Origin of the sequence: Cellulomonas sp. PS-H5, assembly GCF_019265565.1 — a bacterium.
Classification (GTDB): domain Bacteria; phylum Actinomycetota; class Actinomycetes; order Actinomycetales; family Cellulomonadaceae; genus Cellulomonas.
This window is the reverse complement of the sequence record NZ_JAHVCI010000003.1, coordinates 54,672-157,851: the sequence shown is the minus strand read 5'-3', so window position 1 is coordinate 157,851 and position 103,180 is coordinate 54,672. Positions and strand designations below refer to the sequence as shown.

The window sequence follows — 103,180 nt, the reverse complement described above, 5'->3', positions numbered from 1 at the left end:
GGGGCGGGCGCGGCGCGGGAGCCGGCGCGCCCGCCCCGGGAGCGCTGCGGGTCAGCGCGCCGCGAGCGCCCGGCCGGCCGCCGCGGCCGCCGCCTCGGCCTCCTTGCGCATCAGCGCGGCCGGCTCGGCCAGCGCGTCCATCGCCGGGTTCACGCCGACGAGGGTGAGCTCGCGCTCGATCACGGTGAGGTCCGCGCCCCACACCTCGCCGACGATGCGGCGCAGGTAGTCGATGCTGTGGTCCCAGCCGTGCTTCGGGGTGCCCGGGCCGTAGCCGCCACCGCGGGTCACGATGAGCACGACCGGCTTGCCCGCCAGGTACGCGTCGCCCGGGGTGCCGCCGGCGATGGCCAGGTCGATCCAGGTCTTTACGTGCTGCGAGACGCCCCAGTTGTAGAGCGGCAGCGCGAGCACGGCGGCGTCGGCGGAGCGCAGCTCGTCGGCGACCTCGACCGCGAGCGCCACGGCGGCGGCCTGCTCGGGGGTCCGCTGCTCGGCGGGTGTCCAGCCTGCGCCGACGGCGGTGGCCCAGGCCTCGGCGGGCAGCGGCTGCTCGCCGAGGTGCCGGCGGACCACGGTCTCGTCGGGGCGCGCGGCCGCGAGCTCGGCGGTGACGAGGTCGGCGAGCGCGGTGCTCGCGGAGTGCGCGCCCTGGATGGAGGCGTCGATGCGCAGCACGGTCATGGGGACTCCCGGGGGGAACGGCGCCGCGGTCCCGCGGCGCGAGGTTGAATGTTCAACACGCACCCTAGGCACCCGTGTGTTGAATGTTCAAGTCCGGTAGGATCGGCGGCATGAGCCAGCGGGTCGAGGACGCCACGCCGTGGCTCTCCGACGCCCAGGTCGAGGACTGGAAGGCCGTCGTCGCGCTGCTGACCACCCTGCCCGCGGCGCTCGACGCGCAGCTCAAGCGGGACGCGGGGATGAACCTCTACGAGTACAACGTCCTGGTCGCGCTGTCCGAGCGGCCGCACGGCGAGATCCCGATGAGCGACCTCGCGCGCCTCACGCAGAGCTCCCCGTCCCGGCTGTCGCACGCGGTCGCGCGGCTCGAGCAGGCCGGCTGGGTCACGCGCGGCTCGTGCGTCGCCGCGGGCAAGCGCACCAGCGCGCGGCTCACGGACGGCGGCGAGGACCAGCTCCGCCGCGCGGCGCCCGGACACGTCCGGGAGGTGCGCCGCCTCGTCGTCGACGCGCTCGGCCCGGATCGGATGGCGGCGCTCGGCGACGCCGCCCTGACCGTCGTGCGGCACGCGGCGCCCGACGTCGCCGACCTGCTGCCCGCCTGCACCGCAGCCGACACGACCGCCTCGGCCGCCTGCGCCGCGGCCGCCGACCTCGACGCGCCGACCGCAGCCCGGGGCACGTAGCCGCCCACGCAGCCGGCGCCGTCGACCGCGCCGGACGCCCGCCGAGCCCGCGGCACCCCCGTGCTACGTTGCGCCGCGTGCGACCCCGGGCGGGGCCCCGCGCCCCGGGAGGATCCAGCCGCATGACCACCACGTCCGACGCGCCCTTCACGCTCGAGTCCGTCGACTGGGCCGACCCGCGCGCCGCCGCCCTGCGCGACGCCATGGACGCCGAGATGGGCGCGCGCTACGCGTCGGCCGGCCCGATGAGCGCCGCGGCGCACGCCGCCCTGACCGTCGACCCGGCCGCCGTCCGGCACGTCGTGCTCGCCGTCGACCACGCCGGCACCCCGATCGGCCACGCGGCCCTGCGGGACCACGGCGGCGAGTGGGAGGTCAAGCGCGTCGTCGTGGCGGCCGGCCAGCGCGGCCGCGGGGTGGGGCGCGCGATCATGTCCGAGGTCGAGCGGGTCGCCCGCGCCGCCGGCGCCGACCGCGTGATCCTGCAGACCGGCGACCGCCAGCCCGAGGCCGAGGCGCTGTACACCGCGCTGGGCTGGACCCGGATCCCCACCTACCCGCCGTACGACACCGCGCTGCCGCTGCAGTCCCGGTGCTACGAGAAGCGCCTGGCCTGACGCACCCGCCCGAGCCGGCGCACCGACGGCCCGGACACCTGGCACCGCCCGGGCCCGCCCCTCTGATCGCCGCGCGCGCCTGCCGGTGGAAGGTTGTGACCAACACGCCGTCGGCGTGTCCGTCACGGCCTTCCACTCTCGCGGAGGGGTCGATCCCAGGGGGCGACCATGTCCGAGCGACCCACCGGGGACGCGCGCCGGCGGCGCACCGGGCGCACGCTCCTGGTCGCCGCGGCACTGGTGGCCGCTCTGGCCGTCGCGGTGCCGCTGCTGCTGACGCGGACCGGGCAGCACCGCACGCCCGACGGCGAGCCCGCCGCCCGGGTCGCCGAGGTGTGGACCACGACAGCCGACGGCGTGCGCCGCGTCGAGCGGACCGCGACGGTCGATCCGGCCCCCGCCGGCACGCCGGACCCCGGCACCCCCACGATCACCGTCGACGACCCCGCCGGACCCGCTCCGGAGGTCACCGGCTTCGGCGCCGCGCTCACCCTGTCCTCGGCGTCGCTGCTGCTCGCCATGCCCGAGGACGACCGCCGCGCCCTGCTCACCGAGCTGTTCGACCCGGCCGGCCCGGTGCGGCTGTCGGTGGTCCGGGTCGCGCTCGGCGGCTCCGACTTCGTCCCCGGCCCGGGGCCTGCGACCACGTACGACGACCTCCCGCCCGGAGAGACCGACGGGGACCTCGAGCGGTTCAGCAGCGCGGGCGACGAGCCGCTGCGCGCGCTGCTCCGCGAGATCCGGGTGCTGGCGCCGGACCTGACGGTGATCGCGTCGCCGTGGAGCCCGCCGGCCTGGCTGAAGACCTCGGGCAGCCTCGAGGGCGGCCGGCTGCTCGACGACGACCGCGCGTACGCGACCTACGCCACGTACCTGGTGCGGTCGCTCCAGGAGTGGGCGGCGGCCGGGGTGCCGGTCGACGCGCTCACGGTGCAGAACGAGCCGCAGGCCCGGCACCCCGACGGCTACCCCGGGACGGACCTGCCGGTCGCCGACGAGGTGCGGCTGCTCGACGCCTTGGGTCCGGCGCTGGCGGACGCAGGCCTCGACCCGGCGGTGCTGGCGTACGACCACAACTGGGCGCTGCACCCCGCGGACGCCGCGTCGACGCCGGAGGGCGCGGACCCCGAGGCCGACTACCCGCTGCGCGTGCTGCGGAGCGACGCCGCGCGCTGGGTCGCCGGCGTCGCCTTCCACTGCTACTCCGGGGACGCGTCGGCGCAGGACGCGGTCCGGGACGAGTTCCCGGACGCGGCCGTCTGGGTCACCGAGTGCTCGGGCTCGCACGCGCCGGGCACCCCGCCCGAGCAGGTGTTCGCCGACACGCTCGGCTGGCAGTCCCGCCACCTGCTGGTGGCCTCGCTCGCGCACGGGGCCTCCGCGGTGCTCACCTGGAACCTGGCGCTCGACCCGGACGGCGGCCCGCACGTCGGCGGCTGCGGCACCTGCACCGGGGTGGTCACCGTCGACGGGGCGGAGGCGACGCCGAACGCGGAGCACGACGTGCTCGCCCACGCCGCACGCTTCCTGCCGCGCGGCTCGACCCGGGTCGGCTCGACGTCGACCGCCGGCGACACCGTGGCGCAGGTGGCGCTCCGGACCCCGGCCGGCGCGACGGTCCTGCTCGTGGCCCACGACGGCGACGAGGACGCCACCGTCGACGTCCTGGACGGCGGCGCCCGCTACCCCGTCCGCCTCCCGCCGCGCTCGCTGAGCACGGTCCTCGTCGGCGACGCGGGCGCCCGCGCGGTCGCCGACCCCGGGACCGCCCGCGCCGCCGACCCGGACGCCTCCGCACTCCCCACACAGCCGGACCTGTCGGGCGCCGTCGCCACCGCCGACCCGGCCGGCCCCGACGACCCGTGCTGCACCGGCGACGTCGCCGCGCGCGCGATCGACGACGACCCCGCCACCCGGTGGTCCACCGGCCGCCCCCAGCGCCCGGGCGACGCGCTGGAGGTCGACCTCGGCCGCGCGGTCGCGGTCCGCGGCGTCGTCCTCGACGCCGGCGCGGGGAGCGCGGGCGACTGGCCCCGCGGCTACGAGGTGCTCGCCAGCGCGGACGGCGCGTCCTGGACCGTCGCCGCCCCCGCCCGCGCGGGGGCCGGTCAGGTCGCGGCCGCCGCGCTCGACGGCACCGGGGTGCGGTACCTGCGCGTCCGGCTGACCGCCGACGCCGACCCGTGGTGGAGCGTCGCCGAGCTCCGCGTCCTGGCGTGACGGGCGCCGGTGCTCCGTTCGGGTGAACGCCCCCGTCCTACCCCGCAGGACGGCGCACCCCAGGGACGTTCGTCCCATTGCCCCCCACATGTGGGGTTGCGAGGCTGGACCAGGCACTACATCTAGTGCCGCGAGCAGATCGGGAGTGGATACGCATGACGCTGGTGGGACCGCACGTCTCGGAGCTCGCGGAGGCCGCACCGGCCGCGGACGGCCCGCACTCCCCCTCGGCCGCCGCGGGGCTCGTCGTGCGCAAGCGGGACGGCCGCGTGCTGCCCTTCGACCCGATCCGGGTGCACAGCGCGCTCGGCCGCGCGTTCGCGCACGTGCACGGCCTGCTGGGCCCGCTGCACGACCTCACGATCGCCGAGCTGGTCGAGCGGATCGACGCGGAGCTCGCCGCCCGGTTCACCGGCGAGGTGCGGATCTACGAGATCCAGAACGTGGTCGAGCACACGCTCCTGGAGGCCCGCGAGTACGAGGTCGCCGAGGCGTACATCGACTACCGGGTGCAGCGGGACCTGGCGCGGTCGAAGGCCCTCGACGTCAACCACTCGATCGGCCAGCTCGTCGGCAAGGACTCGTCCGTCGTCCACGAGAACGCCAACAAGGACGCCGACGTCTTCAACACCCAGCGCGACCTCACGGCCGGTGCGGTGGGCAAGGCCATCGGGCTGCGGATGCTCCCGCCGCACGTCGCGAACGCGCACGCCAAGGGCGACCTGCACTACCACGACCTCGACTACCACCCCTACGCCCCGATGACGAACTGCTGCCTCATCGACTTCCGGACGATGCTGTCCGAGGGCTTCCGGATCGGGAACGCCCAGGTCGACCCGCCGCGGTCCATCCAGACCGCGACCGCGCAGATCTCGCAGATCATCGCGAACGTGTCGTCGAGCCAGTACGGCGGCTGCTCGGTCAACCGGATCGACGAGCTGCTGGCCCCGTACGCGGAGCGGAACTTCGCCAAGCACCTCGCCGACGCCGAGCAGTGGGTCTCCGAGCCGGAGCGCCGGCGCGCGTACGCGGAGGAGAAGACCCGCAAGGACGTCTACGACGCGATGCAGAGCCTCGAGTACGAGATCAACACCCTGTTCACGTCGAACGGGCAGACCCCGTTCACGTCGGTCGGGTTCGGCCTCGGCACGGGCTGGTTCGAGCGCGAGATCCAGCGCGCCATCCTGCAGATCCGCATCCTCGGTCTGGGCAAGGAGCGCCGCACCGCGATCTTCCCCAAGCTGATCTTCACGCTGCGCCGCGGCGTGAACCTCACCGCGGACGACCCGAACTACGACATCAAGCAGCTGGCCGTCGAGTGCGCGACCAAGCGCATGTACCCGGACATCCTCAGCTACGACAAGATCGTCGAGATCACCGGCTCGTTCAAGGTGCCGATGGGCTGCCGGTCCTTCCTGCAGGGCTGGGAGGACGCCGACGGGAACGACGTCGTCGAGGGCCGGATGAACCTGGGCGTGGTGACCCTCAACGTCCCGCGCATCGCCCTGGAGACCCGTGGCGACCTGGACGCGTTCTGGGCCCTGCTGGACCAGCGGCTGGAGACCGTGCACGACGCGCTGCTGTACCGCGTCGAGCGGTGCAAGGAGGCCGTGCCGGCGAACGCCCCGATCCTGTACGTGCACGGCGCGTTCGGGCAGCGGCTCGCGCCGGACGACGACGTCGACGCGCTGTTCCGCGGCGGCCGCGCGACGGTCTCGCTCGGCTACATCGGGCTGTACGAGGCCGCGGCCGCGTTCTACGGCGGCGACTGGGAGTCCGACCCCGAGGCCAAGGAGTTCACGCTGCGCGTGCTGCGCACCCTCGCGGCCCGCGCGAAGGAGTGGACCGCGAGGCACGGCTACCAGTTCTCGGTGTACTCCACGCCGTCCGAGTCGCTGACCGACCGGTTCTGCCGGCTGGACACCAAGAAGTTCGGGCTCGTCCCGGACATCACCGACAAGGACTACTACACGAACTCGTTCCACTACGACGTGCGCAAGGCGCCGACCCCGTTCGAGAAGCTCGACTTCGAGGCGGAGTACCCGCAGTACGCGTCGGGCGGGTTCATCCACTACTGCGAGTACCCGGTGCTGCAGCAGAACCCGAAGGCCCTCGAGGCCGTGTGGGACTACGCCTACGACCGGGTCGGCTACCTCGGCACGAACACCCCGATCGACCGCTGCCTGGAGTGCGGGTTCTCCGGCGACTTCACCCCGACCGAGCGCGGCTTCGCCTGCCCGGGCTGCGGCAACAGCGACCCGCGCACCTGCGACGTGGTGAAGCGGACCTGCGGCTACCTGGGCAACCCCCAGCAGCGGCCGATGGTGCACGGCCGGCACGTGGAGATCTCGTCCCGGGTCAAGCACCTCGCCGGCCCGACGTCGCTCGCGGCGGCGGCCGGGGACGCCGGGGGCGCCTGACGTGGCCCGCACGCCCGCCGTCGGCCAGTGGCGCGCGGCGGCCCTGAGCCAGGACCGGGTCGCCGACTACAAGCCGTTCGTCATGGTCGACGGCGAGGGCGTGCGGTGCAGCCTGTACGTGTCGGGCTGCCCGTTCGCCTGCGCCGGCTGCTTCAACGAGGCGGCCTGGTCGTTCCGGTACGGCACCCCGTTCGACGACGCGCTGGCGGACCGGATCGCCGCCGACCTCGCCCACGAGGCCGTGCAGGGGCTGTCGCTGCTCGGCGGCGAGCCGTTCCTCAACACCGGTGCGTGCCTGCGGGTGGTGCGCCGGCTGCGCGCCGAGCACGGGCGCGCGAAGGACGTGTGGTGCTGGTCCGGCTACACGTTCGAGGAGCTCCTGGCAGAGGCCGCGGCGGGGCAGGCCGACAAGGCCGAGCTGCTCGGCGAGCTCGACGTGCTGGTCGACGGCCGGTTCGAGCTCGCGCAGCGCGACCTCACGCTGGCGTTCCGCGGCAGCCGGAACCAGCGGGTGCTCGACGTCCCGGCCTCGCTGGCCGCGGGGCGCGCGGTGCCGCGCGGCGGCCTCGTCGGGGCGACGGACGTGGGGGCGCCCCCGGACCGGCGCGCGCTGGTCTGAGGGCACCCCGCCCGGTCAGGGCACGAGGGTCTCGTCGGAGCCGATCGCCGGCTGCGGCCGGTCGACCACGCCGTCGCGGTTCTCGTCGGCCGACCGCGCGCGGCGCGCGTCGATCCGGAGCAGCACCGCGGCCACCGTCGCGGACAGCACGGTGCCCGCGAGCACCGCGATCTTCGCCGCCCCGACCAGGCCGTCGTCCCCCTCGAACGCGAGCTCGGCGATCAGCAGGGAGACCGTGAACCCGATGCCCGCGAGCAGCCCGACGGGCGCCAGGTCCCGGATCCCGACCCCCTCGGGCAGCCGGAGGCCGGAGCCGCGCGTCACCAGCGCGACCGCGCCGAGGATGCCGAGCACCTTGCCGGCCACCAGGCCGAGGACCACCGCGAGGACGACCGGCTCGCCGACGACGCCACCGACCGCGTCGCCGTCCACCAGCGTGACCCCGGCCGCGAAGAAGGCGAACAGGGGCAGCGCGATCACGGACGACCAGGGCCGCGCGGCGTGCTCGTACCGCTGCACCCGCGACCCCTGCTCGCCGTTCACGGGCCGCGCGGGCACGGTGAGCCCGAGCAGCACGCCCGCGATCGTCGCGTGCACGCCGGACGCGTGCATGAAGCCCCACGCCACCAGACCGAGCGGCCACAGCAGCCACGGGTGCACGTACGCCGAGCGCGCGAGCAGGGCGAACAGCACCACGGCGCCGACCGCGGCCGCGAGCGGCGCGAGCGCGACGCCGTCGGAGTAGAACACCGCGATCACCACGATCGCGAGCAGGTCGTCGACGACGGCGAGCGTGAGCAGGAAGGTCCGGATCGCGACCGGCAGGCCGCGCCCGAAGATCGCGAGCACGGCGAGCGCGAACGCGATGTCCGTGGCCGTCGGCACCGCCCAGCCCCGGGCGGCGCCCGCGTCGCCCGCGGCCGTCACGACCGCCAGGTAGATCGCGGCGGGGACCAGCATCCCGCCCACCGCGGCGATCACCGGGACCGCCGCCCGTCGCGGGTCCCGCAGGCTGCCCGCCACGATCTCGTGCTTCAGCTCGAGGCCGACGGTGAAGAAGAAGATCGCGAGCAGCCCGTCGGCCGCCCAGTGCGCGAGGTCCAGGTCGAGGTGCCAGGCCTCGATGCCGACGGTCCAGGCGGACAGGTCGTGGTACGCCTCGCGCCAGGGCGAGTTCGCCCAGACGAGCGCGAGCGCGGCGGCGGCGATGAGCAGGGCCCCGCCGGTCGTCTCGCGCGACGCCCAGGCGCGGAGCGGGCGTGCGGACGTGCGGGTGTCGTGGTGCGGCACGGTTCTCCCCAGGAGGTGGCGGCTGAACCCGCGCACGGAGGGTCGCCGAGCGCGGAGCCGACCAGACTTCCCGGCACACCAGGGGACGACCCTACCGACGGCGGGGGCGGACGGCACCCGGGGTCCGCGAGCCGGACGGCCGCGGGCTCAGCCCTGGTCGATCACCCACTCGACCTCGTCCGACCCCGCGGGCAGGGTCACGTCGCCCGCCGGGCCGAGGAGCACGCGCAGGTCGCCCGTGGGCTCCTCCGGCAGCGCCACCACGGTCGTCGCGGGCACGTAGTCCGCGGTGCACGCGCCGCCGGTGGGCTCGGGGAACGTGATCTCGACCTCGTCCGCGCCCGCCGCGCCGGTGGCGACCGCGTCGGGGTCCGCGACCATCGGGCAGGTGCTCGACCCGAAGGTGATGACGTAGATCAGCGACGGGTCGGCGGTGCGCGACGCCCCGGCGACCGCGCCCTCCGGCGGCGCGGCCACGCCCTCGGGCAGCCCGACGACCGACGACCCCGCGGTCAGCGCCACGGCGGACCCGGACGGCGCGGGCTCCGACGTCGCCGCCGACGGGCTCGTGGACGGGCTCGCGGACGGACCGCCGTCCCCGCCGTAGCCCCCGGACCCGCCCGAGCAGGCGGCGAGCAGGACCAGCAGCCCGACGGCGGCGAGCCCGCGCGCGGAGCGCGCGACCGGTGCCGCGCCGTGGGTGTCCCGGGCGTGCCTCACGCCGACCAGCCTCGCCCGGGCCGCCCGCGCCCGCATCGCCCGCCGCGGATGAGGACGCGGCCGCGCGCCGGGAGTTGGCTCGGACCGGACCCCGGCGACGCGACGGGCGCCGCCCGGCCCGCCAGCCGAGGAGGCAGCGATGACTGGATCCCGCGCGGCCACGGAGCCGCGACCCGCCGACGTCCTGGTCGTGTTCGGCATCACCGGCGACCTCGCCCGCGTGATGACCTTCCGGTCCCTGTACCGGCTGGAGAGCCGCGGCCTGCTGGACCTGCCGGTCGTCGGGGTCGCGGTCGACGACTGGCCGCTCGACCGGCTGGTCGAGCGCGCGCGGACCTCGATCGAGGCGACGGGGCAGCGGATCGACGAGGAGGTGTTCGCCCGGTTCGCCGGCCGGCTGTCCTACGTGAGCGGCGACTTCACCGACCCGGAGACCTACGAGCGGGTCGCGAAGGCCGTCGACGGCGCGGCGACCCCGGTGTTCTACCTGGAGATCCCGCCGTCGCTGTTCGGCCGGGTCGTCGACGGGCTCGCCGGGGCGGACCTGACCGAGCACGCGCGGGTCGTGGTCGAGAAGCCGTTCGGCCACGACCTCGCGTCCGCGCGGGAGCTCGCCGACCAGCTGCACGAGCACCTGGACGAGTCGCAGCTGTTCCGGATCGACCACTACCTCGGGAAGATGGGGCTCGAGGAGATCCTGCACCTGCGGTTCGCCAACGCGATCCTCGAGCCGCTGTGGAGCCGCAGCTACCTGGAGTGCGTGCAGATCACCATGGCCGAGGACTTCGGCGTCGACGACCGAGGCCACTTCTACGACCCGGTGGGCGCCCTGCGGGACGTCGTCGTCAACCACCTCATGCAGGTGGTGGCGGCCTCCGCGATGGAGCCGCCGTCGCGGGGCGACCCGGCGACGCTCAAGGACTCCGAGGTCGCGCTGTTCCGGGCGGTGGTCGAGGCCGACCCGCGGCACTACGTGCGCGGGCAGTACGAGGGGTACCGGGACGTCGCGGGCGTCGCCGACGGGTCGACGACCGAGACCTACGCCGCGCTGCGGCTCGAGATCGAGAACTGGCGCTGGGCCGGGGTGCCGTTCTACCTCCGGACCGGGAAGAAGCTCCGCGCGACCCAGACCGAGCTGCGGCTGGTGTTCCAGCGGCCGCCGCGGCTCGGGTTCGGGCCGCGCGGCGGCGTCGTCGAGCCCAACCAGCTGATCGTGCGGCTCGACCCGTCGACGGGGATCCGGATCGTCGTGGACGCGCACCGGGCGGACGTCGCCCGGCTCGCCGCCCCGATCGAGCTCGACATGCAGTTCGCCGACGAGGGCGGCGAGGGCCCGACGCCGTACGAGGTGCTGCTGGAGGCCGCGCTCGCCGGGGTCAGCACGCGGTTCGCCCGGCAGGACGCCGTCGAGGAGACCTGGCGGATCATGCAGCCGCTCCTGGACGACCCGCCGCCGGTGCACGCCTACGCCCCGGGCACGTGGGGGCCCGCCGCCGCCGACGCGCTCACCGAGCGGTCGGGCGGCTGGCGGGGGCCCTGGGTCTGAGCCGGCCGACGACCCGGGGCGTCACGCCCCCGGGTCGATGTGCGGCACGTCCGCCGTCGAGTCCTCCCACGCGATCCGGTGCGGCGCGTCCGTCATCTCGACGAGCGCCGAGTGGTCCCGGTCGAAGTAGTCCCACGCCCAGGACAGGAACGCGTCGGTCTTGGAGTGCGCCCCGCTGAGCAGCATGGCGTGCACCCCGAGCCAGGCGGCGAAGGCGACCGGGCCCTCGACCGTGTGGTGCCGGTGCCCGACCTCGGCGACCGCGGCGTTCCGGCCGATCATCGCCATGATGCCCTTGTCCTTGTACCGGAACGGCTCGGTCGGCGCCCCGCGCCGTTCGCGGAGCACGTTCGCCCCCGCGGCCCGGCCGGACTGCTGCGCGACGGAGCCGAGCTGCGGGAGCGTGCGGCCGTCCGGGCCGGGGATGTTGGCCGCGTCGCCGACCGCGTAGACGCCGGGCAGCCCGGGCACGCTCAGGTCGGCGGCGACGTCCACCCGCCCGCCGCGGCCGGTCGGCACGCCGGCCCCGAGCACGATCGGCGCGGCCGACTCCCCGCCGCCCCAGACGACGGTCCGGGTCGGGATCGTCGTGCCGTCGTCGAGCTCCACCCGGTCGGCGTGCACGGCCGCGACCCCGGTGCCCAGCCGGACCTCGACGCCGACGCTCGTCAGGTGGCCGTGCGCGTAGTGGTGCGCCGCGTCGGTGAACGGCGCGAGCAGGGCGGTCCCGCGGTCGACCAGGACGACCCGCGCCGGCGCGGCCAGGCGCCCCGTGCGGGTCAGCGCGGCCATCAGCTCGGCCACGGCGCCCGCCGTCTCGACTCCGGTCGGGCCGCCGCCCACCACGACGACGTCCAGCGCGCCAAGGGGCGGCTCCGGCGCGTCCTTCGTCCCGGGCGCGTGCGCGTGCTCCCGCACGAGGCCGTGCAGGTGCCGCCGCAACCGCTCGGCGTCCACCACCGAGTACAGCGGGAACGCGTGCTCCGCCGCGCCGGGCACCCCGAAGAACTCGGGCTGCGCCCCCGCGGCGAGCACCAGGTGGGACCCCGCGACCTCCGTCCCGTCGCCCAACGTGACCCGGTGCGCGGCCGCGTCGACCGCGACCGCCTCGGCGGTCAGCACGCGCACGGTCGGGTGCTTGTGGAAGATGACCCGGTGCGGGCGCGCGACGTCCTCGGCGGGCAGCTGCGACGTCGCCACCTGGTAGAGCAGCGGCTGGAACTGGTGGTAGTCGTTCCGGTCGACCAGCACGACCGGCTCCCCCGCGTCGCCGAGCGCGTGGGCGCACGCGACGCCCGCGAGGCCGCCGCCGAGGACGACGACCGGGTCCTGCGGCAGGTCCACCGCGCCGTCGGCGGTCACAGGGACATCTCCTTGCGGAAGTCGGTGAGGATGATCCGCCCCGCGGCCTGCATGAGCGCCAGGTGGGAGAACGCCTGCGGCGGGTTGCCGAGGTGCCGGGACCGCTCGACCTCGTACTCCTCGGCGTAGAGGCCGAGCGGGGAGGCGATGCGCAGCAGCCGCTCCATGAGGTCGTTCGCCCGCTCCGACTCGCCGATCGCCGCCAGCGCCGACACCAGCCAGAACGAGCAGATGAGGAACGTGCCCTCCTTGCCGGACATCCCGTCGTCGGTCTCGTCGGTGCGGTACCGCAGCACGTACCCGTTCTCGGTGAGCTCGCTGCCGACCGCCTCGACCGTCGCCCGGATCCGCGGGTCCTCCGGCGGCAGGAACCCGAACAGCGGCGCGAGCAGCGTGGACGCGTCGAGCGCGTCGGTGTCGTAGTGCTGCCGCAGCGCGCCGTCGTCCCGCAGCCCGTGCTCCAGGATGTCGGCACGGATCTCGTCGGCGGTCGCGCGCCACTGCTCCGCGTGCTCCCGGTCGTCCCGGATCCCGGCGAGCTGGGCCGCCCGGTCCATCGCGACCCAGCCCATCAGCTTGGAGGACACGTAGTGCTGCGGCTTGCCGCGCGCCTCCCAGATGCCCTGGTCGGGCTCCTTCCAGGTGGCCATCGCAGCCGCGGCCTGCGACTCGACCAGCGGCCACAGCCGCCGGGGCACGTGCCGGCTGCGGACGGTGTGCAGCAGGATCGAGTCCAGCACGGCGCCGTAGACGTCGTTCTGCCGCTGGTCGAACGCGGCGTTCCCGATCCGGACCGGGCGGGCGTGCTCGTAGCCGGTGAGCTCGTCCCGGGTGGACTCGGTGAGGTCCCGCCGCCCGTCGACGCCGTACATGATCTGCAGCCCGCCGTCCTCGGCCGGCTCCAGGTCGGCGACGAACTGCATGAACTCGTCGGCCTCCCAGTCCAGGTTGAGGTAGTGCAGCGCCTGCAGCGTGAACGTGGTGTCCCGGATCCAGGTGTACCGGTAGTCCCAGTTCCGCTCGCCGCCGGGCGTCTCGGGCAGCGAGGTGGTGAGCGCGGCCACCGTGGCGCCGGTGGGCATGTAGGTCAGGCCCTTGATGGTGAGCGCGGACCGCTCGATGGCGGGGCGCAGGTGGTGGTCGGGCACCCGGGCGCGGGCGAGCCAGTTCCGCCAGAAGTCGATCGTGGCCCGGACCCGGCCCTCGGCGTCGGCGTCGTCGGCCGGCACGACGAGGCCGTCCGCCCAGGAGACGACGCAGTAGGCGGTCTCCCCCTCGGCGAGGACGTGCCGGGCGCGCGCGGACCCGCCCTCGATGCCGATCCGCATGTCGGTCGCGAGCCGGAACGTCTGCCCCGCGCCGGTCGCGTCGGCGGCGTGGCCGTCCTCGCCCACCGCGGTCCAGGTCGCCGGCGTGCGGCCGTAGTCGAACGCGGGCTCGCAGACCAGCTCGACCTCGATGCTGCCGCTCAGGCACTTCACCGTCCGGACCAGCAGGTGCTCGGCGTCGTCGTCGGCGGGCGGCCGGGTGTGCGGGGTGACGGCGTCGTGGCCGGTGCTCGGGCCCATCGTGAGCGCGTCGTGCACCAGCAGCCAGCCGCCCGGGGTGTGCCAGGTCGTCGTCATGACGTTGGTGCCCGGCACGTACGCGCGCGACGTCGGGACGTTGATCCCGTACGGCCCGAACCGGAACGACCCCGCGCCGCGGTCCAGCAGGTTCCCGAACACGGCCGGCGAGTCGAACGACGGCAGGCACAGCCAGTCGACCGAGCCGTCCGGCGCGATCAGCGCCCCGGTGTGGCAGTCCGACAGGAACGCGTAGTCGGCGATCGGCGGGAACGGGGACACGCTCATGGTTCGACACCTTCCTCGGGGAGCAGCCGGCGCTGCGCCAGCACGTACAGCAGGACGAACGCGGGGGCGACGAGCAGCAGCCCGAGGCCGACCGCGGCGACCAGGGCGGTGAGCGTCCCGTCGGGGGCGGCCGCGTCGGCGACCGTGAGCGCGCCGGGCAGCAGGTCGGGCCACTGCGCCACGCCCCACGCGGCGATCACGCCGGTGACGGCGAGCACCGCCAGCGCCCGGGCCCCGCGGGTCGCGTCGCGCAGCAGGAGCAGCAGGGCGCCCACCGCGCACAGCGTCCCGGCCACGACCAGGGGCAGCGCGGTGGTCACCAGCTCCTCGAAGACGGGGTGCGCGTCCCGGTCCACCACGACCAGCCCGACCGCGGCGACCACGCCCGCCACCACCGCCGCCGCGACCGCCCGGCGCCGGAAGTAGCCGACCATCGCCGGGTCGTCGCCGTGCCGGGCGTCGCGGACCAGGTACACCGCCGCGAGGTAGGCCGCGAGCGCCACCGCCAGCACGCCGACCGCGATCGACACCGGGTTCAGCCAGCTGGTGACCGGGTCGCCCGCTCGGCCGCCCGCCGGCACCTCCCCCGCCGCGATGCCGCCCGCGACGGCACCGAGGCAGAACGGCACCAGCACCGACGACAGGGCGAACGCGCCGCCGAACACCCGCCGGACACCCGTGCCGACCACGGCCTTGCGGAACGCGAAGCTCGCGCCGCGCAGCACGATGCCCACCGCCGCGATCGTCAGCGGGACGAACATGGTGAGCCAGATCGACGCGTACGCCTCGGGGAACGCCGTCCACGTCACCACCAGGACGAAGATCAGCCACACGTGGTTGGCCTCCCAGACCGGGCCGATCGACCGCTCGACCACGGCCCGCAGCGCGGCTCCCCGCTCGGCGCCGCCCGCGGTCAGGTCCCAGAACCCCGCACCGAAGTCCGCCCCGCCGAACGCGGCGTAGGCCGCGAGCGCCAGCAGCAGCACGACGGCGACGGCGGTGCTCATCGTGGCTCCCGCGCGTCGTGGTCCGGCGCGGCGCCGCCCGCGGCCGGCTCCGGGGCGCGGGCGTCGTCGGGCACCCGCCCCACCCCGTCGGGCGACGGGCCGTACGGGGTGTCGTCGTCCCGGAACGCCGCCTGCCGCCGGAACCGCCGGCTCATCGCGCGCAGCACCAGCACCGTCGTCGTGCCCAGCACCAGGTACAGCAGCACGACGCCGACGAACGTCGCCCACACGCCCTCGTTGCCGGTGGCGGCGTCCTCGACGCGCATCACCTCGTAGACGATCCACGGCTGCCGGCCGACCTCGGTCACGATCCAGCCGGCCTCCATCGCCAGCACGGCGAGCACCCCGGAGGCCGAGACCGCCGCGAGGAACAGCCGTCCCCGCGGCGCCCGGCGTCGGACGAGCCAGACCACCCCGTACCAGCCGGCGAGCAGCAGGAGCAGCGTGCCGATCCCGACCATGACGTCCCAGGCCAGGTGGACGGTGTTGACCTCGCGGGTGGTCGGCCGCTCGTCCGCGGGCACCGAGTCGAGGCCCTGCACCACGGTGTCCCGCCCCGTGCTCGGGTCCGACAGCCAGGACGCCATCCCGGGGATCGGCAGCCCGCCCTCCACCTGGCCGTCGGGACCGAGCCGGCCCAGCAGCGTCTCCGGCACGTCCGAGGACGTCTCCGGCACCAGCTCGATCGCGGCGAACTTCACCGGCTGGTTCTCGTAGACCCAGCGCGCCAGTCCGTCACCGACCCCCATCTGGATCGGCGCCGCGATCGCCGCCACCGTGAAGGCGATCGTGAACCCGAGCCGGTGGTACCGGTCGCGGCGCCCGCGGAGCATGGCGAACGCGTACACCGAGGCGACCAGGCAGCCGCCGACCAGGTACGCCGCGACCACCATGTGCGCGGCCTGCCAGGGCATCGAGTCGTTGAAGATCACGCGCACCGGGTCCACGGTCGCGATCCGTCCGGAGCCGTCGAGCGTGTAGCCGGTGGGCGCGTTCATCCACGCGTTCGCCGCCACCACCGACACCGAGCCCAGCACCCCGGCCAGGACGATCGGCACCCCGGTCCAGAAGTGCGGCCAGGGCCGCAGCCGGCGCCAGCCGAAGATGTAGATCGCGACGAAGATCGCCTCGAGGAAGAAGAAGATCCCCTCGAACGCGAACGGCACCCCGAACGCGTCGCCCCACTGCGCCATGAACCGCGGCCAGAGCAGCCCGAACTCGAAGCTCAGCACCGTCCCGGTCACCGCGCCGACCGCGAACGTGACCGCCATGTACTTCGACCAGCGCTGCGCGAGCTCCAACGCGTCGCGGTCGTCGTGCTTGACGCCGCGGTAGTTGGCGATGAGCGCCATCGCCGCCCACGAGACCCCGAGCGGCACCAGGATGATGTGGAACCCGAGCGTGAACGCCATCTGCGAGCGGGCCCACGGCACCGGGTCGACCGCGCTGACGGCGGCCGCGGCGGCGAGCTGGTCGACGGGAAGCACCACGCGTCTCCTCACCCGTGCGGGGGCGACCGCGGGTGGCGGTGCCCGTCCGGGGGGTGTGGCGGCCGGTCCGGGTCGGGGGACGCGGGCGGGGCACGCGGGACGGCGGCGGGGTGGCCGGGGCCACCCGTCAGCGCGACCATACCGGACATATCGGACACGGCACAGGGGTCCGGCGTCCCGGGGTGCGCTCGCCCGCCACGCGCGTAGCGTCGCCGGTGACGCAGGGCCGCGGCGCTCCGCACGCGACCCACCCCCGCGCGAACGGAGACCGCCATGACCACCACCCCGGACCCCCGCGACGAGCCGGTCCGCGCCCCGGCCGAGGCGCCCACCCGGCCGTCGAGCCCCGGGCCCGACCCCGACGACATCAACCAGGACGACCCGCGCCACGAGGCGCACCGCGCCGAGCGCGCGTCCGGCGCGGTCGGGGCCGGGACCGAGGCGGTCCCGGGGACGCCGTCGGGCGCCCCGGGGGCGGCACGGCCGACGAGCCCCGGGCCGGAGCCGGAGGACGTCGACCGCTGAGGGTCGGCGCCGCCGGTCGGGTCAGCGCCGGCGGCGGAAGTACCAGACCCGCGTCGCGAGCGAGCAGACGAACAGCACGAGCACCCCGGCGATCGTCACCGCCGGGGTGCTCGTGACCACCCCGCCCAGGGTGAGTGCACCCCCGAGCACCAGGGTCGCGACGATCCGGATGATCGCGGGGCGGTCGTCGGCCGGCAGGCGGGGTGCGTCGGGCATGGGACGAGCCTCGCACGCCCCGGACGGGTCAGGCGTGCCCGAGGTGCTCGTGCGTGCGGTGCGACGCGGGCTCGATCTGGAACGTCGAGTGCTCGACCGAGATCGGGAAGTGCGTGGCGAGGCAGTCCTGGAGCTGGTCGAGGATCCGCGCGGTGTGCCCGTCGGAGAAGCACTCGTCGTCGACCGTGATGTGCGCCGTGACCACCGGCAGCCCCGTCGCGACCAGCGTCGCGTGCAGGTCGTGCACCGAGCGCACGTGCTCGACGCCGAGCAGGTGGTCCCGCACCGCGTCGAGGTCGAGCCCGGGCGGCGTCGACTCCAGCAGCACGGCGGCGGTCTCGCGCAGCAGCCGGATCGCGCGCGGGACGATCAGCGCGCCGATGAGCAGGCCCGCGACCGCGTCCGCCTGCTGCCAGCCCGTGGTCGCGATGACGACCGCGGCGACGATGACGCCGACCGAGCCGAGCGCGTCGTTCAGCACCTCGAGGAAGGCGGCGCGCAGGTTGAAGTTCGCCTTCCGGCCCCCGGCCAGCACCGCGATCGCCACCAGGTTCGCGACCAGACCGATGACGCCGAACACGATCAGCTCGGTCGAGGGGACGTCGGGCGGCGCGAACAGCCGCCGGACGCCCTCGACCAGCACGTACCCCCCGACGGCCAGCAGCACCGCGGACTGCGCCAGCGCGCCCAGCACCTCGGCCCGCCGGTAGCCCCAGGTCCGCCGGGACGTCGCCGGCTTGAGCGCGAGGTGCGCGGCGACCAGCGCCATCGCCAGGCCCGCGGCGTCGGTGAGCATGTGCGCGGTGTCCACCAGCAGCGCGAGGCTCCCGGTCACCAGCGCGCCGACCGCCTGGGCGACCAGCACCGTCGAGGTCAGGCCGAAGGCGATCGCGAGCCGTCGCCGGTGGTCCGCCGGGGCGACGTCGGCACCGCCGCCGTGCCCGTGGTCGTGGCTCACGCCGGGTCCCCCGCGAGATGCGCGCACGCGTCCGGGCTCGACCCGCCGCGCAGCAGGTCCTCCGCCGCGCCGACGAGCGTCGCGAGGCGGCCGGGGTCTGCGATCGCGTAGATCGAGGACCGGCCGCGCTGCCGCACGGTGACCAGCCCGCAGTCCCGGAGGCAGGCCAGGTGCACGCTGACCGTGCTCTGCGCGAGCCCGAGGTGGTCCGTCAGCTCGCGCACCGAGTGCTCGCCGGTGAACAGGTGGCGCAGCATCGTCAGCCGGGCCGGCTCGCCGAGCGCCCGGAACAGCGCGGCGGTCGGCGCGGTGAGGGCGGCGTCGTCGGCGGAACGGGTCTCGTTCTCGTCATCGACAGCCGGGGATGTCATCGCCATACGACGATGCTAGGTCAGGAACGACCTGCCACGCCACCCCCTCGGTCGATACAGCACGCGCTGTACTGTTCAGCGCATGCTGACCACTGCGCCGCGCCTCGACGTCCTCACCCGGCTCGGCCGCGCGCTGGCCGACCCGAGCCGCGCCCGGATCCTGGCCGCCCTCGCCGTCGGGCCCGCCTACCCGGCCGAGCTGGCCGCGGACCTGGGCATGACGCGGTCGAACGTGTCCAACCACCTCGCGTGCCTGCGCGGCTGCGGGCTGGTCGTAGCCGACGCCGAGGGCCGCCGCACGCGGTACGCCGTCGCCGACCCCCACCTGACCCACGCGCTGACGTCCCTGGTCGACGTGGTCCTCGCCGTCGACGAGGGCGAACCCTGCACCAGCGCGACCTGCGACGTGCCGGGGTGCTGCGCCGCGTGCGAGCCGGACGCGCCCACGACCGCGGCGGAGGTGCGCGCGTGAGCCGCGAGTGCTGCGGGCCCGAGGACGACGCCCCGCGCCCCTCCCTGTCGATCGGGATCCGGCCCGCGGGCAGCCCGCCCCCGGCGGCCGAGCCGGACGACTGCTGCGACCACGACGAACCCGCCGCGCACGACGAGCAGCACGAGGAGCTCGCGCCGTGGTGGCGGGACGCCGCGCTGCGGCTGCCGGCCGCGTCAGGCCTCCTGCTGCTGGTGGGCCACCTCCTGGACCGGTCCGGCGCCGGGACCGTCCCGAGCACGGCCGCGTTCGCGCTCGGGCTCGCCGCCGGGGCGTGGACCTTCGTGCCCGGGGCCCTGCGCCGCCTGGCCCGCCGCCGCCTCGGCGTCGGCCTGCTGATGACCATCGCCGCGGTCGGCGCCGTGCTGCTCGGGCACGTCGCCGAGGCCGCCGCGCTGGCGTTCCTGTTCTCGATCGCGGAGGCGCTCGAGGACCGCGCGATGGACCGCGCGAAGCACGGCCTGCGGGCGCTGCTCGCCCTGATGCCCGAGACGGCCCGGATCTCTCGGATGTCCAGCGAGGTCGTCGTGCCGGCCGCCGACGTCCGCGAGCTCGACGTGCTCGCGGTGCGCCCCGGCGAGCGCGTCGCCACCGACGGCGTCGTGGTGTCCGGGCGCAGCGCCGTGGACACCTCGGCGGTCACCGGCGAGTCCATCCCGGTCGAGGTCGGGCCCGGCGACGCCGTGCCCGCCGGTGCCGTCAACGGCACGGGCGCGCTCGAGGTCGAGGCGACCGCCGACGGCCGGGACAACTCGCTGACGACCATCGTCCGGCTCGTCGAGGAGGCGCACGCCCGCAAGGGCGAGCGCGCCCGGCTCGCCGACCGCATCGCGCGCCCGCTGGTCCCGGCCGTCCTGGTCGCGGCGGCGCTGGTCGCGGTGCTGGGCTCGCTGCTCGGCGACCCCGGCGTCTGGATCGACCGGGCGCTCGTGGTGCTCGTGGCGGCGTCGCCGTGCGCCCTCGCGATCGCCGTGCCCGTGACCGTCATCTCCGCGATCGGGTCGGCGAGCCGGTTCGGCGTCGTCATCACGTCCGGCGAGGCGTTCGAGCAGCTCGGCGCCGTGCGCACGGTCGCGCTCGACAAGACCGGCACACTGACCCGCAACCGTCCCGAGGTCGTCGAGACCCGCACCGTCGACGGCGTCGCCGCCGCCCAGGTCCTGGCCTGGGCCGCGGCGGTCGAGGCCCGGAGCGCCCACCCCCTGGCCGGGGCCGTGCTCGCCGCCGTGCCGTCCGCCGCACCCGCCGCGGACGTCGTCGAGGAGCCGGGGCACGGCGTCACCGGCACGGTCGACGGCGTGCGCGTCGAGGTCGGGTCGACCCGCTGGCTCGACGCCGGCCCCCTGGCCGGAGCCCTCGACGCGATGGAGTCGGCCGGGATGACCACCGTCGTCGTGCGGGCCGACGGGCGCACCGTCGGCGTCGTCGGCATCCGCGACGAGCTCCGCCCCGAGGCCGCCGAGGCCGTCGCGGCCCTGCACGCCGCGGGCCTGCGGACCGTCATGCTCACCGGCGACAACACCCGCACCGCCCGCGCCCTCGCCGCGGCCGCGGGCCTCGCGGACGTCCGCGCCGAGCAGCGCCCGCAGGACAAGGCCGAGGCGGTCACCCGCCTCGGCGCCGGCACCGCCATGGTCGGCGACGGCGTCAACGACGCCCCCGCGCTGGCCGCCGCCGACGTCGGCATCGCGATGGGCGCCACCGGCACGGCCGCCGCCGTCGAGTCCGCCGACGTCGCGTTCACCGGCAACGACCTGCGGCTGCTCCCCCGGGCGCTCGCGCACGCCCGCCGCGGGCGCCGCATCATGACCGGGAACATCGCCCTCGCGCTGCTCATCATCGTCGCCCTGCTCCCGCTCGCGCTGACCGGCGCCCTCGGGCTGGCGGGCGTCGTGCTGGTCCACGAGGTCGCCGAGGTGGTCGTGATCCTCAACGGCGTCCGGGCCGCCCGCGCGCCGCGCACCCCGCCGGCCGAGGACGCGCGGCCGACCCGCGCCGAGGTGGCGCGGGCCGCTGCCGCCGCGTGAGCCCGGCCGGCGTGGCCGGCGTGACGCACCCGTCCCCCGACCGGCCCCCGCGGACGGCTCGGGGGTCGCCCGAACGGGTGGCCGGGGGCGCGCCGTGACCGGACCGGTACGGTCGCGTGACCGTCCCGTGCTGTTCGCGCTGGTCAGCGAGCCGGAAGCATGCCGTCCATCGGACGATGGAGGGGGATCTCATGCGCGATCGGACGTCGACGGAAACTGCCCGCCCCGGATCCGCGCGGCGCTCGAGGCACCGCCTCGTCGCCGCGACCGCCGTGCTCGCGCTGGGGGCGCTCGGCGCGTGCAGCAACGGCGGTGCGAGCGACGCCTCCTACGGGCAGGAGGTCGCGCAGGACGACGCGTACGCGCCCGACCCGTGGCCCTACGCCCCGACCGAGCCTCAGGAGGAGTACGACGACTCCCCGGAGCAGCCGTTCCAGGACGTCGCGACCAGCCCGCTGTCGACGTTCGCCTCGGACGTCGACACCGCCTCGTACAGCAACCTGCGCCGGCAGCTCACGCAGGGCACCCAGCCGCAGGGCGTGCGGATCGAGGAGCTCGTCAACTACTTCGACTACGACTACCCGGCCCCGGCGCCCGACGCCGAGGACCCGTTCACGGTGACGACCCAGGTGGCGGACGCGCCGTGGGACCCGGACCACCAGCTGGCGATGATCGGCGTCCAGGCGACGGACGCCGTCCCGACGAGCCGGGGCAACAACGTCGTCTTCCTGCTCGACGTGTCCGGCTCCATGGACGAGCCGGACAAGCTGCCGCTGCTCGCCCGGTCGTTCGAGCTCCTGGTCGAGCAGCTCGACGAGGACGACACCGTCTCGATCGTGACGTACGCCGGCAGCGACACCGTGCTCGCGGACTCGGTGCCGGGCAGCGAGCGGCGCACGCTCGTGGGGATCCTGCGCGAGCTCAGCGCCGGCGGCTCGACCGGCGGGGCACGAGGCCTGGAGACCGCGTACGAGCTCGCGACGAAGAACTTCGTCGAGGGCGGCAACAACCGCGTGATCCTGGCCACCGACGGCGACTTCAACGTCGGCCCGTCGACGCCCGAGCAGCTCACCGACCTCATCGAGGAGCACGCCCGGACCGGCGTGCACATCTCGGTCCTCGGGTTCGGCATGGGCAACCTCAAGGACAGCACCATGGAGGCCATCGCCGACCACGGGAACGGCAACTACGCGTACATCGACACCCTCGACGAGGCGCGCAAGGTCCTGGTGGACGAGTTCGACTCGACCATGTTCGTCGTCGCCCAGGACCTCAAGCTCCAGGTCGAGCTCAACCCGGCGACCGTCTCGCAGTACCGGCTGCTGGGCTACGACAACCGCCGCCTGGAGGACGAGGACTTCGACGACGACACGAAGGACGCCGGCGACGTCGGCGCCGGGCACTCGGTCACGGCGTTCTACGAGCTGGTGCCGGCCGGGCGCGAGGACGGGAGCGGCGACGACCTCGACTACCAGGACCGCAAGACGCGCGGCTCCGACGACTTCCTCACCGTGCACGTGCGCTACAAGGACCCCGGGGCGACCGAGAGCACCGAGGTCGTCGTCCCCGCCGGCGCGGACGCGTACACCCGCTCCCCCGGCGCGGACTTCCGGTTCGCGTCCGCGGTCGCGGAGTTCGGCCTCGTCGCGTCGGGGTCCGCGTACGCCGACGGTGCCGACCCGGGCCGCGCCCGCGACCGGGCCGCGGAGGCGCTCGGGGAGGACCCGTACGGGCTGCGGTCGGAGTTCGTCGGGCTCATCGAGCGGTACGAGCAGGTCGCGGGCTGAGGGCGCGCCGACGCGGTACCTTCGACGTCGTCGACCGGGGCTGCGGTGCGCAGACCCGGGCGGCACGGGACGCTGCGGGGACCCCACCGGGGAACCCGCGCCTCCCGGGCCTCTGGACGTGAGGCGGTTAACTCGTGCCAGCGGGGTTGCTGGACACGGCGCAGTGCAGTGCTGCTACAGCTCGATCTCAGCCTCGCCTCGAATCTCGGCTGCGCCCTGGACCTCGAGGCGTGCGCGAAGGTCGGCGTACACCGCTCCGTGTTCGACGTCGCGCTCGAGCACAAGACACAGCGCGTAGTCGTCGGTCGCCTCTGGGCTGCGCCAGCGGTTCATGCTCTGCACGGCGACGACGAACTGCTCGCCTCCTTCGGGCTTCAGCCGGGTGGATCGCCCGAGCGTTGCGAAGATATGCGCACCGCGGCTGCGGTACATCGGCGACGGCTGCAGCTTGAGCTGAAACTTGCTGAGGGGCGCGGGGCCTTCGGACTGCACGTCATCCGGTGCCTGATCCGGGTCCAGCGACTCAACCGCAGGGGCGGGGGCCTGTCGCTCGGCGAAGTACGCGTCCGCCACTTCGTCGACTGTGACGCCTCGGTACACGTGGACCTGCATGCGCGAGCCCAGGTAGTCGAGACGCGTAGGGCGAGTGTCAGGATCGAACGCCAAGGTCGCGGTGATCCGAAGGGAGCCGCCCGAGGCGAAGAAGCTCGTCGGCACGGGGACGACGTACAGATGCACGTTGTTGACTTGGAGACGCTCCTCGGCGATGAGGACGGCCCGGTGGTCGGTTGAGTGCGCTGCCCGACGCGCGTCTGGACGCCCGTAGCCGCTCAGTCGACGCTCGCGCTCAGCGTTGGCCGCGACCTCCGGCACCAGGTAATGCTCGAGCGGCCGGATCGACGCCAGGACGAGTGCGCGGATCGCTCGGCCGCTCAGCGTCGGGTTTGCTGCCATCGCGGTGGCGGCGACGTGCGCGACAAGCGGCGCCGCGTAGCTGGTGCCGACGTCGTGCGCCAAGAGCTTGGAAGGGTCCGTGCCGTTCGCGCCGATCACACTGGTCCCCGGCGATGTGCGGGGTGATCGATCGGTGTGCGTGTACACCAGGTGGCCGCCGGGCATCACAGCTTCAGGCTTCACCATGTTCGCCGCGCCGGGTCCCCTGCGGGTGACCGGAGACGGTACGTCGGGCCTACCGAAAGGCACCTGGTCAATCTGGGTCCGTGCTGGGCGCACGCCCTGCCCGTCGTCGCCGCCCAAGGCTCCAACCGTCAGGGCCAAGGCGCTCGTCGCAGGATCGAGTAGTCCGGCACCCTCGAACTCGAGGACTCGCTCCGTAAAGTCCCGCCCTTCCAGGTCTCCGTCGTAGCTGTCCAGGCTCATGTTGCCCGCGCTGATCACGACCACAACGCCACGGCGACGGATGAAGTCATCGACCGTAGCCGCGAGCGGCGTCGGACGGGAGGGCGTGTATGGCCTCCTCGAATCGCCGATCGAGAGGTTGATGATCTTCGCGCCCTCGTCGGCGGCTGCCTCCAGCGCCCACATCAGATCGTTCTCCCAGAGCTCCTCCGTGGGAAAAGCCCCATGGTCGTCCAGAACTCTGACGCTTAGGAGCCGACCAGCGGGAGCGATGGGTTCTCTCCAGTGTTCGAGCAGCGTTTCAAGACTGCCATAGAGCGCGAGGCTCGCTACGAACGTGCCGTGTCCGTCGCCATCACGTCCCGGCTCGAGTCCGTTCGCCGCGAGCGCGTCGGCGAATGCAGGGGCAAGCAGTGGGTGCGAGGACCGCACCCCGCTGTCGACGACCGCGATGAGGGGCGCATCGGGCGCAGGCGCGAGCACTGGAGGTAGCCGGTCAGCTCCCCACATCGTGGCCTCGAGCTGGGTGATCAGCGGACGCGGGATCAGGTCGATGCGGCGGACGTCCGGGAGGCCGACCAAGGTGCCGGCGAGCGCCGCGGTCACGTCCACCCGGATCAGGGATAGCCCACTGCGATGCCGAACCGTGCTGTCCAGCACCACTCCGCCGCCGCGCTGGACGGCGTTGATCGTCCGCTCGTGTCGGGACCTCGCCTCGGACTCCTCCTCAGGACACCAGCACTGCAGGTCGAGAGTGACGACGTCCGTGAGACCTGCGGCCTCGATCGCTACGGCGGCAGCGGGGCTGAGAATCTCGTCAGGGCCGAGTGCGCGGATGTGCTCGATGCGGTCGAACAGCGCCTGGTTCGGCGCTGTTCGTTCCGCTGGATCCGTGGCTGAGGTTGCCTCCGTGAGCTCCTCGTCGGTGTTCGGATCGGCTGGCCGCGGGCCGGTCTGGTACTTGTCCAGCCGCTCAACCAGCGCAGAAAGCTCTGGGTCGTTCGAGGAAGTGACCACTACACGGTCGGCGAACCAGTCGAGCACCGTCAGGCCTGCAGCGTTCAAGCTCTTCAGTTCCGGTGGCGTGGCCCCCGAGAAGGTGAGGACCGCGACGTTCTCCGGTTCAACACCGAGCACGTTTGCCCGCTTCGCGTGGATCGCTCGCAGTTGCGTGATGTCCTTGCGGAGCGCCCGAGCGTGCGCAGGTTGGTCCGGGAAGTGCACCTCGCGCGTGCCCCCACCGGGTCGCATGACCCGGGGCCCCGAGACCACCTGCCGATGCAGACGCAGATGAACGTGCTGGCCGTCCGGCACATCGAGCATCCCCTGGGTCACGCAAGTGAACGTACGCCCAGGTGGCCACCACTCAGCGCCAAACGCGCTATGACATCACTGCACCAGCCGGGTGGTTCTCGCCCTCAGCGGCGCGAACAGCCGACTTGCGTGCGTTCAACCGGAGGATCGCCGCCTCGAGGTGCGCGTCTGAGACCTGCGACCGCTCGTCGAGTATCGAGTGACGCAGCGCGTCCATGCAGATGAGCTCCACCTCCGCGGCGGATGACCCCTGAAGGCGCTCCGACCACGCTTCCAGGTCCAGCGTCCCGGCCCAGTCGCTCAGTCGCAGTCGAAGCAAGGTGTGAATCGTGTCCCGTCCCGGGTGGGTCAGTCGGATGACCTCATCGAATCGCCGCCACACGGCCGAATCGAGCATCTGCGGGTGGTTGCTGGTTGCAACCACGAGCGATTCCCCGCGCACGTCCTCCAACACTTGGAGGACAGTAGCGACGACGCGTCTCAACTCGCCGTGGTCTCCCGGGAGCGCCCGTTCGGATGCGAGCGCGTCGAACTCGTCTAGGACCAGGACGCACGGTGTCGTCTCAGCAAACCTTACAACCGACTCGATGTTGCGAGCAGTTTCTCCGAGGTAGGACGACGTGAGCGCCGCGAGATTCGCCGACGCCACCGGAAGGCTCAACTGGGCCGCGATGGCGTGCGCGGCGGCAGTCTTACCAGTACCCGACGGGCCGACGAGAAGTACTCGCTGCCGCGGACGCATCGCGTGAGTCACCAACAGGCTGCGCCGCTCGTTCTCTGCTACGAGGTCTCGGAGCTCCGCCGCTGCGTCTGCGGAGTATGCGAGATCGGCGAACGTCCAGCGCGCCTTCGTCAGGCTGAGGAGCGGTCTCTCGTCTCGCCCCTTGGGCACGGGTCGCATCGATAGCGGCTCACGGGCGCCGGGACGACGCGGATCGCTCAACGCATCTTCAAGCTCCCCCGCGAGTAGCCGGTGCCCCTTCGTTCGCTCCTCGTCGATGATGGACCGGGCTGCTGCCAGGAAGGATGAGTCGCTACCCGCCGCCCACGAGGTGAACAGAGCCCTGAGTAGAGCGCTCCGCGCCACGTCCCCACTCCCCTTCTGGCCGACGAGCGTCGGCATCAACCGTTGCGGTCAGCGTACGGCTATCGAGCTTCGCGTTCGCCCGCCACGGGCTCCTCCGGACCACTTCAGGGTCAGACCAGACCGGCTGAAGCGTCCCACCGTGGTCCGACATCGCGCGCCCCGAGCAAGCAGTAGGTGGTGTGACCTGAGCGCCTTAGATCGCCGATGCGCCGCTTGCGTCGTCGACCGGCTACGCCGCCCCGCATGCGACGCCCGCCTGAGTCGTTCGAACCAACCTGAACGAGTCCGTGCTCAGCACGAAGATCCGGACCGCGATCACGGTCCGCCCTGGAAGATCTCGGCTTCGCACGGCACGACCTGGCCGCGAGTCAGCTGCGGCCCACACCGCGCCCCTCATGTCCGGTCGTGAGCACGCCGACCCTCCAGCCGTCGACCCGCACCTCGGGCGTCTGCGAACCGGCAGATGCGCCCCGCTCAACTTGCGCCGCGTGCAGCGTGGCCCACACCGGCCCGAGCCATGTCCCGATCGCGTCCTGGTGTTTGCTCTCCCTTGTGACCGCGCATTCCGCTCCGGCTCGAGCAGCATCGCCGCGGCCGGCGGCGCGCTGAGCGCGAGAGCAGGCTCTGGTGATGCCAACCGCTGCGCCACCAGGAAGTCACTGCGGGCGTTCCGCCGCGGAACACTCGCGATTGACAGGCGCCACGGCGCCCTTCCCATGGAGCGGCGGCGCATCCAAGAGGCACCGCTGCTTCAGCTTCCGAACTCGCGGCGGCAGCGGGACGGTCGGTGCTGCTGATGTCCCGCGGGTGCCAAGGCGTGGCGGGCGAGGCGTGCAACCGAGCCACGATCGCCCGCGTGGCCGGGCGGCAGCGCATCACCCCGGCCGGCGACTGGAACAGCGACCTCGAGGTCATGGCGTTGCCGCGTCGCTAGCTTTCGAACCGTCACGACCGCAACGCGCGCCTCGTCATGCCGCAGATCCCTTACCCCGATCTCCATGGTCGGTGGTCCTCACCACCGCCGCGGGTCGGACGACGCCGTGGGGAGGCGGTACCTTCGACTTCGTAGGTTTGGGGCGACGTCACGCCGCCCCGGCCGACACGGGAGTTGTCCCGGGGACTCCTCCGATGAATCCCCTCACCTCCTGGGCCTCTAGCTCAACTGGCAGAGCAGCGGACTTTTAATCCGCGGGTTGTGGGTTCGATCCCCACGGGGCCCACCTCAACGGCAACCCAGCGCCGGTCCGAAACCGAGGACCAGCCAGTGAGGTGAGGCTGGCAAGCCAAATCAGCGGGTGTCGACGTCGTGCGAGATGTCAGCATGCGCTGACACCAGACGCGATGTCACCGTATGGAGACACCCGTGCTCCCTGTAACACTCGTGGGCGGGCAAGCGTGGCAGCTGAGCCGCCGAAAGCCGTCTCCCGACCCGGGGGGGCACCATCTGCGGGGTCGTGGGTGAGATCCCCACGGGCCCACCCACGTAGCCTGCCGTGGTGAGCCTCCCGACGACCCCCGGCCCGTCCGACCGGTCGCCGCAGCACGCCCGGCACGCTCGGCGGTCCCGTCGGGGGTCTGCGGTCCTGCTCACCGCGCTGGTCGCCGCGGCGGCGACCGCCGTGCCCCTCGCCTGGGCGACGGAGGGCGACCCGACAGGCCCCGCGCCCGCGGTCACCGAGGCCGCCGACCGCGCCGAAGCGCCGACGTCGGAACCGCCCGCCCCGACTCCCACGTGCACCCCCCAACCCCTGGAGGCCCGCGCCGCCGCGGTGCTCGTCGTCGGGCTGCCCGGCGTGACGCGCGCGGACGACGCGCTCGCGCAGCAGGTCGTCGGGCTCGGCGTCGGCGGTGTGTTCCTGGCGGGCGGGAACGCCCGGAGCGCCGAGCAGGTGTCGGCGCTCACCACCGGTCTGCGCGCCGCGGCGGGCCGGCCGCTGCTGGTGTCCACCGACGAGGAGTCCGGCCGCGTGGCGCACATGCGCCAGGTCGTCGGCGCAGGTCCGTCGCCGCGGCGCATGGCCCGGGAGGAGTCGCCCGACGAGGTCCGCGCCCGGGCGGCGAAGACCGGCCGGGTGTTGGCCGGCGTCGGCGTGGACCTGGACCTCGCGCCGGTGCTCGACCTGGACGACGGCCCAGCGACGGGCGTGATCGGCGACCGGTCCTTCAGCGCCGACCCCCAGGCGGCGGCCACCTACGGGCTCGCCTACGCGAACGGGCTCGACGACGCGGGCGTGACATCGGCGGTCAAGCACTTCCCGGGGCACGGGCGGTCGGCGGTCGACTCGCACCGCGAGTCGTCGCTGGTCGAGGCGGGCCTCGACGAGCTCGCGACGACCGACCTGGCGCCGTTCCAGGCGGCCGTCGACGCCGGAGCGCCCGTCGTCATGCTCAACCACCTGCAGTACGCGGCGCTCGACCCGGATCTGCCCGCATCGCTCAGCCCGCGCGCCTACGCCCTGCTGCGCGACATGGGCTTCGAAGGGGTCGCGATGACGGACTCGGTCGGGATGGGCGCCGTCAACCTCCGCTGGGACTTCCCCGACGCCGCCGTGCAGGCGGTGTCCGCCGGAGCCGACGCGGTCCTCGCGACCGACGGCAACCACGCCACCCGGATGCGCGACGGCCTCGTGGCCGCGGTCCGCTCCGGGCAGCTGCCCGAGGCCCGGCTTTCGGAGGCTGCGGCGCGCGTCACCGCGCTGGCGGGCGGCGACCCCGTGGCGATGTCGTGCCTCGACGTGGAGCTGCCGCGGCTGGCCGCGGGCGCCGGAGCCGGCGCGATCGCCGGGGCGGAGACGGCCAGCCCGGCGTCGTGACGCCGGGCTGCCGAAGCCGGCACGCGTGCCGTGGCGCCGCGCTCAGCGCGGCGGCGCGGCGGCCGCCCACTCCTCGCGCAGCAGCGCGTACGCGTACGAGTCGAGCCACCGCCCGTCCCGGTGCAGCGAGTCCGCCCGGTACACCCCCTCGCGCCGCATCCCGACCCGCTCCATGAGCCGCCAGGACGGCGCGTTGTCCGCGAAGCACAGCGCGGTGAGCCGCCGCAGGCGGAGGTCGGTGAAGCAGACGTCGAGCAGCCGGCGGACCGCCTCGGTCGCGAGGCCCCGGCCCTGCGCGGCGGGGTCGAACGCCCAGCCGACCTCCGCCTGGGTGCCCTTCGCCTGCTCGGCGACCTCCGTCTGACCCCAGCCGTCCTCGATGCGGACCATGAGGTCGCCGACCACGGCGCCGTCCCGCTCGACGACGAGGGTCGGGCCGAGGCGATCGGGCTCGACGAACCGCGCCGCGAACGCCTGCTCGTCGTCCGGCAGCGCGGTCATCCACCGGGCGACCTCGGGGAGCCGGCGGTAGGCCCAGACCGCCGACGCGTCCTCCGCCGTCGCGGGGCGGAGCAGGAGGTGCTCGGTGGTGATCGGCCAGGGGGCGTCCAGGTACGGGGCGGTCACACGGGCAGGCTAGCCGCGCCCGACAGCCTGTGGACCCCCGCGGACAGGTTGTGCCGGACGACCGCCGCCGGGCCCCCCGGTCGGCTTACCTGTTCTCGGCCCCGGGACGGACCGGGCGCGCCGAGCCAGGAGGACTCCCATGTTCAGCCGCACCCGCCGCGCCTGGCGGCGCTTCGCCGAGGCACGTCCCGCCGTCGCGGAGTTCGCCCTGTTCACCGGCATCAGCATGGCCATGACGGTCCTGCAGCTCGCGCTCATGCCCGTGCTCAAGTGGGTGTTCGGCCTGACCCCCCTGGTCGACACCGCGTTCCAGGTGCTCGGGGTCAACACCAACGCCGACGGCAGCACCTTCTTCATCTTCGACTACGCCGCGGGTGCGCTGCCCGAGGGCGGCGGCGGGCTCGCCTACTTCCTGGCCGTGCAGATCACGCTGGCGATCGCGCAGATCATCAACTTCTTCCTGCAGCGCAACGTGACGTTCAAGTCGGACACCAACGTCTGGCGGGCGGCCGCCTGGTACGCGTTCGCGTACGTCGTCATCACCTTCGCCGCCGCGTGGCTGCAGGGCTTCTACAAGGCGCCGATCTACCGCTGGATGATCGACCGCTGGGGCAGCACCGGCGAGGCGGGCGCCGACGTCGTCACCATGATCATCAACGCGCTGATCTCGTTCGTGGTGTTCTTCCCGATCCTCAAGATCATCTTCCGCAAGGTCCCGGCGGACCCGGCGGCGCCCGCGACCGCCCCGGCGCGGGCGGGCGCGGGAGCGCGCTGACCGCTCACCCGCCTCGGAGCCGGTCCACCATCAGGTCGGCCTCGTCCAGCACCTCGCCGGCCGCCCAGGTCATGTCGCGGCGGGACTCGGTGATCGGACGCAGCACGTCCTCCTCGACCAGCCTCTCGACGGCCGCGTAGGCCCGGGCGGACGAGACCCCGGTCAGGCGCATCACGTCGGACGCGTCCACCACCGGACGGCTGACGAGCAGCGGCAGCAGGGTGGCGACCGCCGACCCGGCGCGCGGGCGTACGCGAGCCTGCCACTCGCCGGGGAGCGCCAGGAGCCGCTGCGCGGACACCTCGGCTGCCGCGACCGCCCGCGACGCCGCGTCGGCCAGGTACGCGGCGAACGGCTCGACGTCGCCGTCGCGGTAGCCGTTCACCAGCGCGAAGTAGTGCTCGCGGTCGGCGACGATGGCGGAGGCCACCGGGACGGCCATCTCCCGTGTCGCGCCGCGGAACCGCCACACCGCGTTGATGAGGGAGCGGCCGAGACGCCCGTTGCCGTCGGTGAACGGGTGGATCGACTCGAACTGCGCGTGCACGACCGCCGCCTGCACGACCGGGTCGAGGTCGGTCCGGCTGGCGAACCGGATGAGGTCGTCCATCAGCTCCGGGACACGAGCGGGTGCGGGCGGCACGTGCACCGCGCCTCGCGGCGAGCGGTTCGAACCGCCGATCCAGTTCTGCACCGTCCGGAGCCGGCCCGCGTCCCACTTCTCGTGCGGGTCGTCCGCCATGAGCGGCCGGTGCGCGGCCAGCACGTCGTCCAGCACGATCCCGCCGCCTGCGCGTTCCACGAGGAGCGCGAGCCCGTCGATGGCCCCCTTCACGGTCCGCGCGGTGCGCGGTGCACGGATGCCGTACTGCGCGCGCGCCAGCTGGTCGACCGTCGTGAGCTCCTCCTCGATCTGCGAGGAGGCGATGGCCTCCGTGCGGAGCAGGAACGGCTCCAGCGCCGCGACCTGGTCCGCGTGGGCGCGCTCGAGGACCCCGATCGCGACCTGGGCGCGGCGCGCGGCCTCCAGGAGCGTGCGCGACGGCCGGAGGTCGACATCGGCGATCAGCGGGGGGATCGATGCCCGGTACTCGTCGATCTCCGTCCGCCGCGAGGACCGCGACGTCCACGGCAGGACCTCGGACCCGTGCGGCGGCACGCGGGCGCCGGCCGGGTCGTTCGACGCGGCCGGCGGCGCGTGCTGCGCACCCTGGGTCATCGGGCTCCTGAGCGAGAAGAGAGGCGGCACTATTCTCGCTTATCGCGGTAAGCGAGAACAAGCGCCGCGCTGTTCTCGGTTGTCGCGCCGCCCGTCGTCACACCGCCGTCAGCCGCAGCACCGCCGCCTGCTGCGGCGTGAGCAGCGGCCACGCCAGCCCCGTCTCCGCGAGCGCCCGGCCGGGCAGCACGACGGATCCGCCCCCGACGACCGCGTCCCACCACGCCGGCGCCCCGGCGTCGAGCACCCGCGGCAGGCCCGCCCCGAGGTCCAGGACCTCGACCCGGTAGGACCACTCGGGGTCCAGCCCCGGCACGCGCGCCGGTGCGGGCCGGGACACCCCGGGCGCCGACAGCGCCACCAGCGCCACGACGGCCGCCGACCGGTCCTCCGCGACGACGCCGTGCACCGCGAGCGCCGGGTCCGCGACGTCCGCCCGCACGACGGTCCCCGCGTGCAGCAGCCCGCGCAGGTCCCGGTAGGCGGCGGCCCAGGTCGCGACCGCGGCACGCTCGTCGTCGGACGCCCGGGTCAGGTCCCACTCGATCCCGGCGTGGCCGAACAGCGCCGTCGCGAACCGGAAGCCCAGGTCGCTCGACCGCCCGGTGGTATGCGCGCGGGCGTCGCCGAGGTGCGCGCCCAGGTGCTCCGGCGGGACCAGCACCGACGTCCAGCGGTGGATCTCCTGGCGGTCGAGCGGGTCGTTGGTGTCCGACGGCCAGAACCGGTCGACGCGGTCCAGGATCCCGAGGTCGACGCGGCCTCCGCCGGACGCGCAGGACTCGATCTCGACCCCCGGGAACTCCGACCGCAGCGCGTCGAGCAGCCGGTACAGCGCCGCGGTCTGCCGGTGCGCGGAGCCGCCGAGCAGGTCGCGGTTGTGGTCCCACTTCAGGTACGCGATCGGGTACTCGCGCAGCAGCGCCGCCAGGGCGTCGTGCACGTGCGCCCAGGCGCCCGGCTGGGCGAGGTCGAGCACGCGCTGGTGCCGCCACTCCGGCGTCGACGGCCGGCCGAGCACCCACTCGGGGTGCGCCCGGGCCAGGTCGGAGTCGGCGCTGACCATCTCGGGCTCGACCCACAGGCCGAGCTCCATCCCGGCGTCGCGGACGAGCGTCGCGAGCGGGTGCAGGCCCTCGGGCCAGACGGTGGCGTCGACCGTCCAGTCGCCGAGCGAGGTGCGGTCGTCGCGTCGGCCGTGGAACCAGCCGTCGTCGAGCACGAACCGCTCGACCCCGGCCGCGGCGGCCGCGTCGACCAGGCGCGCGAGGGTCGGCAGGTCGTGGTCGAAGTAGACGGCCTCCCAGGTGTTGAGCACGAGCGGGCGGGGGCGCAGCGGGCCGCGACGGCGGCGGTGCCGGCGGTGCAGCCGGTCGCTCGCGCCGTCGATCCCCGCGTCGGACCAGGTGGCGACGAGCCACGGCGTGGCGAGCACCTCGCCGGGCTCCAGCACGACCTCGCCCGGGTCGAGCCGCTCGCCGCCGCCGACGGCCGACGGCCCGAGCGGGTTGCGCTCGGCCCAGAGCCGGCGGTCGCCGCTCCAGGCGACGTGCGCGGTCCACACCTCGCCGGACCGGAAGCCGAACCCGGGCGTCCCGGCGGCGAGCAGGTACGCGTCGTCGTGCCCGGGCCGGCCGTGCCGCGCCTCGCGCAGCCACACCCCGTGCCCCGGCGTCAGCCGCTGCGGCCGGCGCTCGTGCGACCACAGGCCGGTGTGGTCGGCGACCTCGCGCGCGCGGTCGGGGACCGGCAGGACGACGTCGAGGGTGCCCACGTTCAGCGGGGTGCCGTCGACGTTCCGCAGCTCGTGCCGGACCGCGAGCACGCCCTCGGGCGACAGCCGCAGCTCGGTGCGCACCTCGAGGCCGGCCTCGGCGTCGCCGACGTCCACCCGCAGCACGTCGTCCCAGTCGACGGTCAGGCGCTCGACGGAGAGCAGCCTGGGGTCGACGTCGAGCCTGCCCGACCGGTGCACGGCGAGCGCCTGCTGGCCCGACCAGCCCTGGGACAGGGTCGGCAGCAGCGAGAGCCGCAGCGGGTCGTCGACCGAGCTCGGCGGCACGGGCGGCACGAGCGCGTCGGCCAGCGCCGCGAGGGCGTCGTCGTCGAGGTGCCCGAGGTCGGCACCCCAGTGCAGCACGGCCGGCACCGAGGTGCCGCGGGCGTCGACCAGGAGGCTGACGCCCCCGGCGCGCAGATGGTGGATCATCGGTTCCCTGCTTCGTCGAGGGGACGGCGTTCGCCTCCGTACTCTGCCAGGTCAGGCGCGCCGTCCCGCGACGACGCCCGCCCCGACCAGCAGGAGCCCCGCGGCCAGCGATCCCAGCCCGCCGAGGGCCATGTCCCCGATCGTGTCCCGGTACCCCACGTGGATCGAGGCGTCGATGTAGGTGTTCCCGAGGTACTCGCCCACCTCCCACAGCACGCTGAGCCCGAGCCCGAGCGCGGTCGTCACGCCGACCGAGCCCACATGCGTACGCCGGGCCGCCGGCAGGACCGGGTCGACCACGGCGCCCGTGGCGCGCGCGACCACCAGGTGCGCGACGGCGGCGATCAGCCCGGTGACGACCAGGTGCATGACGACGTCGAGCCACGAGATCCGCTGGTAGAGGTCGAGCGCCCCCGCCCAGCCGGCCGCGAGCAGCCCGACCCCGTACGCGGCGTCGAGCCGCGGGTCGGCCCCCACGGCAGGCGGCACCACGAGCCCGGCCAGGACCAGCAGCAGCAGCGCCGCCCCCACCGGCCCGTCCACCACCGCCGCGGCGACCACGCTCACGACCCCGAGCACCCGCACGACGCCGCCGGGCCCGCGCAGCAGCAGCGCCACGGCCGTGCGCCGCTGCGTCACGCGGTCGCGTCTGCCGCCGTGCCCTCGCGGCCCTCCGGCTCCGCCGGGCCCGACGCCGACGTGGGCGGGGAGCCGAGCCGGGACGCCATGTGCCCGCCGAGGTAGCCGCTGGCACCGAGCACGCCGCCGGCACCGAGCGCGACCGCGACGCCGAGCCCCCGGTGCCCGCGCCGGCGCAGCAGCCAGGAGGTGCCGTAGAGGCCGAGCGCGACGTTGTTGAGGAAGCCGTGCACCGTGCCGACGCGGAGGGTCTTCCGGTCGGAGACGGCCCAGTCCGCGAGGCCGGTGACCGCGGCCGGCACGGCGGACAGGATGCCGAGCCCGAGCAGCCGGTCGGCGGCGCGGCGGCGACCGTCCCCACCGCCCGGGGTCAGGTCGAGGACGGTCGCGCTCACCCAGAAGCCGATCGGCGCGTCCGTGAGCAGCGGGTGCGCGGCGTGGCCGAGCGGCCGGCCGTGCAGCAGCGACGCCAGCCGCGGGCTGGTGCGCAGCGCCTTCAGGACGACGGGCTGCACCCGGTCGACCGCCTCGTCCAGGGCGGTGGCGCGCTCCAGGCGGCGGGTCGCGGTCAGCAGGGGGCTCTCGTCGGCGTGCACGGTGTCTCCTCGTCGGCCGGGGCGGGGGGCGTCCAGGGGTCGAGCATCGCCCCGCCGGGTCGCGAGCGCACGGCGGGAGCGCCTCGGGTGCGGTCCGACCAGCCCCGACGCATGCTGGACGCCGCGTCCGGCATCGGCGCGGCCCGCACCTCCCCGGCCTGCGTCGTCCCGGCGTGCGGACCGGGCCGCACCGCACCGGAGGTTCCTCGTGACCGTGTCGACCACCGCCCGGACCACACGGGTTGCCGACGCCGCCGGTGCGGTCCTCCGCGCGCTCGTCGGGGCGGTCGACCGCCTCCGGCCCTCCCCCCGGCCGCTGCACCCGCGCGGCGTCGTCCGGCACGGGACGCTGCTCGTCGACGACGACGGCGCCCCGGGCGCCCTGGAGCTCGGCGCGCCGCTGGTCGTCCCGGCCGTCGCCCGGGTGTCGCGGGCCGCCGGCCTGCCCGCCCCGCTCCCCGACGTGTTCGGCGTGGCGGTGCGGTGGGAGGCGGACGGGCGGACCCACGACCTCCTGCTGTCCGGGACGGGGCTCGGCCGGCTGACCCGGTTCGTCCTGGTGCCGCGCCGGCGACCGCTCGGCGGCCCGCACGGGACCCTGATGCCGTTCCTCGACAGTGAGGGGCGGGCGCTGGTCGTGGCCGCGGTGCCGACGCCCGGCGCGCCGCGGGACGGCGGCGTCGACCTGGTGCTCCTGTCCGCGCGACCCGGTGGTCGCTGGCACCGCCTGGGCCGGCTGGTGTGCCCCGCGCGACCCGGGGACGGGGACGACCCGCACCTGCGGTTCGACCCGGTGCGGCACGTCCCCGGCGCCCTGCGGGTCCCGGGCTGGGCCGCGCGCCTGCGGCTGCCGTCCTACCGGCGGGCCCGCGCGGGCTGAGCCGGCCCTGGCGACAGGCATTGTGCACCGATCGGTTCAGCGTTATGGTGAACCGCATGGTTCAGCAACAGCGCCTGGACGAGGTGTTCGCCGCCCTGTCCGACGCGACCCGGCGCGACGTCCTCGTGCGCCTCGGCGACGGCCCGGCCACCATCGGGCAGCTCGCCGAGCCGTACGGCATCACCCTCACCGGCATGACGAAGCACGTGCGGGTACTCGAGGACGCGGGCCTGGTCGTCACCGAGAAGGTCGGGCGCGCCCGGCAGTGCCGCCTCGGCGCCGAGCGCCTGGACGACGCGATGTCCTGGATCGGGTTCTACCAGCGGCTCTGGGAGCGCCGGCTGGACGGGCTCGAGGCCTTCTTCACCCTGCAGCGCGGGCGCGCCGACGAGGCGGCCCGCCGGACGCGACCGGAAGGACCCACGCCATGACCACCGACGCCACCGACCTCGAGCTCCGCGCCCAGCGCGTCCTGCCCGCCACCCCGGACGAGGTCTTCGACGCCTACACCGACGCCGAGAAGCAGCGCACCTGGTTCGCGATCCTGGACACGGAGCCGGGCATCGTCGAGATCGAGGTCGACCTGCGGGTCGGCGGGAAGCAGACCGCGGTCTGGGGCCCGAGCCGCGACGAGCTGTTCCGCGAGACCCAGACGTTCCTGGAGATCGACCGCCCGCACCGGCTGGTCACCGACTCGGTCGGGAGCAGCCCGGACGGCGCCACGATGGCGACCCGCGTGGTCGTCACGTTCGAGGCGGTCGACGGCGGCACGCTGATGAGCGTCGTGCAGAGCGGCTTCCCGACGCCCGAGATCCGGGACTTCTTCGCCGAGCACGCCTGGGAGGGCGCGTTCGACCGGATCGGCGCGTACCTGGCCCGGGCCTGAGCCTCCGGGCCGGCCGCGACGACGGCGCCCGCCCCGGAGGTCGACCTCAGGGGCGGGCGTCGCCCGCGCCGTACCGCAGCCCGTCGACGACCAGGTCGAGCAGCCCGCGCACGCGCTCGGCCCACCGGTCGGAGTCGGGCACGTTCCACACGCCGCCCATCGCGAGCATGACCTGCTCGCCGTCCACGTCCGGGCGGACCGAGCCGTCCGCCCGGCCGGCCGCGAGCAGCTCGTCGATGGCGGCGATGATCCCGGCCTTGGTGTCGGCGAACAGCGACGAGTCCGAGCCCACCGCCGTGCGCAGCGCCGCGCCCATCCCCCGCTTCGTGGCGGCGTACCGGACGAACCGGCCCATCCAGTCGCGCAGCGCCTCCACCGCGGGCCGGTCGTCGTCGAGCAGCGCGGGCGCGGCGTCGCACAGGGCGCTGACCTCCTGGCGGTAGGCCGCCTCGACCAGCGCGCTGCGCTCCGGGAAGTGCCGGTACAGCGTGCCGATCCCCACACCCGCCTGCTGGGCGATCGACTCCAGCGGGGCGTCGCCGTCCTCGGCCAGCGCGGTCGCGGCGCACTCCAGCAGCCGGGCGCGGTTGCGCGCGGCGTCCGCCCGCAGGGGACGCGGGGCGGGGCGCTCGGCGGGGGCGGACGGGGTGGTCACGGGACTGCTCCTCGGGATTGCTCTTGCGATGCGGAGGATCCTCCGGTTAGAGTCGAACGCGAAACGGAGGTTCCTCCGTTCCAGGGTACGCCGCCTCCGACGCCCGGTCACCTCCCCGCCCCGCGGGGAGCCGGGCACCGTCGACGCCGGCCCGCGAACCCGCACCACGACCATCCCAGGAGGCCCCCATGGCCAGCACCTTCCACGGCGTGACGTTCGACGCCTACGACGCCCAGGCCGTCGCCCGCTTCTGGGGCGCCGCGCTCGGCCGGGACGTCGCCCCCGGCGCCAGCCCCGAGCACGCCGAGCTGCTCGACCACACCGGCGCGCCGCGCCTGGTCTTCGACCGCGTGCCGTCCGGCGGCGTGGTGCGCAACGCGCTGCACCTCGACCTGGTCACGTCCGACCTCGAGTCCGAGTCCGAGCGGCTCGTCCGCCTCGGCGCGCGCCGGGTCGGCGCCGTCGGCGGCACCGCCCGGTGGGTCAACCTCACGGACCCCGAGGGCAACGCCTTCGCCCTGCTCCCCGCCGCCTGAGCCCGGCCGCCGCGCCCGCCACCCGTCCGGGTGACGGGCGCGGTCTCGACGGGCGTCTTTGTCGCATTCGCCCTAGTTTTCGGCGTGCCGCCCCGATGGCGGCCGGATCTGCGCACCACCCGTGCCGAGAACGAGACAGGGGACATGCCATGACGCACCCGTACGGTCAGGACCCGCACCAGCCCGCCGCCTCGACGCCGCCCGCCGCACCGCCCGCAGGCGCCGCCGGCTACGGCGCTCCCGCCCCGGTCGGCGCGAGCACCGGCACCCCGGTGCTGTCGATCATCACGTTCGTCCTGTCGGCGATCGCGATCCTGTTCCTGCCGATCGTGTTCGGGCTCGCCGGCATCGTCACCGGCATCGTGGCCGTCGTCCGCAAGGAGCGCCTCGGCAAGATCGCGCTGATCGTCGCGATCGTCGCCACGATCATCGGCTTCGCGCTCGGGGCCCTCGTCGTGAGCCAGATGTCCTGACGACCGCGCGCCGGGCGCGGCGCGGACCGCTCACCAGCAGGCCCGCACGCGTTCCGGATGCGGACCGCGACCACCCGTGTCACGGTTCTCTCCGTCCGAACGAGTTGTTGGAGGTGCCAGATGGGATTCTTCGCTTTCCTGCTGCTGGGTCTGATCGCGGGGGCAATCGCGAAGGCGATCCTGCCGGGGCGTCAGGCCGGTGGCTGGTTCGTGACGCTGCTGCTCGGTGTGATCGGGGCCCTGCTGGGCGGCTGGCTGGGCAGCGTGCTGTTCAACCGTCCGCTCGAGGACTTCTTCTCGATCCAGACGTGGCTGCTCGCCATCGGCGGCTCGATCATCGTGCTGCTGATCTACGGCGCGCTCACCGGCCGCAAGGGCGCTCGCGCCTGACGCACGGCCGGCCGTGACCCGGTCCGGCGACGGTGGGAGACCGTCGCCGGACCGTCTGCCGGACACCGGCCCCGGACGGTGGGAGACCGCCCGGGGCGCCCGGCACGACGAGGGCCCGCACATCCGCACCAAGCGGCTGCGCGGGCCCTCGCTGTGTGCCCGGGGGGAGATCAGCCCTGGGGCGCCAGGGTGAAGCCCGGGGCGCCGGTCGCCGACGGGTCGGCGTCGAGCGTGAGGTCCGCGAGCGCGGTCGACGTCTCCGGGGAGACGAACACGGTCGCACCGTCGGAGTCGATGACGTCGTCGCCCGGCACGGCCTCCGGGACGAGCGCGAGCTCGAACGAGCCGAGCTGCTGCTGGGACTCGGCGATGCGCAGACCGCCCGAGTCGGGGAGCCCCGCGCGGGTGGTGAGGTCGCGGACGGCGGTGCTGGCGTTCTCGGTCAGGGTGAGCACGGGTGCTCCTCTCGTGGCCGGTGGCGGTCGTGACGCCGGGGCGCCGCGACCATCGGACCCTTCCACCGTCGGCGGGTCGTCGCCGGGACGCAACCGCACGTCCGCTGGGCAAGACCGCGCGCGTCCGCTGCGCGGAGCCCGCTGGACACCCGCGCCGCGATCCCGCACCCTCCTCCCCTGCACCCTCCGCACGCCCCGCAACCCCGCTCGCCGAAATGGCAACTCTCGGCTGCGCGGACGCGGGTCCACACAGCCGAGAGTTGCCATCTCGGCGGGGCGGGGGGCGCGCGGGGGGGTCAGCGGGTGGGGCGGTCGCGGGGGTCGATGGGGGCGCTGCGGACCGAGCGGCGCGTCGGCGGCGCGGGGGTGTCGTCGGACGGGGCGTCCGGGGTGGCCCCGGGGGTGACCGGGGCGTCCGGGGTGACCGGGGGGTCCGCCGGCGCAGCCGGGGACGCGGGGACCGCGGGCTGGACCTGGGTCTCGCCGGTCTGGCCGGTCGGCGTCCGGTCCGCGCCGTAGGCGGGCAGGATCATCGTCCCGGACTCCTCACCCGGTACCGGCGACGCGGACCCGCCGGGTCGCTCCGCCGCGGACGTGGGAGTCGTCGCGGTGGGGGTCCCGGGCGGGGCGGTCTCGGGTCCCGGCGCCGGCGCGACGACGCCGGAGGATCCGGTCGTCCCCGCGGCCGACGCCTCGACGTCCGAGCCGGCCGCCGCCCCGGACGGCGCCCCCGCCGGCGCGGCGACCGTCGTCCCGGTCCCCGTCCCGGCCCCGCTCCCGGGCGCCGGCGCCACCGGCACCGCGTCCGGCGTCCCGGCGCCGCCCGCGGCGGCCACGGCCTGCGGCACCGCGTCCGTCCCGGGCGCCGGCACGACGTCGACCTTGCGTCCGCCCGAGGACCGCCCCGCGGTGACCTCGGCCTCCTGCCGGGCCTCCGCGGCGTGCTCCTCGCGCTCGGCGATCACGTCCTCGCCCGGGCCGGCGAACGACCCCGCGCGCTGCATCGCCTCGACGCTGCCGGTGAACAGCCGGGCGTCGAGCTGCCCGGTCTCGGTCGCCGGCTCGACGATCGCGTGCGCGCCGGTGCGCGGCCGCCGGGACTGCGCGGGTGCCGGCTCGACGACCGGCAGCGGCGCGCCCTTCGTCGTCTCGATGCGGGTGCGGGGCAGCCCCTGGGGGGCGTTCCGCTGCAGGTAGGACACCAGGCCCTCGCGCAGGTAGCAGCGCAGGTCGAACAGGGTCGGGGCGTCGACGGCGCTCGCCAGGGCGCGCAGCCGGACGACGCCGTTCACCGCGTCCGTGACCTGGAGGATGCCGACCCGGTGGTCCCACAGGTCGGTGTCGGCGAGCAGGCGGTTGAGCTCGGCGCGCAGCTCGTCGACCGGCACCTGCCAGTCGACGTCGATCTCGACGGTGCCCAGCAGCTCGGCGGCGCGCCGGGTCCAGTTCTCGAAGGGCGTCTGCGTGAAGTAGGTCGACGGCAGGATGAGCCGGCGGTCGTCCCAGATGTGCACGACCACGTAGGTGAGGGTGATCTCCTCGATCCGGCCCCACTGCTGCTCGACGATGACGACGTCGTCGACCCGGATGCCGTCCGTGAACGCGATCTGCAGCCCGGCGAACACGTTCGCCAGGGAGCTCTGCGCCGCGAGACCGGCGACGACGGACAGCAGACCGGCGGACGCCAGCAGGCTCGCACCGAACGCCGAGACGCCCGGGAAGGTCAGCAGCACCGCGGCGACGCCGACGACGACCAGCACCGCGACCGTGATGCGGCGGAGCAGCTGGACCTGCGTGCGCACCCGGCGGGCGTGCCGGTTGTCCTTCACGTCGACCCGGTAGCGCTGCAGCGCGAGGTCCTCGACGACGAACGCCAGCGTGCCGACGAGCCACGTCGCCGCGGCGATCAGCGCGATGAGCAGCACGTGCCCGATCGCCCGCATCCACGAGGTCTCCCAGTCGGCGTCGGGCACGGAGATCGCGAGCGCCACCCAGACCGCGATGACGATGAGCACCGCCCGCAGCGGGCGCTTGGACCGGCGGGCCAGGTCGGCGGCGAGGGCGGACCGCTTCGCGACGGTGCGGACGAGGGCGCCGATGAGCACCGCGACCAGGAGGGCGACGACCACGGCGCCGGCCACCCAGAGCACGGGCACGAGCACGTCGCGGGCGGTGTCGACGGCCTCCTCGGTCGTCGCGGCGGGCACGGAGAGCGGTGTTGCTGCACGGATCACGCGAGCCATCGAACACGCCCGGCCGCGCGGTCACCACCCGTGGCCGGGCGCTCCGCCGAGCCTGCGCACGACCTGCACACCGCGCGGCGCCGCCCGGGCCGCCGCCCGCTCCGGTCGCACCGCGCGTCGCCGCACGTCAGCATGGGTCGGGACGACCCCGAGCCCAGGAGGACGCCCGTGCCGACCAGCCGCAACCCCCGCGTGTGCGTGCTCGCCCCGACGCCGATCCTCACGGTCACGCTGGAGACCGGCTCCGACGACGAGACCCCGGAGCTGCACGTGCACTCCGGCGGCCAGGGGCTGTGGGTGGCGCGGATGGCGTACTCGCTCGGCGCCGAGGTCGTGGTGTGCGGGCCGTTCGGCGGCGAGACCGGCACCGTGCTCGGGCACCTCGCGGAGACCGAGAACCTGCGGGTGCGGCGGGTGTCCTACGCGGGCGGCAACGGCGCCTACCTGCACGACCGGCGGGGCGGGGAGCGCACCGAGCTCGCGTTCATGCCGCCGGCGCGGCTGGACCGGCACGAGATCGACGACCTGTACGGCACGATCCTCGTCGAGGCCCTGGACGCGGACGTCTGCGTGATCACGGGCGCGTACCCGTCGCCGCTGCTGCCGGCGTCGTTCTTCGGCCGGCTGATCGGCGACCTGCGGGCCGCGGGCGTGAAGACCGTCGCGGACCTGTCGGGCAAGGCCGCGGTCGAGGCCGCGAGGGCCGGCGTCGACGTGCTGAAGATGTCGCACGAGGAGCTGCTCGAGGCCGGGCTCGCGGAGGACGGCTCGGTGGACTCGCTGCGCGAGGGCGCCCGCCGGCTGCTGCGCCCGGAGCCGGGGCTGCCGGAGGGCCACGGGGACGAGTTCCCCGACGACCCGATCGACGTGGACGCCGAGGCGCCCGGCCAGGTCGGGGCGATGGTGGTGTCCCGCGCCGCCGACCCGGCGCTGCTGGTGACGGCGTCGGGCGTCTCGGAGGTCGTGGCGCCGTCGGTGACGACGGTCGACCACCGCGGCGCGGGCGACTCCATGACCGCCGGGATGGCGGTCGGCGTCGGGCGCGGGCTCCGGCTGACGGAGGCGGCGCGGCTCGGCGCGGCCGCGGGCGCCCTGAACGTCACGCGACGCGGGCTGGGCACCGGCCACCGCGAGCAGATCGAGCGGTTCGCCGAGCAGATCGTGGTGCGGGAGGTCGGCTGACCGCCGGCACGGACGACCGACGACCCCCGGTGCGGCCGGGGACGAGGAGGAACGACCATGCGCGTCCTGGTGACGAACGACGACGGGATCGAGTCCGGGGGGCTGGCCGTCCTGGCCCGTGCGGCGCTGGCCGCCGGCGCGGACGAGGTGGTGGTCGCGGCGCCCGCGCGGGACTCGTCCGGCGCGAGCGCGTCGCTGCTCGGCGCCGAGCACGACGGCCGGCTGGTGGTCGACCGCAAGGACGCCCCCGGCCTGCCCGGCGGCGTCGACTCGTTCGCCGTCCGGGCGGCCCCGGCGCTGATCGCGTTCGTCGCGGCGCACGGCGGGTTCGGCCCGAAGCCGGACCTGCTGCTGTCCGGCGTCAACCGCGGCGCCAACACCGGGCACGCCGTGCTGCACTCCGGCACGGTCGGCGCCGCGCTGTCGGCGGCCACGCACGGCATCCGCGGGTTGGCGGTGTCGCTCGGCGACGCCCGGCCGCAGCACTGGGCCACCGCCGAGGCGTACACCACGCACGTGCTCCGCTGGATGCTCGACCAGCCGCAGCAGCGCGACCGGGTGGTGAACCTCAACGTCCCCGACCGCCCGCTCGCCGAGGTGCGCGGGCTGCGCCGGGCGCCGCTCGCCGCGTTCGGCGCGGTGCAGGCGCGGGTGCACGAGGTCGAGCACGGGAACCTCATGCTCACGTACTCCGAGCTGGCCGCGTCGCAGGAGTCGGAGACCGACGCGGGCCTGCTGCTGCGCGGCTGGGCGACGGTGACGCTGCTGCACGCGCCGGCGTTCGAGGCGGACGCGCCCCTCCCGGAGCTGCACGCCCCGCTGGGGCCCGGGGACTGACCCGCGGGCTCAGGTCGTGAGCGCGATCGCGATCAGCAGCATCGTCACGAGGAAGCCGACGACGAGGTTGAGCCACAGGAACGTCCGCCACCCGGCGTTGGCCCGCTCGCAGTCCTCGTCGCGCACGGACCAGAAGCGCGCGGTGCTCGCGGCGTAGACCAGCGGCAGCACGGCGGCGAGCCACCCCGGCCATGGCAGCACCAGCAGCACGGCGGCGGCCAGCACGTACGCACCCGTCGCGAGCACGACGGTCGCGTGCGCGCCGAGCACCGTCGCGACCGAGCCGATCCCGCCCTCGCGGTCGGCCCGCACGTCCTGCACCGCGCCGAACGCGTGCGACGCCATCCCCCACAGCACGAACGCCACGAGCACCGGCCACACCGACCGGGACCCGAGGTCGGCCCCGACGAGCACCAGCGCGTAGAGCAGCGGACCGACGAAGTGCATCGCGGAGGTCGCCGAGTCGAGGACCGGGCGCTCCTTGAACCGCAGCACCGGCGCCGAGTACGCGACGACGAGGAACACCACCAGCAGCAGCGTCAGCCCGGCCGCGAGCGACCCGACCGCGAGCAGGTAGACCAGGAAGGGCAGCACCGACAGCGCGCTCGCCCACAGGATCCGCCGGTGCACGACCCGCGCCACGGCCGGGTCGGCGAGCGCCCCCTCGATGCCGCCCTTGCGCGGGTTCTGCAGGTCGGAGGCGTAGTCGAACACGTCGTTCACGCCGTACATGAGCAGGTTGTACGGGATCAGGAAGAACAGCGTCCCGATGACGAACGTGAGGTCGACCCTGCCCTCGGTCGCCAGCAGGTAGCCGGCGGCGAACGGGTAGGCGGTGTTGATCCACGAGAACGGCCGCGAGGCCGCGAGCACCTGCCTCACGCGACGTCCCCCGGGGTCCCGGCGCCGGGCGCCGCCGACGCGCGCGCCGCGGACCGGCGCTCCAGCACGGTCCACAGCACCGGCATCGCCAGCGCGGCGACGACGGCGTAGAAGAAGTCCTCCAGCGGAGCCCCCCACAGGTAGACGCCGAGGATCTTGTCGGCGTCGAAGACGTACAGGTCGGCCGCGATCATCAGGGTGTCGAACACCATGGTGAGGACGCACAGCACGAGCGCGGCGCCGGCGACGGGCCCGAGGCGCATCCCCCGCAGCACCCGCCAGGACACCGCGACGACCGCGGCGAGCACGAGCACGTTGAGCACGATGTTGGTCACCGGGCCGCCTCCCCCGCGGCACCGGCGGGGCCGGCGGCCCGCGTCCGCCGCCACGCCAGCGCCCGGTCGATCCCGCGCCAGGCCAGGAGCGCGTTGTAGCAGAGCAGCGTCAGGAACACCGCCTCCTCCACCGGGAGGTCCGGCGCCAGCAGCAGCCCGGTCATGTGCGGGCTCTCGCCGCGCGCGAAGATCCCGAGCAGCAGGCCCGCGACGTCCCAGAGCAGGAAGCCGACGACGCCGATCCCGACGCACAGCGCGGCGCGCCGCGGGGCGTCCCAGAACGCGAGGCGCCACCGGCGGTCGATCAGGGCGAGGCCCCCCAGCGCGAGCAGCAGCGCGCCGAGGTACGCGAACCGGATCACCGCGCCCCCGCCGGGACGGCGTCGGTCCATGCCCCGCGCCGCCGGGCGGCGTCGAGGTAGCCGCTGCGCAGCGGCGTGGGCAGCGGGCTGGGCGAGGTCTCGCCGAGCAGGCGCTTGGCGACCAGCTCGGCGCTGATCAGGCACATCGGCAGCCCGACGCCGGGGACGGTGCCGCCGCCCACGTGCAGCAGGTTCGGCACCCGCGGCGACCGGTCGCCGGGCCGGAACATCGCGCTCTGCCGGAGCGTGTGCTCCATGCCGAGCGCGGTCCCGCGCCACGCGGAGAAGTCGCGCGCGAAGTCGGCGGGGCCGACGACCTTCCGGGTGACGACCCGGTCGCGCAGGTCCGGCACGCCGGCCCAGCGCGCGACCTGGTCGAGGTACCGGTCGGCGTACGAGTCGAGCTCGGCGGCCCCGGCCGGGCCGGCGCCGATCGACGCGTCCGCCGGGAACGGCACCAGCACGAACAGGTTCTCGTGGCCCTCCGGCGCGGCGGACGGGTCCGTGGCCGTGGTGCGCGAGACGTACAGCGAGGCGAAGTCCGGGACCCGGAGGTCCTCCGGGCGCGACGAGCGCCCGGGGCCGAGGATCGCGTCGAAGTTGCCCGGCCAGTCGCGGGTGAAGAACAGCGAGTGGTGCGCCAGCTCGGGGAGCGCGCCGCGCACGCCCGCCATGACGAGCAGCGCGGAGATGCCCGGGCCCCGGTCCTGCCACCAGGCCTCGGGCAGCGTGCGGTGCTCGGGCGCCAGCAGCGCGGTCTCGGTGTGGAACAGGTCGGCACCGGACACCACGACGTCCGCGGGGACGACCTCGCCGGACGCCAGGCGCACGCCGCGGGCGACGCCGGTGCGCCGCGGGTGCCGGGCCGAGCGCCCCGCGCCGTCGACCTCGACCGCGACGACGTCGGCGCCGGTCCGGATCGTCACGCCCTCCTTGACGGCGAGCCGCTCGATCGCCTCGATGAGCGTGTACATGCCGCCGCGCGGGTACCGGACGCCGTCGACGAGGTCCAGGTGGCTCATCAGCGAGTACAGCGCGGGCACCCGGTACGGGGACGAGCCGAGGAACACCGCGTGGTAGCCGAGCACCTGGCGCAGCACCGGGTGGTCGGTGGTCGCGGCGACCTTGTCCGCCAGCGACCGCGTGAGCAGGGAGGCCAGCGTGCCGGAGCGCCGCGCGACGTCCCCCGTGATCGCGCGGTCCGGCCGCTCGAACGTCGTGTAGAGGAAGTGGTCCAGCGCCGTGCGGTACGCGTCGGTCGACTCCGCGGTGTACCGGCGGAACGCCTCGCCCGCCCCGGGCTCCATGGCCTCGAAGGTCGCCCAGTTCGCCTCGGGGTCGCCGACGACGTCGAACGGCTCGGACGCCGCTCCCGGACCCGCCGCCGCGTCGGGCTCGGGGAACAGCCGGTAGGCCGGGTCGAGCCGCACGAGGTCGACGTGGTCCTCGACCCGCTCGCCGAGCAGCGCGAAGAAGTGGTCGAACACCTCCGGCATGAAGTACCAGGACGGCCCGGTGTCGAACCGGAACCCGTCGGCCTCCCAGGTGCCGGTGCGGCCGCCCACCCGGTCGTGCCGCTCCAGCAGCGTGACGTCCGCGCCGCCCCGCGCGAGCAGGGCCGCGGTCGCGAGGCCGCCGATCCCGCCGCCGACCACGACCACCCGACCCGTCACGCCGCACCTCCGTCGTCTCGTCCGTCCCGGGCGCCCGCGCCCGTGCTCCCGCGCCCGCCGCGCGACCGCGCCGCGTCCACCGCCTCGCCCGCCAGCGTCCGGGCCAGCACCGCCACCTTCCGGGGCGTGCTCACCCGCACCCGCGTCGCCAGCACCCGCTCGGGGGGCGTCGCGGCCAGGTCGGCCAGCAGCGTGTCGTACAGCGCCAGCGTCGCCGACACCGCCGCGCGCGCACGCCGGGGCAGCCGCGGGAGCGCCGCGCGGGCCCGCGCGAGGTCGGCGCCGATCTCGTCGAGGATGGCCGCGAGCTGCCCGTCGGTCGGCCCGTCGGGGCCGACACCCGGGAAGTACAGGCGGCCGAGCTCGCCGGAGTCGGCACCGAGGTCGCGCAGGAAGTTGATCTTCTGGAACGCGGCGCCGAGCGCCCGTGCGCCGTCGATCGTGGGCGCGTCCGGCCGGCGCACCGGCTCGCCCGGTGCGCGGTCCGCGTTGAGGAACACCTGCAGGCACATGAGGCCCACGACCTCGGCCGAGCCGTAGACGTACCGGAGGTAGGACTCGCGGTCGTGCACCCGGACGGTGAGGTCGGCGCGCATGGACGCGAAGAACGGGTCGACCTCGGCGGGGCCGATCCCGGTGCGCCGCGCGGTGCGGGCGAACGCGTGCACCACGAGGTTCGTCGAGTAGCCGGACGCCATCGCCCGGGCGGTCTGCGCCTCGAGCTCGTCGAGCAGCGCCGCCGCGTCGTCGCCGCCGCGGGTGTCCACCACCTCGTCGGCGATCCGGACCAGGGCGTACACGGCCTCGATGTCCCGGCGGGCGCGCGGGCCGAGCAGCCGGGTGCCCAGCCCGAACGAGGTCGAGTACCCCGCCAGCACGGCGCGGCTGGCCCGGGCGGCGGTGCGGTCGTACAGCGCGGCCGACGCGGCCCGCACGGGGAGCCGGGTCGCGGTCACCCGGCCACCCCGGCGGTCGCGTCGAGCAGGTCGGTGAGGTAGCGGGCCAGCGGCTCGGGCAGGCCCCCCACCGCGGCGGAACGGGCGGTGCGCACGGCGTCCGCCCGCACGAGGCGCGCCTCGTCGAGCGCGCCGGAGGCGGCGATGACCTCGCGCACCCGGGCGGCGTCGGCGTCCGTCAGGTCGGGGCGGCCGACCGCGGCGTCCAGCACCGCGCGGTGGTCCTCGTCGGCCCGCAGGTACGCGAGCCGCAGCAGCTCGGTGCGCTTGCCCTCCCGGAGGTCGGACAGCACGGACTTGCCGGTGACCTGCGGGTCGCCGAACACGCCGAGCTCGTCGTCGAGGAGCTGGAACGCGACGCCGAACGCGGTGCCGAACCGGTCGAGGACGCCGAGCACGGCGTCGTCCGCGCCGGCGAGCACCGCACCCGCGCCGAGCGGACCGCAGCACGAGTACACGGCCGTCTTGAGCTCCGCGACCCGCAGGGCGTCGACCGCCGTCGGGCCGTGCAGGCCACCGGTGACGTCGAGCAGCTCGCCCGCCACGGTGGTGTCGACCGCGCGGGCCAGCGACCGGACCACGCGCAGCGCGACCTGCGGAGGCACGGGTGCCGAGGCGGCGAGGTCGAAGGCGGCGGCGATCGCGACGTCCCCGCCGAGCAGGCCCGCGGCCAGCACCGGGTCCTCCGCCGCGGGCCCGTGCACCCCGCGGGCGGCCAGCCGACGGCGCGCGGTCCCGGTGACGTTCGGCCGCCCGCGGCGGGTGTCGTCGTGGTCCAGCACGTCGTCGTGCACCAGCATCGCGGTGTGCAGCATCTCCTGCGCCGCGGCCACGGGGGCGACGGCGGCCAGGTCGGTCCCGCCCAGTCCGAGGTAGGCGGCGACGGTCAGGCGCGGGCGCATGAGCCGGCCGCCGCCGAGCTGGTCGCCGACCGCGCGCCACAGCGCCGCGTGCTCGACCGCGAGCTCCCGCGCGCGGGAGCGCCGGGCGGCGACGTCGTCGACCAGTAGCAGCCGGACGGCGGCGAGGCCGTCCTCGACGCGGGCGGCGAGGTCGGGCGCCGGGTCCGAGGCCGTGTGCGCGCGGGGGCGCGCGTGCGACGCCGGGGCGTCGGCCACCAGACCGCCGCCCGCGTCCGCTCGGGTGCGGGCACTGCGCACGCGACCTCCCCTGGGCTCGAGTAGATGCTCAGCATACTGAGCATCTGGCACGCCGCCACCGGGACGCCGACCACGCCGTCGACCCGACGCCGACCCGGCGTCCCCCGCGCCGCGCGCCTGCCTGCGGTGCACTCTGCCTCATCGCGCGCGGGAGCGCACCACCCCGGGCCGCGCGGTCGCCGGAGGAGCCGCGCCGCGCGGGCAGCACGGCGAGCAGCCCCCCCCCCCGCGCGACCGCGCGAGCGCACCGCCCTCGGATCGACCAGAAACGATCGCGATCGATCAGGAAGCACCACGACCGCCCGCCGGCCGGGCTACGCTGGACCCATGACGACGTGGCTGGTGACCGGAGGCGCGGGGTACATCGGCTCGCACGTGGTGCGGGCGTTCCGGCAGGTGGGGATGCGCGCGGTCGTCCTCGACGACCTGTCCTCGGGGCACCGGGAGTTCGTCCCCGACGACGTGCCGTTCGTGCAGGGCTCGATCCTCGACGCCGACCTGGTCGCCGCGGCGCTCCGCGAGCACGACGTCACCGGCGTCGTGCACCTGGCCGGGTTCAAGTACGCCGGCGTCTCGGTGCAGCGCCCGCTGCACACCTACGAGCAGAACGTCACCGGCACCGCGCGCCTGCTCGAGGCGATGGCCGCCGCCGACGTCCGGCGGATCGTGTTCTCGTCGAGCGCCGCCGTGTACGGCACTCCCGACGTCGACCTGGTCACGGAGGACACCCCGACCGCGCCCGAGTCGCCCTACGGCGAGTCGAAGCTCATCGGCGAGTGGCTGCTCCGCGACCAGGGCCGGGCGACCGACCTCGCGCACACCTCGCTGCGCTACTTCAACGTCGTCGGCTCGGGCACGCCCGAGCTCGCCGACACCAGCCCGCACAACCTGTTCCCGCTGGTGCTGGACGCGCTGGCCGAGGGCCGCACGCCCCGGATCAACGGCGACGACTACGACACCCCCGACGGCACCTGCGTGCGCGACTACGTGCACGTCGCCGACCTGGCCACGTCGCACGTCGCCGCGGCGCGCGCGCTGACCGAGGGCCGCGAGCTGCAGCGCGTCTACAACCTCGGCTCCGGCGACGGCGTGTCCGTGCGGGAGATCATGACCGCGATGGCGGAGGGCACGGGCATCGCGTTCGAGCCCGAGGTCGCCCCCCGGCGGCCGGGCGACCCGGCGCGGATCGTCGCGTCGGGCGAGGCCGCGGCCCGCGACCTCGACTGGGTCATGCGGCACACGCTGACGGAGATGGTCACCAGCGCGTGGCAGGCGCGGCAGGCCCGCTGACGGTCCTCACCGCCCCAGGCGGGACAGCCCCTCGGTCAGCACGTCCTCGGACCCCGCGTAGATGCCCTCGGCCCGGGGCCAGTGCACCACCACGTCCGTGAACCCCAGGTCCGCCGCGCGCTCCACGCCCTCGACGAGCGTCGCGGCGGACTCCAGCGAGAACACGGGCGCCCCGTCGAGGTTGAGGTACAGCTCCGGCACGCGGCCGTCGGGGGCGAGCCGGCCCGCGATCTCCCGCAGCTGGTCGACCTGCTCGGCGAGCCCCGCCCACCACGCCTCCTGCGCGGCGGCCGGCGACGCGGGCTGCTCGTCGGGCGCGAACACCGGCCCGTAGGTCGCCCAGCCCTGCCCGTACCGCGCGGCCAGGGCCATCGTGCGCGGGCCGCCCGCGGCGACGACGAACGGCGTGCGGGGCCGGGCGATCGTGCCCGGGTGCATCCGGGCGCCGTGCGCCTCGTAGAACGTGCCCTCGTGGTCGGTCACCGGGTGGGTCAGCAGCCGGTCCAGCAGCTCGACGAACTCCTCGAACCGGCGGGTGCGCTCGCCGCGGGTCGGCGCCGGGCCGAGCACGCCGGCGTCGAAGCCCTCGCCACCCGCACCGAGCCCGAGCAGGAACCGGCCGCCGGCGACGTCGTCGAGCCCCATGACGTCCTTGGCGAACGGCACCGGGTGCCGGAAGTTCGGCGACGCCACCCAGGTGCCGAGCCGGATCCGCTCGGTGACGGCGGCCGCCGCCGCGAGCAGCGGGACCGTGGCGAACCACGGCTCGTCGGCCAGCGTCCGCCACGCCAGGTGGTCGTAGGTCCACGCGTGGTCGAAGCCGAGCTCCTCGGCGCGCCGCCAGGTGTGCCGCGCGTCGGCCCAGCGCTGCTGGGGCAGGAGCACCACGCCGAGGCGCGGGCGGGCGGGGCGGGCGGCGTGGGTCGTCTCGGCGGTCACGCACCCGAGCGTAGCCACGCCGCGCGCGGCCCCGGTGCGGCTACAGGTGCAGCGGCGTCAGCTCCTCGTACGCCTCGACCGGGGCCCCGGCGAGGCACGCCTCGATGATCCGCCGGCCCAGCGGGTCGAGGTCGTCGGTGAGGAACTGCTGCAGCTCGCTCGCGAAGAAGCCCTGGAGCACCGCGGCGCCCGCGTCGTACGCCTCCGCGCCGACGTTCGTCTGGTACTCCGGCTGGAGCAGGGTCGGCCGGATCTGCTGGCCGTCGAGCTTCATCTCGGTGGGCCGGTAGCCGAACAGCGCGCACCGCGCGGGCGCCAGCTGCTCCCGCCGGATCCGGCCGCCGCCGCGCCGGGCCAGGTACTCCCGGGTGAGCCACTCGGCCGAGAACCCCACGTGGTAGGCGCCGATGTGCTGGTTCGGGGTCAGGACGTACCGGGTCCGGTCGTTCGCCACCAGCTGGCGCAGCAGCAGGTTCGCCGCCGCGACCTTGGTCCCCGTCGAGAACGGCCAGTACGAGCCGACGCCCTCCGCCACCATGCCGCCGTGCGCGAGCGCCGCGGTGACGTCGGCGCTCTCCCCGATCGACGGATTCTTGTCGCCGCGCGGGGCGATCAGCCGCCAGACCCACGCCAGCGCGGGCGGCACCACGTGCATCATCCCCATGATCCCGTAGGTGGGCGCGTCCCGGGTGCACAGCGGCATCCGCACTCCGAAGGTGCGCACGTCGACCGGCTGCGGCTCGGCGACCACGTTCTTGATCGACGACCGCGGGATGACGACGCGCGGGTTCGGGCACCGCCGCCCCGTGGAGTCGAGCGTGTGCTCCCACGGCAGGGCCGTGGCGCCGGGGACGCCGTCGATCGACAGGAACACCAGCGGCTGGTCGGGCTCGATGACCGCCCGCTCCAGCGCGACGTCCTCGCCGTACGCCGTGAGGTTGTCGACCCGGACGAACCAGCCCGCCTCGGCGTCGGAGACCGTGAGACGGCCGTCCCCGCCCTGCACCGACGGGTGGCACAGCGTCATGTCGTCGGTGACCGGCGCGAGCGCCGACGTCTCGCCGAGCGTCAGGTGGTACGGCTCGTCCCGGACCACGTTCGTGCCGACGAGGATCCGCCCGTCGTCCTCGCGCCGGATCTCCTGGCACATTTCGGACTTCCCGCCGCCCGACGCGCCCTCGTGCATGATCACGGTCTCGTTCTCGTACGGCGTGGTCACCCGGACCGACGAGGCGTGCGCGGTGAGCCAGCCCTCCCGCTCGCCGATGTCGAGCAGCACCGAGAACACGCCCTTCTTGGCGCTCGGCCCCGGGTACAGGTTGTAGGCCCACACCTCGTGCAGCCGCTCCGACCGGTCGTGGACGACCACCTGCCGGCCGCCGAACCGGGTGTGCCGGAACGGCGGCGCGACGTACAGGATCGACCGCGGGTCGAACGGGCCGAGCTCCTCGAACGTCACCCAGCCCTGCAGGTCGACGAGGGTGAGCGCGAAGAACGCGGCGTTCGCCGGGCAGATCGCGAGCGACGGGTACCCGACCGCGGGGCCGCCCGCGCGGAACGGCACCACGACGAGCTCCTGCGTCGCGAGCCACGCGAGCGTCTCCGCGCGCACCGGGTCGAAGTCCTCGCCGTAGACGTCCCTGTACCGGGGCTTGTCCGTCGGCAGACCGTCCGCGATCCGCATGCAGTCCGGGTCGCGGCGGCGCATGTAGTCCTCGGGGTAGTTCACCGCGAGGCCGTTCCGGCACCGGGCGACGTCCGCCTCCCGGTACGGCGCCCCGTCCACGTCGTACTCGACGGCGAAGGTCGGGCCGCCGTCCGGTCCGAGGGCCAGCTCGTACAGCTCCGCCCGCGTCTGCGGCACGATCACGCGGGGGCTCGCGTCGAGGGCGGCGCGGACGTCCCGCGCCAGGTGCACGCAGGACAGGTCCAGGGTCAGGTCCGCGGTCATGGTGGGGCTCCCTACGCGTCGAGGCCGCGGGGCGGCCGCGACGGGTGCCCCGGGGCGCGCCGCGGTGCGACGGGGGTCGCGAGGGCGCGCTTGACCCGGACTTTACGAGCGTGCGGGTCGCCCCGGACGGGACCTTGGCCCCCACTCAGGCGCCGGACCGCCGCGTCACGCCCAGCCCAGCTCGTGCAGCCGCTCGTCGTCGATGCCGAAGTGGTGCGCGATCTCGTGGACCACGGTCACCGCGACCTCCTCCGCCACCTCCTCGCGGTCGGCGCAGATCGCGAGCGTCGGCCGGCGGAAGATCGTGATGCGGTCGGGCAGGGAGCCGGCGGCCCAGAACTCGCCGCGCTCGGTGAGCGGGACCCCCTCGTACAGCCCGAGCAGGTCGGGGTCGTCGGCCGGCGCGTCGTCCTCCACCAGCACGACGACGTTGTCCATCCGGGCGGCGAGCTCGTCGGGGATGCGGTCCAGACCGTCCCGGACGGCGTCCTCGAAGTCCTCGCGCGACATGTCGATCACCGGTCCATCCTCGCCGATTTGGAGGATCCGCAGACCTACCCGTAGAGTCTTCCTCGGTCTGAAGACGCCTCGACGTCAGGGGCGCGAGCCCCCATCGTCTAGCGGCCCAGGACCCCGCCCTTTCACGGCGGTAGCACGGGTTCGAATCCCGTTGGGGGTACGAGCTCCGTGCATGTGGAAGAATAGGTCTCACAACGAGGCCCCGTAGCGCAGTTGGTTAGCGCGCCGCCCTGTCACGGCGGAGGTCGCGGGTTCAAGTCCCGTCGGGGTCGCTCGATCACACCGGTCCACTGGGCCGGTGTCGTCGTATCAAGGCTCTGTAGCTCAGTTGGTAGAGCGTTCGACTGAAAATCGAAAGGTCACCGGATCGACGCCGGTCGGAGCCACCGAGGAAGCCCCGCATCGCCCCAGGCGACGCGGGGCTTCGTCGTTCTCGGGGCTCGCCCGGGGGCTCAGCCTGCCGCCGGGACCCGGCGCCGGCGCGGCAGGACCGCCGTGAACGTGGTCCCCTCCCCCTCGGTGCTCGTGACCTCCATCACGCCGCCGTGCGCCACGACGACCGACCGGGTGATCGCCAGCCCCAGCCCGACGCCCGGCACGGCGTTCCGGGTCGCCGTCGTCGTCCGGAAGAACCGGGAGAACAGCCGGTCGACCTCGTCCGCGGGGATCCCGAGCCCGGTGTCCGCCACCGCCAGCCGGACGTGGTCGACGGTCGCCGCGACGCGGACCGTGACGGTGCCCCCGGCGGGCGTGAACTTCACCGCGTTCGACAGCAGGTTGTCGCACACCTGCGCGAGCCGGACCGCGTCGGCCCGCAGCGGCACCGGACCGTCCGGGACGTCGAGCGCCAGAGCGACGCCGGCGCGGTCCGCGGCCGGGCGCGCCGACTCGACCGCCGCGCGCGCCACCTCCGCCACGTCGACGTCGGCCACCGCGAGCGGGAACCGCCCGGCGTCCACCCGGGCGGTGAACAGCAGGTCGTCCACCAGCCGCAGCAGCCGACCGGCGTTCCGCTCGGCGACCTCGACGGACCGCTGCTGGTCCGGCGTGAGCGGGTCGTCCCGCAGCAGGTCGAGGTGGCCGACGACCGCGCTGACCGGCGTCCGGAGCTCGTGCGAGATCATCCCGGTGAACTGGTCCTGCAGCCGCGCGGCCTCGTGCACGGCCGTGGCGTCCGTGGCGACGAACAGGTAGCCGGCGGGCCGCCCCTCGCCGTCCACGCGGACCGTGGTCGACACCTGCACCGGCACCGGCGTGCCGTCGGGGCGCAGCCAGGTCCACTCGGACGCCTCGGGCCGGCCGGGTGCGACGTCCGCCACGAGCGCCGCGAACGGCGTGACGGTGCCGGCCCGGCGCCAGCGCTCCTGCAGCTCCGCCGGCTGGACGAGGGCGTCGGCGCGTAGGACGCCCTGGGCCTCGGCGGCGGTCCGGCCGAGCAGCCGCTCGGCGCCAGGGTTCCACACGTCGACGAGCCCGTCCGGGTCCGTGCCGACGACGGCCTGCTCGGTCACCGCGTCGAGCACGCTGCGGGTGAGCCGGTCGGCGTCGCGCAGCCGCGCGAGGTGCCCGCGCAGGCGGCGCGCCAGTTCGTTGACCGTGAGGGCGGCGAGGGCGTAGACGACCGGGGCGAACCCCGCGCGCCACCACGCGAGGTCGTCCGGCTGCCCGGCCTGCCACGGGAGGGCGGGCAGCAGCAGCGCGAGGCACGACGCCACGGCGGCCAGCACGACCGCCCACCGCCCGGGCTCGGCGGCGATCCAGATGACCGGGAGCACCAGCACCGCGCCGAACAGCGAGCCGGAGCCACCGGTGCCGGCGCGCAGGAGCCCGACGGCCAGCACCGACGCGAGCGGGACCGCAACCGCCCAGCCGTCCCCCGCGGCCCAGGCGTCGGCGGCGCGGCGCGTGGCGGCCGGCGGGTGCAGCGCCGCGACGACGGCGACGGCCGTGGCGACCGCCAGGACGAGCGCCCCGGCGAGCACCGCGCCGGGGTCCGTCACCGCCGACCCCGGGGCCGCGGCCGCGAGCGCGCCCCCGAGCAGGACGGCGAGGAGCGTCGGGGCGTGCTTGAGCAGCACGGTGCGGTCACGCGGCCGGGACGTCACGCCGCGCCCGCCGCACCCCCGGGGACCGCCCCGGGGCCCGGGCCGCCCGTGTCCCGGACGATCTCCAGCGGCTCCACCGCGCGCCCGGTGCCGAACCGGGACCAGTACCGCGCCGTCGCGCGCACGAAGTCGGGCTCGAGGTAGTCCCGGATGCCCGCCTGGGACGCGAAGCACGCCAGCATCGCGAGCTTGGTCTCCAGGTGGTCGTCGACGGTGACGAACCGGTTGGGTCGGAAGTCGACGGTCGCCGACGGGCTCTGGAAGCAGGCGACCATGCCGATCCCGCGGGTCGCGACCATGGTCGCGTCGTGCACCGCGCGGTGGTCCTGGTGCCGGTCGTTGGCGCTGTGCGTGTAGACCACCGACGGCCGCACCTCGGCGACGACCCGCTCGACGATGTCCAGGGTCGGCCCGGCGACCGGGACCTGGGTGTCCGGCAGGTCCTCGAGGAGCAGGCGCGCGCCGATCAGCCCGGCCGCGGCGCGCGACTCGCCCTCCCGGTCCGCGACGTCCCCGCCCCGGGCACCCCGGGACAGCGTGAGGATCACGACCGCGTCCCCGGCGGCCCGGTGCGCCGCGAGGATCCCGCCGGCGCCGATCTCGACGTCGTCCGGGTGGGCGCCCACCGCGAGCACCACCGGCCGGGCGGCCAGGGCGGCGCGGCGGCGCTCGCCCAGCCGGCGCACCACCTCGACGAGCTGGCCCGCGGGGACCGGCTTGGTGAGGAACTCGTCGGCGCGCTGCCGCAGGGCGCCGACCGCGTACTCGACGGAGACGTGCGCCGTCATCACGACGACGCCCACGTCCGGCGTCCGCTCCCGCAGCAGGCCCGCGAGCTCCAGGCCGGACGTGCCCGGCATCTCGATGTCGGTCACCACGACGTCCGGGTCGAACCGCGCGAGCGTGCCCGCGATGTCCGAGGCGTCGTGCAGCACGACCACCTCGCAGCCCGCGCGGCGCTCGAGCACGGTCCCCGTGTACGCCGCGACGTCGGGGTCGTCGTCCAGCACGACGACCCGGAGCGCAGAGCCCGTCAAGCAGTCCCCCCAGGTGGTGCACGTGGCCGGACGGTCCGGCGGCCCGCCCCGGCCATGCTCGCAGATTCACCCGCGCGGCGGCGGTCGGGCCGCGAGGGCCGCGCGCATGATGCCGTCATCGGACGGGGAGGCGACGATGCCGCACCACTCGGACCTGCCGCGCCTGGCGGCGCTCGACGACGTGACCCTCGCGCGGGCCCGGACGGTGACCGTCCACTCGCCCGACGCGTCCGGGGACGGCGACCTCGTGTGGACGCTGACGGTCCGGGACGGCGACGGCGAGCCGCTGGGGCGGGAGCGGCTGAGCGCGCCGGACTGGCCGACGCCGCTGGCCGAGATCATCGCCCCGCACCTCGACGTGGCGGGGCTGCGGGTGGTCGGCGCCTGGCGGACCGACCTGGGCGACGACGACCTGCCGCAGCACGAGGCCCGGGTCCGGCCGGACGCGTGAGGGGGGCGGCGTCGGGCCGCGTCGGGTCGGTTCAGGTCGCAGCACCTGGACGCGCGCCGCACGGCCCGGCGCGGTTGCCTACGCTGGGGCGGGTCGGCGCACGCCGGCGCGCGGCGGAAGGGGCGGACGTGGAGATCGCGGTGCAGCGGATCGGGGGGCCCGTGGTGGTCCTGCGGCCCCGGGGGCGGCTGACCGCCGGCGACGCCCCGGAGCTGCGCGCGGTGGTCGCCGACCTGGTCGAGCAGGGGCGCACCAAGCTCGTCGTCGACCTGGAGGAGACGACGTTCCTGGACTCGTCGGGCCTCGGGGCGCTCGTCGCCGGGCTGCGCGCGACGCGCACCGCCGGCGGCGACCTCACCATCGCGCGACCCACCGGGCAGGTGCTCGACGTGCTGACCCTGACCACGATGATCCGGGTGCTGCCGCCGCACGAGACCGTCGCGGACGCGTTCGCCGCGCTCACCTGACGCACGCCGGGCGGGCCGGGCGGTCAGAGCGGGTCGAACTCCGTCACGCGGGTCCGCCAGTACTCCGCGCCGTCGCGGGTGCGGGTGACGAGGCCCGCCTCGACGAGCTCCCGCCGCAGACCCACCGGGTCGCGGGCCAGCTCCGCGAGCCGGTCGGTCAGCAGCCGCTCGCCGACGGGCTCCTCGAGCGGCAGCGCGCCCTGCGCCACCCACCGCAGCACGAGGTCGCGGTCCGCCCGGCGCCGGGGGAGGTTCTCGAGCCGCCCGCGCACCAGGAACCGCGTGGGGTCGGCGGGCGGGGTCGTCGGGGCCGCGGGCCGGGCACCCGCGCGTGCGTCGTCGTCAGCCACCCCGGCAGCGTAGGCAGCGGCCGCGCCGGGTTCCCACCCGATTCTCGCGAGCCCGCCCGATCCATCGGGTGGCTTCGCGAGAACCGGGTGATGATGCCGGGAGGACCGGCGCGGACCGGCGCTGGAACCGGCGCCCCGACCGGGGCGTTCGACCCGGGGACGACGACGAGAGGGGACGACCATGGGCTTCCTGGACCGTCTGCTGGGCCGCGAGCCCCGGCAGCAGCAGCCGTACCGGCAGCCGTACGGCGCACGCCCGGCCGACGCGCGACCGCCCGCCGACCCCGACCAGGCCGCGATCGAGCGGTACCGGTACCTGCTGCGCACCGCCCCGCCCCGCGCGATCGAGCAGGCGCACGCGGAGGCGTTCGCGCAGCTGACGCCCGAGCAGCGCCGGCAGGTCCTCGACGGCCTCGCCGCGGAGGTGCCGCCCGCCGAGCGCGCCACGGACGACGACCCGCGCTCGCTCGCGCGGATGGCCACCCGGGCCGAGCTGCGGCAGCCGGGCACGCTGGAGCGGTCGTTCGGCCGCGCCGGCGGCGTGGGCGGGGGCCTGGGCGGCGGCATGGGGATGGGCGGCATGATCGCCGGCTCGCTGCTCGCCAGCGTGGCCGGGGCGTTCGTCGGCACGGCGATCGCGGACAGCCTGTTCGACCTGTCCGACCAGGGCGACGCCGCGGCGGACGCGGGCGGCGACCCGGGCTCCGACGCCGGCGCGGACGGGTACGGCGACGGCGGGGACGTCTCCGCGGACGGCGGCGGCTGGGGCGGTGACGGCGGCGGCTGGGGCGACGTCGGCGGCGGGGACTTCGGCGGTGGCGACTTCGGGGGCGGCGACTTCTGAGCCCCCGGGGGGCGCCCACCCCGGGCACCCCCGCGCCGCGGCACCGCGTCGCCCGTGCTCCGCCCTCACCCGGCGGGGATGAACTCACCCCGCCCCCGGGCGCGACCTGCGCGCGGACCCCCTACCGTGGCGCACATGGCACCCGGCGGGGGTCGAACCGCCCGGCGCATGACCGTCACGAGGGCGGTCGCGCTGGTGCTGGCGTTCGTCCTCGTGGCCGTCCTCGGCGGCGTGCTCGCCGCCGCGCTGGTGCTCCCGACCGTGGCCGTCGCGAACGGCACCACGGACCTCGCGGTCGAGGCCTTCGAGGACCTGCCGTCAGAGATCGAGCGGCAGCCGCTGTCCGAGCGGTCCACGGTCCTCGCGTCCGACGGCACCACCGTCCTGGCGACGTTCTGGGCGGAGAACCGGGTGGTGGTCCCGCTGACGGCGGTGGCCGAGCCGCTGCAGCAGGCCGTGATCGCCATCGAGGACAAGCGGTTCTACCAGCACGGCGGCATCGACCCGGAGGGCATGGTCCGCGCGCTCGTCCGCAACCTGCAGTCTTCGGGTCGGACCGAGGGCGCCTCCACGCTGACCCAGCAGTACGTGAAGAACGTCCTGATCGAGCAGGCCGTCCGCGCGGGCGACCCCGCCGGGGCCGAGGCCGCGCGCGAGGCGAGCGGCCCCGAGGGCTACGCCCGCAAGCTCCGCGAGGCCAAGCTGGCGATCGCGCTCGAGAAGGAGATGACGAAGGACCAGATCCTCGAGGCGTACCTCAACATCGCCCAGTTCGGCGTGAACACCTACGGCGTCGAGGCGGCGGCGCGCCGGTACTTCAGCAAGTCCGCGGCCGACGTGAATTACCTCGAGGCGGCGACCATCGCCGGCGTGACGCAGAGCCCGACGGCGTACGACCCGGTGCGCAACCCGGACACGGCCCAGCAGCGCCGCGACCTGGTGCTCCGGCTGATGCACGAGCAGGGGCACCTCACCGCGGACGAGCTCGCTGCTGGGCTGGCCACGCCCCTCGCCGACACCCTCCACGTCGACACCCGGCCCGTCGGCTGCATGGCCGCGGAGACCACCGTGCCCGGCTCCGGCTACTTCTGCGATTACGTCACGAAGGTCATCCGCAACGACCCGGCGTTCGGGGCGACCGAGGCCGAGCGGGTCGACCGGCTGTACCGCGGCGGTCTGACCATCACGACGACCCTCGACCCGCGGGAGCAGACGCTCGCCGCCGCCGCGGTCCAGGCCGGCGTGCCGGCGGACGACCCGTCCGGCGTCGCGACCGCCCTGGTCACGGTCGAGCCCGGCACCGGCAAGATCACGTCGATGGCGCAGAACCGCCGGTACAACAACACCGAGGACCACGGGGACCGCGAGACCGCCGTCAACTACAGCACCGACTTCGCGTACGGCGGGGGCAGCGGGTTCCCGCCCGGGTCGACGTTCAAGCCGTTCACCCTGGCCCAGTGGCTGAAGGAGGGGCACAGCCTGTCGGAGCGGGTGAACGGCACCCGGTTCTCGTACCGGTTCAGCGAGTTCCGGACCTCGTGCACCCGGCTCGACCCCCGCACCGAGTACCGGTTCGCGAACGCCGAGGGCCCGCGGTCGGGCGGGGTGATGAGCGTGCTCGACGCCACCCGGAACTCCGTGAACTCGGGCTACATCGCGATGGCCTCGCAGATCGACATCTGCGGGGTGTTCGACACCGCGACCGCCCTCGGCATCCACAAGCCGGGCGGCTCGTCGGGCGAGGGCCCGTTCGACCCGCTGCCCGCCAACGTGCTCGGCTCCAACTCGGTCTCCCCGCTGTCGATGGCGGCCGCGTTCGCGGCGTTCGCGAACAGCGGGACCTACTGCGTGCCGGTGGCGATCCTGTCCGTGACGGACACCGACGGGCAGGCGCTGCCCGTGCCGCCGGGCGGCTGCACGCCGGGAGCGCTGGAGCCGCGCGTCGCCGACGCCGTGACCTACGCGCTGCAGAACGTGTGGAGCGGGACCGCGGCGACCGACCCGCCGCCGTTCCCGTCGGCCGGCAAGACCGGGACGACCTCCCACAACGAGCACACCTGGTTCGTCGGCTACACGCCGCTGCGGGCGACCGCGGTGTGGGTCGGCTTCGCCGACCGGATGCTGCCCATGCAGCGCATCACGATCAACGGGCGGTACATCCGGAACGTCTTCGGGTCCTCGGTCGCGGTGCCGATCTGGAAGTCGTTCATGATCCCGACGCTGGAGGGGCAGGCCGTGCCCGGCTTCGCGCCCCCGGGCCAGGACGAGGTGCTGGGCAAGCAGCTGCCGGTACCGCAGGTCGTCGGGCGGGACGTCGCCGGGGCCCAGGCCGCGCTGCAGCGCGCCGGGTTCCGGGTGTCGGTCGCCGCGGCGGTGCCGGACCCGGCGGCCGCCGGCACCGTGCTCCGCCAGAGCCCGTCCGGCACCGCCACGGCCGGCGCCGCGGTGACGATCGTGCCCTCGGCGGGACCGGCGCCCGCGCCGCCCCCGGCGGCGCCGCCCGCGGCTCCCCCGGCCGCTCCCCCGGCGCCGCCCTGACGTCCGGGACCGCCCCCGGGCGGAGCCGCGGGTCCGCCTGCGGGATGACCGGCCGGCGGGCACGACCGTCCCCCGAGCCGACGCGCCCGCGCGGGCCCGGACCCTAGCGTCGAGGGCATGGACGGCACCCCGCTCACCAGCACCCCGCCGCGCACGCCCGAGCGCCGGCTGCTCGGGGCCCTGGCGCTCGCCGCCGCCGCGGCGCTCTCGCTCAGCGCGTGCGGCGGCGCGGTCGCGAACGCCCTCGGCCGGCAGCCCGACCCGCGGGCCACGACGTTCGCCACCGGCGCGGACGCGAAGGCCGACGCCTCGCTCCCGGGGTGGGCGCCCGACGGCGCCACGGACGTCCGGGTCAAGCAGCGCCCGGGCGGGGACGAGCGGATCGTCACCATGCGCGCCGCGCTCGCCGACCTGCCGGACGACTGCGTCCCGGTGTCGGCGGAGCACCCGCTGGCGCCCCGCCCGGCGCAGGGCGACCCGGCGGACTTCCGGTCGGTGTCGACGCTCACGGCCGACTGGTGGCCGGCCGAGGCGGAGCAGGACGCCACCGTCATGTGCGGGGCGTGGTGGGTGGGCGAGCGCGACGGGGTGCTCTACGCGTTCACGCCCGAGCGGCGCACGGTGCCGGTGAGCTGACCGGCGACCGCCGCCCGGTCCCGGTCAGGCCGAGACGGCCAGGGGTGCGGGCTCCTCGACCGTCGCGACGACGACCAGCTCGCCCGTCTCCTCGTCCACCACGGCGACCGCACGGGTCCCGCAGGCGCACAGGAGCTCGACGCCGTCGCCGTCGTCGAACCAGATGCACACGTGCCGCTGACTCCTCATGGCCACGACGGTACGCACGACCACCGACACGCCCCGGTTCCGCACCCCGCGTGTCGCGATCTGCCGCGTGATCCCGCGGGACCGCGCCCGCCGGAGCCGCGCGCGCCTCAGGACGGGCCGCCGCCGGCCGATGGGCACGGTGCACCCCGGGGGAGGAACCGCACCGCATGAGCCTCGACGGCCTCGCGTCGATCAACCAGCGCATCGCCGCCATCCAGGCGACCATCGGGTCGCTGGCGCCGACGCCCACGACCACCACCAGCGACGCCGCGTTCGCGCAGGCGCTCGCGCAGGCCGTCGACCCGGCCGCCTCGGGCACCGCGGCGGCCGGCGCGACCGGAACCCCCGCTGCGGTGGGGGCCAGCACCGCGCGGGACGCCGACGGCGTACCCCTCGCGCTGGCCGGCTACGGCAACGGGAAGATCCCCGCCGACGCGCTGCACGAGGTCGGCAGCACCGGCCACCGGCTGTGGGCGCCGGCGGCCGACGCGCTCGAGAGCCTGATCGCCGACGCCGCGCGCGACGGCGTGACCATCGGCATCACCGACTCCTACCGGTCGTACGAGGCCCAGGTCGACGTCGCCGCCCGCAAGGGCCTGTACTCGCAGGGCGGCCTCGCCGCGGTGCCGGGCACGAGCGACCACGGCTGGGGCATGGCGGTCGACCTGAAGCTGGACGACGCGGCGCAGTCGTGGATGCGCGCGAACGGTGGCCGGTACGGCTTCGTCGAGGACACCCCGCGCGAACCCTGGCACTGGGCGTACGAGGGCTGATCTGATGCGACCCCGGGGCCACCGGGCGGCGATCCGACAGTGGAAGGTGGTGACGGACACGCCGTCGGCGTGTCCGTCACCACCTTCCACTGCCCCCGGCGGGTGCCGTGCGCCCGGGGTCAGTCGAGGATCGCGCGGGTGACCGCCACCTGCTCGGTCAGCACCCCGCCGATCGTCTGCTGGGTCTCGTTGATCCGCTCCACGACGCCGCCGATCTGCGCCAGCGACGTGATCACCCCGTCGACCTGCTGCTGGATCGTCCGCACCTTGTCACCGACCTGGGTGGTCGCCGCCGCGGTCTCGTTGGCGAGCTCCTTGACCTCGTGCGCGACGACGGCGAACCCGCGGCCCGCCTCCCCCGCGCGCGCCGCCTCGATCGTGGCGTTGAGCGCGAGCAGGTTGGTCTGCGCCGCGATGCCCTGGATGACGGTGACGACCTGGCCGATCTCGGCGCTCGACTGCCCGAGCCCCGCCACGTCCCGGTTGGCGTCCTGGGCGAGGCGTTGGCCGTCGGTGGCCACCGTCGTGGCGGCGAGCACGTTCCGCTCGACCTCCTGGATCGACGTCACGAGCTCCTCGCCCGCGGTGCGCAGCCGGGCCGCGCCCGCGTGCCGCTCGAGCGCCTGCGCCACCAGGAACGCCGTGTTGCGCAGCGCGTCCGTGCGCCCCTGCGACAGCGTCAGCGTGGTGGTCGCGAAGAAGTCCATCGTGCCGATGACCTGCCCGGCCACGACGATCGGCAGGCAGACGCCCGACTTCACGCCGACCCGCTGGGCCGCGGGCGCCCGGACGCAGTCGGTGAGCTCGCCGAGGTCCGGCACGAACACCAGGTCCCGCGCCCGCCAGGCCCGGCCGGCGAGGCCGACGCCCTCGCGGAACGACGCCGCCCGCGTCACCTCGCGGAACTCGGCGCCCGCGTCGCCCGACTCCTGGACGAAGGTGAGCGCGCGCTGCTGCTCGTCGACCCGCCAGTAGGACCCGTACGCCCAGCCGAACCCCTCGCGGATGGCCGCGAGGGCGCGGTGGAGCGCCTCCTCGGCGGTGGGCGCGCCGGTGACCTCGTGGATGACCCGGTTGACCGCCTCGATGTCCTGCAGCGCCTCGGCCTGGCGCTCGGCGGTGGCGACCCGCTCGATCGCCTGGCTCACCAGGACCCCGATGCTGCGCAGCGTCGCGAGGCGCTGCGGGGACGGGCTGAGCGTCTCCGTGGTGAAGAAGTCCATCGTGCCGGTGACGACGCCGTTCTCCAGCAGGGGGAAGCAGATCCCCGACCGGACGCCGGCCCGCTGCGCCGCGGGGGCGCGCACGCAGTCCGTGAGCTCGCCCAGGTCCGCCACGAACACCAGGTCGCGGTGCCGCCAGGCCCGACCCGACAGCCCGACGCCCTCGGTGAACGACGCCGCGCGGGTCACCCGGCGGAACTCGTCACCCGCGTCCCCGGACTCCTGGACGAAGTGCAGCGCGCGGTCGGCCTCGACCCGCCAGTACGAGCCGTACGCCCAGTCGAACCGCTCGCGGACGACGTCGAGCGCCGCGCGGACCGCCCCCTCGGACGTGGACGCCCCGGCGAGCGCGTGCACGACCGCGGTGACGGCGTCGATGTTCGCGCGGGACTCGGACAGCTCGGTGGCCGCGGTCGGCGGCTGCGGGCGGGTGCGGGTGAACACGTGGCTCCTCGTGGGTCGGTACCCCTTGCGAGGAACTCATCGACGTCCGCGGAGCCCGCGTGAGCGGATCGCGCGCCACGAACCGGGTGATTCGGGCAAACGCGGCCGTTCGGACTCAGGGGCGGGGCGGGCGGTCCGCGCCGCCGCCCCCGGTGTCGCGGTCGGGGTCACCCGCGGGGTCGTCCGCCGTGTCGTCCGCCGTGTCGTCGTCGGGGATGACCACGCGCGCGCCGAGGTCCCACGGCTGGAACACCCGCTCGCCGTCCATCCGGAACCGCAGGGTCCGCTGGGTGCGCACCCGCGGGCCGGGCGCGGCGTCGGGGTCGGGCTCGACGACGTCGCCCACGGCCGGAGGGGCGGCAGGGGCGGGGGCGGGGGCGGCGGGCCGGGCGGGCGCGGACGGCGGGGCGGGCCGCACGGCGGAGGCGGAGGCGCCGCCGCCCTCGGGCCGGAGCTCCCCCTCCCCCAGCAGGACGTCGTCCAGCCGCCGGTAGCGGAACTCGGCCTCGCGGCGGTTCCGCTCGATCCACATCGTCATCAGGTCGAGCACCTCGGTCTCCAGGTGCGCGGGCCGGCGCTGCGCCTCCCGCCGACGGCTGACGAGCCCCGCCTCCTCGAGTACGCGCAGGTGCTTGGACACCGCCTGCGGCGAGACGTCGTAGGGGGCCGCGAGGGCGCCGACCGTGGCGTCGCCGGACGCGAGCCGGGCCACCAGGTCGCGGCGCAGCGGGTCGGCGAGCGCCGCGAACACCTGCGACAGGGGGTCGGCGGCCACGGGTCCTCCTGACGGGTGGGTGGGTGACGGCTGCCGTAGCGTGCCACGCCGCCCGCCGCGACCACAACCAGGCAGTTGCGCAACGCACCGGGCGCAGGGGGTGGTAGCGGCCGGGCGGGAGGGGCGGTCGCGGCCGGGCGCGGGGGCGGTCGCTCCCGCGCGCCCGACCCCTCGCCGGGCGCGCGACGACGGCCGCGCGCCGGGCGGGAGGGTCCCCGCCGCGACGCGCGGCCGCCGGTCCGGTGCCGGCCGGTCGACGCCCGAGCGGTCAGCGCCCGGCCGTCACCCGGCCCCGCCCGGTCGCGCCGCCCGCCGCCGGACCGCGTGCCGCCGGACCAGCAGCAGCCCGACGCCCCAGAGCACCAGGCCCGCGGCCCACCACGGCGCCTCCCGGCCGATGTCGCTGCCGGTCACGGCGAGCGGGTCGGACGCGGCGGACGCCGGGTCCGCCGGGTCGTCGGCCGCCGCCAGCACCTCGGAGGCGTAGTACGTCACCGGGAGCGAGGCGGTGCCACCGGGGGTGACCACGACGATCTCCGCGGCGCCCGGGGCGCAGGGCGGGGCGGTGAACGTCAGCGACGTCCCGTCCGCGGCGACCGCGACCTGCTCGGCCGGCACGAGGGTGCCGCAGACGACCACCGACGTATCGCTCGGGACGAACCCGGTGCCGCCCACGGTGACGGGCGTACCCCCGCCCGCGTCGAGGTCGGACGGGTCGGCGCCCGTGGCGACCGGCGCGGCCGGCACCGGGGCGGCGTCCGCGTCGTACTCGTAGCCGAGCGTCACCGCGTCGACGCCGGCCACGGAGACCACGAGGGGCCACACGCCCTCCGGCCCGGGCGGGCTCACCGCGACGACCGCGGTGCCCGAGAGGACCGCCACCGACTCGGCCGAGGTGCCGCCGAAGGTCACCGCGGTCTGGCCCGGGACGAACCCGGTCCCGGTGATCAGCACGGTCTGGCCGCCCGACGTCGGGCCCACCCGCGGCGCGTAGTACGCCACCCGCAGCACCGGGCCGCCGGCCGGGGTCTGGTAGGTGTACGCCCCCGGGAGGACACCCGTGCCCGCGGCGTTGGTCACCGCGACGTCCACCGGGCCCGCGCCGTGCGCCGGCGTGGTGACGACGACGCTGTCGGCCGTCGGCGTGCCGACGATCGTGGCCGGGACGCCGCCGAACGTGACGCCGGAGACCGTGCCGAGGCCGGTGCCGGTGCCGGTGAGCGTCACCGTGGTGCCGCCCGCGGTCGGGCCCGCGTCCGGCGTGAGGCCGCCGAGGAAGGGGCCGCCCTCGGGGACGTAGCCGTACCCGCCGGCGCGCACCGCGTCGGCGCCCGGCAGCTCGACCACGACGTCCGCCGGGCCGGCCGCACCGGCCGGCGCGACGACCGTCAGTCCGCCGGGGACCACCGTCAGGCCGGTGGCCGGGACGCCGCCGAACGTGACGCCCGTGGCCGCGGCCAGGCCGGACCCGGAGATCGTCACCGTCGTGCCGCCCGCGACCGGGCCCTGCGCCGGGGACAGCCCCGTGAGCACGGGGCCGGCGTAGGTCACCGTGCCGGCGGCCACCTCTCCGGCCGGGAAGGTGATCACCACGGGGGCGGCGCCGGCGGTCTCGCTCGCCGGCAGCGTGCCGGTGAGGGTCGTGCCGTCGGCCGAGGGGACCGCGTCCGCGACGGCCACGCCGCCGACCGTGAGGCCGGTGGCGTCCGCCAGGCCGGTGCCGGTGACCGTGATCGGCACGCCGCCCGCGGTGGGCGCCGTCGCCGGGGTCACCGAGGCGACCGTGGCGCCGCTGCCGTCCTCGACGTAGGTGAGGTCGCCCGCGGGCACCTCGCCGCCGCCGGGGTAGGTGACGACGACCGCCGCCGGGCCCGTCCCGGGGCCCGGGGGCGCCGTGAACGTGATCGACGTGCCGTCGTCGGCCACCACGACGTCCCCCGCCGCGGTGCCGCCGACCGTCACCCCGGTGGCCCCGGTCAGCCCGGTGCCGGTGAGGGTCACGGCGACGCCGCCCGCGAGCGGGACCTCGGCCGGGTCCAGGCCGGTGACGTCGGCGTCCGAGCCGTCGGCCTGGTAGGTGAACGCCTCGGCGAGCGTGGCGTCCGCGCCCGGCGCGACCAGCACCAGGTCGACGGCGCCCGGCGCGTGCTCCGGCGTCGTGAAGGTCACCGACGTCGCGGTCACGGCGGACGGGGTCACCGCCACGCCGTCCACCAGGACCCCGGTCACGGCGCCCAGGCCGGTGCCCGTCAGCGTGACGGACGTGCCGCCGGACTGCGGGCCGACGGCCGGCTCGACCGAGTCGACGGCCGGGAGGGCGTAGGTGACCACGCCCGCCGGGAGCGCGCCCGCCGGGAACTCGAGCTGCACCGGGACGCCGCCGGGGGCGTCGGACGGCGGCAGCACGACGGTGACCTCGGTGCCGGACACCACCGTGAAGTCCACGGGGCTGCCCGCGACGGTCACGCCGGAGACGCCGTCCAGGCCGGTGCCGGTCACGGTCACCGTCCCGCCCGCCGTCGGGACCGTCGCCGGCTCGACGCCGTCGACGGTGGAGGCCGAGCCGTCGTCGGCGTAGCCGAGGTCGCCCGCGGCCACCTCGCCGTCCGCCGGGTAGGCGATCACGACCGGGTCGGCGCCCGGCTCGGTGCCCGGGGGCGCCGTGAACGTGATCGACGTGCCGTCGTCCGCCACGACGACGTCCGCGGCGGCGACGCCGCCGACGGTCACGCCCGTGGCCCCGGTGAGACCGGTGCCGGTGATCGTGACCGGGACGCCGCCCGCGAGCGGGACGGTGCCCGGCTCGAGCCCGCCGACCACCGCGTCGGAGCCGTCCACCAGGTAGGTGAAGGCGTCCGGCACCTCGAGGTCGGCACCCGGCTGGACCAGCACCAGGCCGACCGGGCCTGGTGCGTGCTCCGGCGTCTCGAAGGTCACCGACGTCGCGGTCACCTCCGTCGGCGTCACCTGGACGCCGTCCACCAGCACCGCGGTCACGGCGCCGAGCCCGGTCCCCGTCAGCGTGACGGACGTGCCGCCGGACTGCGGGCCCTCGGCCGGGTCGACCGCGGTGGCCGTCGACGCGACGTACGTGACGTCGCCGGCCGGCAGCGTGCCCGCCGGGAACTCGAGCACGACCGGGACGGCGCCCGGCGTCTCCGTCGGCGGCAGCTGCACGGTCACCTCGGTGCCGGACACCACCGTGACGGCCACGGGGGTGCCGCCGACGGTGGCGCCGGAGACCCCGCCGAGGCCGGTCCCGGTCACGGTGACCGGGCCGCCCGCCGTCGGGACCGTCGCCGGCTCGACGCCGTCGACCGCCGAGGCCGACCCGTCGTCGGCGTAGGTGAGGTCGCCCGCGGGCACCTCGCCGCCACCCGGGTAGGTGATCACGACCGGCTCGGCCCCCGGCTCGGCGCCCGGGGGCGTCGTGAAGGTGATCGAGGTGCCGTCGTCCGCGACCACGACGTCCGTCGCCGGCTCGCCGCCGACCGTGACGCCGGTCGCACCGGTCAGGCCGGTCCCCGTGATCGTGACCGGGACGCCGCCCGCGAGCGGCACCGTGCCCGGCGTCAGGTCGCCGACCACCGCGTCGGACCCGTCGGCCTGGTACGTGAACGCGCCCGCCAGGGTCACGTCCGCGCCCGGCTGCTCCAGCACCAGGTCGACCGCCCCTGGTGCGTGCTCCGGCGTCTCGAAGGTCACCGACGTCGCGGTCACCTCCGTCGGCGTCACGGCGACCCCGTCCACGAGCACGGCGGTGACCGCGCCCAGGTCGGTGCCGGTGACGGTCACCCCGGTGCCGCCGGACCGCGGGCCTACCGCGGGGTCCACGGCCGTGACGGTCGAGGCGACGTACTCCAGGGCCCCCGCGAGCACCGTGGCGCCCGACGGGAAGCCGAGCACGACGGCGACCTCGCCCGCGGCGTCCGCCGGCGGGATCGTCACGGTGATCCCGGTGTCGCTCTGCGTCTCCAGCGGGACGGCCACGCCGCCGACGGTCACCGACCCGACGCCCGCCAGGCCCGTGCCGGTGAGGGTCAGCGTGCCGCCCCCGGCCGTCGGGCTGGTGGCGGGGTCGGTCGCGTCGACCGTCGCGCCGGTGCCGTCGTCCACGTAGGTGAAGCCGTCCGCCAGCGTGGCGTCGACCCCGGGCAGCTGCACGACCACGTCCACCGGGCCGGCGGTGCCGGGCGGCGTCGTGACGGTGAGGCCGGTGCCGTCGGGGGCCACGGCGACACCCACGCCGGGGGTGCCGCCGAGCAGCACGCCCGCGGCGCCGGCGAGCCCCGTGCCGGTGACGGTCACGAGCGTGCCCCCGCCGGTGCCGCCCACGGCCGGGGCGACCCCGGTCACGGTCGGCGCGACGTACGTGATCTCGCCGGCCGGGAGCGTGCCCTCGGGGAAGACGACGACCACGGCGGCCGGGCCCGCGGCGTCGGAGGCCGGCAGCACCGCGGAGACCGAGGTGCCGTCGGGCGACGCCGTCACGCCGGTGGCGGGGACGCCGCCCACGGTCAGGCCGGTGGCGCCCGTCAGGCCGGTGCCGGTGACCGTGACGGTCCCGCCGCCCGCGGTCGGGCTGGTCGTCGGCGTGACGCCGGTGACGGTCGCGCCGGAGCCGTCCTCCAGGTAGGTGAACCCGCCGGGGAGCGTCGCGTCCGGCCCGGGCAGGGCCACGACGACGTCCACCGGGCCCGCCCCGTGCGGCGGGGAGGTCACGGTGATCGACGTGCCGTCGGCGGCGACGTCGACGACCTCGGCCGCGACCCCGCCGAACGCGACGCCGGTGGCGCCGGCCAGGCCGGTGCCGGTCAGCGTGACGGACGTGCCGCCCGCCGCGAGCCCCTCGGCCGGGTCGGCCCCGGCCAGCGTGGGCGCCACGTACTCGAGCGCACCCGCCGCGACCGTGCCGGCCGGGAACGCCAGGACGACGTCCGCGGGGCCGGCGGCCTCCGCTGCCGGGATCGTGACGGTCACCGAGGTGCCGTCCGGGGCGACCACCAGGTCGCCCGCCGGGACGCCGCCGACGGTCACGCCGGTCACCGCGCCGAGGCCGGCGCCGGTGACGGTGAGCGTGCCGCCGCCCGCCGTGGGGCTCCGGGCCGGGTCGAGGCCGTCGACCGTCGCCGACCCGCCGTCGTCCAGGTAGGTGAACGCGCCCGCGAGGACCGCGTCCGCGCCGGTCAGCTCGACGACGACGTCCACGGCGCCCGGCGCGTGCGCCGGCGTCGTGACCGTGAGGCCGGTGCCGTCCGGGGCGACCGCCGTGATCGGTGCCGGCTCGCCGCCGAACGTGACGCCCGAGGCGCCGGTCAGCCCGGTGCCGGTGAGCGTGACGGACGACCCGCCCGCCGCGGGGCCCTCGGCCGGGTCGACGCCCGTGAGCGCCGGCGCCACGTAGGTCACCGTGCCGGCGACGGCGGAGCCCGCCTCGAAGATCAGGGTGACCGTCGCCGGGCCGCCCGCCTCGGACGGCGGCGCGGTCACCGAGACCGCGGTGCCGTCCGGGGCGACCGCGAGTCCGTCCGCGAGGACGCCGCCGACCGTGACGCCGGTGACGGCGCCCAGGCCGGTGCCGGAGACGGTGATCGTGGTGCCGCCGGTGGTCGGGACCTCGGCCGGGGCCAGGCCCGTCACGTCGGCCCCGGAGCCGTCGTCCAGGTAGAGGTAGCCGTTGTCGAGCACCGCGTCGGCGCCCGGCAGCGTCACCACGACGTCGGCCGCGCCGGGTGCCCCCGGCGGGGCCGTGACGGTCACCGAGGTGCCGTCGGGCGCGACCGCGACGATCTCGGCGGGCGCCCCGCCGACGGCGACCTCGGTGGCCGCGCCCAGCCCGGTGCCGGTGAGCACCAGCTGGTTGCCGCCGGAGCTGACGCCGAACACCGGCTGCACGCCCGTGACGGCCGGCGCGAGCAGCTCGACCGTGCCCGCGGGCACCTCGCCGCCCGGGAACTGCAGGACGACGTCCTGCGGACCGCCGGCCTCGGCGGGCGGCACGGTGCCGGTGACGGCGCCGTCGGCCGCCACGAGGTCGACGACCGGGACGCCGCCGACGGTCATGCCCGTCGCGCCGGCGAGGCCGGAGCCCGTGACCGTGACGGTGCCGCCGGAGGTCGGCAGCGCGGCCGGGGCCACGCCGTCGACCACGGCGTCCGCGCCGTCGTCGAGGTAGGTGAAGGTGAGCCCCGCCGGGTCGGCGCCCGGGAGCTCGACCGCCACCGTGACGTCGCCCGCCCCCTGCGCGGGCGACGTCACGGTGATCTCCCCCGGGCCGACGACGGCCAGGTCCGTGGCGGCCACGCCGCCGAAGGTCACGTCGGTCGCGGCCTCGAGGCCGGTCCCGGTGAGCGTGACCGTGGTGCCGCCGGAGGTCGGGCCCTCGGCGGGGTCGAGCGCGTCGAGCGTCGGGGCGACGTACGTGAGGTCGCCCGCCTCGACGGTGCCCAGCGGGAACGCGATCACCACCGGGGCGGCGCCGCCGGTCTCGCCGGCCGGCGTCGTGAACGTGAGGGTGCCGCTGCCGGGGGCGACGACCACGTCGGTCGCGGGGACGCCGCCGACGGTGACGCCGGTGGCGCCCGTCAGGCCGGTGCCGGTGACCGTCACGGTGGTGCCGCCCGCGGTGGGCACCTCGGCCGGCGCGAGGCCGTCGACCGTCGCGTCCGTGCCGTCCGCGAGGTAGGTGAACCCGGCGGGCAGCAGCGAGTCGCCGCCCTCGTTGGTGACGGTGAGCGTCACCGGGCCCGCCGCGTGCGGCGGCGAGGTGACGGTCAGCCCGGTGCCGCTGACGACGTCCAGGCCGGTGCCGGGCACGCCGTCGAACAGCACCCCGGACACGGTGGCCAGGTCGGTGCCGGTGAGCGTGACGACCGTGCCGCCCGCGACCGGGCCCTCGGCCGGGTCGACCCCGGTCACCGTGGCGGCGCCCTCCGCGAGGAAGGCGTAGCCGCTGGCCGCCGTGGCGTCGAGCCCCGGCAGGGCCACGACGACGTCGACCGCGCCGGGTGCGTGCGCCGGCGTCGTGACGGTGAGCTCGGTGTCGCTCACGACGTCCAGGCCGGTGCCCGCGACGCCGTCGAACGTGACGCCGGTCGCGCCGGCCAGGCCGGTGCCGGTGAGGGTCACCGTCGTGCCGCCCTGGTCGGTGCCCTGCGCGGGGCTGAGCGCGATCGTCGGGGCGACGTAGACGAGCGGTCCGGCGACGACCTGGCCGCCCGGGAACACCAGCGCCACGTCGACCGGTCCGGCCGCGGCCGAGGCCGGGATCGTGCCGGACACGCCCGTGCCGTCGGGCGCGACGGTCAGGCCGGTGGCGGCGGTGCCGCCGACCAGCAGACCGGTCGCGCCGGCCAGGCCGGTGCCCGTGACGGTCAGCGTGCCGCCGCCGGCGGTCGGGCTGGTGGCGGGCGTCAGGCCGGTCACGGTCGCGCCGGTGCCGTCGTCGAGGTACGTGAACGCGCCCGCGGCGGTCGCGTCCGCGCCGGGCGCCACGACCACCACGTCGACCGGCCCCGGCGCGTGCGCCGGTGCGGTCACGGTCAGCGAGGTGGGCGACTGCGCGGTGATCGTGGCGGTCTGGCCCCCGAGCGTCACGCCGGTGGCCGGACCGAAGCCCGTGCCCGTGAGCGTGACCGCCGTGCCGCCGGCCGCCGGGCCCTGCGCCGGGGCGACCGCGGTGATCGTCGGCGCCACGTAGGTGACGGTCCCCGCGGCGCGCGTGCCGGCCGGGAACTGCACGACGACGGGCGCGGCGCCCGCGGTCTCGCGGGCCGGCACGGTCGCCGTGATGCCCGTGGGCGTGGCGGTCACGCCGGTCGCCGCGACGCCGCCGACGGTGACGCCGGTGGCGCCGCCGAGGCCGGTGCCGCTGATCGTGACGGTGGTGCCGCCCGCCGTGGGCACCTGCGCCGGTGCCACGCCCGTGAACGTCGCGCCGGAGCCGTCGTCCAGGTAGGTGAACGGGTCCGCGGCGGTGGTGGTGCCGGCCGGGTTGGTCACCGCGACCGCCACCGGGCCCGCCGCGTGCGGCGGGGTGGTCACCGTGAGGGACGTCGCGGTGCGCGCGGTGATGGTGCCGGGCGTGCCGCCGAACGTGACGGCGGTGGCGTTGCCCAGGTTCGTGCCCGTGAGCGTGACGGCGGTGCCGCCGGCCGCGGGCCCCTCCGCGGGCGTGATCGTGGCCACGGTCGGGTTGGTGGGCGGGACGTAGGTGAAGGCGCCGGTCGCGGAGGCGTCCGCGCCGGGGAGCGTCACGGTCACCGGGACCGTGCCCGCCGCGTGCGGCGGCGTGACGGCGGTGACGGACGTCGGCGTGCTCGCGGTGACCGTGCCGGCGACGCCGCCGAACGAGATCCCCGTCGCGCCGGCCAGGCCGGTCCCGGTGATCGTCACGGTCGTGCCGCCGGCCGTCGTCCCCTGCGGCGGGTCGACCGCGGAGATCGTCGGCGCGACGTACGTGAAGCTGCCCGCGGCGACGTCGCCGGTCGGGCGGTTCACCACGATCGGGACCGCGCCCGCGGCCTCGGCCGCCGGGGTGACCGCGGTCAGCGAGGTGCCGTCGGCGGACGGGGTGACCGAGGTGGCCGGGACGCCCCCGACGGTGACGCCGGTGGCGTTCTGCAGGCCGTTGCCCGTCACCGTGACGACGGTGCCGCCGGAGGTCGGGCCGGTGGTCGGCGCGACCGAGGCGACCGTGGCGTTCGGCGCCTGGCAGGACGCCTGGGCGAGCACGATCGTGCCCAGCGGGACGTTGACGGTGGTGCCGGTCAGCGTGACGGTCGCCGACAGGCCGAGGTCGACGAGGACCGCCGCGGACGACGCGCTGGTCGCCGTGGTGGTCGTGACCTGGCGCGCGGTGGCGTTGAGGCGCGCCCCGGCGAGGCCCAGCACGTTGACGTTCGCGCCCGCCGAGACCGTCGGCGTGCTCGCGTTCAGCGTCACGGCCTGGCCGAGCAGGCGCAGGTTGGCGACGTTCGCGGCCGCGGCGGGCGCCGCCCCCGCGGGGCAGGTGGCGGTCGCGCTCACCGCGTCGAGGGCGACGGCGCTCAGGCCGAGGACGCCGATGTTGACGCCGGCGATCTCGGACGTCGCGGTCGACCCGGCCGCGGTCCGCGTCGCCGTCGTGCTGGTGACGCTCCCCGCGGTCGTGACCCCGAGGCCACCGACGCCGAGGTTGAGCAGGCCGCTCTGGCTCGTCCCGCCCCCGGGCGGCGCGACCGCCGTGCCGAGCGTGGTCGTCAGCCCCACCAGGGGGATGTTGACCAGCGGCGGGATGGAGATGCCCGCGTTGAGGTTGATCGCCACGCTCGTGGCGCTGGCGTCCCCTGGTGCCGCCTGTGCGGCCGTCGGGGCGAAGACCATCGCTCCCGACGCCAGGATCGCCGCGGTCGCTCCCGCGACCAGCTTTCGGGCATGCTGCAGCGCACCCACCATCATCCGTCCCCCCTGCAGCGACGACGTCGCCACGAATGTCGTGTTGACGGCATGCAACACAGGAGGGCGCGACCTCGCGAACCCGGCAACCGCATTCCGCGACGGCGCCACATTCGCATTTCGGACATTCGCGATCAAAGCAAACCCTCGTGGCGTCCCGGCCCCTCGGCGTCGGTGCAGGTCAGGCCGTGGCCAGGTGACTCAGGTCACAAGATGGTCACGATCATGCGTGGCCCCACCGACTTGATAAGCCGATCGGGTGGTGCCGGGGGTGAACTCGCCTCACCCGGACGTGGTCAGCACCTGCTCCGGCCCGACCGTGGTTCCGGCCGCATTCGTCGCCACCACGCGGAACCGGTAGGTCGTCCCCGGCGCGAGCCCGGTGAGCCCGACCGTGGCCGCCCGCTCCCAGGACGCAGCGGCGAACGGCACCTCGACGCTCCGCGAGGCCCAGCCCGCCCCCCACTCCACGTGCACCGTGGTGTCGAGGCCGCGCGGGTGCACCCGCAGCTGCGCGGTGGCGCCCGTGCGGGTGACGCCCGTGGCCGCGAGCGCCCGCACCGTCGGCGATCCCGGGGTGTCGAACGTCCTGGTCAGCGTGGTGCTGCCCGCCGCCGTCGTCGCGGTGGCCGTCCACCGGTACCGCGTGCCCGGGACCAGGCCGACGAGGTCGTGGGCGACCTCCTGCGCGGCTGCCGACGCGGCGAGCGGGCGCTCGACGCGGCCGCTCTCGGCCCCGCCCTCGGGTCCCCAGGCGATGCGGACCGTCCCGGCCAGGCCGGCGGGGTCCGCCCAGGCGCGCACCCGGGCCGCGGTCCCGGTGACGCCGCTCTCGGCGCCGGTGACCACCGGTGGCGCGGCGACGACGACCGTCCGCGCGTCGGTGGCGGTGCGGCCGGCGGCGTCCGTGACCGTCAGCCGCGCGGTCACCGTCCCCGCGGCGTAGGTGTGCGTGACGACGCCGGGCTGCCCGGTGCCCGTCCGGGTCGTGCCGTCGCCGAGGGCGAGGGTCCAGCGGGTGACGCCGCCACCCGTCGCGGCGCCGCCGCCCGTGCTGCGCGCGAGGTCGAACGTGACCGCGAGCGGCGCCGGTCCGACCAGGGCGGACGGGCGCAGGTCCGCGGTCGGCCCGGCGTTCGCCACCGGCCGGGCGACCGCGGCGGCGTAGGCGGCGCGCGCCGGCTCCGAGCCGGCCACCGCCCACGGGCAGGTGCCCGTCCCCTCGAACGACGACGCCACGTCGAGCCCCGGCCAGGCGCCGAGGTACGCGACCGCCTCGGTCAGCCAGGCGGCGCGCCGCGCGGGGTCCGCGGGGTCGGCGGCGGTGCCGAACTCCGCCAGCACCGCCTGCTTGCCGCGCGCCTCCGCCCACCGGCGGAACGGACCGGCCACCTCGGCGAGCGACCGCCACCCGGCCGGCTTGCCCGCGGCGCAGCCGTACCAGTTGTAGGCGTCCAGCCCCACCCGGTCCACGACGTCGTCCCCCGGGTAGAACGCCTCCGCGCCCGCGGTCGACGGCGCCGACCCGAAGCTGCCCGGCGTCACCACCCAGGTCCAGCGCACGTCCCGCACGCCCGCGTCGCGGAACACCTGCACGTAGTGCCGCCAGGCCGCCCGGAACTCCGCCGGGGTGCCCCAGCCCTGCGCGATGTCGGCCTCGTGGTGCAGCGTCAGGTACACCGGGACGCCCAGGGCGGCGACGCCCGCGGCCTGCCGGCGGATGTCGCCGTCGACGGTGCCGGACGCGATCGCCGACCACGGGACCACCGAGCCGTCGAGGCGCTTCGGCCAGATCGACAGCAGCGGGGTGCGGCCCCGGGCGACGGAGTCCGCGACCGGGCCCGCGGGCTGGGCGTCGTCCCACCGGCTGTACCAGCGGTGCACGTCGAGCCGGCGACCGAGCGCGTCCTCGAACCCCGCGACGGCCGCCGCGGCGTCGGGGGCGGAGCCGCGGTCGACGTGCGCGCCGAGGCGGAAGCCGTCGGTGCTGGTCGGGGCGGTCGAGGCGGTGGCGCCGGCCGTGCCGGCGGTGACGGAGGCCGTGCCGGCTGCAGCCGAGGCGGCGGCCGGTGCGGCGAGCGCGAGCACCGTCGCCAGCGCGGCGACGAGAGCGGCGCCCCTGCGGGCGCGGGTCGGTGCGGACATGCGGATCCCCCTGCGTGCGGGCGCGCGCGGGCGCCCCGTCGTGCGGTGCTGCGGTGACCGGCCGCGCCGGTGGCGGGCCGGTGGCGCGGGGGCGACGTCGCCCCCGCGGACTGCCGCGACGAGCGCGGCGCGCGGTGGTGCGGGGTGGTCGTGCGCGGTGGTGCGGTCGGCGCCGGCCCTCGGGCACGGGCACCTGCTGCCGCGGTCTCGTCACGCGGCGTCGCCCGGTCCTCCGGGCGGGACGGCGGGCCGGGCCCGCACGTCCACCATCGACAACGCGCGCGGCCCTCTGAGCCCTCCACCCCCGCGTGTGCCCCTGCTCACACCCGCGAGCCTCGACGCGGGCGATCGCCGGGCCGAGCGGCGACCGCCGCGTCGAGGGAGCAACCGACGCGTCGAGGGGGTAGCCCGGGATTGCTCGCTCGGCGCGTCGGCTGCTCGCTCGGCGCCGGGCGGCACGCACGCTCGCCGCGCGCGACCGCGCCAGCGCGCCGATACTCGGCCCGGTGACCACCGACACCGCCACCGAGAAGTCCCCCGGCCTCCGCCGGGCCGTGACCGGTCCGCTGCTGTTCCTGTTCATCCTCGGAGACGTACTCGGCGCGGGCGTGTACGCGCTGGTCGGCGAGCTCGGCGCCGAGGCGGGCGGCGCCATCTGGCTGCCGCTGCTGGTCGCGCTGGGCATGGCCCTGCTGACGGCGGCCTCGTACGCCGAGCTCGTCACCAAGTACCCGAAGGCCGGTGGGTCCGCGGTGTTCGCGCAGCGCGCGTTGGGCAGCCCGCTGGTGTCGTTCCTCGTCGGCTTCTGCATGCTCGCGGCGGGCGTCACCTCGGCGGCCGGCCTCGCGCTGGCGTTCGGCGGCGACTACCTCTCGGTGTTCCTGGACCTGCCGCCGGTGCTCACCGCGATCGTGTTCCTCGCCCTGGTGGCGGCGCTGAACATGCGCGGCATCCAGGAGTCGCTGCGCGCGAACGTCGTCATGACGTCGATCGAGCTGTCCGGCCTGGTCCTCGTCGTGATCCTGGGCGCCGTCGTCCTGGGTCGCGGCGACGGCGACCCCGGCCGCGTGCTGGAGCTGCCCACTGAGACGTCGTGGGCCGCGGCGATCCTGGGCGGGGCGCTGATCGCGTTCTACTCGTTCGTCGGGTTCGAGACCTCCGCCAACCTGGCCGAGGAGGTCACCGACGTCCGCCGCGTCTACCCGCGCGCGCTGTTCGGGGCCCTGCTCGCCGCGGGCGTGGTCTACCTGCTGGTGGGGCTCGTCGCCCCGGCGGTCGTCGCGCCCGAGGACCTCGCCGCCTCCAGCGGACCGCTCCTGGAGGTCGTGCGCGCGGCCGGCGGCGTCCCCCTCGAGATCTTCTCCGCGGTGGCGCTGGTCGCGGTCGCGAACGGCGCGCTGCTGACGATGATCATGGCCAGCCGGCTCACCTACGGCATGGCGCAGGAGGGCCTGCTGCCTCCGGTGCTCGGGCGGGTGCTGCCGGGCCGCCGCACCCCGTGGGTCGCGATCGTCGTCACCACGGTCGTCGCGATGGTGCTGGCCGCCACCGGCGAGCTCGTCGACCTGGCGTCGACGGTCGTCCTGCTGCTGCTGTTCGTCTTCCTCAGCACCAACGTGGCCGTCCTCGTCCTGCGCCGGGACCGGGTCGACCACCCGCACTTCCGGGCCTGGACCGCGCTCCCGGTGCTCGCCATCGTCACCTGCGTCGTCCTGCTGACCCAGCAGGAGGCACGGCACTGGGCGCTCGCCGGGGTGCTGCTCGCGGTCGGGCTGGTGCTGCACCTGGTGACGCGGCGGGCGAGCCGGCGGGCCTCGGCCGAGACCGGCGCGCCGACGCGCTGACCTGCTCCGACGCGCGGGGGCACCGGGTCGGGGACGACGGTCCCGGCGGCGCGGAATAGATCGGCGCACGCCCTCGTTGGGGCGCAAGTACATGCAAACGCATCGACTTGAGGAGCGCGAGATGCAGTTCGGAGTCTTCACGGTCAGCGACATCACGCCTGACCCCCACACGGGCCGCGCGCCCGACGACACCGAGCGCGTCCGGTCGATCCTCGCGATCGCCGAGCACGCGGAGGAGGTCGGCCTCGACGTCTTCGCGACCGGCGAGCACCACAACCCGCCGTTCGTCGCGTCGTCCCCGACCACGATGCTCGGCTACCTCGCCGGGCGCACCAAGAACATCGTGCTGTCGACCGCCACGACCCTCATCACCACGAACGACCCGGTCCGGCTGGCCGAGGAGTACGCGATGCTCCAGGTCGTCTCCGACGGCCGGATGGACCTCATGATGGGCCGCGGCAACACCGGCCCCGTCTACCCGTGGTTCGGCCAGGACATCCGCCAGGGCATCCCGCTGGCGATCGAGAACTACGCCCTGCTCCGCCGCCTCTGGGAGGAGGAGGTCGTCGACTGGGAGGGCAAGTTCCGCACGCCGCTGCAGGGCTTCACCTCGACCCCGCGGCCGCTGGACGGCGTCCCGCCGTTCGTGTGGCACGGCTCGATCCGCAGCCCCGAGATCGCCGAGCAGGCCGCCTACTACGGCGACGGCTTCTTCCACAACAACATCTTCTGGCCGATGAGCCACACCAAGCAGATGGTGCAGTTCTACCGGCAGCGGTTCGAGCACTACGGCCACGGCCGCGCGGACCAGGCGATCGTCGGCCTCGGCGGTCAGGTGTTCATGCGGAAGAACTCGCAGGACGCCGTGGACGAGTTCCGGCCCTACTTCGACAACGCGCCGGTCTACGGCCACGGCCCGTCGCTGGAGGACTTCTCCGCGCAGACGCCGCTGACCGTCGGCTCGCCGCAGCAGGTCATCGACCGGTACGCCGCCATGCGGCACGACGTCGGCCACTACCAGCGCCAGCTGTTCCTCATCGACCACGCGGGCCTGCCGCTCAAGACCGTCTTCGAGCAGCTCGACATCCTGGGCGGCGAGGTCGTCCCGGTGCTCCGCAAGGAGATGGAGTCCGACCGCCCCGCCGACGTCCCGTCCGGCCCGCCCACGCACGCCGAGCGCGTCGCGAAGGCCCGCGCCGCCGGCCAGGTGCACGAGCAGACCGTCGCCGCCGCGGACCACTGGACCGGGAAGACGGCCGAGGACGACGCCGCGGCCGCCGACGCGGTCACCGCCCGGCAGGGCGCCGCGTTCGGCCTCTGACCGGAGGAACAACCCCGTCGGGTGGACGGTTCTGACCGGAACGCCGTCGGCGTGGCCGGCCGGACCTTCCACCCGGCACCCCGCACCACCCCGCGCACCACCCCAGCAGGACCTCCGAAGGAGCACGCCATGACCCAGCGCTCGATCGTCGCGCTGTCGGCCGGCCTCGGCCAGCCGTCCTCGACCCGTCTGCTCGCCGACCGCCTCGCCGAGGCGACCGCGACCGAGCTCGCCGACCGCGGGCAGCGCCCGGAGGTCCGCGTCGTCGAGCTGCGCGACCACGCGCACGACATCGTCAACGCGATGCTGACCGGCGTGCCCAGCCCCGCGCTGGCCGAGGTGATCGAGGCCGTGACCGGCGCCGACGCGCTCATCGCGGTCACCCCGCTGTTCACGACGACCTACTCGGGCCTGTTCAAGTCGTTCGTCGACATCCTCGACAAGGACTCGCTGGTGGGCCTGCCCGTGCTGCTCGGTGCGACCGGCGGCACCGCCCGGCACTCCCTGGCGCTCGAGTACTCGATCCGCCCGCTGTTCACCTACCTGCGGGCCGACGTCGCCACGACCTCGGTGTTCGCCGCGACCGACGACTGGGCCGCCGGTGCCACCGCCGACGAGCCGAGCCCGCTGCCCGCGCGCATCCGCCGCGCCGGCGCCGAGCTCGCCACGACCGTCGCCGCCCGCGGGCCGCGCGGGCCGCAGGACCCGTTCGCCGGCGCCCCGTCCTTCGCGGACCTGCTGGGCGGCTGAGCCGCGCGCGTCAGTCGCGCGCCAGCAGCACCACCGTCGCGTCGTCGTCCGACGCCGGGTCCCGCAGCCGCGCCACGAGCGCGTCCAGGTCCCCCGGCACCGGGCGGCCGACCGCCTCGGCGGTCCGGGCGAGGGCGTCGCGCAGCGACTCCCGCCGCCGCTCGATCACCCCGTCCGTGAACAGCAGCAGCGCGTCGCCGGGCGCGAGCGTCGTCCGGCCCGCGGCGGGCTCCCCCGCGAGCAGGCCGATCAGCGGCGAGCCCAGCACGGGCTCCCACGCCGCGGACCCGTCCGCGCGCACCACGAGCGGCGGCAGGTGCCCCGCCCCGGAGTACTCCACCTCGCCGGTGGCGGGGTCGAGCAGGGCGACCGCCATGGTCGCCATCTGCCCCGGCAGGGTCCACCGCGCGAGCGCGGCGACCCGCGACAGCACCACGGCGGGCGGTGCGGCGTCCAGCAGGTAGGCGCGGGTGGCGTTGCGCAGCTGGCCCATCGCCGCCGCCGTCGCGAGGCCGTGGCCCGTGACGTCGCCGACGGTGAGCGCGAGCCGCCCGTCGGCCAGCCGCAGCACGTCGTACCAGTCGCCGCCGACCTGCCCGGTCCCGGCGGGCTCGTACCGTGCGTCCACCGACCAGCCCGGCAGCAGCGGCAGCGACGTGGGCAGCAGGGTCCGCTGGATCGCGCGCGCGGCGTTGACCTCGGCCCGCCCACGGCGGAACAGCGCCTCCACGAGGTACGTCCGCAGGTCGGCCGCGTTCTGCACGTGCTGGTCGTCCCACGGCAGCGAGCGCCCGCGGACCTGCTCGCGCCACAGGTCGAACGACTGCCGCGGGCCGAGCCGCACCCCGTCGCCCTCCGGCACCGCGATCATCTTGTGGTGCGGGTCGCCGCCCCAGTCGACGGTGCGCACGACCTCGCCGCGCAGCCAGACGACCGTCCCGCCGTCGGGCAGGGCCACCGCGACCGCGCCGGCGATCCCGGGCACGTCGGGCGCGCCCGGCTCCTCGGGCAGCCGGTCGGTGGCCAGCACCTCGTCCGCGGAGGACGCCCACGCCGCGATCTTCCGGCAGGCCTCGCCGTCGGGCACCCGGCCCCGGGTCAGCACGTCCGCGCCGACGCTGACCACCACGCCGTCGGCAGGGACCAGGGTCAGCAGGTCGTCGGTCCGGGTCAGCGCCTGCGCCAGCCGCACCTCCTCGTCGCGGCTGGCACCGACCAGGCGGGCCAGCACGCCGGACGCCCGGCGGCTCTCCGCCAGGGCGTCCTCCTCGACCTGGGCGACCAGCCGGGCGGACAGGGCGACGCCGAGGAACTCGGCCGCCGCGCGCACCCCGTAGGACGGCGCGTGCGGGCCGGAGTAGTGGTGGCACGCCACCATGCCCCAGAGCTTCCCGTCGCGCAGCAGCGAGATCGACATCGACGCCCGCACGCCCATGTTCCGCAGGTACTCGCAGTGGATCGGCGAGACGGAGCGCAGCGTGGCGTAGGTCAGGTCGAGCGGCCGGCCCGACAGCGGGTCGACCGTCGGCACGACCGGCACCGGCGTGTAGTCGACGTCGGAGATGAGCCGGATCCAGCTCTTCTCGTACATCGCCCGCGCCTGGGCCGGGATGTCGGAGGCCGGGTAGTGCAGCCCGAGGAACGGCTCCAGGTCGCGACGCCTCGCCTCCGCGACGACCTCGCCGTTGTACTCGGCGTCGAACCGGTAGATCATCACGCGGTCGAAGCCGGTCAGCCGGCGCACGTGCCGGGCCGCGATGTCGTACAGCTCGGTGAGCTCGCCGGCGCGGTTCAGGTCGGCGATCGCGTCGCGGACGCTCTCGTAGGTCGTGCCGTAGGTCAGCGGCCGCGGTCCGTCGGCCGGCTCGAGCTCGACGACGAACACCGGGCCGGGGTCCGCGAGCGTCGCCGGCGGCGGGCGGTGCACGACGACGTCGAGCTGGACGGTCCCGTCCGCGGTCGCGATCTCGACCAGCCCCGGGTTGCGGGTCCGGTGGTCGGGAACCGCGGCGAGCTGCTCGAGCACCACCCTCGCGGCAGGGACGCCGAGGACGTCGCCCAGCGGCGCGCCCAGCACGGCCTCGACGGGCCGGCCGAGCACGGTCGCCACGTTCTCGGAGGCCTGCAGGACGACCCCGCCGTCGTCCCGGACCACCAGGAGGACCCCGCGCGGCTGCACCGAGCCGGGGATGTGGATCGGCTCGCGCGCGCAGTTGTCGAGGTCGATCGGCTCGCCGGGCGCCACGAAGGTCTCGCTCAACGCCGTGCCCTTCCGGTCGGAGGACCCGACCGGAGCGGCCGAGCGGTCACGCGCGGCGGCGCGGTCCCCGTCGACCCTCGCAAACCGGGACGACCCGTGGCAAGTGGGTCAACCGGCCCACACGGCGGTGAGGGCCAGGCCGGCCGCCGCGGCCGCGACGGTGAGCACCATCGTGCCGAGGAGGTTGGCCAGCGCGCGCGCCCGCTCGCCGGCCTGCGCCAGCCGGACGGTCTCGACCGCGGCCGCGGAGAACGTCGTGTACCCGCCGCAGAATCCGGTCGCCAGCAGCAGCTGCCAGGTCGCGGGCAGGCCCAGGTAGAGGTGCGCCCCCGCGACCAGACCGATGAGCAGCGACCCGGTGACGTTGATCGCGATGGTCGCGACGGGCAGCACCGTGCGACCGCGGGCCCGGATGGTGCCGTCCACCCAGAACCGGGTCGCGGCGCCGAGGCCGCCCAGGACCGCGACGAGCAGGGCGTCGGTCACCGTGCACCGCCGGGCGGCGGGGTCGCGCCCCGGCCCGCGAGCGCCGCCACCGCCGCCACGCCGGCCGCCGCGCCCAGCACGCCGGCGACGAGGGACACCGCCGCGTACCCCAGGGCGGTTCCGACGGCCCCGGACGCGAGCAGCCGCTCGGTCTCCAGCGCCAGCGAGCTGAACGTGGTGTAGCCGCCGAGGACGCCCGTGCCGAGCGCGAGCCGCACCCGCTGCACACCCGGCGTCTCGGGCCCGCGGCGGCCCAGGACCTCGAGCAGCACGCCGAGCAGGAACGCCCCCGTGAGGTTCGCGGTCAGCGTGCCGACCGGCCAGCCGTCCTGCGGGGGCAGCGCGCGGGACAGCCCGTACCGGCCGAGCGACCCCAGGGCGCCGCCCGCCGCGACGAGCAGCGCGAGGCCCGCGCGGTGGTGCGCCGCGCGGGGCGCGGCCGGGGGGACGGGGGGCGTGCTCGTGGGGGCCTCCGGGTCGGCTCGTCGCGGCTGGTGCGGGCCGCGGCTCATCCTGCCGCACGCGGCGCGGCGCCCGTGCGGTACGCCAGCGCCGCCAGCACGCGGGGGCTGACGTCCGGGCCGCCGGCACCGAGCGCTCGGTAGACGGCCGCCAGGTGGTTCTCCACCGACCGCGGCGACAGCCCGAGCGCCTGCGCCACCGCCCGGTTCGACAGGCCCTGGGCGACGAGCGCGAGCACCCCGTCCTGCGCGGCGGTCAGCCCGAGGCCCCTGCCGGGCGCCGCCGAGGCGTCGCCGGGGCCGACCACCGCGTGCCCGTCCGCCGCCGCGACCACCGCGCGCGCGAGCGCGCCCGGGTCGGGGCACGCCCGTCGGGACACGTGGCTCCACGGCCGGGGCGCACGGTCCCGCAGCGCCAGCACCACGCCCGAGGCGTCGCCGCCCGACAGCAGCAGCACCGCGAGGTCGGGATCGCGCTCCTGGAGCCGCAGGCCGACCTCGACGCCGGTCCCGTCCGCCAGCGCGTCCTCGACGACCAGCACGTCGACGGTGCGCGGCTCGACCCGGTCGAGCGCCTCGACCCGGCCCGCCAGCCGGTGCACCACGGCGAGCCGCGGGTCCGTCTCGAGGCCGAGCGCCAGCGCGGCGCGCGACAGCGCCTCGTCCACGACGAGAGCCACCCGCACGACGCGTCCGACCACGGGGGCACCGTACGCCCGGCGGCACGCCGCGCAGGTGGACCGGCCGGGACGTCGCGCGGTGACTAGGGTGGTGCCACCGGGCGAACCAGGTGGCACCGGGAGCCGCCGCGAGGACGCGGCGCGGCTCCGGGGCCTGACGAGGAGGGCACCGTGACCGACGCCGACGAGCCGCGGCGGAGCCTGTTCGGCCGGCTGGCGGAGCCGCTGGCCGAGAAGACGCGCGAGCGCATCGAGCAGGTCGAGGACCGCGTCCGGCGCTCGGTGCAGGCGGAGATCGACGCGGTGACCCGCTCGGTCCGGGCGCGGGCGGTGGAGGTCCGGCCGAGCGCGATCGCGTTCGCCGGGGCGCTGCTGCTCACGGTCTTCGGCCTGGCGCTGCTCGTCACCGCTGCCGTCGTCGGCCTCGCGCACGTGGTCGAGCTCTGGCTCGCGGCCGTGATCGTCGGGGTGGTGCTGATCGGCGCCGCCGCCGGGCTCGCGGCCTGGGGTCGCAGCCGGCTCCCCGAGCGCGTGCGACCGACGCCCCCGCCGCCCGGCCCGGCGCGCGACGCCGACCTGGTCCACCCCTGGGCCGACTGACCCGCACCACCCAGCACGGGGCACGCCCGGCCCGTCCCACCTGCGCAGATCACGCGGACGGGCCAGACTGGGGCCGAACGCCTCCCGTCCACGAAGGAGCACCGGATGACGACGACATCGGGCAGCGGGTCCGGCCCGGACCAGCAGTCGATCGGCCAGCTCATCAGCCGGCTCAGCGAGCAGGCCGCCCGGCTGGTGCGCGCGGAGATCGACCTGGCCAAGGCCGAGCTCGCGCAGAAGGCCAAGGCCGCGGGGATCGGGATCGGGCTGCTCGCGGGCGCCGCGTTCTTCGGGTTCTTCACGTTCGCGGTGCTGGTCACCACGGTGATCCTCGCGATCAGCGAGGGCCTGGCGCCGTGGCTCGCCGCGCTGATCGTGCTCGTCGCGCTCGCGATCATCACCGGCGTGCTCGCGCTCGTCGGGGTGAAGAGCCTGCAGAAGGGCACCCCGCCGACGCCCCAGAAGGCCGTCGCGGGCCTGAAGCAGGACGCCGCGACCGTGCAGAAGTCCGTCAAGGAGGGCCTGAGCCGATGAGCGACTCCCCCACCCCGAAGCCGACGATCACCGCCCTCGAGGCGGAGGTCCTGCTGACCCGCGCCGAGCTGGCCGGCACGGCCGACGCGCTCGCCGAGCGGCTGAGCCCGAAGCGGCAGGTCGCCGACGCCCGGTCCGCGGCGGAGAAGATCTGGCGCGACGCGGTCGGCACGGACCCGGCCGCCGACCCGGCGAACAAGAACCGGGCGCGCGGCATCCTCGCCGGCGCCGTGGGGGCGCTGGCCCTCGTGGTCGTGCTCGCCGTCCGGCGCTGACCTCCGCCCGCGCGAGGCCTGGCGCCTCGCGCGGGCGCGTCGACCCGGGCCGCCCGCGCCGGGCGTCAGCCGCGCGCCTCGTGCGCCAGCAGCGCCCGCTTGGTGTCGAGCCCGTAGTAGTAGCCGCCGAGCGTCCCGCCGCTGCGCAGCACCCGGTGGCACGGCACGAACGGGGCCACCAGGTTGCGCGCGCAGGCCGAGCCGGCCGCGCGCACCGCGGTCGGGCTGCCGGCCGCTGCGGCGAGCTCCGCGTACGTGGCGGTCGACCCCGGCGCGATCGCGCGCATCGCCGCCCAGGCCCGCTGCTGGAACGGCCCGCCGGGCTGCGCGACGGGCACCGTGTCCAGCGCACCCACCTCGCCGTCGAGGTAGCGGGCCGCTGCGTCGGCGACCAGCGCGGGACCGGCGCCGCGGGCGGCGAGGGCGGCGGGCTCGAGCAGCGCGTGCCCGCGCGCCGCGAGGTCCAGGGGCAGGCGCGCGGCCATCGCGGGCACCGGGCCGAAGCCGGCGGCGCGCACGACGCCGTCCTCGGTCAGCAGCACCGCGAGCCCGCCGGCGGGCGACGGGAGCACGGCGGCGAGCAGCGGCGCGGCGGGGTCGAGCGGCACCGCGGCGGCTGTCGCGCGCGGCGGGACGGCGGTGGCGATCTCGGTCATGGCACCATCCTGCGCCCGTCAGCCGGGCGCGCACCGGCGGCGATCGGACATCGCGGCACGGCGCGACCGGGACGGTCGGCGGCTGCCGGACGACCGGGCCCGCCGCCGCGAGGCGTCAGGCCCGACGCGACGACGTCAGACGTCGTCGCCGCGCTGACCCGGGACGCCGCCGAGGAGCTCGCGCACCTCGGTCTCGCGGTAGCGCCGGTGACCGCCCAGGGTGCGGATCGACGACAGCTTGCCGGACTTCGCCCAGCGGGTGACCGTCTTGGGGTCGACCCGGAACAGGGTCGCGACCTCGGACGGCGTCAGCAGGATCTCGTTCTCGGTGTGGGGGGCAGACACGTCAGACCTCCGGGGTGCCCTCGTGGCGACGACCGGTCGGGTGACCCGTCGTCATGACAGACAGGAACATGGCCATCGGTACCGCTGCCCGGACGGAGCCGGGCCGGCTCGGCATCGGTGACGTCATTCGCGCTCGACCCCCCTTGCGCCCCCACCGTGACGACGGTGTCACGTGCGAACTTCCGACAACTAGTACCAACGTCCCATTCCGGGACAAGTGGTAACTATGAGGACACTCTAGGTCGAAGTCGACATGACTGCGCGTCGACACCGTGCTCCGAACGGGCGGTCCCCACGTCCGCTCACCTCACCCGTCCGGGTGGACGGCGTCGTGACTGCCCCACCCGGAGCCCGCCCACCGGGTCGTTCGTCCCAGTCGGCGGCCCGGGCGGCGCGCTCCCGGCGCCACCCCGCTTCCCATCGTCCCGAGGCCGGCGAGCGTTCGCCAGTGGCGAAGATCACATCTAGCTCCGTCCGCGCACCCGGACCTGGGTCCTACGCACGCGCCCGCCGGTCGCCACCTCGTCGGCGCACGTCGGGCGCCGTGGCGGGGGCGGCGCACGACGCCGCGCGACGGCGGCGGACCCACCCGCGCGGGCTCCGACGGCACGGACCCGCTCCCGGGCGAGTGGTCGGAATGCCGCGGGACCATGTACCGTTGCGACACGAACAGACTATTCAGCATCCCGGGGCCGCACGTGTGAGCACGGAGCCGCCCCGCTTCCACGTTAGAGGGGGTCGATGCCATGGGGCGCGGCCGTCAGAAGGCTAAGCAGACGAAGGTGGCTCGGGAGCTGAAGTACTTCAGCCCCGACACCAACTACCGGGCGCTGGAGCAGGAGCTCACCGGCCACCGGAACGACCTCGTCACCGACAGCCGACAGGACTCCGACGACGAGGGTGACGACTACCCCCCTCGCTGGGCGGACGAGCGCTGAATACCCGGGTCGGCAGCCACCCCGCGTGGCACCGGCCCCGCCGCTGAGACGCAGCGGCCCACCAGCACGACGAGCCGGGTCCCCTCGCACCGTCCTCGACGGTCGCAGGCGGACCCGGCTCGTGCGCTGCCCCGGCACGCGCCCGTGCGCGGCGTGCGCGGCGCGTGACCTCGCCGTCCCGCCCGCCGCTCAGGCCGTGCGGTACTCCCCGCTGAGCCGCACCGCGCCGCCCTGCACGCCCTTGGTGCCCGCCACCAGGTCCGGGCCGCCCTCGGCGTCCGCCGCCGTGAGGTCCCGCACCTCGCCGAGCCGCCACGCCGTGAGCCCGAGCTCCGCCGCGTGCCGCTCGACCGCGTCCGCGCCCGCGGCGTCGACGATCGCGACCATGCCCACACCGAGGTTGAGCGTCCGCTCCAGGTCCGTCCACGGGACCGCACCCGCGGCCTGCACCAGCGAGAACACCGGCGGCAGCGTCCAGGACCCGCGCGGCACGTCCGCGACCAGGCCGGCGGGCAGCACCCGCGCGACGTTGGCTGCGAGCCCGCCGCCGGTCACGTGGCTGAACGCGTGCACCGCGCCGCCCGCGCGCTCGACCAGCGCGAGGCAGTCGGACGCGTAGACGCGGGTCGGCTCCAGCAGCTCCTCGCCGAGCGTGCGCCCGAGCTCCGGTACGTGCCGGTCGAGCGACCAGCCGGCGTGCGCGACGACGCGGCGCACCAGCGAGTAGCCGTTCGAGTGCAGGCCGCTCGACCCGAGCGCCACCAGCACGTCGCCCGCCCGCACCCGCTCCGGGCCGAGCAGCGCGTCCGCCTCGACCACGCCGGTCGCCGCGCCGGCCACGTCGTACTCGTCGGGGCCCAGCAGGCCCGGGTGCTCGGCGGTCTCACCGCCGACCAGGGCGGTGCCGGCGACCGAGCAGGCCGCCGCGATCCCGCGGACCACGTCGGCGATGCGCTCCGGGACGACCCGGCCGCACGCGACGTAGTCGGTCATGAACAGCGGCTTCGCGCCCACCACGACGATGTCGTCGACGACCATGCCGACCAGGTCGAACCCGATGGTGTCGTGCACGTCCATCGCCTGGGCGATCGCGACCTTGGTGCCGACACCGTCGGTCGAGGTCGCGAGCAGCGGACGCCGGTAGCCGACGAGCGCCGAGGCGTCGAACAGCCCGGCGAAGCCGCCGACCCCGCCCAGCACCTGCGGCCCGTGGGTCGCGCGGACGGCGTCCTTCATCAGCTCGACGGCCTTGTCGCCCGCCTCGGTGTCGACGCCGGCGGCGGCGTAGGTGATGCCCTCGGTCACGGGTGCTCCAGCGCGTTCGAGCCACCGGTCCCGGGAACCAGGGTGGCGAGTCCGTCCTCCGGAGCGCCGAGCGGCAGCTCGTTCTGCTCCAGCAGGTGCTTGCCGAGCCGGTCCTGCGACGGCAGCTCGATGGGGTACTTCCCGGTGAAGCACGCGGTGCACAGCTGCGCCGCGGGCTGCTCGGTGGCGGCGATCATGCCGTCCATGGAGATGTAGCCGAGCGAGTCGGCGCCCAGCGAGGACCCGATCTCCTCGACCGCCAGGCCGTTCGCGATGAGCTCGGCCCGGGACGCGAAGTCGATGCCGTAGAAGCACGGCCACTTCACCGGCGGGCTGCTGATCCGCACGTGCACCTCGGCGGCGCCCGCCTCGCGGAGCATCCGGATCAGCGCGCGCTGGGTGTTGCCGCGCACGATCGAGTCGTCCACGACGACCAGCCGCTTACCCCGGATGACCTCGCGCAGCGGGTTGAGCTTGAGCCGGATGCCGAGCTGGCGCAGCGTCTGCGACGGCTGGATGAACGTCCGGCCGACGTACGCGTTCTTGGTCAGGCCCTGGCCGAACGGGATCCCGGACGCCTGCGCGTAGCCGACCGCCGCCGGGGTACCGGACTCGGGCACCGGGATGACCAGGTCGGCCTCGACCGGGTGCTCCTTGGCCAAGCGGCGGCCCATCTCGACGCGCGCGGCGTGCACGGAGCGGCCGGCGATCGTGGTGTCGGGGCGCGCGAGGTAGACGTACTCGAACACGCAGCCCGCGCGCTGCTGCTTCTCGGTGAACCGCTGGGTGCGCAGGCCGTCCGCGTCGATCGCGACGAGCTCACCCGGCTCGATCTCCCGGACGAAGGACGCGCCCACGATGTCGAGCGCCGGGGTCTCGCTCGCGACGACCCAGCCCCGCTCCAGCCGGCCCAGCACGAGCGGGCGGACACCCTGCGGGTCGCGGGCCGCGTACAGCGTGTGCTCGTCCATCCACACCAGGCTGAAGGCGCCGCGCAGCCGCGGGAGCACCTCCATCGCGGTGGCCTCGAGCGTGTGGTCCTGGTCGCCCGCGAACAGCGCCGTCACCAGCGCGGTGTCCGTGGTGTTGCCGCGCGCGAGCTCGCCGCGCCGCTGCGCGCCGTACCGCTCGGCGACCAGGTCGACCAGCTCGGCCGTGTTCGTCAGGTTGCCGTTGTGGGCCAGCGCCACCGTGCCGCCGGCCGTCGCGCCGAGCGTCGGCTGCGCGTTCTCCCACGTGCTGCCGCCGGTCGTCGAGTACCGCGCGTGCCCGACGGCGATGTGGCCGTGCAGGGCGTTCAGCGCCGTCTCGTCGAAGACCTGGGAGACGAGGCCCATGTCCTTGTAGACGAGCAGCTGCTCGCCGTTCGACGTCGCGATGCCCGCCGACTCCTGGCCGCGGTGCTGCAGCGCGTACAGGCCGAAGTAGGTGAGCTTGGCGACCTCCTCGCCGGGAGCCCAGACCCCGAACACGCCGCACGCGTCCTGGGGTCCCTTCTCGTTCGGCAGGAGGTCGTGGTTGAGCTTGCCGTCTCCGCGGGGGGCCACGACTCCATGGTGACACATGCCACGCGCAGCCCTGTGCCGCGACCGGGACGTCGGTCCCGGGTCGGCGGGGCCGGGCAGCCGTGCCGGCGGCGGTTCCCCGCGGGCCGGCCGGTGGTCAGCGCCGGCGGCTGCGCCGGTCCGCGACGAGCGCGGCGAGCGCCCCGGCGAACCCCCCGACGATCGCGCCGATGAAGGCCGAGACCGCCCGGGCACCGCCCTGGCCGCCCAGGAAGCCGATGAACGCCTGCGGGTCGGACTCGGCGAGCCCGCTCCCCGAGGCGGCCACCTGCGCGAGCACGAACCCGATCAGCGCCCCGAGCAGGACGCCGGCCGTGATGAACGCGCCGATCTTCGGCGCGCGGCGGACGCGCGCGGGCTCGGCGACGCGCGCCAGCACGGCCTCGTCGGGCACCGGCGCGACCGCTGGCTCCGTGGGTGCCGCGGGGTCCGGGGCCGCCTCGGCGCCGGGTGCCGGCTCGGTCGCGGCCCCCGTGACCGGCTCCGGGGCCGCCGCGGCGTCGGGCCCGGCAGCGGGCTCGCTCGGGGCAGGGGCGTCGGCGCCCCGCTCGTCGTCGGGTCGCCCGGGTTCGGTCGTGTCGGCCACCCGCAGATCCTAGGTGCTCCCGGCCGACGGCCTAGGCTCGGGCCGATGCCCTCCCCCGCCGCCGACCCCGCGCCGCGGTACCCGTCCACCATCGCCGCGGCCGTCGAGCACGAGCTCGTCATCAAGAAGTCCCGGTTCCTCGCCCTGGTGCAGCCGGTCTCCTCGGTGGCGGAGGCGGACGCCGTCGTCGCCGCCGCGCGCAAGCGGTACTGGGACGCCCGGCACCACTGCGTCGCGCTGTCGGTGGGGCCGCTCGCCGAGCAGCAGCGCTCGACCGACGACGGCGAGCCCTCCGGCACCGCGGGCGTCCCGATGCTCGAGGTGCTGCGCCGCCGGGAGCTCACCGACCTGGTCGCGGTCGTGTCCCGGTACTTCGGCGGGGTGCTGCTCGGCGCGGGCGGCCTGGTGCGGGCGTACTCGACGGCCACCTCCGAGGCCCTGGACCGCGCGCGGCTCGTCCGGCGCAGCGCCGCGGTGCGGGTCACGGTCGACGCCCCGCACGCCGACGCCGGCCGGCTGCACGGGGTGCTGCGGGACTGGGCGGAGGCGCACGAGGGCGCCCTGGAGGACGTCGCGTACGGCGCGGAGGCCCGCTTCGCCCTCCTGATCCCGCCGCCCGCCCTGGACGCGTTCGACGCGACCCTGGCTGCGGCGACCTCGGGCGCCCTCCGCGCGGAGCGCGGCGCCACGGTCGTCCTCTCCCGCTAGCCACCGCACGCCGAGGTCGAGGGGTTGCCGGCTAAGCGCCGCGGCAACCGCTCGACCTCGCAGGGAAACCCTCGACCTCGGCGGTGCTACAGGCGGGTGCGGGTGCGGGTCGCTTGGAGCGGGAGCCAGTCCGCCAGGTCGGCGCGCTCGCCCGAGGCGTGCACCCGGCCCGCGGCCAGCGCCTCGTGCCACGACTCCGCGCCCGTCGCGAGGGCGAGCCAGGTCTGCGGGTCCGTCTCCACGACGTTCGGCGGGGTACCGCGGGTGTGCCGCGGGCCCTCGACGGCCTGGACGGCGCCGTCCGGCGGGACCCGGACCTCGACGGTGTGGCCCGGGGCGACGTCGGCGAGCTCCTCCAACGTGAACCGGACGGCGGTACGGCGGGCGGCCACGTCGGTCGGGTCCGCGCGCCAGGCGGCGACGGCGGCCCGGCCGACCGCGGGGTCGGTGCGGCGACGGGGAGGCATGCGGCCCATCATCCCCGGTCGCGACGGCGCGCACCCGTCGCGACCGCGACCCCGGGGGCGGAGGGCCCGTGGCAGGATCGACGCCCATGAGCCGCACCCCCGCCGAGCCCACGACGACCGACGTGCCCCCGACCGAGCCCCGCCCGCACGCCTCGCGCGCCGCCCTGTGGGGTGCGCTCGGGTCCGCGGCGGCCGGGCTGGCCGCGGTGGGCGCGATCATCGTGCTGGCGGTGCGGGCGGGCTGACGCCGGGCGGCCGGCACCGGGCGCGCTGGTGGCGCCGGCGAGGTCGTCCCGTCGTCGTGAGGTCGTCACTCGTTCCTGACGACCGCACCGGGTCGTGACGACCTCACCGGGTCAGCGCGTCGGGCGGCCCTGCTGGAGGCGGTGGTACGCCACCGTCGCCCGGCGCACGCGGTTGCGCTCCGCCGCCGCCAGCGCCGCGTCCGCACGGCGCTCCTGGTAGGCCGCCTCCCGGGCCAGCCGCCGCCAGGAGTCGAGCCGTCGCGCGGGGAGCGTCCCGTCCTCGACGGCGGCGAGCACGGCGCAGCCCGGCTCGGTGCGGTGCGCGCAGTCGGCGAACCGGCAGCCGGCCGCGAGGTCGGCCACGTCCGCGAACGTCGCGTCCAGCGCCGCGGCGTCGGCGACCAGTCCGACGCCGCGCAGCCCCGGGGTGTCGATGAGACAGGCGCCCCCGGCGAGCGGCACGAGCTCCCGGTGCACGGTGGTGTGCCGCCCGCGCCCGTCGGCCCGGCGGTCGCCGGTCGCCATCACGTCCGCGCCGGCCAGCGCGTTCACCAGCGTCGACTTCCCCGCGCCCGACGGGCCCACCACCACGAGCGTCCGCCCGGGCCCCAGCAGGGCGCGCACCGGCTCCAGCCCCGTCCCGGTCGCGACGCTGACCGCGTGCACGTCGGCGCCGATCGCGAGCGCCCGCACCTCGTCGGCCATCCCGTCCGGGTCCGGCACGAGGTCGGCCTTGGTCAGCACGACGACCGGCGTCGCCCCCGACCGCCAGGCCAGGGTCAGCAGCCGCTCGACGCGCCCGGGGCTCGGGTCGGGGTCCAGGTGCTCGACGACGAGCACGACGTCGACGTTCGCGGCGAGCACCTGGGCGCGGGAGGTGCGGTCGGCGCCGTCCCGGACCACCGCGGTGCGGCGCGGGCGGAGGCCGACGAGCAGCGGAGCGCCGTCGGGGCCGGCGCCCAGCACGGCGTGGTCGCCCACCGCCGGCGGCACCGCGTCCCCGGGTGCGCCGTCGGCGTCGAGCAGCGGCACCAGCCCCTCGCCGGGCAGCGGCACCCGCACGGGCTCGGCGCCGGCTGCGGCGGTACCGGTCGACACCCCCGTCACGTCGCCGGCCGTGAGGCCCGCCGCCTCGCCGGTCGTGGCCCCCGCCGCGCCGGCGTCCGCGGGCAGCACGAGCACGGCCCCGCGGTCGACGCGCACCACGCGTCCCGCGGCGCCCGGGAACCCGGCTCCGAGAGTGGACATGCCCACGACGGTAGGAACCCCCGCGCCGCGGACGCGAGGCTTTTCCCGCGCCGGGGTGCCGGAACCCCACCCGGTTCTCGCGTCCTCACCCGATCGATCGGGTGGCGACACGAGAACCCGGTGGGGACCAGCCGTCAGCCGAAGTGGCGCGGGAGGGTGGCCTCGTGCGCCTCGCGGGCCTCGGCCAGCGGGAGCGTGAACAGGCCCGTGACCTCGACGGCCGGCGCGTGCACGTGCTGCTCCGGGGCGTCCTGCGTCGGGGCGCCCGCGCCGGGGCTGCAGGTCTCGGCCGTGACGCCGATCGCCAGCGCCGGGACGCCCTGCGCGGTGCAGAGGTCCTCGAACCGCACGGCCTCGGACCGCGGCACCGCGACGACCGCGCGGGCCGTCGACTCCGAGAACAGCGCCTCGAACGGCGTGACGCCATCGCGCTCGCACAACGCGGCGAGGTCGACCTGCACGCCGACGCCGTACCGCAGCGAGGACTCGACGAGCGCCTGCGCGAGCCCGCCCTCGGACAGGTCGTGCGCGGCGTCGACCAGGTCGTCCCGGGACGCCCGGACCAGCACGGTCGCGAGCTTCCGCTCGGCCTCCAGGTCGACGCGCGGCGGGGTGCCGCCGAGCTGGGCGTGCGCGACGTCGGCCCACGCCGAGCCGTCGAGCTCCCCGCGGGTCGTGCCGAGCAGGTAGACCGACTGGCCCGCGGTGGTCCAGCCGGACGGCGTGGCCTCCGCGACGTCGTCGATCACGCCGAGCACGCCGACGACCGGGGTCGGGTGGATGGCGGAGTCGATCTTCCCGGGCTCGCCGGTGCCGTTGTAGAGCGAGACGTTGCCGCCGGTGACCGGGGTGCCGAGCACCGCGCACGCGTCCGCGAGGCCCTCGATCGCCTGCACGAGCTGCCACATCGACGCGGGGTCCTCGGGGCTGCCGAAGTTGAGGCAGTCGGTGACGGCCAGCGGCTTGGCGCCCGACGCGGCGACGTTCCGGTACGCCTCGGCGAGCGCGAGCTGCGCGCCGGCGTACGGGTCGAGCTTGGCGTACCGGCCGTTCGCATCGGTGGCCAGGGCCACGCCCAGCCCGGTCGACTCGTCGACGCGGACCACGCCGGCGTCGTCGGGCTGCGCGAGCGCGGTGTTGCCCTGCACGAACCGGTCGTACTGGTCGGTCACCCACGACTTCGACGCGAGGTTCGGCGACGCGAGCAGCGCCAGCACGGTGGCCCGCAGCGCGGGGCCGCCCTCGGGGCGGGCGTACCGCCGGGCGCCCTCGGGCGTGCTGACCGAGTCCGCGACCAGGCCGTCCTGCCACTCCGGGCGGGAGTACGGGCGGTCGTAGACCGGGCCCTCGTGCGCGACGGTCTTCGGGTCGACGTCGACGATCCGCTGCCCGTGGTGGTCGATCGTGAGGCGGCCGGTGCCGGTGACCTCGCCGATCACCGCGGTCTCGACGTCCCACTTCCCGGTGATGGCCAGGAACTCGTCGAGCTTCTCCGGCGTGACGACCGCCATCATCCGCTCCTGCGACTCCGACATGAGGATCTCGCCGGCGGTCAGGGTCGGGTCGCGCAGCAGCACGTTCTCGAGGTCGACGTGCATGCCGCCGTCGCCGTTGGACGCGAGCTCGGAGGTCGCGCAGGAGATGCCGGCCGCGCCGAGGTCCTGGATGCCCTCGACCACGCGGGCCGCGTACAGCTCCAGGCAGCACTCGATGAGCACCTTCTCCATGAACGGGTCGCCGACCTGGACGCTCGGGCGCTTCGACGGCTTGGTGTCGTCGAAGGTCTCCGAGGCCAGGATCGAGGCGCCGCCGATGCCGTCGCCGCCGGTGCGCGCGCCGAACAGCACGACCTTGTTGCCGACGCCCGAGGCGTTGGCCAGGTGGATGTCCTCGTGCCGCAGGACGCCGAGGCAGAGCGCGTTGACCAGCGGGTTGCCCTGGTAGGAGGCGTCGAAGACGAGCTCGCCGCCGATGTTCGGCAGGCCGAGCGAGTTGCCGTACCCGCCGACGCCGGAGACCACGCCGTGCACGACGCGGGCGGTGTCGGGGTGGTCCACGGCGCCGAACCGCAGCTGGTCCATGACCGCGACCGGGCGCGCGCCCATCGAGATGATGTCGCGGACGATGCCGCCGACGCCGGTCGCGGCGCCCTGGTACGGCTCGACGTACGACGGGTGGTTGTGCGACTCGACCTTGAACGTCACGGCCCAGCCGTCGCCGATGTCGACGACGCCGGCGTTCTCGCCGATGCCGACGAGCAGGTGCTCGGTCATCTCCGGCGTGACGCGCTCGCCGAACTTGCGCAGATGGGTCTTGCTCGACTTGTACGAGCAGTGCTCCGACCACATGACGGAGTACATGGCGAGCTCGGCGGCCGTGGGGCGGCGGCCGAGGATGTCGCGGATCCGCTGGTACTCGTCCGGCTTGAGGCCGAGCTCCGCGAACGGCTGCTCCTGGTCGGGGGTGGCCGCGGCGTGCTCCACGGTGTCGGACTGCCCCGACGACGAGGGCTCGGCGGTGTGCTGCGAGGTGGGCGCGCTGGTCATCGAATCCCTCGGGCTGGGCGCCCGCGCGTGCGGCGGTCGGGGGACCGGGCCGGCGGCGGCGGGCGGGCATCGGCAGACGTGACCCAGGTTACCCGGGTGCCGGACGCGCCCCGTACGCCCGCCCGGCGGGCGGCGGTGGGTGGCGGGTGCGTGCCGTCACAATGGCGCGGTGACGCGACGCGCCCTCCTGGCCCTGCCGGCCGCCGCCCTGCTCGGGGCGCTGCTGCTCGCCGGGTGCACCGCGGACCGTGCCCCGGGTCCGACCGCGCCCGCGCCGGCCACCACCGCGTCCTCCCCCGACGGCGGGGCCTCCCCCGACGCGGCCGCCGTCCGTGCCGACGGCACCGCCGTCGCCTCGGGCACCGTCACGCTGTCCGTGCTGGCCCCGGGCGGCCCGCCCACGGCGACGCCCGCGGAGGACGACGCCGTGCTGCTGGCGGTCGCCGTCCCGGCCGACGCCGCCGCCGCGACGCTGGTCACCGTCGCGACGCTCGCGCCCCCGGAGGGCGGCACGATCGACGTGCTCGACGACCTGTCCGCCGTGGTCCGCGGCGCCGACGGGGCGGTGCTGGCCGGGCTCACCGCCCCGCTGCTGGACGACCCCGCCGGCCGCACGGTCCGGGTCCGCACCGCCGACGACGGCGCGGTCACCTGGCTCGCGGAGGGCACCGCCGGGTCGGGCGCCGCGGGCGGGACGGTCACCGCGACGTTCGCGGCGACGGCCGTGCTCGACGCGACCTGGCGCGACCTGGCCGACGAGGGCGGCCGGTCGCTCGCCGTCGAGCCCGCCGCGTGGGCGCGCCGCGGCAGCCTGGCCGCCGAGGAGGCGGTGTGGTCCGCGCTGGTCGCCGCCGAGCCCGAGGCGGACGCGCAGAACGTCCGCGACCAGCTCACCTGCCACCTGATCGGCGCGCCCGACAAGGCCACCTGGAACCTGGAGCCGTGGCGGCCGGACGTGGGCCTGCTGGAGACGATCGCGGCGCTCTGCAACCCGTCCTGACGGCCTGCGCGCCCGCATGTCGGACCGCCCGTCCCGACCCGCGGTCGGTTGTTGCTACAGTCATCCGCATCATGCGCCAGACGACCCTCCCCGCACGAACCCGCGCCTGTCGACCCGCGTCGACCGCCGCGTGCTGTTGTCGTCGCTGAGCGCCCCGCGTCCCTGACGCCCGCGCGTCCCTGACGCGCCCGGCGCGCCGCCGCACCGGCACCGCCGACCGGAGCCCGCTCCGTCCCCACGCGCCCGTCGCGCCACCCCGTCCCGGGAATTCCCGACCCACCGGTCTGGTTCCGGTCCACCGGGGAGCCGCGGCGCCGACGCACGCACCCGGCCGCGGGCAGCCCGCCCGGCGCCCGGACGCACGCCCATCCCCCTCGCGCGGCACACCGCCGCGCGGCCCTCCCGGAAGGACACCCCCGTGAGCACCCGTCGCTCCCGCCGCGCCCCGCTCGGCGCCGCCCTGGCCGTCGCCGCCGCCCTGGCGCTGGCCGCCTGCGGCTCCGGCTCGGGCTCCGGCGGCGACTCGTCCGCCGCCTCGGGCACGCCCGACGCCTCGGCCGAGATCGTCATCGGCTCCACCAACGAGCCCACCGGGCTCGTCCGCAACGTCGGCGGCTCGTCCGGCGTCTCGCAGACCATGACCCGCAACGTCTTCGAGGGCCTGACCTCGGTGGACGTGGACGGGCAGGTCATCCCGACGCTCGCCGAGTCCTGGGACGTGTCGGACGACGGCCTGACGTACACCTTCCACCTGCAGCCGGACGTGACCTTCCACGACGGCACGCCGCTGACCGCGGACGACGTGGTGTGGAGCATCTCCGAGGCGATCGGCCCGGAGTCGAAGTCCGCCCGCAAGAGCGACCTGCTCGTCATCCAGCAGGCCACCGCGGTCGACGACGCCACCGTCGAGCTCGACCTGTCCCGCCCGTCGCAGGGCCTGACGTTCTACCTCGCCTCCGTCACGATCGTGAAGGACGGCGACACGGAGCTGACCAGCGACAACGGCACCGGCCCCTACCGGTTCGTCGAGTGGGTGCAGGGCGACCACCTGACGATCGAGAAGTTCGACGGCTACTGGGGCGAGCCCGCCAAGAACGCCGGCGTGACGTTCCGGTTCTTCCAGGACACCACCGCGCTGAACAACGCGCTGCTCACCGGCGACCTGGACCTGGTCATCGCGGAGGACTCCCCCGACCAGCTCGTGCAGTTCGAGGACAACCCGGACTTCACGATCACCGAGGGCACCTCGACCAGCAGCTCTGGGCGTTCAACGACCGCGAGGCGCCGTTCAGCGACGTCCGCGTCCGCCAGGCGCTCTACAAGGCGATCGACCGCGACGCGATCCTGTCGGCGGTCTGGGACGGCTACGGCCAGGTCATCGGCTCGATGGTCCCGCCGACGGACCCGTGGTTCGTCGACCAGGCCGACGTGCACGGCTACGACCCGGAGGCCGCGCAGGCGCTCCTCGACGAGGCAGGCGTCACCGACCTGGAGATCTCCGTGGACTACATCCCGGACGACACCACCGAGGCGATCCTCGCGCTGCTCACCAAGAACCTCGCCGCGGTGGGCGTCACGCTGACCCCGAACCCGATCGACGACGCGACCTGGTACCAGAAGGTCTACACGGACCACGACTTCCAGACCACGCTCATGGGCCACGTGAACCCGCGCGACGTGCTCTGGTACGCGAACCCCGACTTCTACTGGGGCTACGACAACCCGCAGGTGCAGGAGTGGGTCGCCCAGGCCGACGAGGCGAGCACCGAGGCCGAGCAGGTCGACCTGCTGAAGCAGGTCAACGAGACCATCGGCGAGGAGGCGGCGTCCGCCTGGCTGTACCTGGACCCGCAGATCCGCGTCGCCCGCTCCGACGTCACCGGCTTCCCCGTCGACCAGGTGACCGAGTCGTTCTACGTCGCCGACATCGTCCGGGAGTCCTGACACCGTGCGTGCTGCACTGCTGCGGATCGGCGCCCTGCTGATCTCCCTCGTCCTGGCCAGCGTGGTCGTGTTCGTCGTGCTCCGGCTGCTGCCGGGCGACGCCGCGGGCGCGACCCTGGGCGTGGGCACCACCACGGACCAGCTCGACCAGCTCCGCTCGGAGCTCGGGACGGACCAGCCGGTGGTGACGCAGTACGTGCAGTGGCTCGGGCAGATCGTCCGCGGGGACCTCGGCACGTCGTTCGTGTCGCGGCTCCCCGTGGCCGACCTGATCACGCAGAAGCTGCCCATCACGGTGCCGCTCAGCCTGTCGGCGTTCGTCCTGGCCGTGCTCGTGTCGGTGCCCCTCGGCGTGATCGCCGCGGTGCACCGGCGCGGGCCGGTCGGGGTCGCGGTGTCGGCCGTCTCCCAGCTCGGCGTCGCGGTGCCGGTGTTCTGGGTGGGCGTGCTGCTCGTGCTCGTGCTCGCCCTGCAGGCCCGGTGGCTGCCGGCGGGCGGCTTCCCGCGCACCGGCTGGGACGACCCCGCCGCCGCGGTGCGGTCGCTGGTGCTGCCGGTGGTGACCGTGGCGATCGCCATGTCGGCGGTCATGGTCCGGTACGTGCGGTCCGCGACCCTCGACGTGCTGGACCAGGACTACCTGCGCACCGCGCGGTCCCTCGGCTACGGCCGGTGGCACGCGCTGGCGCGGCACGGGTTGCGCAACGCGGCCGTGCCCGTCGTGTCGATCCTCGGCATCGAGCTGGCGACCTCGCTGCTCGGCGCCGTCGTGATCGAGAACGTGTTCGCCCTCCCCGGGCTGGGCACGCTGCTGCTCGACTCGGTGACCTCCCGCGACCTGCCGGTGGTGCAGGCGCTCGTGCTGGGGCTGACCGCGATCGTGCTGATCATGAACGCGCTGGTCGATCTCGGGCAGCGCGCCATCGACCCGCGGCTGCGGACGGCGGAGGTGACGGCATGAGCACACCCCACGACATCGCTCGCTCCGCTCCCGATCTCGCGGGGGCCCCAGCATGACCGGCGAGCTCACGACCACCACCCCGGTCGCGCGGGGCGTCGAGGCGCCCGGCGCCACGCCGGAGACCCCCGCGACCGGGCGTGCCCGCGGCGCCCGCCGCCTGCCCCCGTCGCTCGTCGTCGGCGCCGTCCTGGTCGGCCTCGTCGCCCTGGTCGGTCTGGTGTCGCTGTTCTGGACCCCCTACGCCCTCGACGACACCGGCACCGGCGAGCGCCTGGCCGGCCCGAGCGCCGCGCACTGGGGCGGCACCGACCGCCTCGGCCGCGACCTGCTGTCCCAGCTGATGACCGGCGCGGGCAACGCCCTGGTCGTCGCCGTCGCCTCGATGCTCGTCGCCGGGGTGCTCGGCGTCGCGGTCGGCGTGCTGGCCGGCGCCACCCGGCGCTGGGTCGACGTCACGCTGCTCTCGGGGGTCGACCTGCTGATCGCCTTCCCCACGCTGCTGCTCGCCATGCTCATCGTCACGGTGCGCGGCGCCTCGCTGTCGTCGGCGATCTGGGCCATCGGCATCTCCGGGTCCGCCGTCATCGCACGGGTCACCCGGGTCAACGTCGCCCGGGTGCTGCGCGAGGACTACGTCACCGCCGCGCACGCCGCGGGCACCGGCTGGTGGGGCGCCGTGCTGCGGCACGTCGTGCCGAACGTCTGGCCGACCCTGCTGGTGCAGCTGATGCTGCTCGGCGGCGGCGCGGTGCTCGCCGAGGCGTCGCTGTCCTACCTCGGCCTGGGCGCCCCGCCGCCCAACGCGTCCTGGGGCCGGCTGCTCCAGGAGGCGCAGTCGACCATGCTCGTCCAGCCGTGGGGCGCGATCCTGCCCGGCGTCGCGATCGTGGTCGCCGTGCTCGGGCTGAACCTGCTCGGCGACGGCGTCCGCGAGCGCACCGACCCCAACCTGCGAGGTGACCGATGACCGCCCTCCTGTCCGTCGAGGAGCTGACCGTCACCACCTCGACCGGGCGCCGGATCCTCGACGGCGTCTCCTGGTCGCTGGACGCCGGCGGCCGGCTCGGCGTCGTCGGCGAGTCCGGCTCCGGCAAGTCGATGACCGCCCTGGCCGTGCTCGGCCTGCTGCCCGAGGGGATGCGGGCCACCGGTCGCGTCCTGCTCGACGGCGAGGACCTGCTGACGCTGCCCCCGCGGCGGCTGGCCCGGGTCCGCGGCGGGCAGGTCGCGATGGTGTTCCAGGAGCCGCTGACCGCGCTCGACCCGCTGATGACCGTCGGCCGGCAGATCACCGGCCCGCTGCGGCTGCACCGCGGGCTGCGCGGCGCGGCGGCGCGGGACGAGGCCGCCCGGCTGGCCCGGCTCGTGCACCTCGACGACACCGAGCGCATCCTCGGCTCCTACCCGTGGCAGCTGTCCGGCGGGCAGCGGCAGCGGGTCGCCCTGGCGATGGCGCTCGCCTGCGAGCCGCGCGTGCTGCTGGCGGACGAGCCGACGACCGCGCTCGACGTGACCGTCCAGGCCGAGGTGCTCGACCTGCTCGACGACCTCGTCGACCGGACCGGCGTCGCGCTCGTCTTCGTCACGCACGACCTGCCCGTGGTGGCCCGCGTCGCGCGGGACCTGGTGGTCATGCGCGACGGCCGGGTGGTCGAGCACACGTCGGTCGCCGCGGCGCTGGCCGGGGGCGAGGCCGCGTACACGCGGGAACTGGTCGGTGCGGCGCGGGCCGTGACGGGGCTGCCGGGCGGCGGGCCTGCGGCGGGTGCCGCGACGCACGAGGAGGCGGCCCGATGACCGCGACCGTCCCGACCCCGGCCGGCGCGCCGGACGCCCCCGCCGCGCCCGTGCTCGAGGCCGTCGACGTGGTCCGCACGTTCGGCGCCACCCGCGCGCTCGACGGCGTCTCCGTG

At 75.8% G+C, this 103,180-nt stretch carries 90 protein-coding genes, 4 tRNA genes and 1 pseudogene (1 of these 95 running past the window's edge); 46 read left to right on the top strand and 49 right to left on the bottom strand.

Going from position 1 to position 103,180, the window contains the following annotated elements; genetic code table 11:
- Positions 1–51: 51 nt before the first annotated feature.
- Positions 52–684 (bottom strand): FMN-dependent NADH-azoreductase, encoded by a 633-nt coding sequence (locus J5O08_RS03100; protein ID WP_218705374.1) that lies wholly within the window; start codon positions 682–684, stop codon positions 52–54.
- Positions 685–794: 110 nt separating this feature from the next.
- Between J5O08_RS03100 and J5O08_RS03095 the strand changes: the two genes are divergently transcribed.
- The 5 genes from J5O08_RS03095 (at position 795) to nrdG (ending at position 7,246) form a co-directional block, all read left to right on the top strand.
- The gene (locus J5O08_RS03095) at positions 795–1,370 is read left to right on the top strand and encodes a MarR family winged helix-turn-helix transcriptional regulator (protein ID WP_217616854.1); all 576 of its coding nucleotides are present in this window, start codon (positions 795–797) and stop codon (positions 1,368–1,370) included.
- 122 nt (positions 1,371–1,492) lie between these two features.
- The gene (locus J5O08_RS03090; protein ID WP_218705373.1) at positions 1,493–1,987 is read left to right on the top strand and encodes a GNAT family N-acetyltransferase; all 495 of its coding nucleotides are present in this window, start codon (positions 1,493–1,495) and stop codon (positions 1,985–1,987) included.
- A gap of 168 nt (positions 1,988–2,155) precedes the next feature.
- Complete coding sequence (locus tag J5O08_RS03085; RefSeq protein ID WP_218705372.1) at positions 2,156–4,207, top strand: discoidin domain-containing protein; 2,052 nt, start codon at positions 2,156–2,158, stop codon at positions 4,205–4,207.
- A 155-nt stretch (positions 4,208–4,362) separates the two neighbouring features.
- Positions 4,363–6,627, top strand: a complete 2,265-nt coding sequence (nrdD, locus tag J5O08_RS03080) for an anaerobic ribonucleoside-triphosphate reductase (protein ID WP_255589179.1) — start codon at positions 4,363–4,365, stop codon at positions 6,625–6,627.
- Position 6,628: 1 nt separating this feature from the next.
- A complete protein-coding gene (gene nrdG, locus J5O08_RS03075; RefSeq protein ID WP_147794502.1) occupies positions 6,629–7,246 on the top strand; it encodes an anaerobic ribonucleoside-triphosphate reductase activating protein in 618 nt (205 codons plus the stop codon).
- A gap of 15 nt (positions 7,247–7,261) precedes the next feature.
- Here nrdG and nhaA read toward each other — a convergent pair whose 3' ends face one another.
- Both nhaA and J5O08_RS03065 read right to left on the bottom strand, forming a co-directional pair.
- A complete protein-coding gene (gene nhaA / locus J5O08_RS03070; protein WP_218705371.1) occupies positions 7,262–8,536 on the bottom strand; it encodes a Na+/H+ antiporter NhaA in 1,275 nt (424 codons plus the stop codon).
- Between the two features lie 147 nt (positions 8,537–8,683).
- The gene (locus tag J5O08_RS03065) at positions 8,684–9,256 is read right to left on the bottom strand and encodes a hypothetical protein (RefSeq protein WP_218705370.1); all 573 of its coding nucleotides are present in this window, start codon (positions 9,254–9,256) and stop codon (positions 8,684–8,686) included.
- Positions 9,257–9,395: 139 nt separating this feature from the next.
- Here J5O08_RS03065 and zwf point away from each other — a divergent pair, with 139 nt between their 5' ends.
- Complete coding sequence (zwf, locus tag J5O08_RS03060; protein WP_218705369.1) at positions 9,396–10,802, top strand: glucose-6-phosphate dehydrogenase; 1,407 nt, start codon at positions 9,396–9,398, stop codon at positions 10,800–10,802.
- A 21-nt stretch (positions 10,803–10,823) separates the two neighbouring features.
- Here zwf and J5O08_RS03055 read toward each other — a convergent pair whose 3' ends face one another.
- From J5O08_RS03055 to J5O08_RS03040, 4 genes are read right to left on the bottom strand one after another with little or no spacing between them, the layout of a single operon-like run.
- Positions 10,824–12,164 (bottom strand): FAD-dependent oxidoreductase, encoded by a 1,341-nt coding sequence (locus J5O08_RS03055; protein WP_218705368.1) that lies wholly within the window; start codon positions 12,162–12,164, stop codon positions 10,824–10,826.
- Positions 12,161–14,017, bottom strand: coding sequence for a glycoside hydrolase family 15 protein (locus J5O08_RS03050; protein WP_218705367.1), 1,857 nt, complete (start codon positions 14,015–14,017; stop codon positions 12,161–12,163). The genes J5O08_RS03055 and J5O08_RS03050 overlap by 4 nt, the downstream gene beginning before the upstream one ends.
- A complete protein-coding gene (locus J5O08_RS03045) occupies positions 14,014–15,024 on the bottom strand; it encodes a cytochrome d ubiquinol oxidase subunit II (RefSeq protein WP_218705366.1) in 1,011 nt (336 codons plus the stop codon). Before J5O08_RS03045 ends, J5O08_RS03050 begins: the two co-directional genes overlap by 4 nt.
- Positions 15,021–16,514 (bottom strand): cytochrome ubiquinol oxidase subunit I, encoded by a 1,494-nt coding sequence (locus tag J5O08_RS03040; RefSeq protein WP_218705365.1) that lies wholly within the window; start codon positions 16,512–16,514, stop codon positions 15,021–15,023. Before J5O08_RS03040 ends, J5O08_RS03045 begins: the two co-directional genes overlap by 4 nt.
- Positions 16,515–16,787: 273 nt before the next feature.
- Between J5O08_RS03040 and J5O08_RS03035 the strand changes: the two genes are divergently transcribed.
- On the top strand, positions 16,788–17,039 hold the full coding sequence (locus J5O08_RS03035; protein ID WP_218705364.1) for a hypothetical protein: 252 nt from the start codon (positions 16,788–16,790) through the stop codon (positions 17,037–17,039).
- Between the two features lie 21 nt (positions 17,040–17,060).
- Here J5O08_RS03035 and J5O08_RS03030 read toward each other — a convergent pair whose 3' ends face one another.
- Genes J5O08_RS03030 through J5O08_RS03020 form a run of 3 tightly spaced genes read right to left on the bottom strand, consistent with a single transcriptional unit; the run spans position 17,061 to position 18,590 of the window.
- The gene (locus tag J5O08_RS03030) at positions 17,061–17,255 is read right to left on the bottom strand and encodes a hypothetical protein (RefSeq protein ID WP_217616866.1); all 195 of its coding nucleotides are present in this window, start codon (positions 17,253–17,255) and stop codon (positions 17,061–17,063) included.
- A 28-nt stretch (positions 17,256–17,283) separates the two neighbouring features.
- Positions 17,284–18,213 carry a cation diffusion facilitator family transporter gene (locus tag J5O08_RS03025; RefSeq protein WP_218705363.1) on the bottom strand — a complete coding sequence of 310 codons (930 nt, stop codon included), beginning with the start codon at positions 18,211–18,213 and terminating at the stop codon, positions 17,284–17,286.
- Positions 18,210–18,590 carry a helix-turn-helix transcriptional regulator gene (locus tag J5O08_RS03020; protein ID WP_254631187.1) on the bottom strand — a complete coding sequence of 127 codons (381 nt, stop codon included), beginning with the start codon at positions 18,588–18,590 and terminating at the stop codon, positions 18,210–18,212. The genes J5O08_RS03025 and J5O08_RS03020 overlap by 4 nt, the downstream gene beginning before the upstream one ends.
- 76 nt (positions 18,591–18,666) lie before the next feature.
- On the opposite strand from J5O08_RS03020, the gene J5O08_RS03015 reads away from it, so the two are divergent.
- From J5O08_RS03015 to J5O08_RS03005, 3 genes are all read left to right on the top strand, one after another.
- Positions 18,667–19,056: a helix-turn-helix transcriptional regulator gene (locus tag J5O08_RS03015; protein ID WP_218705362.1), complete on the top strand. Its 390-nt coding sequence runs from the start codon at positions 18,667–18,669 to the stop codon at positions 19,054–19,056.
- Positions 19,053–21,101, top strand: coding sequence for a cation-translocating P-type ATPase (locus J5O08_RS03010; protein ID WP_218705361.1), 2,049 nt, complete (start codon positions 19,053–19,055; stop codon positions 21,099–21,101). The genes J5O08_RS03015 and J5O08_RS03010 overlap by 4 nt, the downstream gene beginning before the upstream one ends.
- A 191-nt stretch (positions 21,102–21,292) precedes the next feature.
- Positions 21,293–22,888, top strand: a complete 1,596-nt coding sequence (locus tag J5O08_RS03005) for a VWA domain-containing protein (protein ID WP_255589178.1) — start codon at positions 21,293–21,295, stop codon at positions 22,886–22,888.
- A gap of 174 nt (positions 22,889–23,062) precedes the next feature.
- Here J5O08_RS03005 and J5O08_RS03000 read toward each other — a convergent pair whose 3' ends face one another.
- Both J5O08_RS03000 and J5O08_RS02995 read right to left on the bottom strand, forming a co-directional pair.
- Positions 23,063–25,582 (bottom strand): S8 family peptidase, encoded by a 2,520-nt coding sequence (locus J5O08_RS03000; protein WP_218705359.1) that lies wholly within the window; start codon positions 25,580–25,582, stop codon positions 23,063–23,065.
- A gap of 46 nt (positions 25,583–25,628) precedes the next feature.
- Positions 25,629–26,684 carry an AAA family ATPase gene (locus tag J5O08_RS02995; protein WP_218705358.1) on the bottom strand — a complete coding sequence of 352 codons (1,056 nt, stop codon included), beginning with the start codon at positions 26,682–26,684 and terminating at the stop codon, positions 25,629–25,631.
- A gap of 1,111 nt (positions 26,685–27,795) precedes the next feature.
- On the opposite strand from J5O08_RS02995, the gene J5O08_RS02990 reads away from it, so the two are divergent.
- Positions 27,796–27,868 (top strand) — tRNA-Lys (locus tag J5O08_RS02990).
- 276 nt (positions 27,869–28,144) lie between these two features.
- Positions 28,145–29,461, top strand: coding sequence for a glycoside hydrolase family 3 N-terminal domain-containing protein (locus J5O08_RS02985; protein WP_218705357.1), 1,317 nt, complete (start codon positions 28,145–28,147; stop codon positions 29,459–29,461).
- A gap of 42 nt (positions 29,462–29,503) precedes the next feature.
- Here J5O08_RS02985 and J5O08_RS02980 read toward each other — a convergent pair whose 3' ends face one another.
- Entirely contained in the window at positions 29,504–30,088 is a 585-nt protein-coding gene (locus tag J5O08_RS02980; protein WP_308281294.1) for a GNAT family protein, read from the bottom strand.
- Between the two features lie 139 nt (positions 30,089–30,227).
- Here J5O08_RS02980 and J5O08_RS02975 point away from each other — a divergent pair, with 139 nt between their 5' ends.
- Positions 30,228–30,863 (top strand): hypothetical protein, encoded by a 636-nt coding sequence (locus tag J5O08_RS02975; RefSeq protein ID WP_218705356.1) that lies wholly within the window; start codon positions 30,228–30,230, stop codon positions 30,861–30,863.
- A 4-nt stretch (positions 30,864–30,867) separates the two neighbouring features.
- Here the strand turns inward: J5O08_RS02975 and J5O08_RS02970 are convergent, their stop codons facing one another.
- The 4 genes from J5O08_RS02970 to J5O08_RS02955 all read right to left on the bottom strand — a co-directional run bounded on the left by J5O08_RS02970 (position 30,868) and on the right by J5O08_RS02955 (position 35,526).
- The gene (locus J5O08_RS02970) at positions 30,868–32,082 is read right to left on the bottom strand and encodes a Fic family protein (RefSeq protein ID WP_218705355.1); all 1,215 of its coding nucleotides are present in this window, start codon (positions 32,080–32,082) and stop codon (positions 30,868–30,870) included.
- A 97-nt stretch (positions 32,083–32,179) separates the two neighbouring features.
- Positions 32,180–34,291, bottom strand: a complete 2,112-nt coding sequence (locus J5O08_RS02965) for an alpha-galactosidase (protein ID WP_218705354.1) — start codon at positions 34,289–34,291, stop codon at positions 32,180–32,182.
- A gap of 51 nt (positions 34,292–34,342) precedes the next feature.
- A complete protein-coding gene (locus J5O08_RS02960; protein WP_218705353.1) occupies positions 34,343–34,930 on the bottom strand; it encodes a hypothetical protein in 588 nt (195 codons plus the stop codon).
- On the bottom strand, positions 34,927–35,526 hold the full coding sequence (locus J5O08_RS02955; RefSeq protein ID WP_308160995.1) for a DUF2231 domain-containing protein: 600 nt from the start codon (positions 35,524–35,526) through the stop codon (positions 34,927–34,929). Before J5O08_RS02955 ends, J5O08_RS02960 begins: the two co-directional genes overlap by 4 nt.
- A gap of 208 nt (positions 35,527–35,734) precedes the next feature.
- On the opposite strand from J5O08_RS02955, the gene J5O08_RS02950 reads away from it, so the two are divergent.
- From J5O08_RS02950 to J5O08_RS02940, 3 genes are read left to right on the top strand one after another with little or no spacing between them, the layout of a single operon-like run.
- A complete protein-coding gene (locus J5O08_RS02950; RefSeq protein WP_218705352.1) occupies positions 35,735–36,406 on the top strand; it encodes a hypothetical protein in 672 nt (223 codons plus the stop codon).
- Positions 36,407–36,462: 56 nt separating this feature from the next.
- Complete coding sequence (locus tag J5O08_RS02945) at positions 36,463–36,837, top strand: helix-turn-helix transcriptional regulator (RefSeq protein WP_255589176.1); 375 nt, start codon at positions 36,463–36,465, stop codon at positions 36,835–36,837.
- A complete protein-coding gene (locus J5O08_RS02940) occupies positions 36,834–37,292 on the top strand; it encodes an SRPBCC domain-containing protein (protein WP_218705350.1) in 459 nt (152 codons plus the stop codon). The genes J5O08_RS02945 and J5O08_RS02940 overlap by 4 nt, the downstream gene beginning before the upstream one ends.
- Before the next feature lie 46 nt (positions 37,293–37,338).
- On the opposite strand, the gene J5O08_RS02935 is transcribed toward J5O08_RS02940, so the two are convergent.
- Positions 37,339–37,947, bottom strand: a complete 609-nt coding sequence (locus J5O08_RS02935) for a TetR/AcrR family transcriptional regulator (RefSeq protein ID WP_218705349.1) — start codon at positions 37,945–37,947, stop codon at positions 37,339–37,341.
- 188 nt (positions 37,948–38,135) lie between these two features.
- Here J5O08_RS02935 and J5O08_RS02930 point away from each other — a divergent pair, with 188 nt between their 5' ends.
- The 3 genes from J5O08_RS02930 (at position 38,136) to J5O08_RS02920 (ending at position 39,346) form a co-directional block, all read left to right on the top strand.
- Positions 38,136–38,483: a VOC family protein gene (locus J5O08_RS02930; protein ID WP_217615462.1), complete on the top strand. Its 348-nt coding sequence runs from the start codon at positions 38,136–38,138 to the stop codon at positions 38,481–38,483.
- Positions 38,484–38,632: 149 nt separating this feature from the next.
- A complete protein-coding gene (locus J5O08_RS02925) occupies positions 38,633–38,956 on the top strand; it encodes a hypothetical protein (protein WP_147794528.1) in 324 nt (107 codons plus the stop codon).
- Between the two features lie 120 nt (positions 38,957–39,076).
- Positions 39,077–39,346 carry a GlsB/YeaQ/YmgE family stress response membrane protein gene (locus J5O08_RS02920; protein ID WP_147794529.1) on the top strand — a complete coding sequence of 90 codons (270 nt, stop codon included), beginning with the start codon at positions 39,077–39,079 and terminating at the stop codon, positions 39,344–39,346.
- A gap of 170 nt (positions 39,347–39,516) precedes the next feature.
- Here the strand turns inward: J5O08_RS02920 and J5O08_RS02915 are convergent, their stop codons facing one another.
- Both J5O08_RS02915 and J5O08_RS20725 read right to left on the bottom strand, forming a co-directional pair.
- On the bottom strand, positions 39,517–39,801 hold the full coding sequence (locus tag J5O08_RS02915) for an adhesin (protein ID WP_217615461.1): 285 nt from the start codon (positions 39,799–39,801) through the stop codon (positions 39,517–39,519).
- Positions 39,802–40,097: 296 nt separating this feature from the next.
- A complete protein-coding gene (locus J5O08_RS20725; protein WP_308281293.1) occupies positions 40,098–42,035 on the bottom strand; it encodes a mechanosensitive ion channel domain-containing protein in 1,938 nt (645 codons plus the stop codon).
- Between the two features lie 177 nt (positions 42,036–42,212).
- Between J5O08_RS20725 and J5O08_RS02905 the strand changes: the two genes are divergently transcribed.
- Together J5O08_RS02905 and surE are read left to right on the top strand one after the other, a co-directional pair.
- The gene (locus J5O08_RS02905) at positions 42,213–43,226 is read left to right on the top strand and encodes a PfkB family carbohydrate kinase (protein ID WP_308160993.1); all 1,014 of its coding nucleotides are present in this window, start codon (positions 42,213–42,215) and stop codon (positions 43,224–43,226) included.
- A gap of 57 nt (positions 43,227–43,283) precedes the next feature.
- A complete protein-coding gene (gene surE, locus J5O08_RS02900) occupies positions 43,284–44,063 on the top strand; it encodes a 5'/3'-nucleotidase SurE (RefSeq protein WP_218705347.1) in 780 nt (259 codons plus the stop codon).
- A gap of 9 nt (positions 44,064–44,072) precedes the next feature.
- Here the strand turns inward: surE and J5O08_RS02895 are convergent, their stop codons facing one another.
- The 6 genes from J5O08_RS02895 to J5O08_RS02870 are packed head-to-tail and all read right to left on the bottom strand — an operon-like array spanning position 44,073 to position 49,431.
- A complete protein-coding gene (locus tag J5O08_RS02895; protein ID WP_218705346.1) occupies positions 44,073–44,945 on the bottom strand; it encodes a prenyltransferase in 873 nt (290 codons plus the stop codon).
- On the bottom strand, positions 44,942–45,280 hold the full coding sequence (locus J5O08_RS02890) for a lycopene cyclase domain-containing protein (RefSeq protein ID WP_218705345.1): 339 nt from the start codon (positions 45,278–45,280) through the stop codon (positions 44,942–44,944). Before J5O08_RS02890 ends, J5O08_RS02895 begins: the two co-directional genes overlap by 4 nt.
- Positions 45,277–45,672, bottom strand: a complete 396-nt coding sequence (locus J5O08_RS02885; protein WP_218705344.1) for a lycopene cyclase domain-containing protein — start codon at positions 45,670–45,672, stop codon at positions 45,277–45,279. Before J5O08_RS02885 ends, J5O08_RS02890 begins: the two co-directional genes overlap by 4 nt.
- Positions 45,639–47,315 (bottom strand): phytoene desaturase family protein, encoded by a 1,677-nt coding sequence (crtI, locus tag J5O08_RS02880; RefSeq protein WP_218705343.1) that lies wholly within the window; start codon positions 47,313–47,315, stop codon positions 45,639–45,641. The genes J5O08_RS02885 and crtI overlap by 34 nt, the downstream gene beginning before the upstream one ends.
- Entirely contained in the window at positions 47,312–48,271 is a 960-nt protein-coding gene (locus J5O08_RS02875) for a squalene/phytoene synthase family protein (protein ID WP_218705342.1), read from the bottom strand. The genes crtI and J5O08_RS02875 overlap by 4 nt, the downstream gene beginning before the upstream one ends.
- On the bottom strand, positions 48,268–49,431 hold the full coding sequence (locus J5O08_RS02870; protein ID WP_218705340.1) for a polyprenyl synthetase family protein: 1,164 nt from the start codon (positions 49,429–49,431) through the stop codon (positions 48,268–48,270). The genes J5O08_RS02875 and J5O08_RS02870 overlap by 4 nt, the downstream gene beginning before the upstream one ends.
- 327 nt (positions 49,432–49,758) lie before the next feature.
- Between J5O08_RS02870 and galE the strand changes: the two genes are divergently transcribed.
- Positions 49,759–50,721 (top strand): UDP-glucose 4-epimerase GalE, encoded by a 963-nt coding sequence (gene galE / locus J5O08_RS02865; protein WP_218705339.1) that lies wholly within the window; start codon positions 49,759–49,761, stop codon positions 50,719–50,721.
- Between the two features lie 6 nt (positions 50,722–50,727).
- Here the strand turns inward: galE and J5O08_RS02860 are convergent, their stop codons facing one another.
- From J5O08_RS02860 to J5O08_RS02850, 3 genes are all read right to left on the bottom strand, one after another.
- The gene (locus tag J5O08_RS02860) at positions 50,728–51,660 is read right to left on the bottom strand and encodes an LLM class flavin-dependent oxidoreductase (RefSeq protein WP_218705338.1); all 933 of its coding nucleotides are present in this window, start codon (positions 51,658–51,660) and stop codon (positions 50,728–50,730) included.
- 40 nt (positions 51,661–51,700) lie between these two features.
- Positions 51,701–53,611 carry a DUF4914 family protein gene (locus J5O08_RS02855; RefSeq protein ID WP_218705337.1) on the bottom strand — a complete coding sequence of 637 codons (1,911 nt, stop codon included), beginning with the start codon at positions 53,609–53,611 and terminating at the stop codon, positions 51,701–51,703.
- Positions 53,612–53,776: 165 nt separating this feature from the next.
- Complete coding sequence (locus J5O08_RS02850; RefSeq protein WP_147796966.1) at positions 53,777–54,121, bottom strand: metallopeptidase family protein; 345 nt, start codon at positions 54,119–54,121, stop codon at positions 53,777–53,779.
- Between the two features lie 96 nt (positions 54,122–54,217).
- On the opposite strand from J5O08_RS02850, the gene J5O08_RS02845 reads away from it, so the two are divergent.
- From J5O08_RS02845 to J5O08_RS02835, 3 genes are all read left to right on the top strand, one after another.
- Positions 54,218–54,290: transfer RNA gene (locus J5O08_RS02845), tRNA-Glu, on the top strand.
- A 38-nt stretch (positions 54,291–54,328) separates the two neighbouring features.
- Positions 54,329–54,402: transfer RNA gene (locus J5O08_RS02840), tRNA-Asp, on the top strand.
- A gap of 41 nt (positions 54,403–54,443) precedes the next feature.
- Positions 54,444–54,516: transfer RNA gene (locus tag J5O08_RS02835), tRNA-Phe, on the top strand.
- 66 nt (positions 54,517–54,582) lie between these two features.
- Here J5O08_RS02835 and J5O08_RS02830 read toward each other — a convergent pair.
- Both J5O08_RS02830 and J5O08_RS02825 read right to left on the bottom strand, forming a co-directional pair.
- On the bottom strand, positions 54,583–56,235 hold the full coding sequence (locus J5O08_RS02830; RefSeq protein ID WP_218705336.1) for a cell wall metabolism sensor histidine kinase WalK: 1,653 nt from the start codon (positions 56,233–56,235) through the stop codon (positions 54,583–54,585).
- A complete protein-coding gene (locus tag J5O08_RS02825) occupies positions 56,232–57,272 on the bottom strand; it encodes a response regulator (protein WP_218705335.1) in 1,041 nt (346 codons plus the stop codon). The genes J5O08_RS02830 and J5O08_RS02825 overlap by 4 nt, the downstream gene beginning before the upstream one ends.
- Before the next feature lie 136 nt (positions 57,273–57,408).
- On the opposite strand from J5O08_RS02825, the gene J5O08_RS20720 reads away from it, so the two are divergent.
- Positions 57,409–57,723, top strand: coding sequence for a hypothetical protein (locus tag J5O08_RS20720; protein ID WP_255589171.1), 315 nt, complete (start codon positions 57,409–57,411; stop codon positions 57,721–57,723).
- 128 nt (positions 57,724–57,851) lie between these two features.
- Entirely contained in the window at positions 57,852–58,190 is a 339-nt protein-coding gene (locus J5O08_RS20715; RefSeq protein ID WP_168216894.1) for an STAS domain-containing protein, read from the top strand.
- Positions 58,191–58,213: 23 nt separating this feature from the next.
- On the opposite strand, the gene J5O08_RS20710 is transcribed toward J5O08_RS20715, so the two are convergent.
- Positions 58,214–58,540, bottom strand: a complete 327-nt coding sequence (locus J5O08_RS20710; protein ID WP_308281292.1) for a DUF2087 domain-containing protein — start codon at positions 58,538–58,540, stop codon at positions 58,214–58,216.
- 181 nt (positions 58,541–58,721) lie between these two features.
- Between J5O08_RS20710 and J5O08_RS02810 the strand changes: the two genes are divergently transcribed.
- The 3 genes from J5O08_RS02810 (at position 58,722) to J5O08_RS02800 (ending at position 62,558) form a co-directional block, all read left to right on the top strand.
- Positions 58,722–59,384 (top strand): hypothetical protein, encoded by a 663-nt coding sequence (locus J5O08_RS02810; protein WP_218705332.1) that lies wholly within the window; start codon positions 58,722–58,724, stop codon positions 59,382–59,384.
- A gap of 168 nt (positions 59,385–59,552) precedes the next feature.
- Positions 59,553–61,922: a penicillin-binding protein gene (locus J5O08_RS02805; RefSeq protein WP_218705331.1), complete on the top strand. Its 2,370-nt coding sequence runs from the start codon at positions 59,553–59,555 to the stop codon at positions 61,920–61,922.
- Between the two features lie 117 nt (positions 61,923–62,039).
- The gene (locus J5O08_RS02800) at positions 62,040–62,558 is read left to right on the top strand and encodes a hypothetical protein (RefSeq protein ID WP_218705330.1); all 519 of its coding nucleotides are present in this window, start codon (positions 62,040–62,042) and stop codon (positions 62,556–62,558) included.
- Between the two features lie 24 nt (positions 62,559–62,582).
- On the opposite strand, the gene J5O08_RS02795 is transcribed toward J5O08_RS02800, so the two are convergent.
- Entirely contained in the window at positions 62,583–62,747 is a 165-nt protein-coding gene (locus J5O08_RS02795) for a hypothetical protein (RefSeq protein WP_168216895.1), read from the bottom strand.
- A 167-nt stretch (positions 62,748–62,914) separates the two neighbouring features.
- On the opposite strand from J5O08_RS02795, the gene J5O08_RS02790 reads away from it, so the two are divergent.
- On the top strand, positions 62,915–63,520 hold the full coding sequence (locus J5O08_RS02790) for a D-alanyl-D-alanine carboxypeptidase family protein (RefSeq protein ID WP_218705329.1): 606 nt from the start codon (positions 62,915–62,917) through the stop codon (positions 63,518–63,520).
- A gap of 119 nt (positions 63,521–63,639) precedes the next feature.
- Here J5O08_RS02790 and J5O08_RS20700 read toward each other — a convergent pair whose 3' ends face one another.
- From J5O08_RS20700 to J5O08_RS02770, 4 genes are all read right to left on the bottom strand, one after another.
- Positions 63,640–65,187 carry a GAF domain-containing protein gene (locus tag J5O08_RS20700; protein WP_218705328.1) on the bottom strand — a complete coding sequence of 516 codons (1,548 nt, stop codon included), beginning with the start codon at positions 65,185–65,187 and terminating at the stop codon, positions 63,640–63,642.
- Between the two features lie 115 nt (positions 65,188–65,302).
- Positions 65,303–65,962: a helix-turn-helix transcriptional regulator gene (locus tag J5O08_RS21505; protein WP_218705326.1), complete on the bottom strand. Its 660-nt coding sequence runs from the start codon at positions 65,960–65,962 to the stop codon at positions 65,303–65,305.
- 282 nt (positions 65,963–66,244) lie between these two features.
- Positions 66,245–75,268, bottom strand: a complete 9,024-nt coding sequence (locus tag J5O08_RS02775; RefSeq protein WP_218705324.1) for an IPT/TIG domain-containing protein — start codon at positions 75,266–75,268, stop codon at positions 66,245–66,247.
- Positions 75,269–75,679: 411 nt separating this feature from the next.
- The gene (locus J5O08_RS02770) at positions 75,680–77,542 is read right to left on the bottom strand and encodes a PKD domain-containing protein (protein ID WP_218705323.1); all 1,863 of its coding nucleotides are present in this window, start codon (positions 77,540–77,542) and stop codon (positions 75,680–75,682) included.
- 506 nt (positions 77,543–78,048) lie between these two features.
- Here J5O08_RS02770 and J5O08_RS02765 point away from each other — a divergent pair.
- The 3 genes from J5O08_RS02765 to J5O08_RS02755 all read left to right on the top strand — a co-directional run bounded on the left by J5O08_RS02765 (position 78,049) and on the right by J5O08_RS02755 (position 81,457).
- Positions 78,049–79,386, top strand: coding sequence for an APC family permease (locus tag J5O08_RS02765; RefSeq protein WP_218705322.1), 1,338 nt, complete (start codon positions 78,049–78,051; stop codon positions 79,384–79,386).
- 121 nt (positions 79,387–79,507) lie between these two features.
- Entirely contained in the window at positions 79,508–80,707 is a 1,200-nt protein-coding gene (locus J5O08_RS02760) for an LLM class flavin-dependent oxidoreductase (protein WP_218705321.1), read from the top strand.
- Between the two features lie 129 nt (positions 80,708–80,836).
- Positions 80,837–81,457 (top strand): FMN reductase, encoded by a 621-nt coding sequence (locus J5O08_RS02755; RefSeq protein ID WP_147794556.1) that lies wholly within the window; start codon positions 80,837–80,839, stop codon positions 81,455–81,457.
- 10 nt (positions 81,458–81,467) lie between these two features.
- Here the strand turns inward: J5O08_RS02755 and J5O08_RS02750 are convergent, their stop codons facing one another.
- From J5O08_RS02750 to J5O08_RS21500, 4 genes are all read right to left on the bottom strand, one after another.
- Positions 81,468–83,717 (bottom strand): SpoIIE family protein phosphatase, encoded by a 2,250-nt coding sequence (locus tag J5O08_RS02750; protein ID WP_218705320.1) that lies wholly within the window; start codon positions 83,715–83,717, stop codon positions 81,468–81,470.
- A 108-nt stretch (positions 83,718–83,825) separates the two neighbouring features.
- On the bottom strand, positions 83,826–84,203 hold the full coding sequence (gene crcB / locus J5O08_RS02745; protein WP_218705319.1) for a fluoride efflux transporter CrcB: 378 nt from the start codon (positions 84,201–84,203) through the stop codon (positions 83,826–83,828).
- A complete protein-coding gene (locus J5O08_RS02740) occupies positions 84,200–84,715 on the bottom strand; it encodes a CrcB family protein (RefSeq protein ID WP_218705318.1) in 516 nt (171 codons plus the stop codon). The genes crcB and J5O08_RS02740 overlap by 4 nt, the downstream gene beginning before the upstream one ends.
- Complete coding sequence (locus tag J5O08_RS21500) at positions 84,712–85,365, bottom strand: response regulator transcription factor (RefSeq protein WP_218705317.1); 654 nt, start codon at positions 85,363–85,365, stop codon at positions 84,712–84,714. Before J5O08_RS21500 ends, J5O08_RS02740 begins: the two co-directional genes overlap by 4 nt.
- Positions 85,366–85,515: 150 nt before the next feature.
- On the opposite strand from J5O08_RS21500, the gene J5O08_RS02730 reads away from it, so the two are divergent.
- The 3 genes from J5O08_RS02730 (at position 85,516) to J5O08_RS02720 (ending at position 86,753) form a co-directional block, all read left to right on the top strand.
- Positions 85,516–85,944 (top strand): phage holin family protein, encoded by a 429-nt coding sequence (locus J5O08_RS02730; RefSeq protein ID WP_217614564.1) that lies wholly within the window; start codon positions 85,516–85,518, stop codon positions 85,942–85,944.
- Positions 85,945–86,049: 105 nt separating this feature from the next.
- Positions 86,050–86,478: a phage holin family protein gene (locus J5O08_RS02725; protein ID WP_218705316.1), complete on the top strand. Its 429-nt coding sequence runs from the start codon at positions 86,050–86,052 to the stop codon at positions 86,476–86,478.
- Positions 86,475–86,753 (top strand): DUF3618 domain-containing protein, encoded by a 279-nt coding sequence (locus J5O08_RS02720; protein WP_147794562.1) that lies wholly within the window; start codon positions 86,475–86,477, stop codon positions 86,751–86,753. The genes J5O08_RS02725 and J5O08_RS02720 overlap by 4 nt, the downstream gene beginning before the upstream one ends.
- 65 nt (positions 86,754–86,818) lie before the next feature.
- On the opposite strand, the gene J5O08_RS02715 is transcribed toward J5O08_RS02720, so the two are convergent.
- Positions 86,819–87,409, bottom strand: a complete 591-nt coding sequence (locus J5O08_RS02715; protein ID WP_255589168.1) for a methylated-DNA--[protein]-cysteine S-methyltransferase — start codon at positions 87,407–87,409, stop codon at positions 86,819–86,821.
- 135 nt (positions 87,410–87,544) lie between these two features.
- Positions 87,545–87,754, bottom strand: coding sequence for a BldC family transcriptional regulator (locus J5O08_RS02710; RefSeq protein ID WP_147794564.1), 210 nt, complete (start codon positions 87,752–87,754; stop codon positions 87,545–87,547).
- Positions 87,755–88,500: 746 nt separating this feature from the next.
- Here J5O08_RS02710 and J5O08_RS02705 point away from each other — a divergent pair.
- On the top strand, positions 88,501–88,692 hold the full coding sequence (locus J5O08_RS02705) for a DUF3073 domain-containing protein (RefSeq protein ID WP_147794565.1): 192 nt from the start codon (positions 88,501–88,503) through the stop codon (positions 88,690–88,692).
- Positions 88,693–88,881: 189 nt separating this feature from the next.
- On the opposite strand, the gene purM is transcribed toward J5O08_RS02705, so the two are convergent.
- From purM to J5O08_RS20685, 3 genes are all read right to left on the bottom strand, one after another.
- Positions 88,882–89,997 carry a phosphoribosylformylglycinamidine cyclo-ligase gene (gene purM, locus J5O08_RS02700; RefSeq protein WP_218705315.1) on the bottom strand — a complete coding sequence of 372 codons (1,116 nt, stop codon included), beginning with the start codon at positions 89,995–89,997 and terminating at the stop codon, positions 88,882–88,884.
- On the bottom strand, positions 89,994–91,544 hold the full coding sequence (purF, locus tag J5O08_RS02695; RefSeq protein ID WP_147794567.1) for an amidophosphoribosyltransferase: 1,551 nt from the start codon (positions 91,542–91,544) through the stop codon (positions 89,994–89,996). The genes purM and purF overlap by 4 nt, the downstream gene beginning before the upstream one ends.
- Positions 91,545–91,659: 115 nt before the next feature.
- Positions 91,660–92,148: a histidine kinase gene (locus J5O08_RS20685; RefSeq protein ID WP_255589167.1), complete on the bottom strand. Its 489-nt coding sequence runs from the start codon at positions 92,146–92,148 to the stop codon at positions 91,660–91,662.
- Between the two features lie 45 nt (positions 92,149–92,193).
- Here J5O08_RS20685 and J5O08_RS02685 point away from each other — a divergent pair, with 45 nt between their 5' ends.
- The gene (locus tag J5O08_RS02685; protein ID WP_218705314.1) at positions 92,194–92,856 is read left to right on the top strand and encodes a YigZ family protein; all 663 of its coding nucleotides are present in this window, start codon (positions 92,194–92,196) and stop codon (positions 92,854–92,856) included.
- A gap of 86 nt (positions 92,857–92,942) precedes the next feature.
- On the opposite strand, the gene J5O08_RS02680 is transcribed toward J5O08_RS02685, so the two are convergent.
- The gene (locus J5O08_RS02680) at positions 92,943–93,323 is read right to left on the bottom strand and encodes a sterol carrier family protein (protein WP_218705313.1); all 381 of its coding nucleotides are present in this window, start codon (positions 93,321–93,323) and stop codon (positions 92,943–92,945) included.
- An 86-nt stretch (positions 93,324–93,409) separates the two neighbouring features.
- On the opposite strand from J5O08_RS02680, the gene J5O08_RS02675 reads away from it, so the two are divergent.
- Entirely contained in the window at positions 93,410–93,568 is a 159-nt protein-coding gene (locus tag J5O08_RS02675) for a hypothetical protein (protein ID WP_218705311.1), read from the top strand.
- A 111-nt stretch (positions 93,569–93,679) separates the two neighbouring features.
- On the opposite strand, the gene rsgA is transcribed toward J5O08_RS02675, so the two are convergent.
- On the bottom strand, positions 93,680–94,816 hold the full coding sequence (rsgA, locus tag J5O08_RS02670) for a ribosome small subunit-dependent GTPase A (protein ID WP_218705309.1): 1,137 nt from the start codon (positions 94,814–94,816) through the stop codon (positions 93,680–93,682).
- Between the two features lie 134 nt (positions 94,817–94,950).
- Complete coding sequence (gene purL, locus J5O08_RS02665; protein WP_218705307.1) at positions 94,951–97,362, bottom strand: phosphoribosylformylglycinamidine synthase subunit PurL; 2,412 nt, start codon at positions 97,360–97,362, stop codon at positions 94,951–94,953.
- 169 nt (positions 97,363–97,531) lie between these two features.
- Between purL and J5O08_RS21495 the strand changes: the two genes are divergently transcribed.
- From J5O08_RS21495 to J5O08_RS02635, 6 genes and pseudogenes are all read left to right on the top strand, one after another.
- Positions 97,532–98,362: a DUF2599 domain-containing protein gene (locus tag J5O08_RS21495; protein WP_308281288.1), complete on the top strand. Its 831-nt coding sequence runs from the start codon at positions 97,532–97,534 to the stop codon at positions 98,360–98,362.
- A gap of 637 nt (positions 98,363–98,999) precedes the next feature.
- A pseudogene (locus tag J5O08_RS02655) lies at positions 99,000–100,306 on the top strand (ABC transporter substrate-binding protein).
- A 4-nt stretch (positions 100,307–100,310) separates the two neighbouring features.
- Positions 100,311–101,267: an ABC transporter permease gene (locus tag J5O08_RS02650; RefSeq protein ID WP_147794573.1), complete on the top strand. Its 957-nt coding sequence runs from the start codon at positions 100,311–100,313 to the stop codon at positions 101,265–101,267.
- Positions 101,268–101,319: 52 nt separating this feature from the next.
- A complete protein-coding gene (locus J5O08_RS02645) occupies positions 101,320–102,234 on the top strand; it encodes an ABC transporter permease (protein WP_218705306.1) in 915 nt (304 codons plus the stop codon).
- The gene (locus tag J5O08_RS02640; protein ID WP_218705304.1) at positions 102,231–103,064 is read left to right on the top strand and encodes an ABC transporter ATP-binding protein; all 834 of its coding nucleotides are present in this window, start codon (positions 102,231–102,233) and stop codon (positions 103,062–103,064) included. Before J5O08_RS02645 ends, J5O08_RS02640 begins: the two co-directional genes overlap by 4 nt.
- Positions 103,061–103,180, top strand: partial view of an ABC transporter ATP-binding protein gene (locus J5O08_RS02635; RefSeq protein ID WP_218705302.1) — the start only. It continues 681 nt past the right edge of the window; the window shows 120 of its 801 coding nt (coding positions 1–120); its start codon is at positions 103,061–103,063; its stop codon lies off the right edge, out of view. The genes J5O08_RS02640 and J5O08_RS02635 overlap by 4 nt, the downstream gene beginning before the upstream one ends.

Coding starts and splice junctions, on each gene's coding strand:
- J5O08_RS02770 (WP_218705323.1), bottom strand. CDS start 77,542: ATGTCCGCACCGACCCGCGCCCGCAGGGGCGCCGCTCTCGTCGCCGCG.
- J5O08_RS03030 (WP_217616866.1), bottom strand. CDS start 17,255: ATGCCCGACGCACCCCGCCTGCCGGCCGACGACCGCCCCGCGATCATC.
- J5O08_RS02680 (WP_218705313.1), bottom strand. CDS start 93,323: ATGCCTCCCCGTCGCCGCACCGACCCCGCGGTCGGCCGGGCCGCCGTC.
- J5O08_RS02790 (WP_218705329.1), top strand. CDS start 62,915: ATGAGCCTCGACGGCCTCGCGTCGATCAACCAGCGCATCGCCGCCATC.
- J5O08_RS03050 (WP_218705367.1), bottom strand. CDS start 14,017: ATGAGCGTGTCCCCGTTCCCGCCGATCGCCGACTACGCGTTCCTGTCG.
- surE (WP_218705347.1), top strand. CDS start 43,284: ATGCGCGTCCTGGTGACGAACGACGACGGGATCGAGTCCGGGGGGCTG.
- J5O08_RS02850 (WP_147796966.1), bottom strand. CDS start 54,121: ATGTCGCGCGAGGACTTCGAGGACGCCGTCCGGGACGGTCTGGACCGC.
- J5O08_RS02930 (WP_217615462.1), top strand. CDS start 38,136: ATGGCCAGCACCTTCCACGGCGTGACGTTCGACGCCTACGACGCCCAG.
- J5O08_RS02755 (WP_147794556.1), top strand. CDS start 80,837: ATGACCCAGCGCTCGATCGTCGCGCTGTCGGCCGGCCTCGGCCAGCCG.
- J5O08_RS02805 (WP_218705331.1), top strand. CDS start 59,553: ATGACCGTCACGAGGGCGGTCGCGCTGGTGCTGGCGTTCGTCCTCGTG.
- J5O08_RS02640 (WP_218705304.1), top strand. CDS start 102,231: ATGACCGCCCTCCTGTCCGTCGAGGAGCTGACCGTCACCACCTCGACC.
- J5O08_RS02645 (WP_218705306.1), top strand. CDS start 101,320: ATGACCGGCGAGCTCACGACCACCACCCCGGTCGCGCGGGGCGTCGAG.
- J5O08_RS02720 (WP_147794562.1), top strand. CDS start 86,475: ATGAGCGACTCCCCCACCCCGAAGCCGACGATCACCGCCCTCGAGGCG.
- J5O08_RS03035 (WP_218705364.1), top strand. CDS start 16,788: ATGACCACCACCCCGGACCCCCGCGACGAGCCGGTCCGCGCCCCGGCC.
- J5O08_RS02705 (WP_147794565.1), top strand. CDS start 88,501: ATGGGGCGCGGCCGTCAGAAGGCTAAGCAGACGAAGGTGGCTCGGGAG.
- J5O08_RS03045 (WP_218705366.1), bottom strand. CDS start 15,024: ATGAGCACCGCCGTCGCCGTCGTGCTGCTGCTGGCGCTCGCGGCCTAC.
- J5O08_RS03085 (WP_218705372.1), top strand. CDS start 2,156: ATGTCCGAGCGACCCACCGGGGACGCGCGCCGGCGGCGCACCGGGCGC.
- J5O08_RS02715 (WP_255589168.1), bottom strand. CDS start 87,409: ATGACCGAGATCGCCACCGCCGTCCCGCCGCGCGCGACAGCCGCCGCG.
- J5O08_RS02975 (WP_218705356.1), top strand. CDS start 30,228: ATGTTCAGCCGCACCCGCCGCGCCTGGCGGCGCTTCGCCGAGGCACGT.
- J5O08_RS03020 (WP_254631187.1), bottom strand. CDS start 18,590: ATGGCGATGACATCCCCGGCTGTCGATGACGAGAACGAGACCCGTTCC.
- purL (WP_218705307.1), bottom strand. CDS start 97,362: ATGACCAGCGCGCCCACCTCGCAGCACACCGCCGAGCCCTCGTCGTCG.
- J5O08_RS02740 (WP_218705318.1), bottom strand. CDS start 84,715: ATGAGCCGCGGCCCGCACCAGCCGCGACGAGCCGACCCGGAGGCCCCC.
- zwf (WP_218705369.1), top strand. CDS start 9,396: ATGACTGGATCCCGCGCGGCCACGGAGCCGCGACCCGCCGACGTCCTG.
- J5O08_RS02945 (WP_255589176.1), top strand. CDS start 36,463: ATGGTTCAGCAACAGCGCCTGGACGAGGTGTTCGCCGCCCTGTCCGAC.
- J5O08_RS02965 (WP_218705354.1), bottom strand. CDS start 34,291: ATGATCCACCATCTGCGCGCCGGGGGCGTCAGCCTCCTGGTCGACGCC.
- J5O08_RS02940 (WP_218705350.1), top strand. CDS start 36,834: ATGACCACCGACGCCACCGACCTCGAGCTCCGCGCCCAGCGCGTCCTG.
- J5O08_RS02995 (WP_218705358.1), bottom strand. CDS start 26,684: ATGCCGACGCTCGTCGGCCAGAAGGGGAGTGGGGACGTGGCGCGGAGC.
- J5O08_RS20720 (WP_255589171.1), top strand. CDS start 57,409: ATGCCGCACCACTCGGACCTGCCGCGCCTGGCGGCGCTCGACGACGTG.
- J5O08_RS02725 (WP_218705316.1), top strand. CDS start 86,050: ATGACGACGACATCGGGCAGCGGGTCCGGCCCGGACCAGCAGTCGATC.
- J5O08_RS02970 (WP_218705355.1), bottom strand. CDS start 32,082: ATGACCCAGGGTGCGCAGCACGCGCCGCCGGCCGCGTCGAACGACCCG.
- J5O08_RS03100 (WP_218705374.1), bottom strand. CDS start 684: ATGACCGTGCTGCGCATCGACGCCTCCATCCAGGGCGCGCACTCCGCG.
- J5O08_RS03095 (WP_217616854.1), top strand. CDS start 795: ATGAGCCAGCGGGTCGAGGACGCCACGCCGTGGCTCTCCGACGCCCAG.
- nrdD (WP_255589179.1), top strand. CDS start 4,363: ATGACGCTGGTGGGACCGCACGTCTCGGAGCTCGCGGAGGCCGCACCG.
- J5O08_RS02675 (WP_218705311.1), top strand. CDS start 93,410: ATGAGCCGCACCCCCGCCGAGCCCACGACGACCGACGTGCCCCCGACC.
- J5O08_RS02925 (WP_147794528.1), top strand. CDS start 38,633: ATGACGCACCCGTACGGTCAGGACCCGCACCAGCCCGCCGCCTCGACG.
- J5O08_RS03090 (WP_218705373.1), top strand. CDS start 1,493: ATGACCACCACGTCCGACGCGCCCTTCACGCTCGAGTCCGTCGACTGG.
- J5O08_RS02920 (WP_147794529.1), top strand. CDS start 39,077: ATGGGATTCTTCGCTTTCCTGCTGCTGGGTCTGATCGCGGGGGCAATC.
- rsgA (WP_218705309.1), bottom strand. CDS start 94,816: ATGTCCACTCTCGGAGCCGGGTTCCCGGGCGCCGCGGGACGCGTGGTG.
- J5O08_RS02760 (WP_218705321.1), top strand. CDS start 79,508: ATGCAGTTCGGAGTCTTCACGGTCAGCGACATCACGCCTGACCCCCAC.
- J5O08_RS02855 (WP_218705337.1), bottom strand. CDS start 53,611: ATGACCGCGGACCTGACCCTGGACCTGTCCTGCGTGCACCTGGCGCGG.
- J5O08_RS02800 (WP_218705330.1), top strand. CDS start 62,040: ATGGACGGCACCCCGCTCACCAGCACCCCGCCGCGCACGCCCGAGCGC.
- J5O08_RS02810 (WP_218705332.1), top strand. CDS start 58,722: ATGGGCTTCCTGGACCGTCTGCTGGGCCGCGAGCCCCGGCAGCAGCAG.
- J5O08_RS02795 (WP_168216895.1), bottom strand. CDS start 62,747: ATGAGGAGTCAGCGGCACGTGTGCATCTGGTTCGACGACGGCGACGGC.
- J5O08_RS03005 (WP_255589178.1), top strand. CDS start 21,293: ATGCGCGATCGGACGTCGACGGAAACTGCCCGCCCCGGATCCGCGCGG.
- J5O08_RS03015 (WP_218705362.1), top strand. CDS start 18,667: ATGCTGACCACTGCGCCGCGCCTCGACGTCCTCACCCGGCTCGGCCGC.
- J5O08_RS02685 (WP_218705314.1), top strand. CDS start 92,194: ATGCCCTCCCCCGCCGCCGACCCCGCGCCGCGGTACCCGTCCACCATC.
- galE (WP_218705339.1), top strand. CDS start 49,759: ATGACGACGTGGCTGGTGACCGGAGGCGCGGGGTACATCGGCTCGCAC.
- J5O08_RS02885 (WP_218705344.1), bottom strand. CDS start 45,672: ATGGACCGACGCCGTCCCGGCGGGGGCGCGGTGATCCGGTTCGCGTAC.